The sequence below is a fragment of the Sphingobium sp. DN12 genome (genome assembly GCF_051058005.1).
Classification (GTDB): domain Bacteria; phylum Pseudomonadota; class Alphaproteobacteria; order Sphingomonadales; family Sphingomonadaceae; genus Sphingobium; species Sphingobium yanoikuyae.
This window is the reverse complement of record NZ_CP173717.1, coordinates 2,138,099-2,250,271: the sequence shown is the minus strand read 5'-3', so window position 1 is coordinate 2,250,271 and position 112,173 is coordinate 2,138,099. Positions and strand designations below refer to the sequence as shown.

Annotated in this window: 107 protein-coding genes, 2 tRNA genes, 2 pseudogenes and 1 riboswitch (2 of these 112 only partly in view); of the genes and pseudogenes, 50 read left to right on the top strand and 61 right to left on the bottom strand. The window is 63.8% G+C overall.

Annotation, left to right across the window (positions count from 1 at the left end; genetic code table 11):
* A protein-coding gene (locus ACI6S0_RS10590) for a tetratricopeptide repeat protein (RefSeq protein ID WP_072894621.1) crosses the window boundary here: on the top strand, positions 1–975 show its 3' portion. Its footprint begins 303 nt before the window's first position; 975 of the gene's 1,278 nt are visible here — the last part of the coding sequence; its start codon lies off the left edge, out of view; it ends in the stop codon at positions 973–975.
* A gap of 95 nt (positions 976–1,070) precedes the next feature.
* On the opposite strand, the gene ACI6S0_RS10585 is transcribed toward ACI6S0_RS10590, so the two are convergent.
* Positions 1,071–1,544, bottom strand: a complete 474-nt coding sequence (locus tag ACI6S0_RS10585) for an Lrp/AsnC family transcriptional regulator (protein WP_004207648.1) — start codon at positions 1,542–1,544, stop codon at positions 1,071–1,073.
* 200 nt (positions 1,545–1,744) lie between these two features.
* On the opposite strand from ACI6S0_RS10585, the gene ACI6S0_RS10580 reads away from it, so the two are divergent.
* From ACI6S0_RS10580 to ACI6S0_RS10565, 4 genes are all read left to right on the top strand, one after another.
* Positions 1,745–3,478 carry a sensor histidine kinase gene (locus tag ACI6S0_RS10580; protein WP_434405775.1) on the top strand — a complete coding sequence of 578 codons (1,734 nt, stop codon included), beginning with the start codon at positions 1,745–1,747 and terminating at the stop codon, positions 3,476–3,478.
* Between the two features lie 73 nt (positions 3,479–3,551).
* Positions 3,552–4,592 (top strand): polysaccharide deacetylase family protein, encoded by a 1,041-nt coding sequence (locus ACI6S0_RS10575; RefSeq protein ID WP_434405774.1) that lies wholly within the window; start codon positions 3,552–3,554, stop codon positions 4,590–4,592.
* Positions 4,593–4,618: 26 nt separating this feature from the next.
* A tRNA-Ile gene (locus ACI6S0_RS10570) sits at positions 4,619–4,694 on the top strand.
* A 93-nt stretch (positions 4,695–4,787) separates the two neighbouring features.
* On the top strand, positions 4,788–6,326 hold the full coding sequence (locus ACI6S0_RS10565; RefSeq protein WP_434405773.1) for a DUF6538 domain-containing protein: 1,539 nt from the start codon (positions 4,788–4,790) through the stop codon (positions 6,324–6,326).
* A 436-nt stretch (positions 6,327–6,762) separates the two neighbouring features.
* Here the strand turns inward: ACI6S0_RS10565 and ACI6S0_RS10560 are convergent, their stop codons facing one another.
* The 6 genes from ACI6S0_RS10560 to ACI6S0_RS10535 form a co-directional block, all read right to left on the bottom strand.
* A complete protein-coding gene (locus ACI6S0_RS10560) occupies positions 6,763–7,434 on the bottom strand; it encodes a hypothetical protein (RefSeq protein ID WP_434405772.1) in 672 nt (223 codons plus the stop codon).
* A 2-nt stretch (positions 7,435–7,436) separates the two neighbouring features.
* Positions 7,437–8,060: a hypothetical protein gene (locus ACI6S0_RS10555; protein WP_434405771.1), complete on the bottom strand. Its 624-nt coding sequence runs from the start codon at positions 8,058–8,060 to the stop codon at positions 7,437–7,439.
* A complete protein-coding gene (locus ACI6S0_RS10550; RefSeq protein ID WP_434405770.1) occupies positions 8,060–8,302 on the bottom strand; it encodes a hypothetical protein in 243 nt (80 codons plus the stop codon). The genes ACI6S0_RS10555 and ACI6S0_RS10550 overlap by 1 nt, the downstream gene beginning before the upstream one ends.
* Entirely contained in the window at positions 8,299–8,565 is a 267-nt protein-coding gene (locus ACI6S0_RS10545) for a hypothetical protein (protein WP_434405769.1), read from the bottom strand. The genes ACI6S0_RS10550 and ACI6S0_RS10545 overlap by 4 nt, the downstream gene beginning before the upstream one ends.
* A gap of 17 nt (positions 8,566–8,582) precedes the next feature.
* Positions 8,583–8,846: a hypothetical protein gene (locus tag ACI6S0_RS10540; RefSeq protein ID WP_434405768.1), complete on the bottom strand. Its 264-nt coding sequence runs from the start codon at positions 8,844–8,846 to the stop codon at positions 8,583–8,585.
* A gap of 1,190 nt (positions 8,847–10,036) precedes the next feature.
* Positions 10,037–10,624, bottom strand: a complete 588-nt coding sequence (locus ACI6S0_RS10535) for a recombinase family protein (protein WP_434405767.1) — start codon at positions 10,622–10,624, stop codon at positions 10,037–10,039.
* A gap of 306 nt (positions 10,625–10,930) precedes the next feature.
* Here ACI6S0_RS10535 and ACI6S0_RS10530 point away from each other — a divergent pair, with 306 nt between their 5' ends.
* From ACI6S0_RS10530 to ACI6S0_RS10515, 4 genes are all read left to right on the top strand, one after another.
* Positions 10,931–11,269, top strand: coding sequence for a hypothetical protein (locus ACI6S0_RS10530; RefSeq protein ID WP_434405766.1), 339 nt, complete (start codon positions 10,931–10,933; stop codon positions 11,267–11,269).
* Between the two features lie 22 nt (positions 11,270–11,291).
* Positions 11,292–12,116 (top strand): hypothetical protein, encoded by an 825-nt coding sequence (locus ACI6S0_RS10525; RefSeq protein WP_434405765.1) that lies wholly within the window; start codon positions 11,292–11,294, stop codon positions 12,114–12,116.
* Between the two features lie 537 nt (positions 12,117–12,653).
* Positions 12,654–13,568, top strand: a complete 915-nt coding sequence (locus ACI6S0_RS10520) for a tyrosine-type recombinase/integrase (RefSeq protein WP_037513378.1) — start codon at positions 12,654–12,656, stop codon at positions 13,566–13,568.
* Positions 13,569–13,571: 3 nt separating this feature from the next.
* A complete protein-coding gene (locus ACI6S0_RS10515) occupies positions 13,572–14,765 on the top strand; it encodes an IS91 family transposase (RefSeq protein WP_434403406.1) in 1,194 nt (397 codons plus the stop codon).
* Between the two features lie 584 nt (positions 14,766–15,349).
* Here the strand turns inward: ACI6S0_RS10515 and istB are convergent.
* The 6 genes and pseudogenes from istB to ACI6S0_RS10485 form a co-directional block, all read right to left on the bottom strand.
* The gene (istB, locus tag ACI6S0_RS10510; RefSeq protein WP_434403989.1) at positions 15,350–16,156 is read right to left on the bottom strand and encodes an IS21-like element helper ATPase IstB; all 807 of its coding nucleotides are present in this window, start codon (positions 16,154–16,156) and stop codon (positions 15,350–15,352) included.
* Positions 16,146–17,668, bottom strand: a pseudogene (istA, locus tag ACI6S0_RS10505) (IS21 family transposase). Before istA ends, istB begins: the two are co-directional and overlap by 11 nt.
* Before the next feature lie 106 nt (positions 17,669–17,774).
* A complete protein-coding gene (locus ACI6S0_RS10500; RefSeq protein WP_434405764.1) occupies positions 17,775–18,851 on the bottom strand; it encodes a Ca2+-dependent phosphoinositide-specific phospholipase C in 1,077 nt (358 codons plus the stop codon).
* Positions 18,851–21,517 carry a TonB-dependent receptor gene (locus tag ACI6S0_RS10495; protein ID WP_434405763.1) on the bottom strand — a complete coding sequence of 889 codons (2,667 nt, stop codon included), beginning with the start codon at positions 21,515–21,517 and terminating at the stop codon, positions 18,851–18,853. Before ACI6S0_RS10495 ends, ACI6S0_RS10500 begins: the two co-directional genes overlap by 1 nt.
* 310 nt (positions 21,518–21,827) lie before the next feature.
* Entirely contained in the window at positions 21,828–24,626 is a 2,799-nt protein-coding gene (locus ACI6S0_RS10490) for a bifunctional diguanylate cyclase/phosphodiesterase (RefSeq protein ID WP_434405762.1), read from the bottom strand.
* 453 nt (positions 24,627–25,079) lie between these two features.
* Positions 25,080–25,958 carry an oxidoreductase gene (locus ACI6S0_RS10485; RefSeq protein ID WP_434405761.1) on the bottom strand — a complete coding sequence of 293 codons (879 nt, stop codon included), beginning with the start codon at positions 25,956–25,958 and terminating at the stop codon, positions 25,080–25,082.
* Positions 25,959–26,052: 94 nt separating this feature from the next.
* Between ACI6S0_RS10485 and ACI6S0_RS10480 the strand changes: the two genes are divergently transcribed.
* Positions 26,053–26,955, top strand: a complete 903-nt coding sequence (locus ACI6S0_RS10480) for a LysR family transcriptional regulator (RefSeq protein ID WP_434405760.1) — start codon at positions 26,053–26,055, stop codon at positions 26,953–26,955.
* A gap of 336 nt (positions 26,956–27,291) precedes the next feature.
* Here ACI6S0_RS10480 and trmB read toward each other — a convergent pair whose 3' ends face one another.
* The 8 genes from trmB to ACI6S0_RS10440 all read right to left on the bottom strand — a co-directional run bounded on the left by trmB (position 27,292) and on the right by ACI6S0_RS10440 (position 35,984).
* Entirely contained in the window at positions 27,292–27,987 is a 696-nt protein-coding gene (trmB, locus tag ACI6S0_RS10475; RefSeq protein ID WP_017502318.1) for a tRNA (guanine(46)-N(7))-methyltransferase TrmB, read from the bottom strand.
* Positions 27,988–28,038: 51 nt separating this feature from the next.
* Positions 28,039–29,124: a hypothetical protein gene (locus tag ACI6S0_RS10470; RefSeq protein WP_434405759.1), complete on the bottom strand. Its 1,086-nt coding sequence runs from the start codon at positions 29,122–29,124 to the stop codon at positions 28,039–28,041.
* 180 nt (positions 29,125–29,304) lie between these two features.
* Positions 29,305–29,484, bottom strand: coding sequence for a hypothetical protein (locus ACI6S0_RS10465; RefSeq protein ID WP_004212013.1), 180 nt, complete (start codon positions 29,482–29,484; stop codon positions 29,305–29,307).
* 119 nt (positions 29,485–29,603) lie between these two features.
* Positions 29,604–31,805: a DUF3141 domain-containing protein gene (locus ACI6S0_RS10460; protein WP_434405758.1), complete on the bottom strand. Its 2,202-nt coding sequence runs from the start codon at positions 31,803–31,805 to the stop codon at positions 29,604–29,606.
* A 201-nt stretch (positions 31,806–32,006) separates the two neighbouring features.
* Positions 32,007–33,206, bottom strand: coding sequence for a methionine adenosyltransferase (gene metK / locus ACI6S0_RS10455; protein ID WP_434405757.1), 1,200 nt, complete (start codon positions 33,204–33,206; stop codon positions 32,007–32,009).
* 57 nt (positions 33,207–33,263) lie between these two features.
* The gene (gene lnt / locus ACI6S0_RS10450; RefSeq protein WP_434405756.1) at positions 33,264–34,805 is read right to left on the bottom strand and encodes an apolipoprotein N-acyltransferase; all 1,542 of its coding nucleotides are present in this window, start codon (positions 34,803–34,805) and stop codon (positions 33,264–33,266) included.
* A gap of 10 nt (positions 34,806–34,815) precedes the next feature.
* Positions 34,816–35,451 carry a YqaA family protein gene (locus ACI6S0_RS10445; RefSeq protein ID WP_434405755.1) on the bottom strand — a complete coding sequence of 212 codons (636 nt, stop codon included), beginning with the start codon at positions 35,449–35,451 and terminating at the stop codon, positions 34,816–34,818.
* Between the two features lie 11 nt (positions 35,452–35,462).
* On the bottom strand, positions 35,463–35,984 hold the full coding sequence (locus ACI6S0_RS10440; RefSeq protein ID WP_434405754.1) for a GNAT family N-acetyltransferase: 522 nt from the start codon (positions 35,982–35,984) through the stop codon (positions 35,463–35,465).
* A gap of 113 nt (positions 35,985–36,097) precedes the next feature.
* Between ACI6S0_RS10440 and ACI6S0_RS10435 the strand changes: the two genes are divergently transcribed.
* The 7 genes from ACI6S0_RS10435 to ACI6S0_RS10405 all read left to right on the top strand — a co-directional run bounded on the left by ACI6S0_RS10435 (position 36,098) and on the right by ACI6S0_RS10405 (position 42,155).
* On the top strand, positions 36,098–36,340 hold the full coding sequence (locus ACI6S0_RS10435; RefSeq protein ID WP_004212020.1) for a hypothetical protein: 243 nt from the start codon (positions 36,098–36,100) through the stop codon (positions 36,338–36,340).
* A gap of 130 nt (positions 36,341–36,470) precedes the next feature.
* Positions 36,471–37,247, top strand: coding sequence for a hypothetical protein (locus ACI6S0_RS10430; protein ID WP_434405753.1), 777 nt, complete (start codon positions 36,471–36,473; stop codon positions 37,245–37,247).
* Between the two features lie 241 nt (positions 37,248–37,488).
* Complete coding sequence (gene hemB / locus ACI6S0_RS10425; protein ID WP_434405752.1) at positions 37,489–38,484, top strand: porphobilinogen synthase; 996 nt, start codon at positions 37,489–37,491, stop codon at positions 38,482–38,484.
* Positions 38,485–38,491: 7 nt separating this feature from the next.
* A complete protein-coding gene (locus tag ACI6S0_RS10420) occupies positions 38,492–39,067 on the top strand; it encodes a gamma carbonic anhydrase family protein (RefSeq protein ID WP_434405751.1) in 576 nt (191 codons plus the stop codon).
* A 141-nt stretch (positions 39,068–39,208) separates the two neighbouring features.
* Entirely contained in the window at positions 39,209–41,227 is a 2,019-nt protein-coding gene (locus ACI6S0_RS10415; RefSeq protein ID WP_434405750.1) for a pilus assembly protein TadG-related protein, read from the top strand.
* On the top strand, positions 41,224–41,739 hold the full coding sequence (locus ACI6S0_RS10410; protein ID WP_037518960.1) for a TadE/TadG family type IV pilus assembly protein: 516 nt from the start codon (positions 41,224–41,226) through the stop codon (positions 41,737–41,739). The genes ACI6S0_RS10415 and ACI6S0_RS10410 overlap by 4 nt, the downstream gene beginning before the upstream one ends.
* Complete coding sequence (locus ACI6S0_RS10405) at positions 41,736–42,155, top strand: TadE/TadG family type IV pilus assembly protein (protein WP_037507863.1); 420 nt, start codon at positions 41,736–41,738, stop codon at positions 42,153–42,155. Before ACI6S0_RS10410 ends, ACI6S0_RS10405 begins: the two co-directional genes overlap by 4 nt.
* 27 nt (positions 42,156–42,182) lie before the next feature.
* Here ACI6S0_RS10405 and ACI6S0_RS10400 read toward each other — a convergent pair whose 3' ends face one another.
* The 6 genes from ACI6S0_RS10400 to ACI6S0_RS10375 all read right to left on the bottom strand — a co-directional run bounded on the left by ACI6S0_RS10400 (position 42,183) and on the right by ACI6S0_RS10375 (position 48,276).
* Complete coding sequence (locus ACI6S0_RS10400; protein ID WP_080572830.1) at positions 42,183–42,704, bottom strand: hypothetical protein; 522 nt, start codon at positions 42,702–42,704, stop codon at positions 42,183–42,185.
* 55 nt (positions 42,705–42,759) lie between these two features.
* Positions 42,760–43,377, bottom strand: coding sequence for a bifunctional 4-hydroxy-2-oxoglutarate aldolase/2-dehydro-3-deoxy-phosphogluconate aldolase (eda, locus tag ACI6S0_RS10395; RefSeq protein ID WP_099230394.1), 618 nt, complete (start codon positions 43,375–43,377; stop codon positions 42,760–42,762).
* Positions 43,374–44,354: a glucokinase gene (gene glk, locus ACI6S0_RS10390; protein WP_434405749.1), complete on the bottom strand. Its 981-nt coding sequence runs from the start codon at positions 44,352–44,354 to the stop codon at positions 43,374–43,376. The genes eda and glk overlap by 4 nt, the downstream gene beginning before the upstream one ends.
* Before the next feature lie 62 nt (positions 44,355–44,416).
* Positions 44,417–46,249: a phosphogluconate dehydratase gene (gene edd, locus ACI6S0_RS10385; protein WP_017502335.1), complete on the bottom strand. Its 1,833-nt coding sequence runs from the start codon at positions 46,247–46,249 to the stop codon at positions 44,417–44,419.
* Positions 46,242–47,717, bottom strand: a complete 1,476-nt coding sequence (zwf, locus tag ACI6S0_RS10380; protein WP_313392241.1) for a glucose-6-phosphate dehydrogenase — start codon at positions 47,715–47,717, stop codon at positions 46,242–46,244. Before zwf ends, edd begins: the two co-directional genes overlap by 8 nt.
* A gap of 148 nt (positions 47,718–47,865) precedes the next feature.
* Positions 47,866–48,276, bottom strand: a complete 411-nt coding sequence (locus tag ACI6S0_RS10375) for a MerC domain-containing protein (RefSeq protein ID WP_434405748.1) — start codon at positions 48,274–48,276, stop codon at positions 47,866–47,868.
* Between the two features lie 196 nt (positions 48,277–48,472).
* Here ACI6S0_RS10375 and ACI6S0_RS10370 point away from each other — a divergent pair, with 196 nt between their 5' ends.
* Positions 48,473–49,921 (top strand): S41 family peptidase, encoded by a 1,449-nt coding sequence (locus ACI6S0_RS10370; protein ID WP_434405747.1) that lies wholly within the window; start codon positions 48,473–48,475, stop codon positions 49,919–49,921.
* Between the two features lie 35 nt (positions 49,922–49,956).
* On the opposite strand, the gene ACI6S0_RS10365 is transcribed toward ACI6S0_RS10370, so the two are convergent.
* Positions 49,957–50,295: a hypothetical protein gene (locus tag ACI6S0_RS10365; RefSeq protein WP_303763673.1), complete on the bottom strand. Its 339-nt coding sequence runs from the start codon at positions 50,293–50,295 to the stop codon at positions 49,957–49,959.
* A gap of 116 nt (positions 50,296–50,411) precedes the next feature.
* Between ACI6S0_RS10365 and ACI6S0_RS10360 the strand changes: the two genes are divergently transcribed.
* From ACI6S0_RS10360 to ACI6S0_RS10350, 3 genes are all read left to right on the top strand, one after another.
* Complete coding sequence (locus tag ACI6S0_RS10360; RefSeq protein WP_004212039.1) at positions 50,412–50,720, top strand: autorepressor SdpR family transcription factor; 309 nt, start codon at positions 50,412–50,414, stop codon at positions 50,718–50,720.
* A complete protein-coding gene (locus ACI6S0_RS10355) occupies positions 50,705–51,082 on the top strand; it encodes an ammonium transporter (protein WP_434405746.1) in 378 nt (125 codons plus the stop codon). The genes ACI6S0_RS10360 and ACI6S0_RS10355 overlap by 16 nt, the downstream gene beginning before the upstream one ends.
* A 99-nt stretch (positions 51,083–51,181) precedes the next feature.
* A tRNA-Leu gene (locus tag ACI6S0_RS10350) sits at positions 51,182–51,266 on the top strand.
* Positions 51,267–51,322: 56 nt separating this feature from the next.
* Here the strand turns inward: ACI6S0_RS10350 and ACI6S0_RS10345 are convergent.
* The gene (locus tag ACI6S0_RS10345; RefSeq protein WP_434405745.1) at positions 51,323–51,700 is read right to left on the bottom strand and encodes a hypothetical protein; all 378 of its coding nucleotides are present in this window, start codon (positions 51,698–51,700) and stop codon (positions 51,323–51,325) included.
* Between the two features lie 73 nt (positions 51,701–51,773).
* Positions 51,774–52,910 carry an aminotransferase class I/II-fold pyridoxal phosphate-dependent enzyme gene (locus ACI6S0_RS10340; protein ID WP_434405744.1) on the bottom strand — a complete coding sequence of 379 codons (1,137 nt, stop codon included), beginning with the start codon at positions 52,908–52,910 and terminating at the stop codon, positions 51,774–51,776.
* On the opposite strand from ACI6S0_RS10340, the gene ACI6S0_RS10335 reads away from it, so the two are divergent.
* The gene (locus ACI6S0_RS10335; RefSeq protein WP_434406000.1) at positions 52,884–53,045 is read left to right on the top strand and encodes a hypothetical protein; all 162 of its coding nucleotides are present in this window, start codon (positions 52,884–52,886) and stop codon (positions 53,043–53,045) included. The genes ACI6S0_RS10340 and ACI6S0_RS10335 overlap by 27 nt on opposite strands.
* Before the next feature lie 204 nt (positions 53,046–53,249).
* Here the strand turns inward: ACI6S0_RS10335 and pgl are convergent, their stop codons facing one another.
* The 5 genes from pgl to ACI6S0_RS10310 all read right to left on the bottom strand — a co-directional run bounded on the left by pgl (position 53,250) and on the right by ACI6S0_RS10310 (position 59,002).
* Positions 53,250–53,942, bottom strand: a complete 693-nt coding sequence (gene pgl, locus ACI6S0_RS10330; RefSeq protein WP_434405743.1) for a 6-phosphogluconolactonase — start codon at positions 53,940–53,942, stop codon at positions 53,250–53,252.
* A gap of 5 nt (positions 53,943–53,947) precedes the next feature.
* Positions 53,948–54,424, bottom strand: coding sequence for a YbaK/EbsC family protein (locus tag ACI6S0_RS10325; RefSeq protein ID WP_434405742.1), 477 nt, complete (start codon positions 54,422–54,424; stop codon positions 53,948–53,950).
* Positions 54,421–55,422 (bottom strand): UDP-glucose 4-epimerase GalE, encoded by a 1,002-nt coding sequence (gene galE / locus ACI6S0_RS10320; protein ID WP_434405741.1) that lies wholly within the window; start codon positions 55,420–55,422, stop codon positions 54,421–54,423. Before galE ends, ACI6S0_RS10325 begins: the two co-directional genes overlap by 4 nt.
* A gap of 67 nt (positions 55,423–55,489) precedes the next feature.
* Complete coding sequence (locus ACI6S0_RS10315; RefSeq protein ID WP_434405740.1) at positions 55,490–57,667, bottom strand: 3-hydroxyacyl-CoA dehydrogenase NAD-binding domain-containing protein; 2,178 nt, start codon at positions 57,665–57,667, stop codon at positions 55,490–55,492.
* Positions 57,668–57,793: 126 nt separating this feature from the next.
* Complete coding sequence (locus tag ACI6S0_RS10310) at positions 57,794–59,002, bottom strand: acetyl-CoA C-acetyltransferase (protein ID WP_434405738.1); 1,209 nt, start codon at positions 59,000–59,002, stop codon at positions 57,794–57,796.
* Between the two features lie 151 nt (positions 59,003–59,153).
* Between ACI6S0_RS10310 and ACI6S0_RS10305 the strand changes: the two genes are divergently transcribed.
* Positions 59,154–59,909: a metallophosphoesterase family protein gene (locus tag ACI6S0_RS10305; protein WP_434405737.1), complete on the top strand. Its 756-nt coding sequence runs from the start codon at positions 59,154–59,156 to the stop codon at positions 59,907–59,909.
* A 47-nt stretch (positions 59,910–59,956) separates the two neighbouring features.
* Positions 59,957–61,627: an MFS transporter gene (locus tag ACI6S0_RS10300; RefSeq protein WP_099234124.1), complete on the top strand. Its 1,671-nt coding sequence runs from the start codon at positions 59,957–59,959 to the stop codon at positions 61,625–61,627.
* A gap of 42 nt (positions 61,628–61,669) precedes the next feature.
* On the opposite strand, the gene ACI6S0_RS10295 is transcribed toward ACI6S0_RS10300, so the two are convergent.
* Positions 61,670–62,266, bottom strand: coding sequence for a nucleotidyltransferase family protein (locus tag ACI6S0_RS10295; RefSeq protein WP_434405736.1), 597 nt, complete (start codon positions 62,264–62,266; stop codon positions 61,670–61,672).
* A 157-nt stretch (positions 62,267–62,423) separates the two neighbouring features.
* Here ACI6S0_RS10295 and folE point away from each other — a divergent pair, with 157 nt between their 5' ends.
* The 6 genes from folE to ACI6S0_RS10265 all read left to right on the top strand — a co-directional run bounded on the left by folE (position 62,424) and on the right by ACI6S0_RS10265 (position 69,456).
* Positions 62,424–63,032: a GTP cyclohydrolase I FolE gene (gene folE, locus ACI6S0_RS10290; protein WP_017501203.1), complete on the top strand. Its 609-nt coding sequence runs from the start codon at positions 62,424–62,426 to the stop codon at positions 63,030–63,032.
* Positions 63,029–63,889 (top strand): SDR family oxidoreductase, encoded by an 861-nt coding sequence (locus ACI6S0_RS10285; RefSeq protein ID WP_434405735.1) that lies wholly within the window; start codon positions 63,029–63,031, stop codon positions 63,887–63,889. The genes folE and ACI6S0_RS10285 overlap by 4 nt, the downstream gene beginning before the upstream one ends.
* A gap of 84 nt (positions 63,890–63,973) precedes the next feature.
* A complete protein-coding gene (locus ACI6S0_RS10280; RefSeq protein ID WP_010335388.1) occupies positions 63,974–64,750 on the top strand; it encodes an enoyl-CoA hydratase-related protein in 777 nt (258 codons plus the stop codon).
* Positions 64,751–65,087: 337 nt separating this feature from the next.
* Positions 65,088–67,466, top strand: coding sequence for a TonB-dependent receptor (locus tag ACI6S0_RS10275; RefSeq protein ID WP_434405734.1), 2,379 nt, complete (start codon positions 65,088–65,090; stop codon positions 67,464–67,466).
* The gene (locus ACI6S0_RS10270) at positions 67,466–68,707 is read left to right on the top strand and encodes a dipeptidase (protein ID WP_434405733.1); all 1,242 of its coding nucleotides are present in this window, start codon (positions 67,466–67,468) and stop codon (positions 68,705–68,707) included. The genes ACI6S0_RS10275 and ACI6S0_RS10270 overlap by 1 nt, the downstream gene beginning before the upstream one ends.
* A gap of 119 nt (positions 68,708–68,826) precedes the next feature.
* Positions 68,827–69,456 carry a class I SAM-dependent methyltransferase gene (locus tag ACI6S0_RS10265; RefSeq protein WP_004212060.1) on the top strand — a complete coding sequence of 210 codons (630 nt, stop codon included), beginning with the start codon at positions 68,827–68,829 and terminating at the stop codon, positions 69,454–69,456.
* Between the two features lie 54 nt (positions 69,457–69,510).
* Here the strand turns inward: ACI6S0_RS10265 and ACI6S0_RS10260 are convergent, their stop codons facing one another.
* Entirely contained in the window at positions 69,511–70,143 is a 633-nt protein-coding gene (locus ACI6S0_RS10260; RefSeq protein ID WP_279728533.1) for an RcnB family protein, read from the bottom strand.
* Positions 70,144–70,302: 159 nt separating this feature from the next.
* On the opposite strand from ACI6S0_RS10260, the gene ACI6S0_RS10255 reads away from it, so the two are divergent.
* Together ACI6S0_RS10255 and ACI6S0_RS10250 are read left to right on the top strand one after the other, a co-directional pair.
* The gene (locus ACI6S0_RS10255) at positions 70,303–71,235 is read left to right on the top strand and encodes an ABC transporter ATP-binding protein (protein WP_037507883.1); all 933 of its coding nucleotides are present in this window, start codon (positions 70,303–70,305) and stop codon (positions 71,233–71,235) included.
* Entirely contained in the window at positions 71,232–72,002 is a 771-nt protein-coding gene (locus tag ACI6S0_RS10250; protein WP_434405732.1) for an ABC transporter permease, read from the top strand. Before ACI6S0_RS10255 ends, ACI6S0_RS10250 begins: the two co-directional genes overlap by 4 nt.
* Positions 72,003–72,068: 66 nt before the next feature.
* Here the strand turns inward: ACI6S0_RS10250 and ACI6S0_RS10245 are convergent, their stop codons facing one another.
* From ACI6S0_RS10245 to ACI6S0_RS10225, 5 genes are all read right to left on the bottom strand, one after another.
* Positions 72,069–72,389: a hypothetical protein gene (locus tag ACI6S0_RS10245; RefSeq protein WP_214864506.1), complete on the bottom strand. Its 321-nt coding sequence runs from the start codon at positions 72,387–72,389 to the stop codon at positions 72,069–72,071.
* Between the two features lie 113 nt (positions 72,390–72,502).
* Positions 72,503–73,813, bottom strand: a complete 1,311-nt coding sequence (locus ACI6S0_RS10240; RefSeq protein WP_434405927.1) for an MATE family efflux transporter — start codon at positions 73,811–73,813, stop codon at positions 72,503–72,505.
* A 119-nt stretch (positions 73,814–73,932) separates the two neighbouring features.
* Complete coding sequence (locus ACI6S0_RS10235) at positions 73,933–74,862, bottom strand: DUF808 domain-containing protein (protein WP_017501195.1); 930 nt, start codon at positions 74,860–74,862, stop codon at positions 73,933–73,935.
* Between the two features lie 118 nt (positions 74,863–74,980).
* A complete protein-coding gene (locus tag ACI6S0_RS10230) occupies positions 74,981–75,223 on the bottom strand; it encodes a hypothetical protein (protein ID WP_010335396.1) in 243 nt (80 codons plus the stop codon).
* A complete protein-coding gene (locus ACI6S0_RS10225) occupies positions 75,220–75,579 on the bottom strand; it encodes a hypothetical protein (RefSeq protein ID WP_434405731.1) in 360 nt (119 codons plus the stop codon). Before ACI6S0_RS10225 ends, ACI6S0_RS10230 begins: the two co-directional genes overlap by 4 nt.
* 106 nt (positions 75,580–75,685) lie before the next feature.
* Here ACI6S0_RS10225 and ACI6S0_RS10220 point away from each other — a divergent pair, with 106 nt between their 5' ends.
* Positions 75,686–75,955, top strand: a complete 270-nt coding sequence (locus ACI6S0_RS10220; protein ID WP_434405730.1) for a plasmid stabilization protein — start codon at positions 75,686–75,688, stop codon at positions 75,953–75,955.
* 2 nt (positions 75,956–75,957) lie between these two features.
* On the opposite strand, the gene ACI6S0_RS10215 is transcribed toward ACI6S0_RS10220, so the two are convergent.
* From ACI6S0_RS10215 to rpsF, 4 genes are all read right to left on the bottom strand, one after another.
* On the bottom strand, positions 75,958–76,131 hold the full coding sequence (locus ACI6S0_RS10215; protein WP_180275804.1) for a hypothetical protein: 174 nt from the start codon (positions 76,129–76,131) through the stop codon (positions 75,958–75,960).
* 187 nt (positions 76,132–76,318) lie between these two features.
* Complete coding sequence (gene rplI / locus ACI6S0_RS10210) at positions 76,319–76,915, bottom strand: 50S ribosomal protein L9 (protein ID WP_004212072.1); 597 nt, start codon at positions 76,913–76,915, stop codon at positions 76,319–76,321.
* A gap of 13 nt (positions 76,916–76,928) precedes the next feature.
* On the bottom strand, positions 76,929–77,153 hold the full coding sequence (gene rpsR / locus ACI6S0_RS10205) for a 30S ribosomal protein S18 (protein ID WP_004212076.1): 225 nt from the start codon (positions 77,151–77,153) through the stop codon (positions 76,929–76,931).
* 13 nt (positions 77,154–77,166) lie between these two features.
* Positions 77,167–77,571, bottom strand: coding sequence for a 30S ribosomal protein S6 (gene rpsF / locus ACI6S0_RS10200; RefSeq protein ID WP_004212077.1), 405 nt, complete (start codon positions 77,569–77,571; stop codon positions 77,167–77,169).
* Positions 77,572–77,817: 246 nt separating this feature from the next.
* Here rpsF and ACI6S0_RS10195 point away from each other — a divergent pair, with 246 nt between their 5' ends.
* Entirely contained in the window at positions 77,818–79,221 is a 1,404-nt protein-coding gene (locus ACI6S0_RS10195; protein ID WP_434405729.1) for a GntP family permease, read from the top strand.
* A 55-nt stretch (positions 79,222–79,276) separates the two neighbouring features.
* Here ACI6S0_RS10195 and ACI6S0_RS10190 read toward each other — a convergent pair whose 3' ends face one another.
* From ACI6S0_RS10190 to ACI6S0_RS10160, 7 genes are all read right to left on the bottom strand, one after another.
* Positions 79,277–79,630 carry an RcnB family protein gene (locus tag ACI6S0_RS10190; RefSeq protein ID WP_010335400.1) on the bottom strand — a complete coding sequence of 118 codons (354 nt, stop codon included), beginning with the start codon at positions 79,628–79,630 and terminating at the stop codon, positions 79,277–79,279.
* 177 nt (positions 79,631–79,807) lie between these two features.
* Complete coding sequence (locus tag ACI6S0_RS10185) at positions 79,808–80,524, bottom strand: CPBP family intramembrane glutamic endopeptidase, BDIM_20840 family (RefSeq protein ID WP_434405728.1); 717 nt, start codon at positions 80,522–80,524, stop codon at positions 79,808–79,810.
* Positions 80,525–80,549: 25 nt separating this feature from the next.
* The gene (locus ACI6S0_RS10180; protein WP_434405727.1) at positions 80,550–80,726 is read right to left on the bottom strand and encodes a hypothetical protein; all 177 of its coding nucleotides are present in this window, start codon (positions 80,724–80,726) and stop codon (positions 80,550–80,552) included.
* A gap of 110 nt (positions 80,727–80,836) precedes the next feature.
* On the bottom strand, positions 80,837–82,042 hold the full coding sequence (locus tag ACI6S0_RS10175) for an ABC transporter permease (protein ID WP_004212085.1): 1,206 nt from the start codon (positions 82,040–82,042) through the stop codon (positions 80,837–80,839).
* Complete coding sequence (locus tag ACI6S0_RS10170) at positions 82,042–82,764, bottom strand: ABC transporter ATP-binding protein (RefSeq protein ID WP_004212086.1); 723 nt, start codon at positions 82,762–82,764, stop codon at positions 82,042–82,044. The genes ACI6S0_RS10175 and ACI6S0_RS10170 overlap by 1 nt, the downstream gene beginning before the upstream one ends.
* A 4-nt stretch (positions 82,765–82,768) precedes the next feature.
* On the bottom strand, positions 82,769–84,316 hold the full coding sequence (locus ACI6S0_RS10165; RefSeq protein ID WP_434405726.1) for an efflux RND transporter periplasmic adaptor subunit: 1,548 nt from the start codon (positions 84,314–84,316) through the stop codon (positions 82,769–82,771).
* Positions 84,306–85,757: an efflux transporter outer membrane subunit gene (locus ACI6S0_RS10160; RefSeq protein ID WP_048937006.1), complete on the bottom strand. Its 1,452-nt coding sequence runs from the start codon at positions 85,755–85,757 to the stop codon at positions 84,306–84,308. The genes ACI6S0_RS10165 and ACI6S0_RS10160 overlap by 11 nt, the downstream gene beginning before the upstream one ends.
* A gap of 190 nt (positions 85,758–85,947) precedes the next feature.
* On the opposite strand from ACI6S0_RS10160, the gene fabD reads away from it, so the two are divergent.
* Genes fabD through fabG form a run of 3 tightly spaced genes read left to right on the top strand, consistent with a single transcriptional unit; the run spans position 85,948 to position 88,428 of the window.
* Positions 85,948–86,883 (top strand): ACP S-malonyltransferase, encoded by a 936-nt coding sequence (gene fabD, locus ACI6S0_RS10155; protein WP_026109186.1) that lies wholly within the window; start codon positions 85,948–85,950, stop codon positions 86,881–86,883.
* On the top strand, positions 86,880–87,686 hold the full coding sequence (locus ACI6S0_RS10150) for a crotonase/enoyl-CoA hydratase family protein (protein ID WP_279728546.1): 807 nt from the start codon (positions 86,880–86,882) through the stop codon (positions 87,684–87,686). The genes fabD and ACI6S0_RS10150 overlap by 4 nt, the downstream gene beginning before the upstream one ends.
* A 1-nt stretch (position 87,687) precedes the next feature.
* Positions 87,688–88,428 (top strand): 3-oxoacyl-[acyl-carrier-protein] reductase, encoded by a 741-nt coding sequence (gene fabG, locus ACI6S0_RS10145; protein ID WP_004212094.1) that lies wholly within the window; start codon positions 87,688–87,690, stop codon positions 88,426–88,428.
* 12 nt (positions 88,429–88,440) lie between these two features.
* Here fabG and ACI6S0_RS10140 read toward each other — a convergent pair whose 3' ends face one another.
* A complete protein-coding gene (locus tag ACI6S0_RS10140; protein WP_434405725.1) occupies positions 88,441–89,664 on the bottom strand; it encodes a glycosyltransferase family 87 protein in 1,224 nt (407 codons plus the stop codon).
* Positions 89,665–89,871: 207 nt separating this feature from the next.
* Here ACI6S0_RS10140 and ACI6S0_RS10135 point away from each other — a divergent pair, with 207 nt between their 5' ends.
* The 4 genes from ACI6S0_RS10135 to ACI6S0_RS10120 all read left to right on the top strand — a co-directional run bounded on the left by ACI6S0_RS10135 (position 89,872) and on the right by ACI6S0_RS10120 (position 93,759).
* Complete coding sequence (locus tag ACI6S0_RS10135) at positions 89,872–90,105, top strand: acyl carrier protein (RefSeq protein WP_004212096.1); 234 nt, start codon at positions 89,872–89,874, stop codon at positions 90,103–90,105.
* A gap of 178 nt (positions 90,106–90,283) precedes the next feature.
* On the top strand, positions 90,284–91,543 hold the full coding sequence (fabF, locus tag ACI6S0_RS10130; protein WP_004212097.1) for a beta-ketoacyl-ACP synthase II: 1,260 nt from the start codon (positions 90,284–90,286) through the stop codon (positions 91,541–91,543).
* A gap of 109 nt (positions 91,544–91,652) precedes the next feature.
* Complete coding sequence (mltG, locus tag ACI6S0_RS10125; RefSeq protein ID WP_434405926.1) at positions 91,653–92,624, top strand: endolytic transglycosylase MltG; 972 nt, start codon at positions 91,653–91,655, stop codon at positions 92,622–92,624.
* A 60-nt stretch (positions 92,625–92,684) separates the two neighbouring features.
* Positions 92,685–92,793, top strand: a riboswitch (SAM-I-IV-variant riboswitch).
* Between the two features lie 39 nt (positions 92,794–92,832).
* Positions 92,833–93,759, top strand: coding sequence for a homoserine O-succinyltransferase (locus ACI6S0_RS10120; RefSeq protein ID WP_004212101.1), 927 nt, complete (start codon positions 92,833–92,835; stop codon positions 93,757–93,759).
* Positions 93,760–93,769: 10 nt separating this feature from the next.
* On the opposite strand, the gene ACI6S0_RS10115 is transcribed toward ACI6S0_RS10120, so the two are convergent.
* Positions 93,770–94,189, bottom strand: a complete 420-nt coding sequence (locus ACI6S0_RS10115; RefSeq protein ID WP_434405925.1) for a sugar transporter — start codon at positions 94,187–94,189, stop codon at positions 93,770–93,772.
* A 107-nt stretch (positions 94,190–94,296) separates the two neighbouring features.
* Between ACI6S0_RS10115 and ACI6S0_RS10110 the strand changes: the two genes are divergently transcribed.
* Positions 94,297–94,800 (top strand): 2'-5' RNA ligase family protein, encoded by a 504-nt coding sequence (locus ACI6S0_RS10110; RefSeq protein ID WP_434405924.1) that lies wholly within the window; start codon positions 94,297–94,299, stop codon positions 94,798–94,800.
* 203 nt (positions 94,801–95,003) lie between these two features.
* Positions 95,004–95,645: a hypothetical protein gene (locus ACI6S0_RS10105; protein ID WP_434405722.1), complete on the top strand. Its 642-nt coding sequence runs from the start codon at positions 95,004–95,006 to the stop codon at positions 95,643–95,645.
* 401 nt (positions 95,646–96,046) lie between these two features.
* Here the strand turns inward: ACI6S0_RS10105 and ACI6S0_RS10100 are convergent, their stop codons facing one another.
* The 6 genes from ACI6S0_RS10100 to ACI6S0_RS10075 form a co-directional block, all read right to left on the bottom strand.
* Positions 96,047–97,273 carry an NAD(P)/FAD-dependent oxidoreductase gene (locus ACI6S0_RS10100; protein WP_434405923.1) on the bottom strand — a complete coding sequence of 409 codons (1,227 nt, stop codon included), beginning with the start codon at positions 97,271–97,273 and terminating at the stop codon, positions 96,047–96,049.
* A gap of 123 nt (positions 97,274–97,396) precedes the next feature.
* Positions 97,397–98,434 (bottom strand): rod shape-determining protein, encoded by a 1,038-nt coding sequence (locus ACI6S0_RS10095; RefSeq protein ID WP_004212110.1) that lies wholly within the window; start codon positions 98,432–98,434, stop codon positions 97,397–97,399.
* 144 nt (positions 98,435–98,578) lie between these two features.
* On the bottom strand, positions 98,579–99,622 hold the full coding sequence (locus ACI6S0_RS10090; RefSeq protein ID WP_434405721.1) for a choice-of-anchor A family protein: 1,044 nt from the start codon (positions 99,620–99,622) through the stop codon (positions 98,579–98,581).
* A gap of 221 nt (positions 99,623–99,843) precedes the next feature.
* On the bottom strand, positions 99,844–100,233 hold the full coding sequence (locus ACI6S0_RS10085) for a DUF4440 domain-containing protein (protein WP_434405720.1): 390 nt from the start codon (positions 100,231–100,233) through the stop codon (positions 99,844–99,846).
* A 141-nt stretch (positions 100,234–100,374) separates the two neighbouring features.
* Positions 100,375–102,729, bottom strand: coding sequence for a TonB-dependent receptor (locus tag ACI6S0_RS10080; RefSeq protein WP_434405719.1), 2,355 nt, complete (start codon positions 102,727–102,729; stop codon positions 100,375–100,377).
* Between the two features lie 229 nt (positions 102,730–102,958).
* Positions 102,959–103,681: a GntR family transcriptional regulator gene (locus tag ACI6S0_RS10075; RefSeq protein ID WP_434405718.1), complete on the bottom strand. Its 723-nt coding sequence runs from the start codon at positions 103,679–103,681 to the stop codon at positions 102,959–102,961.
* A gap of 159 nt (positions 103,682–103,840) precedes the next feature.
* Between ACI6S0_RS10075 and ACI6S0_RS10070 the strand changes: the two genes are divergently transcribed.
* The 7 genes and pseudogenes from ACI6S0_RS10070 to ACI6S0_RS10040 all read left to right on the top strand — a co-directional run.
* The gene (locus ACI6S0_RS10070) at positions 103,841–105,328 is read left to right on the top strand and encodes an aldehyde dehydrogenase family protein (protein WP_434405717.1); all 1,488 of its coding nucleotides are present in this window, start codon (positions 103,841–103,843) and stop codon (positions 105,326–105,328) included.
* Positions 105,325–106,131 carry a carboxymuconolactone decarboxylase family protein gene (locus ACI6S0_RS10065; RefSeq protein ID WP_434405716.1) on the top strand — a complete coding sequence of 269 codons (807 nt, stop codon included), beginning with the start codon at positions 105,325–105,327 and terminating at the stop codon, positions 106,129–106,131. Before ACI6S0_RS10070 ends, ACI6S0_RS10065 begins: the two co-directional genes overlap by 4 nt.
* Positions 106,128–106,883, top strand: coding sequence for an SDR family NAD(P)-dependent oxidoreductase (locus ACI6S0_RS10060; RefSeq protein ID WP_434405715.1), 756 nt, complete (start codon positions 106,128–106,130; stop codon positions 106,881–106,883). The genes ACI6S0_RS10065 and ACI6S0_RS10060 overlap by 4 nt, the downstream gene beginning before the upstream one ends.
* The gene (locus tag ACI6S0_RS10055) at positions 106,880–107,689 is read left to right on the top strand and encodes an NAD(P)-dependent oxidoreductase (protein ID WP_434405714.1); all 810 of its coding nucleotides are present in this window, start codon (positions 106,880–106,882) and stop codon (positions 107,687–107,689) included. Before ACI6S0_RS10060 ends, ACI6S0_RS10055 begins: the two co-directional genes overlap by 4 nt.
* Before the next feature lie 20 nt (positions 107,690–107,709).
* The gene (locus ACI6S0_RS10050) at positions 107,710–108,495 is read left to right on the top strand and encodes an SDR family oxidoreductase (protein ID WP_313231359.1); all 786 of its coding nucleotides are present in this window, start codon (positions 107,710–107,712) and stop codon (positions 108,493–108,495) included.
* 239 nt (positions 108,496–108,734) lie between these two features.
* Positions 108,735–111,020, top strand: a pseudogene (locus ACI6S0_RS10045) (TonB-dependent receptor).
* A 99-nt stretch (positions 111,021–111,119) separates the two neighbouring features.
* Positions 111,120–112,173: the 5' portion of an amidohydrolase family protein gene (locus ACI6S0_RS10040; RefSeq protein WP_125999983.1), read on the top strand. The gene runs 596 nt beyond the window's last position; the window shows 1,054 of its 1,650 coding nt (coding positions 1–1,054); the start codon lies at positions 111,120–111,122; the stop codon falls past the right edge of the window.

Genomic DNA, 112,173 nt, shown 5'->3' with positions numbered 1-112,173 from the left:
GCGCTGACCGACATGTTCAAGACCAGTTCGGTGCCCAAGGCGGACGCGCCGCGCCTGCGCTTCATCGCCGGCTATCTGTCCTACATGGTCGCGAACTATACCGATGCGGTGGCGCAGCTCGATTATGCCAAGACGCTGGGCTATTCGGGCATCGACGCCACCATGCTGCGCGCCGATATCGCGATGCGCAAGAACAAGTCCAAGGAAGCCCGCACCTATGTGCAGGAGGCGCTGGCGCAGCAGAAGGCATCGGGTCAGCCGATCCCGGCCGCCTGGTATGACCGCGCTATCTCCATGGCCTATCAGGCCAATGACTGGGATGAGGTGAGCAGCCTCTATCGCGAGCGGCTGGAGGTCTATCCGTCGACCCCCGAATGGCGTTCGGCGCTGACCAACTATCTGGCCGGCCAGGAAAGCGACCCGCAGGTCCAGCTCGACCTCTATCGCCTGCAGGCCGCCAATGGCGCGATGGCGAGCGAGCGCGATTACCAGACCTATGCCCAGCTGGCCGAGAAGACCGGCAATTTTGCCGAAGCCAAGGCAATCATCGAGGCGGGCCGTTCGGCCGGCAAGCTGACGACCAGCCAGGCGACCACGGCGCAGCTGCTGAAGGCAGTGACGCCCAAGGCGACCAAGGATATCGCTGCCATGCCCGCGCTGGCGAAGAAGGCGGCGGCGGCGAGCGATGGCAAGGCGGCGCTGAATGCGGCCGACGGCTATTTCTCGCTCGGTCAATATCCGCAGGCGGTGGAGCAGTATCGGCTGGCGCTGAGCAAGGGCGGGGTCGATCAAGGCCATGCCAATGCGCGCCTGGGCATCGCGCTGGCCCGTTCGGGCGATCTGGCCGGTGGCAAGACCACGCTGGCCCAGGTGACCAGCGGCAACTGGAGCAATGTCGCCGGCTTCTGGTCGGTGTGGGTCGATCTGCAGCATCGCAAATCGGCGCAGCAGGGCACGGCGCAGACCGCCAGCTGATCGCGGCGCGACATGATATGCAAAAGGGCCGGTCCCCCCGCGGGGCCGGCCCTTTTTCGTTGTGCCTCTGTGCCGGCTGTCGCGGGCTGACCGGATCAGACCGGCAGCGGGACGCCGGGCAGATTCTTCGACGTGCGGATCGTCAGCGACGTCTTGACGCTCACCACATTGGGCGCCGGCGTCAGCTTCGACGTCAGGAATTGCTGGAAGCTCTGCAGGTCGCGCGCGACCACCTTCAGGATGAAGTCGATTTCGCCGTTCAGCATATGGCATTCGCGCACTTCGGGCAGGGCATCGACATGGTCCTGGAAGGCCTTCAGATCGGCCTCGGCCTGGCTCTTGAGGCTGACCATCGCGAACACGGTGATGGTGTAGCCGAGCATCGCCGGATCGACCACGGCGTGATAGGCTGTGATGGCGCCGGCTTCCTCCAGCGCGCGGACGCGGCGCAGGCACGGCGGTGCGGTCAGCCCGACCTTCCGCGCCAGATCCACATTGGTCATCCTGCCATTGTCCTGCAACTCGCCCAGGATCTGCAGGTCGATGTCGTCGATATTGGGCCCCGCCATCAGATTGATTATTTCCTTACCTGTTACTGCGGGCGCATCATAATAATATTTCAGCGCAATGCAATTGTCCCACTATGCGACGCTCATATTGTGCGTCGAAATCACGCTTTCGCTTTGGGTAAGGACTGCTTATCGGTTAGGATGTAACGAACAGCGATGCGGGCATGCCGCCCGTTACCGCTAGAATATGGGGACTTTGGTTGCGCTTCAACGACATCATGCAAACCGTGCTGGCTGCCGACGATCGCAGCGGCGTGGGCGCGGTGACGCTGTGGCGGCAATGCGTCGACCTGCTGGCGCAGCATGATCGTTATGATCGTCCCCCCATGGACGCACCCGATCGCGAAGCTCTGCTCGGCCGATTGGCCCAGTTGCGACCGCAACTGTCTGAAATGCAGCGAATCGCGACCGTCGTCGAACTGGGCGGCCGGCTGCGTTCGGCCAGCCTGATCCGCTTCTTTGCCGGTGACCGTCCGGCGATCGCCGGCGCGGCGATGGCACGAGCCTGCCTGTCCGATCCGCTCTGGGCTGCACTGCTGCCGCACCTCAGCCCCACGGCGCGCGGTGTGTTGCGCGGCCGTCGCGACATCGGCCCCGAAACGCGGCAGGGGCTCGAAGCCTTTGGCCCGACCGACCTGGTGCTGACCAGCGGCACGAGCGTCCGCGAAGCCGACATGCTGTTGACCGCGGACATGGCGCTCGCGGCCGAGCCCGCGATCGAGCCGGAAGTGGTGCCGCAGCCGGTGGCCGAACCCGGCCCCGACCAGATCCGCAACCTGGTCGACCGCATTGCGCGCTTCACCAGCACCCGGCGTCCGCCCGAAGAGGCACCGCCGCAGGACATCATCGTCGCGCCGGTGACGCAGCCCGCGCTGCGCGCCGAACAGCCGCATTTCTTTGCGTTCGAGACGGATTCGACCGGCGTGCTGGTCTGGGTGGACCAGGGGCCGCGTGCCGCGCTGGTCGGCCTGTCGCTCGGCGAAATCGCGCTGGAAGGGGCGAGCGGTCCCGATGGCCATGTCGCCGGCGCGTTCCAGCGCCGCAGCGGTTTCCAGAATGGCCGTTTCACCATCATCGGCGGGATGATGGCAGGCGAATGGCGCCTGTCGGCAACCCCCTTCTTTGATCCGCGGTCCGGCCGGTTCCAGGGCTATCGCGGCCAGGCACGGCGCCCCTATCTGCACGAAGTGGCGACGACGCCGTCGGGACCGGTGACGATTGCCGGCCTGTCGGCGGATTCGCTGCGCCAGCTGGTGCATGAACTGCGCACGCCGCTGAACGCGATCCTGGGCTTTGCCGAGATTATCGAACAGGAATTGTTCGGCCCGGCCGGCGTCGAATATCGCGAGATGGCCGGCAATATCGCGGTCGATGCGCGCCATCTGCTGGCGGCGTTCGATGATCTGGATCTGGCCGCGAAGGTGTCGCGCGGCGATGGTATCGGTGCGCCGCAGACGATCGATCCAGCATTGCTGGTGATGCAGGTCGCGGCCCGTTTCCGCGACCAGGATGGCCGGGCGGTGACGCCGATCGACATCGCCGTGTCGCAGGATCTGCCGCAGATCAGCATCGATCCGGTGCAGGGCGAGCGCATGGTGCAGCATCTGCTGCGCACGCTGATTTCCGTCGCGCCCGAGGGCGAGGCGGTAACGGGCGCCTGCTGGTTCCAGCCCGATGGCGCGTCGGGCAAGGTGGTGCTGGCGATCGATCGCCCGTCGACGCTGAGCGGCATGGACGAGGCGCATCTGCTTGATCCGGGCTACACGCCCGAGGGCGACTGGGCGGACGGGCCGTTGCTGGGGCTGGGCTTCTCGCTGCGTCTGATCCGCAGCCTGGCGGCCGGTTGCGGCGGCAGCCTGGATGTCGGCCCGGACCGTTTCCTGCTGCGCATCCCGGTCGACGGGATGGAAGAGGATGTCGTTGGCAATGGCTGATTTTCGGGCTGGTCGGGCGCGGGCTTGACCGGAGCGAAACCCTATCGCAACCATTGCGGGATAGGGAAGGGCGATGCAATCAGCTCATCATCATGACGGTAATCTGCTTCGGGCGCCGCTGCCCGAGGACATGATTGCGCTTCCGGCCGCGTTCGGCACCCGTTTCATGCTGTTCGTCGATACCGAGGAGGAATTCGACTGGAATGCGCCCTTCCGCCGGGAAGGCCATGGCGTGACGGCGCTGGCCGGCATGGCGCGCGGCCAGGCCTATTTTGCGGCGGCCGGGGTGAAGCCCGTCTATGTGACCGACTATCCGGTGGTGGACAGCGATGCGGCCGCCGGGATGATGGGGGCGTGGGTGGCAGCGGGCGACGCCGATGTCGGCGCGCATCTCCACCCCTGGGTCAATCCGCCCCATGTGGAGGATGTGAACGCCGCCAATTCCTATGTCGGTTCGCTGCCCGAGGCGGTGGAAGCGGCCAAGCTGGAGGCGCTGTGCCGCCGGATCGAGGATCGCTTCGGTCGGCGGCCGATTGCCTATCGGGCGGGGCGCTATGGCGTCGGCCCCAACAGTGCGCGGCTGCTGGAGGCGGCGGGCTTTCGCCTCGATACCTCGGTGCGCAGTCGGTTCGATTACAGCCATCAGCATGGCCCCGATTTCCATGGCCTGCCGCAAAATCCCTATTGGGCGGGGCCGACCCGCAGCCTGGTCGAATTGCCCTTGTCGACGGCGATCACCGGCCTGTTGCGGGGCGGGGGCGAGGGGCTTTATCGCGCGACCCAGGCGATGGGGCCGCTGGCCGGTGCGCTGGCGCGGGCGCGGATGCTTTCGCGCGTGCCGCTGACGCCAGAAGGCATCACCGCGGCCGAAGCGACGGCGGCGATCGATGCGCTGATCGAGGAAGGTGTGCGCGTCCTCAATTTCAGTTTCCATTCGCCCACGCTGGAGCCGGGCCACACGCCCTATGTCCGTGACGAGGCCGATCGCACCGCCTTTTACGGCTGGTGGGATAGGGTGCTGAGCCATCTGGCGCGGCGCGGCGTGGCGGCGATCAGCCTGGATCAGTTGCTGGATGCCATTCCGGCGCGCGGGAAGGCTTGCCAAGCCGCCTGATGCTCCTTATCGCCGCGTTCAAGGTGGGGCCTGTAGCTCAATGGTTAGAGCTGGCCGCTCATAACGGCTAGGTTGCGGGTTCGAGTCCTGCCGGGCCCACCATCGTTCCTAAGTCGTTGAACGGCTTAGAAATTATTGAAATTTAGGGACTTTTTACAGGCGTCTGTTACATATGTAACAGTGATGGAAACGCCCATGTCCTATCTCGCCAAGCGTGGCGCTGTTTGCTACTTCCGACGCATCGTGCCGGATGATTTGCGGCTGGCCCTAGGCAAACGCGAAATCATGCTGTCCCTGCGGACCAAGGATCGAGAGGACGCCAAGCGGCTAATCCCGAAAGAATTCATCAAATCTGATGCTCTGTTTGCCGCTGCCCGCAAGCAGCTACAGCCCAATGCCATGCCTGCGCCTGCCGATAGTCCCTTTGCCAATCAGGCAAGACGGGCAGCGTTTGAGCAGGCCGAACGCAAGATGCTGGAGGACCAAGAGCATTGGGAACAGACGGAAGGCGCACGGCAGGACTTTGCCGAACTGGAATTGATCGACTGGTGGGATAGCCTGCCCGATACGCCCTTGGGTAAAGCCATCAAGGCGGATGCCGGGGAACAGGTCGCCATTGCCAAGATGGAGGGCGAACGGGCGGCCTTGGCTGCATTGAAAAGCCAGCGCGCATCGGAAGCTGAAAATCAGGCCGTGGACTGCGATAGCGGCAAGCCCGTTGCTGGCCGGGGCGTATATCTTGATACTGACATTGTGGACCTATGGGCGGCGGAACGGTCCCCGGCTGCTAAGACGAAAGACAGCTATAGGCGGGTGGCGGAATGGCTGCATGAACGCATAGGCCGCAAATCCGTGGAGCAGTTTACTCGAAAGGACATGCTGGCTTTCAAGGATCGGCTTTTGGCTGACGGCCAGACGCCCCAGAATGTAAACGTCAAGCTGGGCAATCTGCGGACCTTGCTGCAATGGGCCGTCGATAACGACTATGCCGAAAGCAATGCAGCTATCGGCATCGTCCTGAAAGCGCCTGCCAATAAGCGCATGACCTATGGCCTTGCCGATCTACAGTCTCTCTTTAGCAGCCCGGTCTATGCCGATGGTGCTAGGCCAAAGCAGGGCCGGGGAGAGGCTGCTTATTGGCTTCCGGTGCTGGCGCTGTTCACGGGCGCAAGGATGAAGGAATTGGGGCAGCTACGGGTAGGCGACATAAAGCAGGCCGACTATCCCGATGCCGATAACAAGATGCGGTCATGCTGGGGGCTGCATTTCGTGGCCGATACTGACGACAATGGGCAAGTGACCCGGCTCAAAAATGCTGAGAGCGAACGCTTTGTCCCGCTGCATCCTGAGTTGGAGCGCCTTGGCTTCCTGAAATATGTGAAGGGGCTAACCGACAAGAAAGGCCGGATATTCCCTGAGTTGAAAGCCGGGGCTTATGGCCGTCAATCCGCCAAGTGGGGCGAGTGGTATGGCCGCTATGTGGATAGCGATACCGGCATCACTGATAGGCGTATCACCTTCCATTCCTTCCGGCATACCTTCAAGGATTACTGCCGTCTGGCCAGCATAGAGGAACCGCTGGCCAATCGCCTGATGGGGCATAAGACGCAGGGTGTCGCGGCAAGCTATGGGCTTGGCTATGGCCTGCATAATCTGGTGCAAGCGATCCGCCGATACAAAGTCCCCGGTCTGGAAATCCCTGCCCCGAAACCGGCAGCAACAGATACACAATAGCGCCCCATATCAGCCCGTGGAGAGCCGATAGGAGGGTTTGGGTATCTGTGTTGCCGAAAGGTGGTTTCGCGCTTCTACGGTCTGTGGTTGGGCCGTGGAGTAGCGCAGGCGACTATCAGGCCGACAATCTCTGTCGCGCTTCCCTGATGCGGGCATCCCGATCCGCTATGCCGCGATATTCGGGGACGGGCCGGAACGGGTGGAGCGGGCAGTTTGAACAGGCGCAATCCGCGATCTGTTCTTTCCATGATCCTTTAGCCATCGGGTCAAATGAGCAGTCCCGGCACTTGGCCGCGATAGCAGCCTGCCGGGTCGAGGCCGACATTACGCTTCCGGCCCCAGCGGGACGCCTGCCGCCTGTCGGGCCTTCTCGCCGCTTGGCGCGCGCTGATAGCCGCTGGCCGTCTTGATGTAGCCGCCGCTGCCTGCCGCCGTGTCAGCCCATGCCCTTGCCCGATATTCGGTCTGGGTCTGAGGGCGTCCGCTGGGCCTCTCTGGCGCGGGCTGGGGAATATCCCATAGCGTTCCAGCCGGGAGCATAGTTGGGTGCCTGCTGCGCCGTGTCGGGCTTTAGCTGGCTGCTATTCCCCAGTGCATCCCGGCCCGACTGCTGCGGACCTTCAAGGTCGGCCTGATATTCCGATGGCGGGACCGGGCTGGCTGCATCGGGAACGTCTGGCATTTCGGCAAAGGCATCTTCGCTAAAGCCCAAGGCATCCTCTATGTCCCAACCGGCAGCATCTTCCGCGCTGACTTCGTCATTCTGGACGGCCAGAGCCTTGGCATCCTCCAGTATCATGGGGGTGATGGCATCAAGATGGGCCGTGTCGCCTGTCTCATTGAACGCGGCCAGCGCCTTGTCATAGGTCGCAATGGTCGCATCATCGCTGTTCTGGATCAGGTCTAGGGCAATCTCCATCATAGGACGGATGGCCGGAACCTTGTCGGCGAAGGCGTTAAGGGCAAAGGTATATGCCAGATTGGCAGGCTGGCCAGCGGCGATACGCTGATTGGCGACTTCCTGCACGGTGCGGGGGTTATGGCCGTGCAGGGCAATGAGGGATAGCGCAGCGGATACCTTGGTCCGGGCGCGGGCATCTAGGGTCATGATTATCCTTTCATACGGTCGCCCAGCCTGTCGAGGAAATCGGCACAGCTTGGGCGTTTGAATTGGGCGGGTTGCAGAGGGTCGGCACTTATGCCGGGGATCGGCTCAAGCAGGCCATTACGGACGGCGGCAGCTATCAGGCTCAATACCTGTTCAATGCTCTGGCCTGATTGATGCGGACGGCCTTGGGCTGTCCATACTGCGGCTACCTCACGGGCAACGCGCCTAGCCTCAAGTTGGCAGTCGGGGGACAAGCCGTAGAGTGCTGGGGTTTCAACCTTGCCGCTAAGGCGCGGCCATCCTGCCTCAAACTCTCTAGCGGGCTGGATCAACCGAACGGTAGCACTGGCGACCGGGTAAGGGATGCCCGCTGCTTCAATGGCTGCGGTTGCTTGACCCTTCAACATCCATGTCGATATGGCGGACCATTCCAGATGCACCTTGGCCATGCCGAAATAGACGCCAGCCCTACGGCGCAAGTCCGTCATGGTGGTAGGCTGGCTGAGGCTCCCGGCTGGGTGGAACGGATTATGTTGGGGCTGGGGTGCGCCTGTCCTGCGGGGGTTCTTCAAGTCATAGACATGGCCGTCAATAATCGGGCCATGCCGGTCATGGGCGCGGTACATCAGGCCGCTTCCGCCCTCACATATCCCCGCTTCACCGCAATGAAATAGCGAGACAGGGCGGCAACCGGATCACCGGGAGCAAGGGCCATGATCCGATCTGGGATGGCTTCGGGCCGGGTTAGCAGATACTCCATCGCGTCATCGGGCAGGCGACGGAAGCCATCGACCTTTGTGACCTTTGGCACGGTCGTCTTGGTCACGGGATCATAGGCCCGCTTGGTATAGCTGATGGTGAAATTCATGCGGAGCAGGTTGCCGGGTCATCCGGGTAGGTGACGCTGATGTCAGTGAAGGACGCCAGCCGGGTATTGCGGGCTGCGGTGACTTCATCAGCCAGTGCAGCGGCATAGCGTTGCTGTGCATCATCAATGGCGGCGGCAATCTCCTTGGCCTTGGCAGACGCGGCTTTTCCCATGACGGGAATGGCAGCTTCAACCTTGGCAAGATCGGAGCGGAGAGCGGCAATCTCGCTGTGAATATCAGTGGATGGAATGGGGTGGGTCATGATGGTTCCTTTTTCGATTAGGCGCGGGGAGCGAATGGGCCGGTGCCTCTTTTCTCAGCCCGGTAGGTGTGGATGGTCCCGCTATCGGCATCGGCCTGTGCCATCAGCTTGGCAGGGGTAGGACGGCCAGCGGGCTTGCGTTCAGCAAATTCAGGGAGCGGGATGCCAAGGACTTCCAACGTGAAGCGGAAGCCAATCATCACGCGGCGGTCAGTCGATGCAAGGTAAGCGGCAATGCGGTCATTATCGACACGGCTAATATCAACGGTCATCTGAGACATGGATTGTCCTTTCTATCGGGAATTATTTGTCCAAATTATTTAGATAGATAGCGTTCGCCCGTAGGCATTATTCTGGAACGGAGATGGCTATTGGCTGCATCCCTCGGATTGATCCCGCGCACAGTGGATCATGTCATGCCCATGACCCTACAGGCATGATGGATTGGTTCCTGTTCACTGACGCCGTAAAGCGAACAGGGGGCAACGGGATCAATCGGAAGGATGTGTCTATTTATTCAGCGGAGGCTATGCCGACTGCTGGTATGCCCAGCGTGGTCAAGGCTTGTGGCCATACAGTCATAACCATTGTCGCTGTCGCTCCATGGTCCATGATCTGATTTTCTACAGGTATGCTATACTGTCATCATACCCGTTCATGATCTGGTTCGATCATTATATCTATACCTGTATATCCCGTTACCTTCATAGGCTATCTAACCTATTCCAATCCCGGTCTATCAAGGTCTGGCAGGATCATCATTCCCGCTGCATCATCAGGTCTAGTCAGCGGAGGCTCTGCCGACTGCTGGTATTACTGCATCCATCATACTGGATCATTTCCGTTCCATTCCCTTCCTACCCCAGAGATAGATTTTGGAATGGTCCGCATCCGCTTCACGCATCTGATGCCCTCCCGGTGGATCGGGATAGGCTGGCTGGGCTGATGGATCGTATTGCCCTATGGGACTGTATCGTTCAGGCAATACACCTGTTGATGCTATCGGATTTTTCCATTGTACTAGGGGGGGGGGGCTGTATTGCTCAGCTAGCACGGTAGCTTAGGCTTTCCCGATGCTGTATTGCTCTAGGGGGATGTATCGCTCTGGCCATCATGGGCTTAACGCTAAGAACAGGGACAATCGCGGGACTAAAGGTTGCAGATAGCATGGACCGGGGCTTATGTAAGCCGTCAGCAATATTCCTGTTGCGTGAAGGTCATGAATTGGAACCCCCTACCTCAGCTAAAGAAGTGGGGGCTATCCGATGCCAGCCTTAGACATAAGGCCCGATTTATGCCGACGCTTATTCAGGCGTTTCTAGGGACATTGCAGCGTCATTTCATGTATGGGCATGGTGAGTGCCGGTCAATGCCGTATCGGCGCTGTAGGGTCCGCCTGTGGCCCTGTACAGCATCGCAGGGAAGGGCGCGCATCGCTTCCCCTCCCCTCCCCATGCCGTCGAGTGCCAGATTATGCCGGGATGCCTGCCCGTGTTTCAGCCCGTTGGATCGACGCAATGCTGGTTCCATATTCCTTGGCCAAGGCCCGGATGCTGATGCCTCCCTTGCGCTTGTCGGCAATCTCAGCCTGTTGAGCAGCGGATAGCGTCATGGGTCTGCCCAGTGCCTTGCCCTCAGCCTTGGCACGGCTCAATCCGGCCTGCGTCCGCTCTATCAGCAAGTCCCGTTCAAACTCGGCGACGGCAGCGATAACGCCCATGGTCATCTTCCCGGCTGGGCTGGTCAGGTCCGTTCCACCCAAGGCAAGGCAATGAACCCTGATGCCCTCAGCGGCCAGCTTCTCGACCGTTGCCCGAACGTCCATGGCATTGCGGCCTAGCCGGTCCAGCTTGGTCACTATGAGAATGTCCCCAGCTTCCAGCCGGTCCAGTAGCTTGGCAAAGCCTTTGCGCTCCATAGCAGGCAGTGAGCCGGATACAGTTTCCGTCACTATGCGCTTAGGCTCGACCGTGAAGCCTGCGGCCTCAATCTCCCGTACCTGATTGTCTGTGGTCTGGTCTGCCGTACTGACGCGGCAATATGCAAACGTCCTAGCCATGATGCCCTCTGTCTGTATCGAATAGGCGCATCAGTAATATACCTGTATCGTAACAGCCGTCAAGCTAATTAGTGATACGGCCTATTGGCATGTATCATAAACGGTCGATTGCGATACGATATGGCGGCTGGGCATTGGCTGGGCTGCATCCCGTTCGATCCGGGCAAGGCAGGCCGTCCCGCCGCGCTGGCCGGAGCCGTGCCCGCCATGGGGGAAATCGGTCACGCGCTTGTCTGAGTTGCCCTCTCGTAAATCTCTAGCAAAATTTTGGTCTGAGGCATTAGGATGCGCTGCGTGGGACGGGGGATGAGCATGGCGGATTTAGGGCAAGGGATTTGGGCTGGGTTAGCAGGCGGCATGATCGCTGTTGCTGGGCAGCTAGTTGTTCATTGGGTTAAAGGTTGGCCAGAGCAGCGGCTAAAAGATGGACGCAAGAAGCTATTGCGCGACATGCTAAATGATAGCCGTTTCGAGTGGCGCAAGTTGAGTACGATGTCGCACGTCATTGGCTCAACAAAAGAGAATACGGCCATTCTTCTAATCGAAATGGGTTGCCGCGCTGACGAGAGGGGCGGTGAAGGTTGGGCTTACATCAAGGATAAGCCAATCAGTTCGATAAATGCCGAAGATATTTCTGCGATGTAATTTGGCGACGGGGCAGCGGCTTGTGATTAAAATTGACTATAGAGAGATTGCTAGAGATCACGCTGCACGCGCTGAAAAATTGCTATCATCGTCCCCAGTGCATATTCCTTATCTGGCTTTGGAATTGCGCATGTCAATTGAAGCAATAGCCTATACCAGATTACAGGACTACATTGACGATATACCTCCGCGCCGCCTTAAAGAGTGGCAAGCATACAAGGTTCTTGAAGCAGTTGCATCAATTGATCCGGGTATAGCCTGCACCAGACGCTTGATGGTGCAAGTGGATGGTCAGGATGATGAAAAAGTATGGATGATGATAGGCGAAGATCGCGCTTTAAGCATGAAGTCTATCAAAGAAAATTACAGTGCGCTGGGTAATTTTCTTCATACTCCTACGCTTGGGCAAGCGAGTAAGGTGAAGGGTGTAAACCGGGACAAGGTGTTAGCTAAGTGCAAGGCCATATTTAGCGAGATTGATAGTGTCTTGAAAATAGAAAATTGGTCGTTCTCCCTATCTATCCCATATGATTTTGAATGTATGCGCGAGGGATGTGGTTCAACGATCAAACGCAGGATGAACGCATTTGTAATGAAGCCTGACGATAGCGAATACGGTAATGTGGTCGAATGTTTTGAATGTGGCTCGACATACGATGTTCATAAAGATGGTAAGCGTACTGTCGTCATTGAGCCTCAACTGACCTATGCGAAATGTCTAAACCCGGAATGTGGGCATCGTCTGCAAATATGGCATAGCGATGTGCGGCGTCGAGACGATGTTACTTGCCCGCAATGTGCTGCTGTATCCAAGGTCGTATTGGGGATAACCCCTGCGAACGGGTAGAGCGACGGCGGTTGCCATCAGTGTCACATTCGGCTATCACCGCTGCTACAGGCGGCTTAATAAAGCCCTATATTTCAATGGGTTCTGAGATTGGCGATCCTCTCCTGCCGGGCCCACCATTCCTAAATTATCCAATAAAAACAACACTTTATTCAAATTTCCTCCCCACGTTTCCGCTCTGTGGATGGATATAAAATCCACTTTTTTCAGATACTTATTCTGGCCCGATATCGATTTCGGGCATACTCAAAGGCAATAATTGGGGGTATTTGAGGGCATAGGGGTGTAAGCACTTTCTAGCCCCCCAGAGTTCGACTAAATTGCGATGTCGAACTGACTGCAGTCAGCCGTCAGTGAGATCTTGAGTGGAGGTGCGACTTCACAGCCTCGGATGGCTAGGCTTGGGACATGTACGAACCCGCTGCGCGGGAGTGACGTCTGGCCCCACGTCGGCCATCGATCTGATGCCGCACCATGATTGAGCCCCGCTAAGGGTAGGCAGACCATCGCAACTCCTTTCAACCAAGGAGTCGAACGATGATCGAGATTATTTCCGACCTTCCAGTCAGTTCGTTGCGTCAGCGCATGATCGACGAGATGAACATGCGCCGGTTCGCGCGTAAGACCCAGATCGACTATGTTCGCCACGTCGAGCGCTTTGCCTATTATCTCGGACGTCCTCCCGACACAGCAACACCGGAGGATCTGCGTCAGTTCCAGATTGATCAGCAGGACGCAGGCGTCGGTCTGCCGACGATGAACAGCATTGTATCAGCGCTGCGCTTCCTATTCACACGCACACTCGATCGGCCCGATCTCGCCCGCAGGCTTTACTTCGTTAAACACCCTCGATCGTTGCCCACGGTCCTTAGTCCCGATGAGGTTGCACGCCTGCTCGGCGCGACCACCTCGCTCAAGCATCAGGCGGCATTATCGGTGGCCTATGGCGCGGGCCTGCGCGTGGCCGAGGTGGCGATGCTCAAGGTGCGCGATATCGACAGCGAGCGTATGCTGCTCCGCGTCGAACGCGGCAAAGGCGGACGATATCGCAACGCGATCCTGCCGGCTGACCTGCTGATCCTGTTGCGCGAGTGGTGGAAGGTCGGGCGGCAGCAGGGCGTCATGCATGCCGATGGCTGGCTGTTCCCCGGACAGCATTATCTCAAGCCGATCAGCACGCGCCATCTCTACCGGATTGTCGCGGAGGCGGCACAGGCTGCCGGGATCGCGAAGAAGGTCGGTCCACACACCCTGCGACACAGCTTTGCTACCCACCTGTTGGAGGATGGCGTGAACATCCGGGTGATCCAGGCATTGCTGGGACACGAGAAGCTGGAGACCACGGCCTTCTACACCAAGGTTGCAACCCGAACTGCGCGGGCGGTCATCAGTCCGCTCGACAAGCTGGCCTTGCTCCCGGCGCCCCAGCCACAGGTGTCGCCAGACGGCTGAGCCGTGCGCGCTGACCATGAGGTCGCCGACATCTTCCGCGCCGCCGGGCCAGCCTATCGGACGGCCCATGCCGGACATCTGAGCCTGACACAGCTCAAGGTGATGTCGGCGATCGAGAACTGCCGCACCGCTGCCCTGGGCGGTCATGTCGAGGCCTGCGAAGACTGCGGACATTGGCGGATCGCCTATAACAGCTGCCGCAACCGGCACTGCCCCAAGTGCCAGGGCGCGGCCGCGCGCACCTGGCTGGCGGAACGCGAGGCCGATCTGTTGCCGGTCGGCTACTTCCACGTCGTCTTCACGCTGCCGGCGCAGATCGCGGCGATCGCCTTCCACAATAAGGCACTGCTCTACGACCTGCTGTTCCGTGCCGCTTCCGAGACCATGCTGACGATCGCGGCCGATCCCAGGCATCTCGGCGCGCGCATCGGCATCATTGCTGTGCTGCACACATGGGGGGCGTCGATGACGCATCACCCACATGTGCACATGGTCGTGCCGGGTGGGGGCATCGCGCCAGGCGGGGAACGATGGATATCCTCGCGTCCCGCCTTCCTCCTGCCGGTCCGGGTTCTGGGCAAGCTGTTCCGCCGGCTGTTTCTGACCCGGCTGACCCAGCTCTACGATACCGGGAAGCTCGCCTTCTTCGGACCGCTCGCGTCGCTGAGCGAACGCCGGGCGTTCCTGCGTCACATCGCTCCCGTCCGTAAGAAGCGGTGGGTGGTCTATGCCAAACCGCCGTTCGCAGGACCGGAAGCGGTGCTGGCCTATCTGTCGCGCTATACGCATCGGGTCGCGATATCGAACAGGCGGATCCTTGCCTTCAATGGGTCCGACGTCACCCTGCGCTACAAGGATTACCGCAAGGATGGGGCTGATCGCGAGCGCATCATGACTATCCCCGCTGACGAGTTTATCCGGCGGTTCCTGACCCATGTCCTGCCGCGCGGCTTCCATCGGATCCGGCATTATGGCCTGCTCGCCGGCTCCAGTCGCAAGGCCAGCCTGGCCCTTGCTCGTGATCTGCTTCACGTCGCACCCGAGCCTGAAGAACCCAGCGCCCAAGAGCCGGTGGACCTGCGCCCGCCATGCCCATGCTGCGGCGGCCATATGATCATTATCGAGACCTTCGAGCGCTGGCGGCAACCGCGCGCGCCGCCTGTGCCGGCCCTGCTGATCCGGGAACACGCGTCATGACCCGGCATGGCTCAAGCGTAATCCCTCCTGCAAGACCTGGCTTCGCGGGCTCGGCCCTGTCGCGCCGATCGCCATGTTCACTGGACAACGACGACCGTCTCCCGCTCAACAACGCGCCGCAGACACGTCCAGTCGCCATTATGTTGCGCAGGTGGCGACCAAATATCTGCAACACTTACCACAGCGTATCCGGCGCTTGGTCGTCCCGAAGCTGATATCCCCATAGCGCCTCTCTCGACGATCCGCGGGTCGTACATGTCAGGGTTTACGTACGCCTGCCGGCGCCCGAAACCCTTCGACATGCGACTGTCAGCTTCAGAGGATCCGACCGTGGCAATCAGTCATTCGCGGAACTACAAAAGCCTTCTACCCGGAAGCAGCAACGAGGCCTAGTCGGGCGATCCGAGATTGCCAACCCGATCCTCAAAGCGGCCGTTCGCCGCGCCATGGACGAACGTCATCTGTACGCAGCGAGCGGGCGTCGGCTTGGATAAGCTCCTCCTTTGGGCCGCTTGGCGCTTCCAGTGTTGATTTCCGCTGAGAAGTGACCCGGGTTTTCCATCGAGAAGTGACCCGTCTGCGGATTATGTTTCGGGTGTCATGGGTGGGTCAACTCGTGGTTTTCTCCTTTGGGTTCTGGCCTGCTTGGCAGAGCTGTTTTTGAAGCGGAAGCTATCGTTGCCGGTCTCCAGGATATGGCAGTGATGGGTAAGCCGATCGAGAAGCGCCGTGGTCATTTTGGCGTCGCCGAACACGGTGGCCCATTCGCTGAAGCTCAGGTTTGTGGTGATGATGACGCTGGTGCGCTCGTAGAGTTTGCTCAGCAGATGGAAGAGCAGCGCGCCACCTGAAGCACTGAACGGCAGATATCCAAGCTCATCCAGGATAACGAGATCGGAGTGCAGGAGGCGATTGGCGATCTGACCGGCCTTGCCCTGTGCTTTTTCCTGCTCGAGCGCATTGACCAGTTCGACCGTCGAGAAGAAGCGGACGCGCTTTCGATGATGTTCGATGGCCTGGATGCCCAGCGCCGTTGCCACATGGCTCTTGCCGGTGCCAGGACCGTCGACCAGCACGATATTGTCGGCGATGTCGATGAAGTCGCAGCGATGCAACTGACGCACCAGAGCTTCATTGACCTCGCTACTGGTAAAGTCGAAGCCGGCCAGATCGCGATAGACAGGGAAGCGCGCGATCTTGAGCTGATAGGCCACAGATCGAACCTCCCGTTCTGCTGTCTCGGCTTTGAGCAACTGGGAGAGGATCGGGATGGCGGCTTCGAACGCTGGAGATCCCTGTTCCATAAGATCGGTGACGGCCTGTGCCATGCCATGCATCTTGAGGCTGCGGAGCATGACGACGATGGCGCCGCTGGCAGGGTCATGACGCATGACGCTTCTCCTTGCGCAGATCATCATAGCGTTCGACATTGGCCATCGGCTCGCTGACCAGCTTGAGCGCCTGGGGCGCCGTCACCGGCGGCGTGGAGATCGGTTTTCCGTCGACCAGCCTATAGAGCAGATTGAGGATATGGGTCTTGGTCGGAACGCCAGCCTCCAGCGCCATGGTGACCGCCGTCAGCACCAGTTGCTCATCATGATGAAGAACCAGCGCCAGTATTTCGACCATTTCCCTGTCGCCGCCGGGATTGCGCAACAGATGTCGCTGCAGACGCTGGAACGCATCGGGTAGCTCAAGGAAGGGCGCTCCGTTGCGCAGGGCGACGGGTTTGCGCTGCACGACCGCCAGATAATGGCGCCAGTCATAAACCGTATGACCTGGACCGTCGTGAGAGCGGTTGATGATGCGCTGATGTGCGCAGATTGGCTGCCCCTCGGCGACGACCTGAAAGCGATCAGGATAGACGCGCAGGCTGACAGTGCGATTGGCGAAAGAGGCCGGTACGCTGTAGCGATTGCGCTCAAAGTGGATGAGGCAGGTCGGCGATACCCGTTTGCGATATTCCACAAAACCATCGAAGGGCCTGCCCGCAACCATCAGACACTCAGATTCATCGGCCCGGGCATTGGCAACCGATCCGGGTTCGATCCCGTGAGGGATGTCCTCCCATAACGCCTTGCAGCGCTCCTCCAGCCACAGGTTCAGCGCATCAAGGCTCTCAGCCTGCGGCGTGGGTTGCCACAGACGGTGCCGCGCATCCTGGACATTCTTCTCGACCTGCCCCTTTTCCCATCCCGCAGCCGGGTTACAGAACTCAGCTTCGAACAGATAGTGGCTGACCATCGTCAGGAAGCGTGCGTTGACGGTGCGTTCCTTGCCACGCCCGACCTTGTCGACGGCCGTGCGCATATTGTCATAGATACCCCGGCGCGGCACGCCGCCCAGCACGCGGAAGGCGTGATTATGGGCGTCGAACAGCATCTCATGGGTTTGCAGAAGGTAGGCGCGCACGATGAATGCCCGGCTGTAACTGAGCTTGAAATGCGCAACCTGCAGCTTGGTCCGAACCCCGGCAATGATTGCCCAGTCCTCACTCCAATCAAACTGGAAAGCTTCCCCGGCGCGAACGACAGGGGCACGAATGTCCCACGCCCGCCAATCTGTTGCTGGCGCCGATAATCTTCGCGCCAGTCGCGAGCAAAAGCGGCAACCCGATTGTAGGATCCTTCATAACCCAGGCTCACCAGATCGGCGTGAAACTGCTTGATCGTGCGCTTCTGCTTGCGCGATCGGCCCATCTCGCGCCGCAGCCAGGCCGCCAGATGCTCAGCAAATGGGTCCAGTTTGCTTGGTCGATCCGGCACCTTGAACCGCGGATCGATCGTCTCGGACCGCAAATATTTGCGGATCGTGTTGCGTGATAGTCCGGTGCGCCGCGCTATCTCCCGGATCGGTAGATGATCGCGAAAATGCCAGCGCCGGATAACGCTCAATAACGCCATGTCCAACACTCCATATACCCTCGCTTGTCAAAGCCAGGGACGAGTTCAACATGGGTCAATTCTCAGTGGAAATTTACGCCCTACCCGGGTCACTTCTCAGCGGAAATCAACAGCGCACCGGATTGCACCGCGCCATTGCGCCGTCCGGCAGCGTCACCGAAAAGCCTCCGCGCAACGGATCGGGCGCGCCGGGATAATAGTCCGTGCTGACCGCCTGGGCGCCGCTGTCCATGGCCGCCCGTGCCTTGCGATAATCGCCGGCGCGTGCCTCCACCGCATTGGCATCGGTCCGCGTGCGCACGATGACTCCCTGCTTCACCCATGCGCTGATCTTGGCACCATCGACCAGCGGATCCTGCACGATCTGGATCGCGGATTCGGGCTGATCGTCGGGATACCAGCCGAACATCGCCCGCCCCGCCAGCGAAGCATGGCCATCGCGATAGACGTTGGAGACCGCATCGCGCACGTCGAGCATGATGTAGATGCGACCACGCGCGGCATCCAGGCTGGGCCATCCATGGGTGCGCACGGCATCGCGCAGCGTCCTGGCCTTGCCGCGCACCTCATCGGGCGTGATGAGCCGCTTGCCCGGCAGGACGGATCGGATTTCGGCATCGAGCGCATCCAGCAGCCCCTTGTCGTCCAGTCCGATCGGATTGCTGATCCCCGGTCGCTTCGACGGCGTGTCGGTCGCATTGATGGTGATCATGATCGGCAGGTGATCGGGGTGCGCGCGTGACCAGCGATCGACCTCGGCCAGGCATTGGATCAGCGCCGGGCAGGTGCTGAGATAGTCGACATCGGGAATGTGGAACGTCTTGAAACCGGGCTTCAGCATCGCCTGGCGGTCGAACCCGGTCTGTTCGCCGGCCTCCCGCGCCCATTGCTCGCCCTTGGGATCGGCATAGCGGCCGCCCTGCGGGTCGGCGAAGATGTCGAGTTCAAGCTGGCGAACGCCGGCATCCAGCTGCCGGGTGAGTGGCAGATGATAATAGTCCAGCCCATCGGCGAACCGCGGCTCGATCGCCCTGATCCTGGCCATGACCGCCGCGGGTATGCGCGCCTTGAAGCTGTTATGCGATCCCACCACCTGGATATCGTTCATGGCCCGAGGGGCCGCCGCGCCGACCAGGGGCAGCGCGGCGGTGGCAAGAGCGATGGCTGGTCCGATCCCGCGCATCAGAATTCGGTCCGGATGCCGAACAGGAAGGTGCGGCCATAATATTGGATCTCGTTGAACCGCTCCTTGATGCCATTGTAGGAATAGGCCCTGGCCCCGGCGAGGTTGATCGCCTCCAGGCTGACCAGCGTCTTGGGCAGCACTCGGATGGACAGGTTACCGTCGAGCGATCCGAACGGCGCCACATAGGATTCGGTCTGGGTCGTGCTGCCATTGCCGGACAGATATTCGCCGCGCCATACATAGGACAGGCGCGCCGAAATCGGTCCCTTGTCGTAGAAGCCGACAAGATTGTAGCTGTCCTTCGACAGGCCGATCAACTGATCGACGATCGGCCGCGCACCTGCGGTATAGTTCGATTCCACTTCGGTATGGGTGTATGACGCCTGGAACCCCAGGCCATCAAACGGGGCCGGCAGGAAATCGAACACCTGATTATAGGCCGCCTCGATGCCATAGACCTTGGCCGTGCCGCCATTGACCTGGGTACTCAGCAGCACCGTGCCACGCCCCGGAATCTCGGTGTTGACGTTCTGCGCGGTGATATAATCGTCCATCTTCTTGTAGAAGAGCGCGCCGGTCAGCGACGCATTGGGACGGAAATACCATTCCAGCGAACCGTCGAACTGCGTCGCCAGGAACGGCTTGAGGTCCGGGTTGCCACCGCTCGCGGTCGGCGCATCGGTCGACACGCTGATCTGCGGCGCAGTCTGGGTCATGTTCGGACGGGTCAGCACCCGGCTGGCCGCCAGGCGGCCGATCAGGCTGGGCGTCAGTTCGGCGCGCAGGTTGAAGCTGGGCAGCCAGTTGTTGAACGTCTTGGGGAAGCTCGCCGGGGTCGGCGTGGTGCCCAGCGTCAGCGTGCCGCTCGCCACCTGGTCGGTGTGGACATAGCGCAGGCCGACATTGCCGGTGATGCCCACGCTGCCCAGATCGAAACCATAATCCGCGCGGACATAGCCACCGAGGATCTTTTCCGTGACGACATAGGAAGCGCGCATGTCGCCCGCCGTCAGCGGCGCGTTGGCGATCGCGTCGGTGAACAGCGTGTCATAGAAGGCGCTGGTGATGGGCGTTGCCCAGTTGCGCGGGAAATTGCCCGGAATGTTCGAGAAGGCATCATCGAAGGGCAGCGCTTCATAGCCGCCCGGCACGACCTGCGAGATTGGCGGGTTGCCGGTGATGTTCACGGTGAAGTCGCGGCGCCAATAGTCGCGCTTGCGCCAATGATATTCGCCACCGGCCTGAATCTTGGTGATGAATCCGTTGAGATCGCGGCCCACGTCAAGGCGGGCATAGCTATCCCAGTCCTTGCTGTTCTTGGGGGCGATGTTGAACGGATAATAGATGTAATTGGCCGGATTGCTGACGTCGACCGGCGTGCTGAGCGTCGGCGCGACCTTGTACCCGCCCGACGCGTCATAGGTCAGCGGCGCGATGATCTGCATGCGGCTGCGCACCGTGCCTTCGGCATAGCTGGGGTGGAAGCTATGGGCATAGGACCAGTTGGCATTGGCCGAAACATGCCAGTCGCCCGGATTCCACACCTGCTTCAGGCCGATATTGATCAGGTCGTGGCGGTTGAGGCTATATTCGCGCGAGGCCATGAAGCGGACATTGTTGATCGTCGCCTTGGTGACCGTATTGCCGTCCAGCGTCACCGACCCCGGCACCAGATAGGTGCCCGGATCGTCGGGATAGATGTCGAGGCCGAACTCGTCATATTCGACGTCCAGCCGCGTCAGCGACACGTCCAGCGTCGTTTCCAGTTCGTCCGAAGGGCGCCACTGGGCCGAGATCAGGCCCGAAAGACGCTTGCGGTCTTCGGTTTCGATCGTGGGACGGGTGCGGGTCGGCGTATAATAGCCGGTCGGCAGATATTCGGCGCCCGCGACCGGATTGGCAGGCTGCACGAATTTGTTCAGGTTCCAGCCGGTATTGTAGAAACGGTCGTTGCGCACCGACTTGGCCCAATATTGGGCGCCGACCAGGAAGCCGAACCGATCATCCCTGGTCTTGAAGCTGGTCAGCACGGTGGCGTTCGGCCGCACCTTGTCGGTCATGCTGGTGTAGGTGCCGCGCAGATTGACCGTGGTCTTGTTGCCCACGTCCAGCGGGTGGAAGGTCTTGACGTCGATATTGCCGCCCAGCGCCCCCTCGGTCATGTCGGCGGTCGGCGTCTTGACGACGTCGATCTGCGACACGAATTCGGCCGGCAGCATCTCGAAACGGAACTGGCGCCCGGCTGCACCGCCATTTTCGATGAGGTCGTTGATCGCGACGGTGCGGCCGTTCACCAGCGTGCTCTGGAATTGCGGGCCAAGGCCACGGACGCTGACATAGAGGCCTTCGCCGCGCGGACGGGTGATCGCGACACCGGTGATAAGCTGCAGCGCTTCGGCGACATTCTGGGTCGGGAACTTGCCGATGTCGGTCGACGCGATGGAATCGACGCCATAGGCGGCCTTGCGCTTCGTCTCGGTCGCGGCCGCCAGGCTGCGGGCATAGGTGCCGGTGACGACGATTGCGCCATCGTCCTGCCCATCGGCAGGTACAGCCTGATCGGCGGCCGGTGCGACGCTCTGCGCCTGGACCGGCGACGACAGGATCAGTGCAAAAATGGCGAGCGGAAGCGGCGCGCAAAGCATGCGCGATGAACGTGACATGTGGTGGTTCTCCCCAAGGCTCCAAGGCCGACGGGGCGCGGTTAGGCCGTTGTTATTGCAATATTGTGGCGCGTATATTTCATCTTGAATTTTCCGCCGCTCGATCGTTCCTGCCCTGGAATCCTGTCACGGAAAGATCAGATTCTGCCGATCCACGCTCGTTTGCGCCTACGATCAGTCGACCTTCGGCTATTGCACTGGTTGCGTGAAAGGTCGGACAAGATCCGATCCTATCGGTTCCTGGCGGGAAAACAGCGCGGCAATCGGGTTGTGCTCTTTAGTGAAGCGTGACAGCGCGTCGTGGATGGTGTCAGGCAGCCTCGATTTTTAGGGGCGCGCGCTCGGGTTCCAGGCTAGGGCTCATGGTAGGCCTTCCCCATAGATAGCCTTGCGCTTCATCGCATCCTTCGGTGCGAAGGAGCCGAAGCTGATCCTCGGTTTCCAGTCCTTCGGCCAAAACTGGCACTTCAAGGCTATGTCCCAGCGCAAGGACCGCACGAATGATCGCCCGAGCCTGATGGCTGGTTTCCGAATCCAGCAGGAAGGAACGGTCGATCTTGATCTTGTCGAAGGGGAAGGAGTTGAGCGTATCGAGCGACGAATAGCCGGTGCCGAAATCGTCCATCGCGATGGAAACGCCAATCGCCTTGATTTGACGCAGAATATGCAGGGCACGAGCCTTGTCACTGACAAGGGCGGTTTCGGTTATCTCCAGTTCCAATCGATGCGCCGGCAACCCGCTCTCCAGAAGTGCCGATGTGACAATCTGGATGAGATCGACATGCATGAGTTGTACCGGCGACAGGTTGACCGCCACACGCCAGGGTTCAGGCCAGTTGGCGGCATCACGGCACGCCTGGCGCAGAACCCATTCGCCAATGGCCAGAATTTCCCCGCTTTCCTCGGCAATCGGGATGAATTCCGCCGGAGAGATCCAGCCATCGCGTGGATGCTGCCAGCGCAACAGCGCCTCATATCCGACCACGGCCTCGGTGGAGACCAATTTCTGGACCTGATATGCCAAACTGAACTCGTCGCGTGCGACAGCCTCGCGCAGGTCATTGGCGAGCGTGCGGCGGGCGCGCGCGGCCTCGTCCATGCCCTGTTCGTAGAAGCAGACCTGACGACCAATAGTCGCTTTTGCCCGATACATGGCGAGATCGGCATTGTTCACCAACGGCTCTCGGCGGGAGCCGTCCGTTGGGAAAATGGCGATGCCAAGGCTCGCGCCAGGATGGATGGAGAGGCCATCCATTTCGATCTTCTCGACCAGGCAGCGTTCCAGGCGGGAGATGAAATTGTCCAGGGCATCGTCATTTTCAAACGATTTGAACGCGGCAAACTCATCGCCGCCGAAGCGGGCGACGACCTCGCCTCGACCCAATTGGCCTAGCATGCGTCGAGCCAGTTCCTGCAGGACTGCATCGCCCGTTGAATGGCCATGCACATCGTTCACTTCCTTGAAGCGATCAAGGTCGATGCCGATCACGGCGACCTTTCCGCCATTTCGACTTGCCTGGCTGAGCGCGAGATCGAGACTATCATTATAGCTCGATCTGTTCGGCAGACCCGTCAGTTCGTCATGCAGTGCCATATGTTCGATGCGTTGCTCCGCCCGACGACGATCCGTGATATCGTCGAAGGTGGACACCCAGCCACCATCTGGCAGCGCATGATGGGCAATGGAAAAGGTCGAGCCATCCGCAAAATCAGCAATCAGAACGCCGCCATCCGGATTTTCGATACAGGCCCGGTGTCGGGCCAGAGTTTCTTCCAGTGCCTCTGCGGCGACCGCACCTCCGGTGCGCTTGGCTACCGCAATCCGAACAAGTTCCTCGAAAGCGGTTCCAGGCGGGCATTGCTCGTGAGAGACGTCGAACAGCGTGCTCACCCTGTCATTTGCCAATGTCAGGTGCCCATTTTGGTCGAAGAGGCAGAGGCCTTGATGCATGTTGGACAGGGCGACGTCGAGTTTTGACCGCGTCTCCTCCAACCGCAATTGATCTTCCCTCATTCGGGTCATATCGCGCGTGATCTTGGCGAAGCCACGGAAGAGACCTGTTTCGTCAAAGACGGACTCGATCGTCACATGAGCCCAAAATCGGCTGCCGTCTTTGCGATAGCGCCAGCCTTCCGCATTGAATTTACCATCTTGCCGCGCTGTTTCTATGCCGCGTCTCGGCAGGCCCACCGATCGATCCTCTTCGGAGTAGAAGGAGGACAGTTCCAACCCCATGGCTTCGGTGCTGCTATAGCCCTTCAGGCGCTGTGCGCCGGCATTCCATGAAGCGACGCGACCGTCCCGGTCCAGCATATAGATTGCGCAATCGCTGATGCCTTGGACAAGAACCTTGAACTCGCGCTCGCTAGCCCCGATGGCAGCATGCAGTCGTGCGCTCGACAGTGCCGCCATGATGCTGACGGTCAGGACGCCCAATGCAACAATGGCGACGGCCAAGCCCATTTGCGGAGTGGAAAGAAGAAGCCCTCCGGTTTCCTCAAGACGGTTGGGACGCAGGGATAGCGCAGCCATGCCGGCAAAATGGAGCGACAATATGCCTGTGACTATGGACAAGGCCGCTAGCGCCCCGGTCGCGTATCCACGCCGGTCGAGGGCGAAATGAAAGGCTAGCGGTGCTGGAGCGGTTATGAGCAGGATGGACGCAATGACCATCGGTTGCGACCACCGGAAATCGGCATCGATCCTGATGGCGTAGATGCCCAGATAATGCATCGAGGCGATACCCAGTCCAACCACTAGACCCGCCAGAATGCGGGCCTTGAGGGCGGAGGATCGCAAGGCAATCATATGTGCCAGGGTGAGCGCGTTCACGACCGTCAGGAGCGACAATATTGTGGGAACGAGCGCATAGCCGAGTATTACGCCCGGGTCATATCCCATCATGGCGGTGAAGTGCGTCGACCATACCCCGAAGCCGCCAACGCCTCCCGACGCGATTGCCCAGCGTATATGATCGATATTTTTCGTATCCCGGGCGCGCCGCAGAAACAGGACAATCGCTATCGCGGATATGGCGCAAATTAGCCCTGCAGCCGCGACGAGGCGAAGATCGTGATCGTCTCGGATGCAGAAATAGATATCGAACATGAGGCTGGATCCCTTAACCACACCCCTCTGGCATGCGCGCCTTTAGTCGAAGTTAATGACCCGAAAAATTATGTATTTTGCAGATCCTGTCGCGTCACAAGTTCTTGATCGCATGCGGATATCTGGAAAAGACAGCGATGTTATTTTTCGCTGCGGGAAGGCGTGGGGGAATTCCGGTCATCTTTTAACGCCCCTTTACGGCCATTCAGTCACCGATTTTCCGGTCCAGGTCGCGGCCAACTCGCTATGTTGCTCTGGATGCCCGGCACTGGCCGTAAGGAGAATGGCTGCGTTCCGCCGATTGAGTGCCAGCCCCATGTCGTTTGAGAATAGCGGCAGACGAACCGTTCGCGCCCATACCAGACGCATCGAGCCGCAAGCTGTCCGATTTCGAAAGACAGGGGGGAGGGGGAGGGCGCATTCCGCAGTCGGGAATGCGCCCATCATCGAGGTTCAGTGGGCCGGATCGAACGCAATGGCTTCGAGTGCGGCCTTGACCTCCTGCGACAGATCCAACTCCACTGCTGCCAAATTCTCGGTCAGATGCGCGACATTGGACGTGCCGGGGATCAGCAGCATGTTCGGTGCGCGCGCCAACAGCCATGCAAGCGCCAGCTGCATCGACGTAGCGCCCAGGCGATCCGCCAAATGGGCCAATGCCTGCGATTGGATGGGGGAAAAGCCTCCGAGCGGAAAGAATGGGACATAGGCGATGCCCTGGCTCGTCAAGCTGTCGATCAGCGCGTCATCCGCGCGGTGCGCCAGGTTATACTGGTTCTGGACGCACGCGATCGGGACGATGCGCTGGGCCTCCGAAACCTGGCTCTCTGTCACGTTGCTGAGGCCGATATGTCGAACCAGTCCTTTCTCGCGCAGCTGTGCAAGAGCGACGATCTGCGCCTCGATCGCCCCTTCCGACGGCGCGTGGATGTCGCCCATAATGCGCATGTTGACCAGGTCGAGAGTGTCGCGGCCAAGGTTTCGCAGATTGTCTTCGACGCCCTGCTGCAATTCGGCGGCACTTTGTACCGGCAGCCATGAGGCGTCCTTGCCGCGGATCGCGCCCACCTTGGTCACGATCAGGAGATCGTCGCTATAGGGATGAAGCGCATCGCGGATGATCTGGTTGGTCACATGAGGGCCGTAGAAATCGCTTGTGTCGATATGGTTCACGCCCGCCGCAACTGCCGCGCGCAGAACCGCGACGGCGGCATCGCGATCCTTGGGCGGGCCAAAGACGCCAGGCCCAGCCAGTTGCATCGCGCCATAGCCCATGCGGTTCACGAGATGATCGCCCAGCTTGAAGGTGCCGGCTTTGCGAAGATCCATCATGTCCTGTCTCCTCATTTGGAGACCGCGATATGGGCTTGTGGCCAGCGAACGATAAGTCGTAGTAATAAGAACAGGCTGTACGGATAATCGAACAATGGCGACGGAACTCGATGATCTTGCCACCTTCGTGGAAGTAGTGCGGGCAGGAGGCTTCCGAGATGCAGCCCGCATTTCGGGCACCTCGGCATCTGGGATGAGCGACGCTCTCAGGCGGCTGGAGGCCCGGCTAGGCGTTCGTCTCCTCCACCGCACGACGCGCAGCATGGCCCTGACCGAAGCGGGCGCGCGGCTATTCGAGCGGCTGTCGCCGGCCCTTTCGGAAATCCGCGACGCGCTCGATGTCGTCAACATCTTCCGTGACAGACCCGCTGGAACATTGCGCCTGAATGTTCCAGCTAATGTCGCCCGCACCGTGCTCCCATCGATCCTCCCATCATTCCTTCGGGTCTATCCCGATATTCGAGTGGAGGTGACGGTGGAGGATGGGTTTGTCGACATATTGAAATCCGGTGCGGATGCCGGGATCCGTTATGAGGAGCGGCTTGAACAGGACATGATCGCGATCCCCATCGGCCCAGCGACGCAGCGGTTGGTTACGGCTGGATCTTCAGCCTATTTCGATCATCATGGGCGCCCCTCGCACCCACAGCAACTGTTGGGCCATAATTGCCTGCGCGGCCGTTTTTCCGGCGGGGCCATGCCGGGATGGGAATTCGAGAGAGAGGGGGAAATTCTCGTTGTCGATCCGACCGGGCCGCTGGTGGTGCAGCCTGGTCTGGCGTGCGAATTGCTGATCGATGCTGCCGTGGCTGGCCTTGGAATTGTTCATCTGTTCGAGGATTGGCTTAAGCCGCATATCGAGAGCGGGGCGCTCGAATCCGTTCTCGACGACTGGTGCCAGACCTTCTCTGGTCCCCGGCTCTATTATTCCGGGCGCCGTTATTTGCCGGCGCCCTTGCGGGCTTTCGTGGACTTTGTTCGCTTGCAGCGATGGTAAATGGGGCCGCGTCAGAGCGGTTCCCGTGTTCGTACGCGGGCTGCGATTATCGACCAAAAACCTGCAGGCCCTCGTCCCTTGGAAAGCGGCAACCTGCCCAAAGAGGCGTGGACCTCGCGTTCGCTTGCTGACTTTCCGGTGGCGATGGCAAGATTTCAGGCACCACGAAAATAATCACCGTTGCGGAAAATTTCGGCCATCGCTTCGCATGGTGGTAGATTTAACTATCTTGAATATCTCTAATTTTCTCGGGTCTTTGCCTAGTGGATTGATTTTGACATGTGCATCCCCCGTCGGCGGGGATGGGTCTGCAAATGTCAAAATCTTTTCGGACCACTAGATGCGCCGGTACCGGAAATACCAGACCTCATGACCCAGGCGTCGGGCCTTGGCTTCGTAGCGGGTTTCGGGCCAGCCGCCCGGACGGGTGAGGAAATCCTTGGGATCGCTTGCCAGCCAATCGAATTCGGGATGGCCGTTCATCACCATCAGCGCCCAGCGCAGATAGACCGGATGATCGGTGCCGAAGCGGAACTCGCCGCCGGGCTTGAGCTTCTTCGCGATCATGTCGACCGGGCCGGGGTTCATCATCCGCCGCTTGGCATGGCGCGCCTTGGGCCAAGGATCGGGATGGAGGAGATAAACGAAGCTGAGCGATCCGTCGGGGATGCGGCTGAGAACGTCGAGCGCATCGCCCATGTGCAGCCGGACGTTGCCGAGCGCACCGTCGCGAATATGGCCGAGCGCCTGGACCACGCCGTTCAGGAACGGCTCGCAGCCGATGAAGCCATGGTCGGGCAGCATGTCGGCGCGATAGGCCATATGCTCGCCGCCGCCGAAGCCGATCTCGAAATGGAGCGGGCGGTCATAGCCGAACAGGTCGGCGGCGGTGACGTCGCCCTCGGCCGGTACCGATACGGCGGGCAGCAGCGTGTCGACCAGTTCCTGCTGGCCCTTGCGAAGCTTGGGCCCGGACTGGCGGCCATAAAGGCGGTTGAGGGTGGTCGGGTCGCCCGATTTATGCGCGGTCATGGGCGGCTGACTAGCGGGGGCAGGCCGATGGAGCAAGCGGCCTGCGCCCTATCAGTTGGCAACGGCGTCCGGCGACAGGCTGATCTGGCTTTGCTTGCCATAGACGCTGGTGGTCGACAGCGGCTTTTCCGACTGGACGATCTCGATCGCTTGGACCGGCTGTGGCGCGCTGGCATAGCTGGGATATTGCAGCCATTGGTCGAGCTTGCGGACGGTGACCGTCCAGGGGGCGCTACTTTCATCCTTGCCGCCCAGCAAGGCGGTCAGCGTGTCTCGGGCGATGACCAGCATGGTGCCCGAATCGCCGAGCGGGATGGCATAGCTGCCCTCATTCGTCTCGCCCTGATAGATGGGGAGGCGGCCCTGTATTCGATCGGGGTGGACGCAATAGGCCGGGGCGCCCGGGGCTTCTCTATTCTTCGCCGCCTTTTCCCTGACGCTGCGGTCGATATTGCCCATCATCGCGCCGGCAATGACAGACGCGCCGTCCTTTGTCACCTTGTCCGCACGCGCGCCGAAGACAAGGGGTTGGGAACAGGGTTTGAGCGGAACGGCCGTTGCGAGTGGCGGCAGCGCGCGGGGCCAGCCGAGCTGGCTTATCATCTGGTCCATCAATGCGTCGAGCTGGGCTGCATCATGGACGGGGGACGTGACGCGCAGCTTTAGCACCCATTCTCCGAGCGCGATGACGGCAACGCCGCTGCTACGGCCGATCTGGGTGATAGTGAAGCTCTGGAGCAGTCCGGCTGGCACTGAACTGCCCGGAAGGGCAAAGGCCACAGGATCGCCCAGGGCTGCGGGGCGCCCGAATTTGTCGTTGGTCGCGATCATGGTGGCCGCGACATCGAACCAGATGGCGGTGGCCGGCATGGCGGCATGATAGACATAGACATTTGCATGGGTGCGACTGATTGGATCGTCATAGGCGATCGATGTATCGAGGAGCGCGCCGTTGCTCAGATCCTCGACCGCACTGCGAGCAAAACCGTCAATCTTCGACGGGAAGGCAATACCGGACGGCTTGTGTTTCCAGCTTTTGTCGGTCTTTACGGCGATGGGGCTCGGCCGGGCCTGTGCGGACGGGGCAAGGGGCAGGGCTGTTGCCATCGCAAAGCCGCCAACTATCCGCAACCACATGAATATCTGCCCCCTCCCGCCATGCATGCAGGCAAGGTAGCGGGAAGGGGGCAGAGCACAAGGGCCATGGGATGCCGAACAGGGGAGAGCGGCAGGATGGCCCCTGAAGCTGGCTAGCCGTGGTGCGACCCGAAGGCTGGCCGGGAGGCAAGGCCCGACCGGTCTGTCCAGTTCGTCAGGTCACTTGCACTTGGCGAAGCGACCTTTGGCGTCCTTGCAGGGGCCCTTTTTCGGGGCGGCCTTTGGCGGACATTTGACGAACTTGCCCTTCGCATCCTTGCAGGGAGCTGCCAGTGCAGGAGCGGCACTGCCAACCAGAAATGCAAGGCTGATGAAGGCGGTAGCAAGAGGACGGGTCATGGCGTTGCCCTGGGTGGAGGGTGCCGGGCTCGACAGGGGTGCGAGCCCGACGCCCTCTCTATGCGCGGTTCCGCGGGCGCAGGCCAATGAACTTTTCGTCATGTTCCGGACAGGATGGCTCAGCCACGGTCGGCATCGGCCGCAGCATTGAACAGGTCGAGCATGGTGCCCAGCCGGGCAGCCTCCTCCTGCGTCAGCCCTTCGTCCCGGTCGAACAGGGCGGCAAGCTTTTGCCCGCCGGCGCGGACCGCATCGGGATCGACGCGGGCGAGCAGTTCGGGAATGCCGGCAATCGCGCCATCGGGATCATGGCGCAGCAGCTTGGCCTGCTCGCGCACCAGCGCCCGGAACAGCGGCAGCGTCATGCCCGCGGGGAGCATGTCGATATGCAGCCGGCGTGCCTCCTCGAACCGGCGGGCGTCGGTCTGTTCGCGGGTGCGCAGCACATGGAAGATCGCCCGCAACTGCGCCTCCAGCAGGCCGCCTTCCTGCAGTTCGGCGCTGAGATGGGCCATTTCCTCGGCAACGAAGGCGCGATGTTCGGGCGTGTCGCCGGGGTGATGACGGGGCGGGCGGCCATCCTGCGGAGCGACGCCCATGGCGGCCTGAACCAGCGGCGCGCCATAGATCGTATCGAAGCTGAGTGCCTGGAGCCTGTCGCGGGCATCCCGATAGGCATCAAGTGCGCCGACCATCATGTCCGACACCATGGTCTGGCCGGCCAGGAAGCCATTGTCGGGCGCGACCGGGCGCCGATTGTCGCGCACGACACCGGCCCAGCCCTCGATCAGTTGCGCCATGGGATGGTCGCTCGACCAGCTGTAGGACAGGCGCATCGGGTGCCATTGCGCCAGCCAGTCGGCCAGTTGCGGGCTGGCCATCGCCTGCATCATCGGCTGGGCGAAGCGGCGATACAGTTCCAGATTGGCTTCCGACGCACGCCGGGCGGCAACGAAGCGCCGTTCGCTGTCGAAATCCTGCTGCACGATCGCTTGGACATCGGCGATGCCACGCCGCTGGATCGCGAGATATTGGCCGTCATCGTCGACCGCGCCGGGCAGGGCACCGTCGGGATCCTGTTGCACCGTCGCCTGATAGAGGCCGGCGGGCAGCACGTCGATCAGGTCGATGGCGCTGACGAATTCGCGATGCTCCTTGCGCCCGACGCTGGCCGAGACGAAGATGCCGAGATGGCCGATACTGTCATGGGTGGCATAGATGATCGTCTGGTCATGGCTGACGATCTCCGCATCGTTGCGGTAGAGATCGGTGATCCAGCCCAGGGCCTGCGGTGGCGGCGTGATATTGTCGCCATGCGAGCAGAAGACCAGGATCGGCGAGCGGATGTTGCGCAGGTCGATGCGGATGCCGTCCGAGGTCAGCAACTGGGCGGTGGCGAGCCGGTTGCCGATGAAGAGATTGTCGACGATATACTGCATTTCGACATCGTTGAGATAGACATAGCCGCCCCAATATTTCTCGAAGCCGAGATAGCGTGGGGCTTCGGTATCGACCTTGGAATAAAGGGTGTAATCCTTTTTCCAGAGCGTGTTGGCGGGATCGAGATTTTCGAAATTCTGCACCAGCCAGGCGCCGTCGAAGCGGCCCGCGCCCATGTCGCCGGTCATCGCCGTCGCCCAACTGCCGCCCATCAGGCCGCCGCCATAGCGCATGACATTGTCGCCCGCCCAATAGGAGAGCGGGGCGCCGGCGATGATGATCGGGCCGAACAGGTCGGGCCAGACCGCAGCCGTCATCAATATCTGCCAGCCGGCCTGGCAATTGCCGATCACCACCGGCTTGCCATCGGCGGAAGGGTGGAGTTCGCCGACATGGGCGACGAAGGCGGCCTCCGCCCGCATCACATCCTCCACCGTCTGGCCCGGAACCGGATTGGGGGTGAAGCCGATGAAATAACAGGGATGGCCTTCGCGCAGGGCGGCGCCAATCTCGCTGTCGGGCTTGAATCCGCCAATGCCGGGGCCATGGCCGGCGCGCGGATCGACGACAATGACCGGGCGCTTGGCGGGGTCGACCGGCAGGCCCTCTGGCGGGGTGATGCGGACCAGGCCATAATTGACCGGGCGAGGCAGATCGGCGCCGGACAGGATGATCTCGCCGTCGAAATTCAGCACATGGGGCACGCGTTCGGCCAGATGCGCCTTATACTGGTCGCCGCGCTGGCGCTTGACGTCGGCGAACAGGACGGCGCGTTGCAGCGCGTCGACGCCATAGTCGAAGGCCTGACCGAACCAGTCGAGCGGCGGCCAAAGCGGGATGGAAGCGGTGGATGATGTGGGTTCGCTGGTCGTCCTGGGCATGGCTGGCCTTCCGAAACGCGTTCAGACGTTGCGGCGGACCCCCATTCCTGACCGCACTGCATCATAACCCCGAGTCATGACAATGCGATGGAAAATCGTCTTATTTCGACAGGCCGATAACAACTTGTGACGGACATGCGAAAAGGGCGCGGAAAGCATAGCTCTCCGCGCCCCTTGCTAATTTATGTCAGATGACCGGTCTCAGGCCAGCTTCGCCTTGAGCGCGTCGACCAGATCGGTCTTTTCCCAGGGGAAATAGTCGCCGTCGGGCGTGCGGCCGAAATGGCCGTAGGCGGCGGTCTTCTGGTAGATTGGCTTGTTGAGGCCGAGATGGGTGCGGATGCCCTTGGGCGTCAGACGCACCAGGGTCGGCAGCACGGCTTCGATCGCCGAGGCTTCGACGGTGCCGGTGCCGTGCAGGTCGACATAGAGCGAGAGCGGCTCGGCGACGCCGATGGCGTAGCTGAGCTGGATCGTGCAGCGACGGGCGAGGCCGGCGGCAACGATGTTCTTCGCGAGATAGCGGGTGATGTAGGCCGCCGAACGGTCGACCTTGGTCGGATCCTTGCCGCTGAACGCACCGCCACCATGGGGCGACGCGCCGCCATAGGTGTCGACGATGATCTTGCGGCCGGTGAGACCGGCGTCGCCGTCCGGCCCGCCGATTTCGAACAGGCCGGTCGGGTTGACATAGATGCTCTCGTCGCCCGGCAGCCAGCCTTCGGGCAGGACATCGGCCATCACGCCCTTGACGTAAGCGCGCAGCTCGGCGCGGCTGTCGTCATTGTCCATGCCGGCGGCATGCTGGGTCGACACGACCAGCGCGGTCGCGCGGACCGGCTTTTCGTCGATATATTCGAGCGTCACCTGGCTCTTGGCGTCGGGTTCCAGGAAGGGCACGACCTTGGCGTGGCGGTCGGCCGCCATGCGTTCCAGGATCTTGTGCGAATAATAGAGGGTGGCGGGCATGAGGTCGGGGGTTTCGTCCGACGCATAGCCGAACATGATGCCCTGGTCGCCGGCGCCTTCGTCCTTGTTGCCGCTTTCATCGACGCCCTGCGCGATGTGCGCGGACTGGCCGTGCAGGTTGTTCTCGAAGCGGAAGGTCTCCCAGTGGAAGCCGTCCTGCTCATAACCGATGCGCTTCACGGTCGCGCGGACGGTCGCTTCGATCTCTTCCTGTGCGCCCGGTGCCCATTCGCCATTCTCATAGACGCCCTTGCAGCGGATTTCGCCGGCCAGGACGACGAGCTGGGTCGTGGTCAGGGTTTCGCACGCGATGCGGGCTTCGGGATCCTTGGACAGGAACAGGTCGACGATCGAGTCGGAAATCTGGTCCGCGACCTTGTCGGGGTGGCCTTCGGAAACGGATTCCGAGGTGAAGAGGAATTGGTTACGCATGAGACTCCCGTAAGGTGCTTGCGGACGAATGAACATAAAGAAAACTTTATGTGGCTATTAGCTTTTGCCTCTGCGCAAGGCAAGGGCCGTCCCGAGCAGGATCAGGAGGAAGGCGAAGGGTGCCCAGTTGCCCAGCCGCGCGAAGAGGGTGGCAGGCAGCGGTGGCGGCAGCCGGCTGTCGAGGTAACCGGCGCGATGGCTGGACAGGGCGTGGAGAATATGGCCGCGCGCATCGACGATGGCGGACACGCCGGTGGGCGTGGCGCGGATGATCGGTAGCCCTTCCTCCAGCGCGCGTAGCCGCGCCTGGGCCAGATGCTGGACCGGGCCCCAACTGCCGAACCAGGCGTCATTGGACGGGTTGAACAGGAAATCCGGGCGATGGGCGCGGTCGACCACCTGGCCCGAGAAGATGATCTCATAGCAGATCTGCACGCCCATCTTGAGCGACGGGCGGCCAAGGGTGGCGGGCAGGGTCAGGCTTTGCGGGCCGGGGCCGGGCCAGAAATCGACGTCGCCCGGCACCAGCCGCGACAGGCCGATCGGCTGGAGGATGCTGCGCATCGGCAGATATTCGCCATAGGGGACGAGATGCGCCTTGTCGTAGCGGGCGGCAAGCTGGGCATCGGGGGTGACCACGAACAGGCTGTTGTTGGCGCCGGCCAGTTCGGTCGTGCCATAAGGCCCCTTGTCCTTGAAATAGACCTTGGTCGCGCCGGTCATCAGCAGGTCGCCCGGCCCCATCAGGTCGGCGAGGCGCCAGCGCCATTCGGGTTCCATGTCGAGATAGGCGGGGATCGCTGCTTCGGGCCAGAAGATCAGGCGCGGGGCAGGGCGGGGCTTGCCCGACAGGGTCGCGAGGGTGCGGAAATGCGCCTGTTCCAGCTCGGCCGAATATTTCTCGTCCTGGCCGATATTGGGCTGAACCACGCGGATCAGCGGCGCGCCGGCGGGCGTCGTCGGCGCGGGCGAGAGCTGGCCCCAGAGCGCGAGGGCGACGAGCGGCACGGCGATGGCGGCGGCGGGGCGATACTGGCGGCGCACGGCGAGCAGGCAGGCGCCGGCGGCGAGCAGCGCCAGCGCGCCTAGGCCATAGGTGCCGATCAGCGTCGCGGCGATCGCGGCGCCGGTCGGCAGCAGGGTGACACCCAGCGGGTTCCAGGCAAAGCCGGTGAAGATGGTGGCGCGCGCATATTCGCTGGCGATCCAGCAGCCGGCGAACAGCAGCAGGAAGGCCGGACCGGTGAAGGCGAAACGGCGCCCGGCCCACCAGGCAGCCAAGGTCGCGAGGGCGGGATAGACGGCGAGATAGAGCGAGAGCAGGACCACCGCGCCATAGCCGAACCAGTGCGGCATCGCGTCCTGATAGGTGAAGGCGTGGGCGATCCAGTTAAGGCCCAGGGTGAAATGGCCGACCCCGAACAGCCAGCCGCGCAGGAAAGCGGCGCGGCGATCGGGCGCGCGCTCGATCAGCAGGATCAGCAGCGCAAAGCAGGCGATGGTGACCGGCCAGAGTTTCAGCGGCTCGAAACCGGTCGCCGAGAGGAAGCCGGGGAGCAGGGCAGCAAGCCGGGGATGACGCGCGAGCTGGGCGTTCATTTGCGGCGGATCAGGAGATGGAGGCCATGGTGGCATTGGAGCAGCGATCGCTCGTCTGCCCGCCGCCCGACAGCATCGATGCCGCCACGAAGCCACCGACCACCAGCACCAGGAACAGCGCTGACAGCGGTGCCAGATATTTCTCGATGAACGCCTTGATCGGGCGACCGAATTTCCAGAACAGGAAGCCGACGATCATGAACTGGAAGGCGCGGGACAGGATGCTGGCCCACAGGAAGGTGAAAAGCGACAGGCCGATGAAGCCAGCGGTGATGGTGATCAGCTTGAACGGGATCGGGGTCGCGCCTTTGATCAGGATGATCTCCGCGCCATAGTCGCGCAGATAGCAGGCCGCGACCGGGAATTTCGCCGACAGGCCAAGGAAATGCAGGATCTGCGCGCCGACCGCCTGATAGAGGAAATGGCCGATGCCATAGCCGAGCAGGCCGCCCAGCACCGAGGCGATGGTGCAGATGAGGCCATAGCGGATCGCCTTTTCCGGCCGGGCCAGGCACATCAGGCCCAGCAGCGGATGCGGCGGGATCGGAAAGAAGCTGGATTCCATGAAGCTGAAGGCAAAAAGCCAACGTTCGGCGTGCGGGTGAGCGGCCTTGGCCAGCATCCACTGATAGAGCTTGGTGAGCATCGCGAGCGGGCCTAGCTGAGTTGAACGGGTGCCGCCAGCGCTTTTGCCAGGACGACCATTTCGAGCGGCGGATCGAGCGGTACGGGGAAAGGGCGCTTCTCGTTGGTCAGCACATAGCCACGCCGCTGATAATAGGCGATCAGTTCGGGACGCTGGTCGATCACCGTCATTTCGATCATGGTTGCGCCGAAATCGCGGGCGGCCTGATCCTCCGCGGCGGCGATCATGCGGCGGCCAAGACCGGTGGCCTGAAGCTGCGGATCGATGCAGAGCAGGCCGAGATAGGCGACATCCTCGTCACGCTTGCTGATCTGGACGCAGCCGATGGGCATGCCCTTGTCGTCGATCGCGACCAGCAGCCGGTCGGTCGGGCTGGCGAGGATCTCCTGCAATTCCTCGATATCGGTGCGGGCGCCGGTCAGCAGGTCGGACTCGAATGTCCAGCCGGCCCGCGCCTCGTCGCCGCGATAGGCGCGCTCGATCACGCGGTGGAGCAGGGGCAGGTCGGCGGGGGCGGCAAGGCAGATATCCATGGCCCCGCCTTTAGCGGGGCGGCGATGGCTGCAAAAGCCCTGAAGAATGGACGCGGCGATGCTTGATCGGGACGCTGCGGCCGCGATAGGATCGGAACAAACAGGAGAGCGCGATGCAGGATATGGGCGAGGGCAGTTGCCCCTTCAGCTTCAACATGGACCCGGCCAGCTTCAAGGTCGGCGATTCGGTCAGCTATCGGGTGACCGGCAGTCTGGAGGGCTTTCCCTTTGCCGGGGTGCTGCTGGAAGTGCATGACGACCATGTCGTGCTGACCTCCGATGTCGACGACAAGGCCAGCCGGATGCGCGCCACGCGCGAGAGCCGGCCAGTGGTGCGCGAAGAGGATGTCTGCTGACGGACAGGGCGTCCGGACAGGGCGTCGGCCGGCCAATCCAACCACATTACCGATTTGTCAGCCGCCACGGCGTTGACTGTCCGGCGCCGTCTGGGCATGACGCGCAACGCATAGAGACCGGTCGGCACGCTTGATAATTTCGCATATTCCCTGGGACAAGTTGCGGCAGCGGGCCGGCGGCCTGGCATTCGCGCTGGTGCTGAACGCGATCCTGCTGCTGGCGCTGCTGACGATGGCGCCGCATATCGACCCCAAGAAGGTCGAGGATCGCAATCCGGTGAGCTTCGATATCGAGCCGGCCAAGCAGGCGAACAAGGAAAAATCCAAGGCGCAGAAGGCGGAAAAGCGCGAGCGGGATACCGCCGCGCCCAAGCAGAAGAGCGAACCGGTGGTGACGCCGCCCCGGCCGGTCGAGACGCCGACGGTACAGCCGCCATCGCCTTTCCCCTTCATCACGCTCGACAGCCGCCAGATGGTCGCGGCCGACATCGGCAAGATGGAAAAGAAGACGGCGGGCGTCGGCGACAGCGGCACCGGCAATGCCAAGGCGATTGTCGGGCCGGGCGAGGGGCCGGGCGGCGTGCAATTGTTCGAGGCGGAATGGTATCGCCGGCCGACCCATGCCGAATTGTCGACCTATCTGCCCGCCAATGCGCCGTCGCAGGGCTATGGCCTGGTCGCGTGCAAGACGATCGACCATTATCATGTCGAAAATTGCCAGATGATCAGCGAATATCCGACCGGATCGGGCTTTGGTCGCGCGGTGCGCCTGGCCGCCTGGCAATTTCTGGTGCGCCCGCCCCGCGTCGACGGCAAGCCCCAGGTCGGCGCCTGGGTCCGCATCCGCATCGATTATACCCGAACGGTTATCGGTGGCGGCGCCGGCGCGGATGATGACGGGCGCTGAGGCGCGGTAGGTCGGGTAGCGGCCAGAAGCAGACATGTTCCCCCTCCCGCAGGCGGGAGGGGGGTAGGGGGTGGGCTGGACGTTGCGAAAGCCCACCCCGCTGCGACTAACACGCTTCGCGCGCAAGTCTCGCTGCCCCTCCCGTAAACGGGAGGGGAATGGCAGGAAACCACCCCATCGCCCCAGGGCAGGACAATCGGTCCGGCTTGATCCCCTTCCGGTCGCGGCCTACACCCGCGGCATGACTATTGCCTCCTATCCGGCGCTGCGCATGCGCCGTACCCGTGCCACCGCCTGGAGCCGGGCGATGCATGCCGAAAACCGCCTGTCGCCCAGCGATTTCATCTGGCCCCTGTTCGTGACCGAAGGGGAGGGCGTGGAGGAGCCTATCGCCGCGCTGCCCGGCGTGTCGCGCTGGTCGGTCGACCTGATGGTGGCCCGCGCGAAGGAAGCGCGCGACGCCGGCATTCCTTGTCTGGCGCTGTTCCCCAATACCCAGACCGACCGTCGCAGCGACGATGGCGCCGAGGCGCTGAACCCCGATAATCTGATGTGTCGGGCGATCCGCGCGATCAAGGATGCCGTGCCTGACATCGGCGTGCTGACCGACGTGGCGCTCGACCCCTATACCGCCCATGGCCAGGACGGGCTGCTCGACGAGACCGGCTATGTGATCAACGACGCGACGATCGACATGCTGATCGGCCAGTCGCTCAACCAGGCAGCGGCGGGCGCCGACATCATCGCGCCGAGCGACATGATGGACGGTCGGATCGGCGCGATCCGCGAGGCGCTGGAGGAAACCGGCCACGCCAATGTCCAGATCATGGCCTATGCCGCCAAATATGCCAGCGCCTTCTATGGCCCGTTCCGCGACGCGGTGGGATCGCGCGGGCTGCTGAAGGGCGACAAGAAAAATTACCAGATGGACCCGGCCAATGGCGAGGAAGCGCTGCGCGAGGTCGCACTGGACCTGGCCGAGGGCGCGGACAGCGTGATGGTGAAGCCGGGCCTGCCTTATCTGGATATCGTCGCGCGGGTGCGCGATCGTTTCTCCGTGCCGGTCTTCGCCTATCAGGTGTCGGGCGAATATGCGATGATCGAACATGGCGCCGCCGCCGGGTCGGGGGACCGCGATGCGCTGATCCTGGAAACGCTGATGGCGTTCAAGCGGGCCGGCTGTTCGGGCGTGCTGACATATCATGCGCTGCACGCGGCGCGGCTGCTGAATGGCTGAGGCGCAGATGACCGACCATCCCGATGTTTCGATCATCCCGCTGAACGGCAAGGCGCCGCTGATCCACCCCAGCGCCTTCATCGCGCCGGGATGCCGGATCATCGGCGATGTCGAGATCGGCGCGGATGCCAGCATCTGGTATAATTGCGTGATCCGGGGCGATGTGAACCATATCCGCATCGGCGCGCGCACCAATATCCAGGACGGCACGGTCGTCCATTGCGACAGCCCCGGCGACGGACGGCCGGGCTATCCGGCAGAGGGCTATCCCACCATCATCGGCGAGGATGTGCTGATCGGCCATATGGCGATGGTCCATGGCTGCGTGCTGGAGGACCGGGCGTTCGTGGGGCTGGGCGCGATCGTGATGAGCGGCTGCACGGTGGAGAGCGACGCGATGCTGGCGGCCGGCGCGCTGCTGTCGCCCGGCAAGGCGGTGCTGCACCGGCAGCTCTGGGCCGGGCGTCCGGCCAAATATATGCGCGACCTGACCGACGAGGCGATCATCACCATGCGCGAGGGCGTCGACCATTATGTCCATAATGGCAAGGCGCATAAGGGCGCGGTGCGCCAGATGGGCTGAAAAATCGGCGCAATTCCGGTTTCTGGCGGTCCATCGTCGTCCACCAATTGTCCGACATTATTTTGCGAAAATTGCGTGAATTAGCAATTAATCAAGTTTTTGCGCGGAATGGCAGTCCCGACATTTCATTCGGGATTATCCATGAAATTCCGCAATTTATTTCTGAGACATGACGGTAGTGTCAGTGTCGTCGCTGCCCTATCGCTGATCGGCGTCATCGGCATGGCGGGTCTCGCTGTCGATCTCAATCGCGGCTATGAACGGCGGATCGCGACCCAGCGCGTGGCGGACATGGCGGCGCTGGCTGCAGCCGTCGCCTACAAGGCGGACGGATCGCAGGCGATTTTGCGGCCCACTGCGGTCGACCTGGTCACCGCCCATGGCATCACCGATGCGACGATCGACGTCGCGCTGCTGGCCGACACGCCCGAAGCCGGCGCCAAGGCGGTGCGCGTCGAACTGACGACGCCGCTGCCGCTCAGCCTCAGCCGCATATTGGGCGCAGCGGCGACCATGCCGGTGAAGGTCAGCGCGATGGCGCGCCTGGCCGGCAGCGCGTCGGCCACGCCCTGCATCCTGGGCCTCGCCTCATCGGGCAATGCGGTCGAGACACAGGGCGGCGCGACGATCAACGCGACCGACTGTTCGGTGGTCGGTGCCGGATCGGTCAACAATGGCGGATCGGGCATCACGGCCAAGGAAATCGTCTCGGGCGCGGCCGACATCATCAACAATTATGGCACATTGTCGGCCGATCTGCTGCGCTATGCGGGCAGCTTTTCCAATCCCAGCTGGAACGGCAATGTCCCGGCGGCGGACAAGCGGATCAACCAGTCGACCGCGATCAGCGACCCGCTCGCCAATTCGATGGATCTCGCCACCGCGCGGCAATTGCTCGGCACTTTCCGCACGCCGCGCACGATTGCCAATCCGGTGACGCCGGCCTGCGCCGACATATGGACTTTCGGCAATTCGCCCTCGGCCGGTGCTGCCCCCTTCCGTCAGGGCAACAGCGCCAAATTCACCGTGCCGGCCGGCAATTACTGCCTGTCGCGGATCACGGTCGACGGTGGCATCACTGTCACCTTCCAGGCCGGCTCCACCGTCACCGTCGCCAATGGGGTGTCGATCGGTGGCGGTTCGACTGTCAATTTCGGTGACAATGTCTGGCGGATCAATGGCGGCTTCAACAGCGGATCGAGCGGCGTCACCTTCGGCAATGGCGAAGTGTCGATCGGCGCCGGCACGGTCAGCTTTGCGGGCACCAACCGGATCGGCACCGGCCCTGTCTCGATCGCCGCCAACATCACGCTGTCGGGCGGCACGTCGCTGGCGGTGGGCGCGGGCAGTCACGGCTTCAAGGGGATCAGCGTCGGCGGCGGCAGCTGGATGACGCTGGGCGATGGCGATCTGGACGTTGCCGGCCAGATCAGGATCGACGGCGATTCCACCCTGATCGCGGGCACCGGCAACTACACTTTGGCCAATGCCGGCGGCGACGCCATCACGCTGAGCGGCAGCGGCCGTTTCTTCATGGGCGACGGGCTGTTCAGCGCCAATGGCAATATCGTGACCGCCGGCGGCAGCCGCCTGGTCTTCGGCAAGACCGCCAATCACCTGATCAACGGCAATCTGTCGATCGCCGGATCGGTGCTGTTCGGCGCCGGGCGCTACACGGTGAGCGGCGGCCTGACCAACGGTACCGGCGGCACCACCTGGCCCTATACCTCGCCGATCACCAACCAGAGCTGGGGCCAGACGCTGGAGGGCGTGTCGGTGTCCGGCTATGACATGGCCGGCGTCAATGTCAGTTTCATCCTGGGCGGGACGATCAACCTGGCCGGCGGCGCCAAGACCAAGCTGATCGCCCCTACCAGTAGCGTCGAAGGGGCGGCCATCGCCGACATATTGGTCGACAGCCTGACATCGCAGGCGACCAACTGGGGCGCAGGGTCGCAGAATGTCTTTTCCGGCGTCGTCCATCTGCCCAATTCGGCCGTGACCATGTCGGGCGGCAACAACAGCCTGTCGGCCGGCCAATGCTTCACCCTGATCGCCTATCGCGTGACGGCAAGCGGCGGCGCCAATGCCGGCACCGCCTGCAAGTCGATCAGCGATCTGGTAGGCGGTAGCGGCGGCGATGTGGAGCTGGTGGCATGATCGGTGGCTTGCGAAAGCTGCGTCGCTCGGAACGGGGCGTCGCCACCGTCGAGTTCGCGCTTTGGCTGACCCTGTTCTTCACGATCAGCCTGGTCGCGATCGACATCGCCCAGTTCACCATTCAGCGCGGGCGACTGGCCGAAGCGGTCAGCGGTGCATCGCTGTCGGCCTTCAAGACGCGCGATGCGGTGCAGTTCCAGTCCATTCCCGCCTATGTACAGGCAATGGCAGCGGCGCCGGGCCAAAGCCCGATCAACGTCACCGTCGGCTGCAATGGCGGGACCGGCAATTGCACGAACAGTTCCCGCGTCTGCGCCTGCCTCAGCCAGACGGGCAGCTTCATTCCGACCAACAGTTGCGGCCAGAGCTGTGGCAGCGGCGCGAGCGCGAACAGCCGGTCGGGCTATTATCTCGACATCGTCGCGAGCTACAAGTTCAACCCGCAATTCGTCCCGGCTTCGCTCGCGGAAAAGGCGGTCATCACCCAGAAGACGACGGTGCGCCTGCAATGACCCGATGGCTGAACCCTATCCGATCGAACCAGACGGGCGCGGTCGCGATCGAATTTGCGCTGCTGGCGCCAGTCTTCTTTGCCTGCCTGTTCGGCGTGATCGAACTGGGGCGGCTGGCCTGGACCAAGCAGGCGCTGCGCGAGGCTGCCTACAGCACGGCGCGCTGCCATTTGGTCAATGACAGCGCGTGCGGCACCACGCAGCAGCAGATCAGCTATGCCGTGGCGCGGGCCAAGGCGAACGGCATCGTCATTGCCGCGGCGAATGTCAGCATTCAGGCCAATGTGGCGTGTCGCGGTGTCGGCCAGGCCAGCATGGTCGAGATCAACAAGCCGTTCAGCTCGCCCATCAGCCAGCTCGTGCCGCTACCGACGACGGTGTCGGCGAAATCCTGCCTGCCGGGGCTGGCGGGCTGACAGATGGGCTAATGCCCAATGCTCCGGTCAGGGCTGGGGCAGGCGGTTCTTCAGCGCGTCGATGCGGTCATTCTGGCTGTCGACCATCGACAGGACGCTGGCGCGTGCCGCGTCGATATCCGCGACGCCGCCCTTTTCCGATCCATCGGCGACCGCGTTAGACCGTTCGATGAACAGGGTGTCGAGGCTGGCAAGCGCGGACACGCTGTCGTTGCGGGCGGATTCGGCGGCGCTGATCGCGACCTGCGCCGCGACCCAGGCGTCGCTCGATACCGATGCGCGGCCGGCGCTGTTCACGGCGCGGTCGGCGCTGGCATAGGCCTTGTCGAAATTGGCGCCGCCGCTCTGCGCCTGGCTTGTGAGCTGGCTGATCTGGGCCTTGAGCTTGTCGTCGGCCGGCACGGGCAGCGGGGCGGCGGGCGCCTCGGCCATCGGTGCGCTTTCGACCGGGCGCTTGGCGAGCGAGGGATAGCTTTCATGCGCGCCGGCGCAGCCCGACAGGATCAGGGCTATGGTGGGAAGGAAGCGGCGCGTGATCATGATCTGCATCTAGGGCGGGACCGGACGGGGTGCAATGGCCCTCTGTCCGGTCCCGCGCGATAGATTAGCGGGGCAGGGCGGCGGCTTCGCGCGCCAGTGCCTCGATCTTGTCGGGATCGACCGGCCCCTTGGGCACGACCCAACTGCCGCCGACGCATTTGATGAAGGGCTGAGCCAGCCATTCGGGCGCGCTCTGGGCGGTGATGCCGCCGGTCGGGCAGAAGCGCGCGGTGTGCAGCGGCGCGGCCAGCGCCTTGAGCGCCGGAAGACCACCCGAGGTTTCGGCCGGGAAGAATTTGAAGTGGGACAGGCCCATGTCCATGCCGCGCATGATGTCACCGGCCGTGGCGGTGCCCGGCAGGAACGGGATGTTGGCGGCGATCGCGGCCTTGCCCAGCGGTTCGGTGAGGCCGGGGCTGACGATGAAGCGGGCGCCCGCTTCCATCGCGGCGTCGAGCTGGGCCGGGTTCAGCACTGTGCCGGCGCCGACGATCGCACCCTCGACCTTCGCCATCTCGCGGATGACGTCGAGCGCGGCGGGGGTGCGCAGCGTGACTTCAAGCGCGGGCAGGCCGCCCTTCACCAGCGCCTGGGCAATGGGGAGCGCATCCTCGACCCGATCGACCACCAGCACCGGGATCACCGGGGCCAGTTCCATCACCTGTTCGACGGTCAAGCTCATGCATTCTTCTCCCTAAAGGCCGCGGCAGCGCCGAACAGGCCGATTTCTTCATGGATCGCGCAGCGGATCGGCACGGTCGCCATCAGGCTCTCGAACCGGCCCTTGGCCTTGAAGCGGGTGTGGAAGCCGCTCTGTTCGAGAAAATCCTTCATCCGCTGGGTGAGGCCGCCGGCCAGTACCACCGCATGGGGGCCATGCGCCAGTGCCAGATCGCCCGCGACCGAGCCATAGCAGAGGCAGAAGCGGTCGAGCGCGCGGCGGGCGAACTCGTCGCTGCCGTCAAGCGCGGCCTGCCACAGTTCTGGGTCTTCCATCAGCATGACCCGGTCGTGACCGATGGTAGCGAGCGCCTTGTAGATGTAATTGAGGCCCGGACCCGACACGATCCGCTCGGTCGAGACGCGCAGGAACTTGTCGCGCAGATAGTCGAGGATCTTGACCTCAATCTGGTCGAGCGGGGCGAAGTCGAGATGGCCGCCCTCGGTCGCGATGACATGGGGATGGCCGTCATCATAGGCGATCATCGCGACGCCAAGGCCGGTGCCGGGACCGACTACGGTAACGCCGCCGTCGCGCGGGAAGGGGCGGTCCTCGCCGAACAGCAGGGGCAGGTTTTCGTCGGGCAGGCGCGAGACGGCGTGGGCCACCGCCTCGAAATCATTGACCAGGCGCACGGTGCGCAGGCCCAGATCCTCCGCCAGCGTGTCGGCGCGGATGACCCAGTTGCTGTTGGTCAGCTTGATGACCTCGCGGCCGATGGCGGTGGCGAAGGCGATCGAGGCGGCATCGGGCAGCGGGCCTGCGCCGGCCTTGGCCTCATCCTCGGCAAAAGCATCCCAGCAGGCCTGGAGGCTGGGATAGTCGGCGACCTTGTATTTGCGGACGGTGCCGAGTGTCGGCACGCCCTTGTCGTCCAGGGAGGCGCGGGCAAAACGCGCATTGGTGCCGCCAATGTCGGCGGCGATGATGTCGGTCATTTGTCTCTCTCTCCGGACATTCGCGCCAGCGCATGCAAATGCGCCGACGCGAATGGCTGTGCTTATATCGCGAGTTCGGCGTCCATCGCGGCGAGGATCGGCGACGCACCCTGCTCGGCGAGGTCGCTATTGTGGCGGAACAGCGCGAACAGTTCGCGGCCGGTGTCATAGGGCGGGGGCGGGGCGGCGGGAATGTCGCGCGCGTCCCAGGTGGCGGCATCGACCAGCGCCTCGACCTGGCCGCTTTCCGCGCAGACGCGGACGAGATCGCCATCGCGCAGCTTGCCGATCGGGCCGCCGCCCAGCGCCTCGGGCGACAGATGGATGGCGGCGGGCACCTTGCCCGACGCGCCCGACATGCGGCCGTCGGTCAGCAGCGCGACCTTGAAGCCGCGATCCTGCAGCACGCCCAGCGCCGGGGTCAGCTTGTGCAGTTCGGGCATGCCATTGGCACGCGGGCCCTGGAAGCGGACGACGACGACGACGTCGCGTTCCAGTTCGCCCGCCTTGAAGGCGCGCAGCACATCGTCCTGATCGTGGAAGATCGCGGCCGGCGCCTCGATCGTCCAGCGTTCCTTGTCGACTGCGCTGACCTTCATCACGCAGCGGCCAAGATTGCCCTGGAGCAGCTTCATGCCGCCATCGGCCTGGAACGGGTTGGAGGCCGGGCGCAGCATCGCCTCGTCGCGGCTGGCGGGGACATCCTGCCAGACCAGCGCGTCATCCTGCAGCACCGGTTCCTTGCCATAATCGGTCAGATCCTGGCGCGCGACGGTCATGATGTCGCGATGGAGCAGGCCGGCGTCGAGCAGTTCGCGGATGATGACGGCCATGCCGCCCGCTGCGTGGAAATGGTTCACGTCGCCCGACCCATTGGGATAGACGCGCGCCAGCAGCGGCACCACGTCCGACAGTTCGGCAAAGTCGGTCCAGTCGATATGGATGCCGGCCGCGCGCGCGATGGCGGGCAGGTGGATCGCATGGTTGGTCGATCCGCCGGTGGCCATCAGGCCGATGATGGCGTTGACGATCGCCTTTTCATCGATGCAGTGGCCGAGCGGGCGGTAGTCATTGCCGTCCCAGCCGATGTCGGCGATGCGATGGGTGGCGGCGCGGGTCAGTTCGCTGCGCAGCTTGGTGCCCGGATTGACGAAGGCGGCGCCGGGCATGTGCAGGCCCATGACTTCCATCATCATCTGGTTGCTATTGGCGGTGCCATAGAAGGTGCAGGTGCCCGCGCCATGATAGGAGGCGCTTTCGCTTTCCAGCAATTCCTCGCGACCCACCTTGCCCTCGGCATAGAGCTGGCGGATGCGCACCTTTTCCTTGTTGGCAAGACCCGAGGGCATCGGCCCGGCGGGGATCAGGATGGTCGGCAGATGGCCAAAGCGCAGCGCGCCGATCAGCAGGCCCGGCACGATCTTGTCGCAGATGCCGAGCATCAGATTGCCCTCGAACATCGCATGGCTGAGCGACACGGCGGTCGACAGGGCGATGGTGTCGCGGCTGAAGAGGGAGAGGTCCATGCCGGCCTGGCCCTGGGTCACACCGTCGCACATGGCCGGCACGCCGCCCGCCACCTGCGCCGTGGCGCCGATCTCGCGCGCAGCAATCTTGATCTGCTCGGGATAACGGCCATAGGGCTGATGGGCCGAGAGCATGTCATTATAGGCGGTGATGATGCCGATGTTCATCGCCCGGCCGGTGCGGATGACAGCCTTGTCCTCGCCGCTGGCGGCAAAGCCATGGGCGAGGTTGCCGCAGGACAGCTGGGCACGGTTGGTGCCCGCGTCGCGGCCGCGCTCGATCAGGTCGAGATATTTGAGCCGCGTCGCCGCACTGCGTTCGGTGATGCGCTCTGTGACCTTGGCGATCACGGGGTGAAGATCAGTCATGCCAGCTGGCTCCGTCGCGTTCGATTAGGGCAATGGCCGAGGACGGCCCCCAGTTCCCGGAGGAATAGGGCGACACCTTCATGTGCGCCTCCTTCCATCCGTCGATGATGGAATCGATCCAGGCCCATTGGGCTTCCACCTCGTCACGGCGGACGAACAGGGTCTGGTCGCCGGCGAGCAGGTCCAAGATCAGCCGTTCATAGGCGATGCGGCGACGCTGGCCGGCAAAGGCGGCGGTCAGCGACACGTCGAGCGTCACTTCCTCCAGCTGCACCTGCCGCTCCAGTCCCGGCCGCTTCGACATGATGGTCAGGCGGATATATTCTTCCGGTTGCAGGCGGATCACCAGCGTGTTCGGTTCCAGCCCCGAGCCCCCACCCGAATGCTGCCCGTCGCGGCCGAAAATCGAATGGCGCACCGGCTTGAACTCGATCATGATTTCTGACTGGCGCGCGGGCAGCCGCTTGCCGGTGCGCAGGTAGAAAGGCACGCCCTGCCAGCGCCAATTGTCGATATGCGCCTTCAACGCGACGAAGGTTTCGGTGTCGGACGGCTGGCCCAGTTCGTCGGCATAGCCGGTGACGATCTGGCCGCCGACGGCGCCGGGCGTATATTGGCCGCGCACGCTGTGGGTCTTGACCGTTTCCGCGGTCATCGGACGCAGCGAACGCAGCGCCTTGACCTTCTCGTCGCGCACCGCGGTCGGGTCCATCCGCGCGGGCGGCTCCATCGTCAGGATGGAAAGGATCTGGAGGATATGGTTCTGCACCATGTCGCGCAGCGCGCCGACACCGTCATAATAGGAGACGCGGCCTTCGAGGCCCACGGTTTCGGCGACGGTGATCTGGACATGATCGATCGCGGTGGCGTTCCACAGCGGTTCGAACATGACATTGCCGAAGCGGAGCGCCAGCAGGTTCTGGACGGTTTCCTTGCCCAGATAATGGTCGACGCGGAAAATCTGCTCTTCAGCGAACAGGTGGCCGATGCTGTCGTTCACCACCTTGGAGGAAGCGAGATCCTTGCCGATCGGCTTTTCCATCGCGATCCGCGTCCTGGGCGTCAGCAGGCCGGCGTCGGCCAGCCCCTGTGCGGTCGGACCGAACAGCGAGGGTGGGGTGGAGAGATAGACGGAAATGCCGCGTTCCAGGCGCCCATCGACGCGCTCGGCCAGTTCGGCGAAATGCGCGCCATTGCTGGAATCGACCGGCTGATAGAGGATCATCGCGCGGAAACGCGCGGCGATGTCGGCATCATAGCGGTCGGCCGGCAGGAACTGCTTGAGCGCCGCGCAGACTTCCTCGCGAAAGGCCTCATCATCCATTTCGGTGCGGGCCGAAGCGATGATCAGGAAGTCGTCGGGCAGCAGCCCGTCAGACAGAAGATTGTAGAGCGATGGGAAAATCATGCGCCGGGCAAGATCGCCGGTGGCACCGAACAACAGGAACGTGGCAGACGGTTCGGTCAAAGGACAGTCCTTCTCCGTTAGTTATCTATATCTGCACGATGCGGCTCTTATACCGGCCATGCTTCGTTACGCAAGCAGGCTATAGGCAGGAAAATGATGCTGCAACTGCGAACGACTCGCGGGAAGGCGGGGCGGTCTATGACGTCGGTCAGCAGGCGGTGCGCAGGCCCCGGCGCCAGTTGAGGATATGCGCCCCGGCCAGCAGGGCGCTGCCGCCGACGGTCCAGATCGCTTCGCTCAATGGGGTGCGGGCCAGCAGCGCGCCCACGGCCATCAGGGACAAGCCGGCCAGGCCGATGCCCAGCGGGAGCGCGGCGCGGTGGCGGCGCCAGCCCTGCAACAGCGCGAACAGGCTGGTCGGCACGGCGATGGCGAGCATCAGCAGGTGGAAGGATTCGCCCGGATCGATCCGCGCGGCGATGGTCGGCAGCAAGGCGAAGAGCAGTGGCAGGCCCAGGCAATGGACGGTGCAGAGCGCGGAGGCGCAGATGGCGAAGCCGTCCAGCCAGGAGCGGGGGCGGCCGGCCGGATTAGGTTCCGGCGCTTCGCAATGGGGCATGATGGTTCCTAAATGATATAATGTTACATTTTCTCCGGCCATATCGATATGGGGGCATGGGAAGTCAAGGGCAGGGGGACGGAAGGCGTCGCCGGGGCGGTTGGTTGACGGCGCGGAAAGCGCTTTTGTTTCAACGCTGTCTTGCCGTGTTGCGGTGCGCGGCTTATCCCGTCTGCGGTCTTTGGGGGGAATAGTGATGAAGCATGGGGTTGCGCGCCTGGCGTTGCTGGCGGGTGGGCTGGCGATGTTGGCGGCTTGTGGCGGCGGCGGGTACGATAGTGCGGGCACTGCGCCGCCGACGGCGACGCCCACACCCACGCCGACCGCCACCTGTTCGCTGCGCGAACGGCAGGATTGGGCGGCGGCGACGCTCAAGGAATGGTATCTTTTCCCCGAAACCCTGCCGTCCGCGCTCAGCCCGGCCGGCTATGCCAGCGTCGACAGCTATATCGACGCGCTGACACAGGGCGCGCGGTCGCAGCGGCGGGATCGCTATTTCAGCTATCTCACCTCCATCAAGGCGGAGAATGCCTATTATCAGTCGGGGTCGAGCGCCGGCTTCGGCCTGCGCTTCGCGACCGACAGCGGGGGCACCCGCCTGTTCGTCATCGAATCGTTCGAGAACGGCCCGGCACTGGCCGCCGGCATCGATCGCGGCGCGGAGATATTGGAGATCGGCACCAGCATCACGAACATGCGCAGCGTGTCGTCGCTGTTCGCATCGGGCGGTGCCGATGCCGTGGCCGATGCGATGGGGCCGGATAGCGCCGGCACGACCCGGTTGTTGCGTATCGCCGACGCGAACAGCACCCGCACCGTATCGGTGACCAAGCGCGACTTCGACCTGATGCCGGTATCGAACCGCTATGGCGCGCGGGTGATCGACGATGGCGGCCGCCGTGTCGGCTATGTCAATCTGCGCACCTTCATCCTGTCGGCCGAACAGCCGCTGCGCGACGCGTTCGCCGGTTTCAAGTCGCAGGGCGTGACCGACATCATCCTCGACCTGCGCTATAATGGCGGCGGCCTCGTTTCGACGGCCAAGGTTCTGGGCGATCTGCTCGGCGGCAACCGGGCGCGCACCGACATCTTCATGCGTATGACCTATCGCCTGGAAAAGAGCGGCCAGAACCAGACCCATTATTTCGAGCCGCTGGCGCAGTCCGTCGCGCCCACCCGCATCGCCTTCATCGGCAGCGGCGGCACGGCGTCGGCCAGCGAAGGCGTCATCAACGCCTTCATCCCCTATCTGGGTGCGCAGGCGGCGCTGATCGGCGCCAATACCTATGGCAAGCCGGTCGGGCAGATCGCGATCGATCGCGAAGCCTGTGACGACCGGTTGCGGGTGGTTGCCTTTGCGACCCAGAATGGCGCGGGCAACGCCGATTATTATGACGGGCTGGCGAGCAGCATGAAGGCCAGTTGTCAGGCATGGGACGATATCAGCTATCCGCTGGGCGATCCGCGCGAGGCGGCAACCCGGCAGGCGCTGGACTTCATCGCCGGGCGCAGTTGCACGCCGATCGGCGGCGCGGTGGCGACGCTCAGCCGCAAGGCCGTGACGTCGCCGGTGTCCGCCCCGCGCGAATTGCTGGCGCCGCAGCGGCCCAATCCGGCCCAGCGCGAGGTGCCGGGTCTGTTCTGACCAACCGGCCGATCAGGCGGCAGCGCTGACTTCGATCAGCGCTGCTTCTTGGTGATGGTCGCCGTGAAATCGGGATCCTTGTTCGCCACCCAGTCGACGAACTTGCGGATCGGCGGATGGAGCAGCAGGCCCTCCACGTCCATGCCGTGGCGCTGTAGTTCGGAATTGGTGAAATTGGCGATCAGCGTCTGCTGGCAGATGCCGTGCATCGGCACGACGTCGCGGCCGCCCCGGCTCTTGGGAACGGGATGGTGCCACACGATGGTCGTGCCCGTTGGACGCCCGCACAGCCAGCAGGGCGGCGGGGGCGGCGCTGCCTCTTCCTCGCGATGCACATCTTCATAGGGGCCATGTTTGGAATATTTGCGGGCCATGTCTCTGCCTGGATTGAAGGAAACTTTGGCCGCTCCCTATCGCAGCCGGCGCGGCAGCACCACGGGGATCATCATGGCTGCTTGACTAATTTCGATATTTAGCTAATTGTCTCATCATGAGCCAGGTCTTCCGCGCCTTATCCGATCCGACCCGTCGCCGGGTGCTGCAATTGCTGCGGCAGGGACCGATGAGTGCGGGCGAACTGAGCGACCAGTTCGATGTCTCCAAACCGACCATGTCGGCGCATTTCGCGGTGCTGAAGGAGGCCGATCTGGTCCATGCCGAAAAGGCCGGAAAGTCGGTCATCTATCATCTCAAACTGTCGGTGCTGGAAGAGGCGCTGCTGGGCTTTGCCCAGTCGTTCGGCATCGGCGTGGAGGCGCCGGATCAGCATCGGGAGAAGGCAGGATGGACAGGGAATTGAAGGCGGGCCTGCTCTGGGGCGGCGGTATCCTGCTGCTGGCGCTGGCCGCCAGCCAGGGGCGCAAGCTCGACTGGCTGGACAATGACATGGTCACGCGGCTGGTGATCGGCGCCAACGGGTTGATGATCGCCTGGTATGGCAATCGCATGCCCAAGGCTTTCCTGCCTGACGCCTGCGCGCGGCAGGTGGCGCGGGTCGGCGGCTGGTCGATGGCGCTCAGCGGCATCGTCTATGCCGGATTCTGGGCGTTCGCGCCGATACCGGTGGCGGTCGTCGGCGGCTGCGTCGCGGTGGGGGCGGGGATGGCCGTGACGATCGGCTATGGCCTCACCTTGCGTGCCCGGCTGCGGGCCCGCCGCTAGGCCCTTGTTTCGCCTGCCTGGCGGCTTTGTTGCGGGAGCGATTTTGGGGGCTTTGCAGCCGGTTCATGACCTGCTAGGTGCCCCCTTCCACGATCAGATGCGGGCGTGGTGAAACTGGTAGACGCGCCGGACTCAAAATCCGGTTCCGCAAGGAGTGTCGGTTCGATTCCGACCGCCCGCACCATCTTTTGATCGGCCTCGATTGTCGCTGACAATATCTCAGGCATCGTTTTGGCTCTGCTATCTGTCGTCGCTATGGTTGGCGCAGTAAGGTTGAACTGGAACCGTCCAGTTTATCGGCAGATCAGAGAAATTTCCCCATAAGCGCCATGTTTCGCTTGTTCTGTCGAACGAGGCTAGGCCCCATTGCGGCGGATCGGGCCAGCCGAACCAATCTCGGTCGATCAGATACAGGATTTCGTTGCCAAATTCCGCGACGAAGCCGGTGCCCATTTTTCTGGCCCAGTCGTGATCATCGCCCAGTTCTGACATGGGCGGCCAGTCATTTTCTGCTGCAGGGCGCCATTCCAATGGCCAGGCGATGCGCTCGCGATATCCCGATTTCATCGAGCGTGCTTTGAAGAAGCCCAATTTCCATGGATTTGCTTCCCAGAACATATCGCTTCGATATCTCCACTACCTATCGCTGACCTAATATTCTGATCAATTTGTGTCGACAAATGGCGGATGTTCAGCGGCCCGGTTGCGCCTGGAACCAGGGGATCATCCGTGCGATCGCATCCTCGACCCGGTCGGTCGAGACGGCGAAGCTGAAGCGGATGAAGCGGTGGCCGTCGACCGGATCGAAATCGATGCCGGGCGCGGTGGCAACGCCGGTCTCGCGCAGCAGCTTCTGGCAGAAGGCCAGGCTGTCATTGGTGAGATGGCTGATATCGGCATAGATGTAAAAGGCACCATCGGGCGGCGCGATGCTGGCGAGGCCGAGCGCGGGCAGGGCATCGAGCAGCAATTGCCGGTTGCGGCGATAGGTGTCGACATGCCCCTCAAGCTCGTCGGTGCAGTCGAAGGCGGCCAGCCCCGCCTGCTGCGCCAGTACCGGGGGCGTCAGGAACAGATTGCCCATCCGCGCCCGCGCCGCGCCGATCAGGTCGGCGGGCACGACGATCCAGCCCAGCCGCCAGCCGGCCATGCTGAAATATTTGGAGAAGCTGTTCACGATCACCGCGTCGGGGGCGAATTCCAGCATCGACCGGGCCGGCTCGCCGAAGCTGAGGCCATGATAGATTTCGTCGGAGATGATGCGGATACCGCGGTCGGCGCAGACCCTGGCGATCGCGGCCAGTTCGTCGGCCGGGATGATCGTGCCGGTCGGGTTGGCCGGGCTGGCGAGGATCAGGCCGTCTGGCGCTGGCTCGATTGCGGCCAGCGCGTCGGCGCTGATCTGATAGCGTTCGGCCGGACCGCAGGCGATTTCGACCGGCTCCAGATAGAGCGCCTTCAACGTGTTGCGATAGGCGACATAGCCCGGCCGCGCGGTGGCGACGCGGGCGCCGGGCGCGAACAGGCTGGTCAATGCCAGCACCAGGCCGGGCGACGCGCCGCAGGTCAGCAGGATCTGTTCGGGATCGACAGCGACATTGTGCCGATCGGCATAGAGGCGGGCGATCCGTTCCTTGAGCGCCGGACTTTCCCAATAGCCCATCGGATCGGTGTCGAGCACTTCATGCGCCAGCGCGATCGCGGGGGCCGGCGCGCCGGTCGAGGGTTGGCCGAACTCCATGTGCAGGATGGAGCGGCCCTGTGCCTTGAGGGCATGGGCTTCGCGGCTGATGGCGATGGCGTGGAAGGGATCGATCTGGGCAATCATGCCGGCTGCCTATTCTGTGCGGGCAACCATGTCCATGGCCGCTACCTTCTGTCTGGCATGAACCAGGCGCTGCTCACCGCCCTGCAATTCATGGTGCTGGGGCCGCCACCCTCGCGGCGCTGGTGGTGTCGCTGAACCTGGGGCGGCGGATTACCGGCTGGCAGAATGTGGCGCTATCTGATCTCGAGCCATGCGGTGCGCGACCGATGATCCTCCCCTGCCAGAGGAGGTGGCGCGCGCGAAGCGCGTGACGGAGGGGTGTCGCCCTATCGCAAACGGGATACCCCTCCACCATTTGCTGCGCAAATGGTCCCCCTCCCCTTGCAGGGGAGGATGTTTTTAGGATTCCGCGATCCACACCTCGACCGGCACCTTGTCCTGCAGCAGGGCGAGGCGGATCGGCAATTCTTCGACCGGGCCGCCGGCCAGCGCCTGGTCATAGACCGCCTTCTTGCCCGCGCCGCCGATCTGCAGGAAGATGTGGCGACTTTGCAGGATCGCGTGGGCGGTCAGCGACAGGCGCTGATGCGGCGCGACCGGCGGGGTGGCGGCGATGGTGTAGGCCTGGCTGGAAAGGCCTTCGGCCAGTTCCTTGCCTTCCGGGAAGAGCGAGGCGGTATGGCCGTCATCGCCCATGCCGAGCAGGATGATGTCGAACGGCCAGGGCAGGGCAGCAAAGTCCGCCTCGACCGCGCTCTGGCCGGCATAGGCGTCGACGGCGCCATTCTTCATCGGCACGAAGCGCGCGGCGGCGGCCGGCCCCTGGAGCAGGGTTTCGCGCACCAGCCTTTCATTGCTGTCGGCGCTGACCGGATCGACCCAGCGTTCGTCGACCAGGGTGACGATCAGCTTGGTCCAGTCGAGCGGCACTTTCGACAGGGCTTCCAGCACCGGGCGCGGCGAGCGGCCGCCCGACACGGCCAGCGTCGCGACACCGCGCTGGGCGATCGCATCCGACAACAGGGTGGCGATGCGGGCTGCGATATCGGTGGCAGCCTGTGCGCCGGTAGCAAAGATATGTTCGGTCGGCATGGCTCTCACTCGACGATTTCGGGAAGGGTGCAGATGTCGATCCATTGCGCCCCGGTCAAGGCGGCAAGCCGATCGGGCGTCAGTTCGACCGAGGCGGTGCGCGATCCCGCCGCCGGAAACACGGTGTCGAACGCCTGCAGCGATACATCGCAATAGACGGGCAGGGCGCTGGCGAGGCCGAAGGGGCAGACGCCGCCGACCGGATGGCCGGTAATCTCCTCCACCTCATGCGCGCCCAGCATCCGCGGCTTGGCGCCCAGCGCCGCCTTCGCCTTGCCATTGGACAGGCGGGCGTCGCCGCGCGCGCAGACCAGCACCACCCTGTCGCCGACGCGCAGCGACAGGGTCTTGGCGATACGGGCCGGTTCGACGCCCAGCGCAGCCGCCGCCTCGATCACCGTTGCGGTGCTGACGCCCTGGTCGATGATCGCGACATCGGGCGCCTGCGCGGCGAAGAATGCGCGAACGCTGGCTTCGCTCATGCCTTCTGGATATCGCTGAGCTTGCGTTCCCAGGCGAGCGCATGGTCGACGATCTGGCCGAGATCGGCATAGCGCGGCTGCCAGGGAAATTCCGCCATCAGCGCGCTATTGTCGGAAATCAGCGCATCGGGATCGCCCGCACGGCGCCCTTCCAGCCGGCGCTCGATCGTCATGTTGGTGACCCGGTCGACCGCGTCCAGCACTTCGAGCACGGAGAAGCCCCGGCCATAGCCGCAATTGAGCATGTAATTGCGATCGGGATGGGCAATCAGCGCTTCGAGCGCCAGCACATGGGCGGCGGCGAGATCACTGACATGGATATAGTCGCGCACGCCGGTGCCGTCGGGCGTGGCGAAATCGGTGCCGAAGACGCTGACATGGCTGCGCTTGCCCAGCGCCGCCTCGACCGCGACCTTGATCAGGTGGGTGGCGCCGGCCGTCGACTGGCCGGTGCGGCCCTGCGGATCGGCGCCGGCGACGTTGAAATAGCGCAGCGCGCAGAAGTTCATGGCGTGGGCGGCGGCCACGTCGCGCAGCATATACTCCGTCATCAGCTTCGACATGCCATAGGGATTGATCGGCCGCTGCGGCGTCGTTTCCCTGACCGGGCTTTCCTCCGGTATGCCATAGGTGGCGGCGGTCGAGGAGAAGATGAAATGGGGAATGCCGACGGCGACCACGCTTTCCAGCAGGTCGCGGGTCTTCGCGCTGTTATTGTTATAATATTTGAGCGGGTTCTCGACCGATTCCGGCACCACCACCGATCCGGCGAAATGCATGATCGCCTGGACGCCATGTTCGCGCAGAGTCGCCTGTACCAGCGCCTGGTCGGCAATGTCGCCCTGCACGAAGGGAACGTCCTGCGGCACGGCCCAGCGGAAGCCGGTGACCAGATTGTCGATCACCACCACGCCATAGCCGGCATCCTTCAGCGCCAGCACCGCATGGCTGCCGATATAGCCGGCGCCGCCCGTGACCAGAACCGTTGGCTTGCTCATAAAGAAAAGGTCTCCCCGAATATGTCCGGGGAGACCTAATACAGAAGCGTTACGATTTACAAATCGCTCATGCTGCAGCGCGAGACGGAACGGGGCGATAGAAGGTCGCGCCGTTGGCGGCCATTTCCCGCAGCTGCGCCGTGGGGGCGAAGCGCGGGCCATGGGCGGCGGCCAGCCGGTCCAGCACGGCCACGACATGGGCGATGCCGACCGTGTCCATATGGCTGAACGGACCGCCGGTGTAAGGCGCGAAGCCCCAGCCGAAGATCGCGCCGATGTCGCCGTCTTCCGGCGTTTCCAGCACGCCTTCCTCGAAGCAGCGGGCGCATTCGATCAGCTGTCGATAGAGCAGGCGTTCCTTGACTTCCTCGACGTCCGGCTGGGCGTCGGCGCGCGGGAACAGCTCGCCCAGCACCGGCGAGAGATGCTTCTTGCCGCCTTCGGGATAGTCGTACCAGCCCTTGCCATTCTTGCGGCCCAGGCGATCGGCCTCGACCATCTTGAGCATGATGTCGTCCGACCCCTGGGGAACATAGGCGTCGCCCAGTTCCTTCTTGGCGGCGGTCATGATCTTGACGCCCAGTTCGATCGACACTTCGTCGCTGACGGCCAGCGGGCCGGTCGGCATGCCAAGCTGCTTGCCGGCATTTTCGATGAGCGCCGGGTTGATGCCTTCGCCGACCAGTTCCGCGCCTTCCTGCACATAGGTGCCGAAGCTGCGTGAGGTGTAGAAGCCGCGGCTGTCATGGACGACGATTGGCGTCTTCTTGATCTGGGCAACGAAGTCGAGCGCCTTGGCGATCGCGGCCGGGCCGGTCTTTTCACCCAGGATGATTTCGACCAGCGGCATCTTCTCGACCGGCGAGAAGAAGTGGACGCCGATGAAATTCTCGGGCTTGGACCAGGCATTGGCCAGCTTGGTGATCGGCAGGGTCGAGGTGTTGGAGCCGAAGATGGTGTCGGCGCCCAGCACGGCTTCGACCTGCTTGGTCACTTCCGCCTTGATCGCGACATCCTCGAACACGGCCTCGATCACGAAGTCGGCGCCGGCGAGTGCGGCATAGTCGGTGGTCGGAGTGACGCGGGCCAGGGTGGCGGCCATCTTCTCGGGCGTCATGCCACGGCCCAGGCGCTTGGCCAGCACCGCCTCGACATGGGCCTTGCCCTTCTCGGCATAGGCCTGGTCACGGTCGAACAGCACCACGTCCATCCCGGCCTGCGCCGCGACGGTGGCGATGCCCGCGCCCATCATGCCGGCACCCAGCATGGCGAGCTTGGTAGTCGGCGCCTTGGGCTCGTCCTTGGGACGACGGGCGCCGCGTTCGGCCGCCTGCTTGTTGACGAACAGGGTGCGGATCATGTTCGACGCCTGCGGATCGGCAGCGACCTTGGCGAAATATTTGCTCTCGATCCGGATCGCCCGGTCCATCGGCAGGGTGATGCCCTCATAGACCGCCGACAGCAGGGCGATCGGCGCGTTCATGTTGCGCTGGGTCTGCTTCAGCGTCATCGGCAGGGCGCCGGCCATGGTCTGGACGAAGGCGGGGTTGAAACCGCCAGCGCCGCCGGGCACCTTGAAGCCCTTGACGTCCCAGGGCTGGGTGCTGGCGGTCGGGTTCGCCTTGACCCAGTCCTTGGCGGCGGCGAGCGTCGTGCCCTGCGGCACCACGCCGTCGACGACCTTCAGCATCGCGGCTTCGGCCGGGCGGAACAGCTTGCCCTGCAGCATGTACATCAGCGACGCTTGTACGCCCATGATGCGCGGCAGGCGCTGCGATCCGCCGCCGCCAGGGAACAGGCCGATCAGGATTTCGGGCAGGCCGAGCTGGGTCTTGGGGCTGTCGCCGACGAAGCGGCGATGGCAGGCGAGCGCCAGTTCGAAGCCGCCGCCGACGCAGGTGCCCTCGATCGCGCAGGCGACCGGCTTGCCGGCGGTTTCCAGGCGCCGGAACAGCTGGTTCAGCACGAACACATTGTCGAAGATCGCGGTGGGGGCGGGGCGCTGGCCATCGGCGCTGGCCAGCATCGACCCGAAATATTTCAGGTCCATGCCGGCCATGAAGCCGCTGTCCTTGCCCGATGCGATGACCGCGCCCTTGATGCCCTCTTCCGACGCGATGCGGGTGATGGCGGCGTCGAGATCGGCCAGGAAGTCGGGGCCGATGACGTTCATCGACTGGCCGGGCACGTCGATCGTCAGGGTGGCGATGCCGTCGGCATCGATGTCGAAGCGAATCGTATTCATTTTGATCTCCTCTCCCCCGTTCGCCCTGAGCCTGTCGAAGGGCTCGCCTGAGCGTAGCGAAGGCATCTCACTGCGTTCGATGACGGGCTTCGACTTCGCTCAGCCCGAACGGGGTGGTAATATTGCTTACACGCGCTCGATGATGATGCCGGTGCCCATGCCCGCGCCGACGCACAGGTTGATGAGCGCCGTGCCCTTGCCCGAGCGTTCCAGCTCGTCGAGCGCAGTGCCCAGCACCATGGCGCCGGTGGCGCCCAGCGGATGGCCCATGGCGATCGCGCCGCCATTGACGTTGATCTTGCTGTGGTCGAGGTTCATCGCCTGCATGTAGCGCAGCACGACCGAGGCGAAGGCTTCGTTCAGTTCCCACAGGTCGATGTCGGCGGTGGTCATGCCGGCGCGGGCCAGCAGCTTGCCGGCGACAAATTCCGGGCCGGTCAGCATGATCAGCGGTTCCGAACCGATCGAGGCCATCGCCTTGATCTTCGCGCGCGGCTTCAGGCCGTATTTCTCGCCGATTTCCTTGTTGCCGACCAGCACCGCGGCGGCGCCGTCGACGATGCCGCTGCTGTTGCCGGCATGATGGACATGGTTGACCTTTTCCAGCTCGGGATAGCGCAGCAGGGCGACCGTGTCGAAGCCGGGCATGTCCTCGCCCAGCGCCTGGAAGCTGGGCTTCAGGCTGCCGAGCGACTGCATCGTCGCGTCGGGGCGCATATGTTCGTCATGGTCGAGCGCGATGCCGCCGATCACGTCGCGGACCGGCACGATCGACTTCTTGAAACGGCCTTCGTCCCACGCGGCCTTGGCGCGGCGCTGGCTCTCGACGGCATAGGCGTCGACATCGTCGCGGCTGATGCCGAATTTGGTGGCGATCACGTCGGCGCCGATGCCCTGGGGCGCGAAATAGGTCTTGTAGGCGACCGCCGGGTCCATCGCCCAGGCGCCGCCGTCCGATGCCATCGGCACGCGGCTCATCGATTCGACGCCGCCGCCGATCGCGAACATCGCTTCGCCCGAATAGACCTTGGCCGCGGCCATGTTGACCGCTTCCAGGCCCGATGCGCAGAAACGGTTGACCTGCACGCCCGGCACGGTCTGGGCATAATCGGCGTTGAGCACGGCGACGCGCGCGATGTCCGCGCCCTGTTCGCCCACGGGGCTGACGCAGCCCAGGATCACGTCGTCGACGTCGGCGGTGTCGATCTGGGTGCGGTCGCGCACCGCTTCGAGCATCTGCGTCGCAAGCTGGATGGGGGTGATGTCGTGGAGCGAACCGTCGCTCTTGCCCCGGCCACGGGGCGTGCGGACGGCATCGTAGATATAGGCTTCCATGGTTCCTTTTCCCTCTCCGTTGGCGGCTTTTGGCGCACCGGAAGTGGCCCTGAATGTATTTACGTTTACGTAAAGTGCAAGCCTGAAATGGTCGGTTTCCGCCGACATGGCCTTGCCGTAAGGTCAGGTGCGGGCCTGATGTGGGGCACGATTGCAGCAGGACAAGCGCCAGGTGAAGATTGCGGTTCTTTCCGACATCCACGGCAATATCGATGCGCTCGACGCTGTGCTGGCGGATGTGGCTGCGCGCAATGTCGATCTATGTGTCAATCTCGGTGACATCCTGTCGGGGCCGCTCTTCCCCTGCGAGACCGCCGATCGGCTGATGACGATGAACTGGCCGACGATCCGGGGCAATCATGAGCGGCAATTGCTGACGCTGGCGCTCGAACGCATGGGCGCGTCGGACCGGGCGACCCATGATCTGCTGGCGCCGCGCCATCGCGACTGGATCGCTGGATTGCCCGAGACGCTGTGGCTGACGGATGAGATATTGATGGTCCATGGCACGCCGGACAGCGACATCGATTATTGGCTGGAAACGGTCGAACCGACCGGCTTGCGCGCCGCGACCGAGGCGGAGGTCGAGGCGCGGGCAGGGGGCGTCTTCGCGCCGTTGATCCTGTGCGGCCATACCCATGTGCCGCGCATCCATCGTCGCGCCGATGGCGGGCTGATCGTCAATCCGGGCAGCGTCGGCCTGCCGGCCTATGACGATGATCGGCCCTCGCCGCACAAGGTGGAGACCGGATCGCCCGAAGCCCGTTATGCACTGGTCGCGCGGATGGCCGACGGCTGGCACGCGGAGATCGTCCTGGCCGCCTATGATGCCGAACGCGCGGCCGCCACGGCCGACGCACGGGGGCGGCCCGACTGGGGCCGGGCGCTGCGTACCGGACGGATGTGAACCAAAGGCCGAGTCGCGGGTTTGACCGACGTTCCTAAATCCGCTTGATGGTTTTCGTGCCTGACACCGAGTCCCCCCAGCCGTCCTCGCCCTTTGCCATTCCCATCTTCCGCGCGATCTGGATCGCGAGCCTGGCGTCCAATTTCGGCGGGTTGATCCAGTCGGTCGGTGCGGCCTGGATGATGACCTCGCTGTCCGCTTCGCCGGTGCTGGTGGCACTGGTGCCGGCGTCCACGACGCTGCCGATCATGCTGTTCTCGCTCTGGGCCGGCGCGGTCGCCGACAATCTGGATCGGCGCAAGGTGATGATGGCCTGTCAGCTGTTCATGCTGCTGGTGTCGACTGCCCTTGCGCTGGTCGCCTGGCTCGGCGCGCTGACGCCCTGGACGCTGCTGGGTTTCACCTTCCTGATCGGCTGCGCGACGGCGGTGAACGGTCCGGCCTGGCAGGCGTCGGTCGGCGACATGGTGCCGCGCAGCGTGCTGCCCAGTGCCGTCGCTATGAACAGCATGGGCTTCAATCTGGCCCGCAGCACCGGCCCGGCGCTGGGCGGCGTGATCGTCGCGGCGGCGGGCGCGGCGGCGGCGTTCCTGGCCAATGCAGTCAGCTATATCGGCCTGGTCGCGGTGCTGGCGCGGTGGCGGCCGGAATTGCCGCCCAAGCTGCTGCCGCGTGAGCGGCTGGGCGTCGCGATGTGGGCCGGTGTCAGCTATGTCTCGATGTCGCCCAAGATCCAGCTTGTGCTGCTGCGCGGCGGCGCCTTTGGCATCGGTGCCAGCGCGGTGTCGGCGCTGATGCCGCTGGTGGCGCGCGATGTGCTGGGTGGCGGCGCGCTGACCTTCGGCCTTACCAGCGGCGCCTTCGGCGTCGGCGCGGTGGCCGGGGCGCTCTCTACCCGGCGGCTGCGCGCGCGCTTTTCGATCGAGGCGATCGTGCGGTCCGCCGCCCTGTCGCTGGCGGCGGGGACGGCGATCACGGCCATGTCGGGCTATCTGGTGCTGGCGCTGCTGGGTTATCTGCTCGCCGGGGCGGGCTGGGTCATGGCACTGTCGACCTTCAACGTTTCGGTCCAGATGTCGGCGCCGCGCTGGGTCGTCGCCCGCGCCGTCGCCATCTATCAGATGACCGCGTTCGGCGGCATGGCGATCGGCGCCTGGCTGTTCGGCAATCTGGCCGAGGATCATGGCGTGGTGGACGCCCTCTATGCCTCCGCTGCGGTGCAACTGGTCGCCGCGCTGATCGGCTTCGTTCGTCCGCTGCCGCAGATCGGCGATGACAATCTCGATCTCCAGAACCGCTGGCGCGAGCCGGAGACGGCCGTGCCGGTCGAACCGCGCAGCGGCCCGGTGGTCATCACCATCGAATATCGCATCCCGGTGGGGTCGGTCGTCCCCTTCCTCAGCGCGATGAGCGAGCGCCGCCGCATCCGCAAGCGCGATGGCGCGCATGGCTGGTCGTTGATGCGCGATCTCGGCGATCCCGAACTCTGGGTCGAACGCTATCATGTGTCGACCTGGCTCGACTATGTCCGCCACAATCAGCGGCGCACCATCGCCGACATCACCAACAGCGACACGATCCACGCGCTGCACAGTGGCGGCAAGCCGCCGGTGGTGCATCGCATGCTGGAACGCCAGACGGGCTCGCTGCCGCTCAGTCGTGCCCCTGATCCGCGGGAAATGGGCGACGGGCTGACCGATCCGACGCGATCGACCTGAAGCGGGGCAAGGCAATGCGGCTTCGCCTGCCCCTTTTATGCCTCAGGTCGGTGTCACCGGGGGGCGGCCAAGATCCTCCGGCGTATCGATGTCGTGCAGCACATTGCCGATCGTCTCGATCTGGATGCCGTGGCTCAGCAGGGCGCGGGCACCCTGGTCGCCTTTGAGCGCGAGCAGTTCGGGGAAATGCTTGCGGCCGATGAAGGCGGGCGGCGAGGAGGAGAAGCCGTCGGTGCTGGCGACCACCGAACGGATATCCTCGGCCGCCATGCAGATATGGTTATAATGGGTCTGCGGCACTTCGGGCATATCGGCAAGGCAGATCAGGATGCCGCGCACCTTGCGCTTGTCCATCACATGCTCGACCGCCAGCCGGATACTGCTCGACAGGCCCTCCTCGGGATGCTCGTTGACGACGATATCGAAGCCGCGCCGGTCGAGCTTGCGATGCAATATCGGCGCAAATTCGACCGGTCGCACGACGGCGACCAGTTCGGCAAAGGCCATGGAGGCGATGGTTTCCAGCGTGTGCGCGGCAACCGGCTTGCCACGCAGGTCGGCCATCAGCTTGTCTTCCTCGCCGAAGCGGGTCGACATGCCGGCTGCCAGAAGGACGGCGGCGATGCGTTCAGTGCGCATGATCTTGCGATTGTAATGACATTTTTATGTGGTGCGTTCCCGTTAGACTGTGATTTGCCACCACAGCGATGTTGTGTCCAGCCGGGGCAAAAGGGCTGGTCAGATGGGCACGCAGTCGCCATATGCCGGGGCCAACAATTATGGAGTGGCCCAGTTCATGGCATATGATCCCGATGCGGAAACCGTAGGCGAAGGCTCGAAGGAGCCGGTCCCGGCCGAAGTGTCGGAGGCGATCCGCACCCTCATCCGCTGGTCGGGCGACATGCCCGAGCGCGAAGGGCTGATGGAAACGCCCGAGCGGGTGGCCCGCGCCTGGCGCGAATATTGCCGCGGCTATAATGATGATCCGGCCTATCATCTCTCGCGCATCTTTCATGAGGTGGGCGGCTATGACGATGTCGTGCTGCTGAAGGACATTCCGTTCCAGTCGCATTGCGAACATCATATGGCGCCGATCGTCGGGCGCGCGCACATCGCCTATCTGCCCGGCGATTATGTGGTCGGCATTTCCAAGCTGGCCCGCGTGCTGCACGCCTATGCCAACCGGCTGCAGGTGCAGGAACGGCTGACCTCTGAAGTCGCCAACTGCATCTGGGAAAATCTCAAGCCCCAGGGCGTCGCCGTGGTGATCGAGGCGACCCATGGCTGCATGACCGGCCGCGGCGTGCGCACCCCCAATGTCATCATGAAGACCAGCCGCATGCTCGGCGTCTTCCGCGACGATGAAAAGTCGCGCGAGGAAGTGCTGAAGCTCATCGCCTCGTGAATGATGTGACCGGAGAGGCGGAGGGCGCCGAGCCCGCCTATCGCCCGATCGGTGGCGCCAAGAAGGATGCCGGGCCGACCGGCCCCTTGCCGCTGGCCTCGCGTCGGCTGGCGCTGGTGACTGGCGGTCATCGCCGGCTGGGCGGCATCATTTCCGCGGCGCTGGCGCAGGCCGGCTATTCGCTCGCCATCCATGGCAGTCATGACACGCGGCTTGATTCCCATCTGGCGATTGCGCTGGAGGAAAATGGCGCCGAGTGGGAAGGGTTCGTCGTCGACTTCGCCGATCCCGAAGCGGCCGAGGAACTGGTTGCACAGGTCGCCGAACGCTTCGGCCGGCCGCCCGACCTGCTGGTCAATAGCGCTGCAATCTTCGGCCAGGACCGGATCGACAGCGTCACCGCCGATGATCTGATGCGCCATTATGCGGTCAATTGCGCCGCGCCCGCGATGCTGACCAAGGCGTTCGCGACCGTTCCGGCCGGGACCGGCGATCGCTGCATCGTCAACATTCTCGACCAGCGGATCGACCACCCCCATGGCGACCAGCTGGCCTATACGCTGTCCAAGCTGGCGCTCGCCGGCCTGACGAAGACGGCGGCCAGCAGCCTGGCGCCGCAGGTGCGGGTCAATGCAGTGGCGCCGGGCCTTACCATCGCGACGCCCGATTATGATGCGGATCAGATGGCGCGGCTGGAGCAGCTGATGCCGCTCGGCCGCCTGCCGCAGGCGGAGCAGATCGCGCAGGCGGTGCTTTATCTCGCCGGCGCGACGGCGGTGACGGGCCAGACCCTCTATGTCGATGGCGGCGCCCATATGCGCAGCTATGATCAGGATTTCATGCATCTTTGCCGATAGGATCGGCAAAATCGCCGCTCTGCAAAGGCTGGCGATCCGTTTTTGGCCGACATAGATCGGCGCTGACAGCTTAGGGAGACGGCAATGGCATATGAAACGATCCTGGTGGAACAGCAGGGCGCGGTGACGCTCATCACGCTCAACCGGCCGCAGGCGCTCAATGCGCTCAACAGCCAGGTGCTCGCGGATCTGGGCGCGGCCTTTGCCGCCTATGATGCCGACCCGACCCAGCATTGTGCGGTGCTGACCGGCAGCGAAAAGGCCTTTGCCGCCGGCGCCGACATCAAGGAAATGGTCGACAAGGAAGCGGCCGACTTCTTCCTGCAGGATTTCTTCTCCGACTGGCAGACCAAGGTCGTCGCCACCCGCAAGCCGTGGATCGCGGCGGTCGCCGGCTTCGCGCTGGGTGGTGGCTGTGAACTGGCGATGATGGCGGACTTCATCCTGGCGGCCGACACCGCCAAGTTTGGTCAGCCCGAGGTGAAGCTGGGCGTGGCGCCGGGTATGGGCGGGTCGCAGCGGCTGACCCGCGCCGTCGGCAAGGCCAAGGCGATGGAAATGTGCCTGACCGGCCGGATGATGGGCGCCGAGGAGGCCGAGCGCGCTGGCCTGGTCGCGCGGATCGTGCCGGCGGCCGAGTTGCTGGACGACGCGCTCAAGACCGCCGCCGCGATCGCGGCGATGCCGCCGATGGCGGCGATGGTGAACAAGGAAATGGTCAATATCGCGTTCGAGACCAACCTGGCCCAGGGCATTTTGACCGAGCGCCGCCTGTTCCAGATCCTGACTGCGACGCAAGACAAGAAGGAAGGCATGACCGCCTTCGTCGAGAAGCGTCCGGGCGTCTGGAAGGGGCGCTGAGGGATCCTTCTTCGAAAAGAAGAGGGCATGCAATTTCTTGATCCTCCCCGGGCCAGGCCTGGGGAGGATTTTTTGTGCGCCTGTGCGAGGGAACGGGCATTGATTGCGAAATCTCAATGCTTTGAGGGGCCTCGTTGCGCTTGAGAAATCATCATAAGCGCGTGGTGGATTTTCCCGAAGGGCTCGTTTCAGATGACAAATGGATGACATGATCTGCGCTCGCCCGAAGGGACGATCGACAGGGCAGGGTCCGGGGAGGAACGGCGCGATAGCCCGAAGGGGCGGGCGCTCCTGATTGGCGCGAACTGCCCTTTTTCAGGGCCTACAGGGAGCCTCTATGCCTTCGATTTCGTCTGTTCGTCGCGTGTCTCGCGCTGCGCTGCTGCTTGCCTGCTGCGCGGGTGCCTTATCCACTGCCGCCTGGGCGCAGGAGGCCGCTCCAACGGACGAAAATGACAGCATCACGGTGACCGGTCGTCGTATCTCGCAATCGTCGGAAGCGATTGGCGAAGACAAGATCAACAATGTCGTCGCCGTCACGCGCGAGGCGCTGCTGTCGGCGCCGTCGGGCATTTCGGGCCTGAAGATGCTGGAGCAGTTGCCCGGCTTCAACGTCCAGACCGACGGTGCGCTGGGCCTCTATGAATTTGGCAACAGCGTCCAGACCCGCGCCTTCAACCTCGACCAGATCGGTTTCGTGGTCGACGGCATCCCGACCGGCCGCAGCGACGCCTTCGGTGGCAGTCCTGTCTTCCGCTATGTCGACAATGAAAATCTGGGCGTGGTGGAAGCATCCGTCGGCGCCGCCGATGTCGGCCTGCCCAGCTATTCCAGCCTCGGTCCGGTGGTGCAGTATAACAGCATCGCCCCGCAGGAGGAGATGGGCCTGTTCGTGTCGCAGAGCTTTGGCGACAATAATATGAAGCGCACCTTCATCCGCGCCAGCACTGGCCGGGTTGGCCCGTTCAAGGCCTATGTCAGCCGCACCAAGCTGGACAGCGACCTGTGGCGCGGTCCCGGTTCGGTCGACCGCGAACATTGGGAAGGCCAGATCCATGCCGATCTGGGCGGCGACAGTTGGGCGCGCTTCAAGTTCGTGTCGAACGACTTCTTCGACTATGACTCGCCGACGATCACCCGCGCCCAGTATAATTGCACCGCCACCAGCGTGGTCGGCGCCTGCGGCCGCGATTTCGCCTATATCGAAAATGTGCCCAACACCACGACCGGCTTCGCGCCGACGGCGGCGGGCGTCTATTATTCCAATTCCAACTACACCAATGTCTACAACCTCGCGATCAACGTGCGGAAGGACAAGCTCTATGGCGGCACCTTCCACTTGGGTATCGCCGACGGCGTGTGGGCGGAATCGACCCTCTATTATGAGGACAAGAATGGCTATGGCGTCTCGCCCGACAGCTATTCCAACTCGCTGACCCGCTACACGGCGCAGGCGGCTGCCGGTCTGGACGTGACCGCGCCAAAGGGCGTGCAATATGGCCGATCGGGCGTCGGCGGCGATCGCTATGGCGTGACCACCAAGCTGCATTGGGAAAGCGGCAACAATGTCGTGGAAGGCGGCATCTGGGCCGAAGTCGACAAATATCACCGCACCCAGGCGCGCTACAACACGATGGATGGCGCCCCCGATGGCGAGCCCAATCTGGACGAACTGGTCTATCTGCGCCGCGACTATCGGTCCAAGCGCGACACGCTGCAGATATTCCTGAAGGACACGCTCAAGCTGATGGATGACCGGCTGGTTCTGGATGCCGGTTTCAAGGGGCTGATGCTGGACTACAGCCTCGGCGGCTATCGCGATTTCGACGACTATTATCGCGTCGTGGGTGGCACGGCGGTCGCAGGCTGGGGGCCGCAGTATAACACGGCCCATTATCGCGACATGTTCCTGCCGATGGCCGGCCTGCTGTTCAAGATCAACGAACGCAGCCAGATATTCGCCTCCTATGCCGAGACGATGGCGCTGCCCAAGGGCATGGACGATATCTATGCCGTGACGCGTACCGGCACGTCGGCGCTGGTGCCCCAGCCCAAGGCAGAACGCGCGCAGAATATGGAAATCGGCTTCCGCACCAACCAGGGGCAGCTCTACGCCTCGATCGCGGGCTATTACACCAAGTTCAAGAACCGCATCCAGTCGATCACCACTTTCCAGGAAGGCGGTGGCAGCACCACCGAAACCTTCTACCAGAATGTCGGCCGGGTCGAATCCTATGGCGTGGAGGCCAGCGGTACCTACAAGCCGGCCTTCCTCAACGGCCTGGCCTATGCCAACGCCAACGTCACCTATAACAACGCCAAGTTCCAGGACGATATCGTCGCGTCGGTCACCTATGCGACCTCCGGCAAATATATCCCCGACAGCGCCAAGTGGATCGTCAGCGGTGGCGTCACGATCGAGCCGGCAAGCTGGCTGGTCGCCAACATCAGCGGCAAATATACGTCGAAGCGCTGGTCGACCTTCACCAACACGGCAGGCTCCAGCGTGCCGGCCTACACCGTGTTCAGCGGCTATGTGGATATTGGCGACGGCTGGAGCTTCGGCCCGGTGAAGAGCATCAAGGCGCGCTTCAACGTCGACAATATCTTCGACAAGGACACGCTGTCCTACATCTCCTCCTCGGTCACGGGCGACGGTGCCTTCCGGCCGCTGTCCCCACGCACCTTCCAGTTCACCATTTCGGGCGAAATCTGATGCGGAATGCTTATCTGATGGGGGCAGCGCTGGTCGCGCTGCTCCCGATTGCGGCGCAGGCCCAGCCAAAATCCGCGTCCGGGGGCGTGTCGAAACAAGTGTATCAGCTGCACCAGAAGCTGATCACGCTCGACAGCCATCTCGATACGCCGGCATCGCTCGACCTGCCCGACTGGTCGATCGATGAGGAGCATGGCGTCCATAGCGACTATACCCAGGTCGATCTGCCGCGAATGAAGAAGGGCGGCCTGGATGGCGGCTTCTGGGCGATCTACACCGGGCAGGGGCCACTGACGATCGAGGGCTTCCGCAAGGCGCGCGATTTCGCGTTGTTGCGTGGCATGTCGATCCGATCGATGGTCGCGGCCGACCCCGACAATTTCACGCTGGCGCTGGAGGCGAAGGACGCCGCGCCGATCGCCGCGGCGGGCAAGCGCATCGTCTATATGTCGATCGAGAATGCCTATCCGCTCGGCGAGGATGTCTCGCTGATCAAGACATTCTACGACATGGGCGTGCGGGTGTCGGGCTTTGCCCATTTCGCGCATAACCAGTTCGCCGACAGCTCGACCGATCCGTCGAAGAAACCGCGCTATGGCGGCCTCAGTCCGCTCGGCAAGGAATTGTTGAAGGAGATGAACCGGCTCGGCATCGTGCCCGACGCCTCGCACAGCTCAGACCAGGTGCTGGACGATCTGTTGGCGCTGTCGACCACGCCGGTGCTGCTGACCCATTCGGGCTGCAAGGCCGTCTATGACCATCCGCGCAATATCGATGACGATCATCTGAAGGCGCTGGCGGCCAAGGGCGGCGTGATCCAGATGAATGCCTATGGCGCCTATCTGCGCGCGTCCAAGCCCAATCCGGAACGGCAGAAGGCGCTGATGGCGCTCTACAGCCAGATGCGGGAGGATGCCAAGATTTCGCCCGAGGCGCGGGCCGCGATGCTCGCCAAGCGGCAGGAGATCGACCGGCTCTATCCCGACACCGACCGACCGACCTTCGACGATTTCATGGCGCATATGCTGCATGCGCTGAAGGTCGTCGGCCCCGATCATGTCGGCATCGGCCTCGATTGGGACGGTGGCGGCGGCGTCGTGGGCATGGAGGATGTGGTCGATCTGCCCAAGATCACCGATGCGCTGCTGAAGGCCGGCTATAGCGAGGCTGACGTACAGAAAATCTGGTCCGGCAATGTGTTGCGCGTGCTGGCCGCGGCCGAAGCGGGCAAGCAGAAATAAGGGCTTGTGCCGGACCGGCCGTTGCTGGTCCGGCATGAAATCTTGTTAAGCCAATCGACGGGGGCGTTCCGGCCCGCTAAGGGGAGTCGGCACCAGAAAGGAGCGGTCGCATTTCGCCCATGCAGCACAAGCCGAAGCGCAGCCGGGCAATCGCCCTGCCGAACAGCGAGTTTCGCGCCCGCGCCACCGAATATCTCGATTTCCTCGCCGCCTGGGTGAAGAAGCCCCGGCAGACCGCCTCTGTCGTGCCCAGCAGTCGCTATCTGGCGCGGCTGATGGTGGCCGACATCGATCCGCAGGGCGGCCGCGTGCTGGAACTGGGCGGGGGCACCGGCGTCTTCACCCGCGCCATCCTGGAGACCGGCCTGCCGGCCGACCGGCTGGAGGTGGTGGAGATCAACCCCGCCTTCGCGCGCGGACTGCGGCGTCATTTCCCCCATGTCTCGATCCTGGAGACGCCGGCGCAGATTGTCTCGGTCGCCGCCGCCGGTGGCCCCGGCGACTATCAGACCGTGGTCAGCGGCCTGCCGCTGCTGGCGATGGACCGCGCGATGCACATCGACATATTGTCGGAAGCCTTCCGCATGCTGAAGCCGGGCGGTAGCCTGGTGCAGTTCACCTATTCGACGCGACCGCCGGTCAGCCGTGCGGTGCTGGACCAGCTGGGCCTGGAGGTCGTCCGCGCCGGCCATACGGTGCGCAATTTCCCGCCAGCGACGGTCTTCCGCTTCACCCGACGGGGCGAATAGTCGGGACAAGAGAAAAGGGCCGCATCGGATGATGCGGCCCTTCCTGTTTCTGCCTCAGTAGAAGGCGCCATAGACGACATCGACCACGCGGCGCGACCGGACCTCGACCAGCAGCAGGTCGGGGCCATAGCGGATCCAGCGATAGCCATAGGGCGGCGCGCCCAGGCCCAGGCGCCAATAGTCGTTGTAATAATAATAGCTGGAGAAGAAGACCGCCGGCAGGAACAGGCCGACCGTCCAGCGCCGATAGCGATAGCCATGGGGATAGCGGAAGGCCGGGCCGGGGATCGGCCGGAAATTGGGCGGACGGCCGGCGCCGGGGCGATGCGGCTGGCCTGGCCGTGGTGGCTGGACGCCGGGACCACCGGGACGCGGCGGCTGGGGCGAAGGGCCACCCGGTCGGGGCGGTTGAACTGCTGGTCCACCTGGCTGGCCCGGACCGGGCGAAGGCTGTCCGGGGCGGGGCGGTTGCGGGCGAGAGGCACCGGGCCGGGACGGCTGTGTCGATGGACCGCCGGGGCGGGAAGGCTGCACTGATCCGCCGGGGCGTGAGGGGGCGGGGGCAGGGCGCGTGGACGGAGATGGTCGAGCGCCGCCGCCTGATGGTGGTCGGCCGCCCTGCTGGGCGATGGCGATATCGGGAACGACGATCAACGCGATCGACAGATAGAGAATTGCCTTTTTCATAGCCTTCTCCACATGGTGGGGCGTCAAGCCTATGCCCGCGCATCACCGGCTTCAATCTTTTTCCAATATGTTGCCCGGCTTCGCTATTTGCCGCGCTGCCGGTTGCATGGCGCGGTCCGCCTCCTATCTTGCCGACACAAGGAAAGGGGGCGCTGCCGCATGGCATCCATCATCGAAATCAAGGGCCTGACGAAAAGCTATGCGTCGGGCTTTCAGGCGCTCAAGGGCGTCGACCTGAATATCGAGGAGGGCGAGATTTTCGCGCTGCTCGGCCCCAATGGCGCGGGCAAGACGACGATGATCTCGATCATCTGCGCCAATGTCCGCCCCTCTGGCGGCACCGTGACGGTCGCCGGCCATGACATCATCCGCGACTATCGCGGCGCGCGCGCTGCGATCGGACTGGTGCCGCAGGAGCTCAATACCGATCAGTTCGAGCGGGTGATCGACACCGTCACCTTCAGTCGTGGCCTGTTCGGCAAGCCGCGCAACGATGCCTATGTCGAGAAGGTGCTGCGCGACCTGTCGCTATGGGACAAGCGCCACAACAAGATCCGCGAGCTTTCCGGCGGCATGAAGCGCCGGGTGATGATCGCCAAGGCGCTGAGTCATGAGCCGCGCGTCCTGTTCCTCGACGAGCCGACCGCCGGCGTCGACGTGGAACTGCGCCGGGACATGTGGAAGCTGATCGGCGAACTGCGCCAGACCGGCGTCACCATCATCCTCACCACCCATTATATCGAGGAGGCCGAGGAAATGGCCGACCGGGTGGGCGTCATCAACCATGGTCAGTTGATGCTGGTCGAGGACAAGACCGCGCTGATGGAGAAGCTGGGCAAGAAGACGCTGTCGATCATGCTGGCCGAGCCGATCGAGGCGCTGCCGCCCGAACTGGCCGACTGGGATGTGGCGCTGAAGGCGCAGGGGCAGGAGATCGAATATCTGTTCGACACCCGCGCTGAACGCACCGGCGTCTCCTCGCTGCTGCGCAAGCTGGGCGATCTCGGTATCGGCTACAAGGATCTCAACACGCGGCAGAGCAGCCTGGAGGATATTTTCGTGAGCCTGGTCCATCAGGAGAAAGCGGCATGAACGGCCCCAATCTGCGCGCGGTCGCCGCCATCTACAAGTTCGAGCTGCACCGGTTCCGGCGCACCTGGCTGACCGGCCTGCTGGTGCCGGTCATCACCACCTCTCTCTATTTCATCGTGTTTGGCGGGGCGATCGGCTCGCGCATGACGCAGATTGACGGCATTCCCTATGCCGCCTTCATCGTGCCGGGCCTCATCATGATGTCGATGTTCACGGAGAGCATCTTCAACGCCAGCTTCGGCATCTACATGCCCAAGTTCACCGGCACCATCTATGAATTGCTGTCGGCGCCGGTGTCGGCGATGGAGACGGTGATCGCCTATGTCGGGGCGGCGGCGACCAAGGCGTTGATCGTCGGCTTCATCATCTTTGCCACGGCCCATCTGTTCGTCGACCTGCCGGTCGCCCATCCCTTCGCCATGGTCGGCTTCATGCTGTTGATCGCGGTGAGCTTCTGCCTGTTCGGCTTCATCCTGGGCATATGGGCGCAGGGGTTCGAGCAGTTGCAGGTGATCCCGCTGCTGATCATCACGCCGATGACCTTCCTGGGCGGCGCCTTCTACTCGATCCACATGCTGGCCGAGCCATGGCGTACCATCACCCTGTTCAACCCGATCGTCTATCTGATCTCGGGCTTCCGCTGGACCTTCTTTGGCAGGGGCGATGTCGGGATCGAGTTCAGCCTGTTGTTCGTGGGCGGCATGCTGGCGGTATGCCTCGGCATCATCGCCTGGGTGTTCCGCACCGGCTATCGGCTCAAGAAGTAACGAAAAAAGAAAAGGGCGGCCATTGGCCGCCCTTCTTCATTCCGGTCGATGCGATGCCAGTGCCGATCAGGCGGCGGCGCTCTGCGGATCGACCGCGAACAGGGTCACGCCCTTATATTTGTCGTCGCTCTGGTCATAGAGGCCGTGCATCGCCTCGAAGGTCTCGTCCAGTATCTCGACGTCGCTCAGGCCCGCCAGCTTGAACGTGCCCAGCTTCAGCTCACGCGGCGGGCGGCCGTCGCGGTCCGTGGTCACGGCGTCCATGAACATCTCGTCATGGCGCGTGTAGAGGATGTGCGGGGCCAGCGTGACGACCATCTTGTTATAGGTCGCCTTGAGGCACTTCTGAAGCGCGATCGCTTCGAAGATAGGGGTCGGAGAGTCCATGATGGGCCGCCCATATCAAGAAACACGGCCCCGTTTCAATTGCTTTGTGCGTCGCACCATGTGCCTACCGTGCAACCGGCCGGATTTTCACGACGAATTGTGCGGCCGTTTTCCTAGCGCAGAACCAGGCCCAGCCGGTCGCGCAGCGACCAGCGCGCGATCAGCAGGATCGCCACCGTGCCGAGGCCTGCAGCCAGGCCGAACCAGATGCCCACGCCATGCAGACCCATCGGGAAAGCGAGCAGGGCGCCGACGCCGATACCGATGATCCAGTAGCCGAAAAGGGCGAAGATCATCGGCACCTTGGTATCCTGGATGCCGCGCAGCACGCCGGCGCCGACGGCCTGGGCAGCGTCGACCAACTGGAATAGCGCGGCGACCGCCAGGAAGCTGACCGCCAGATTGGCGGTGGCGAGATTGGCCGGATCATGGACGTCGAGGAAGATCGACACCAGCGGTCGCGGGATCAGGACCAGCATCAGGGCGGCCGCCATGGCAAAACCGGTGCCGACGATCAGCGCGAGCCAGCCAGCCCGGCCGATCGCGGCGGGATCGGCCCGGCCATAGGCGACGCCGACGCGCACGGTCGCGGCCTGGCCGATGCCCATCGGCACCATGAACACCAGCGAGGCGATCTGGATCGCCACGGCATGGGCGGCGAGCGATTCCCGGTCGATCAGCCCCATCAGGAAGGCCGAGGCATTGAACACGGTGACTTCCAGCCCCAGCGTGATCGCGATCGGTAGGCCCAGCGTCCACACCGCCCGCTGCCGGTCGCGGTCACGCGTCCAGAAGCGGCCCATCAGCCGATAACGGCGGAAGCGGCGATCGACCAGGATGACGGTCAGCAGGCCCAGGAACAGGAAGGTGGAAGAGAGGGTGCTGGCGATGCCGGTGCCCAGCAGGCCGAGCGCGGGCAGGCCCAGATGGCCGAAGATCAGCGCCCAGCCGACCAGCACGTTGAACGGGATGGCGAGCAGCATGATGATGAGGCCCCAGAGCGGGCGCTCCAGTGCCGAGATGAAGTTGCGCAGCGTGGTGAAGCAGAGGAAGGGCAGCAGCGCCCATTGCATGCCGCGCATCAGATGGCCGGCTTCGCGCGCCAGGTCTGGCTCCTGCCCCATGGCGCGCAATATCGCCTCGCAATGCCACAGGATCAGCCAGGCCGGCAGCACGAAGAAGGCGGCGGCGCGCAGCGTCTGGTGGACCGTGCGGCGCACGTCGCGCACCGAATGGTGGCGACGGCCGCGTTCGCTGGCAATCAGCGGCGCGGCGGCGGTGACGAGGCCAAGGCCGAAGATCAGCAGCGCGTTGAAGAGATTGATCGCCAGCGCCCCGGCGGCGACAGCTTCCGCGCCCAGCCGGCCCACGAGCAGCAGATCGGTCGCGGCGATCCCCGACCAGGCGACATTGCCCGCGATCATGGGAATGGCGAGCGTGACGAGCGCGCGCGCCTCGATGCGCCAGGGGGAAAATTGGGTCACTTGGAAAGTCCGGAGCGAGGGAAGCGCCGGCAAAGGCGCGGGCGCTCCCCTTAATCGCCTCAGTGCTTCTTGAACAGATGCAGCACGGCAACGATGATGCCGCCGATCACCAGGCCGACAATGCCCGCGCCAATCGCGTTCACCAGCCAGTCGACCACCGGACCGATCGCGGGCACGGCATGGGCTGCACCCTCGGCCAGATGATGGATCGTGCCGGGGATCAGATCCCAATGAAATTCGTGCAGGCCATGGACGATCAGGCCGCCGCCGACCCACAGCATCGCCGCCGTGCCGACCACGCCCAGCACGCTCATCACGACCGGCATCGCCTTCACCAGGCCGCGGCCGATGGCGCGCGTCGCCGCGCCGCTGCGCTGGGCGAGGTGCAGGCCGATATCGTCCATCTTCACGATGAAGCCGACCACACCATAGACGCCGGCCGTGATCGCAATGGCGACGACGACCAGGATGATCGCCTGTTCCCAGATCGGTTCGCTGGCGACAGTGCCGAGCGCAATCGCCATGATCTCGCCCGACAGGATGAAGTCGGTGCGGATCGCGCTGGAGACCTTCTGGTCCTCCAGTTCCTTGGAGGTCAGGGTTGCGGCGGCATCCGCCACCTCGTCATGGCCGCCCTGGATCGCCTCCAGCAGCTTTTCCGCCGCCTCGAAGCAGAGGAAGGCGCCGCCCAGCATCAGCAGCGGCGGCAGCAGCCAGGGCGCAAAGGCGCTGAGCGCCAGTGCCGCCGGCAGCAGGAACAGCAATTTGTTGCGCAGCGATCCGCGCGCGATCTTCCAGATGATCGGCAGTTCGCGGTCGGGCGACAGGCCCATGACATAATTGGGCGTCACGGCAGTATCGTCGATGACGACGCCGGCGGCCTTGGTGCCAGCCTTGCCGGCGGCAGCGGCGACATCGTCCAGCGACGTGGCCGCCATCTTGGCGATACCGGCAACATCGTCGAGCAGCGCGATCAGACCCGAAGGCATGGTTGAATAATTCCCCTGTTGAAACGAATGGATATCATCCGTGCGCGCTTCTTAATGCGCGGGCAGGGTGGGGGCAATGGAGCGATGATTGCCGGCTCGTGACCGGGTGTCGGCGATATCAGTAATTGCCGGGCGGATCGCTGGCGGGGAAGGACTCGTCGGACTGTTCATCGACCATGTCCCAATCGCTGTCGTCCGCCTGCGGTCCGGCGTCGCGGACGATGCCGGACGAGCCGACCGGGCCGCGATCATCCAGATCATTGCCGGCGGCGCCATCATCCTTGCCGGCCCGTTCCTTCAGGCTCTTCCAGGCAACGGCGCCAAGGCCGGTCAGAAAGGCCAGCTTCAACAATCCCTTCATGGTGTCTCCTTCGGCCCACTGTGGAGATGGACCCACTTGGCGGCGTCCTGGTCGATAGCATCGGGCGATAGGCGAATTTCGCCCTCTTCGTCCGCGCTGCCGGCATGATCTTCGTCGGCGCCGGTCATGCCGGGCGGAAAGATGGTCCAGCGCTGTTGCAGAGCGGTATCGATCATCGCCTGCCAGGCGGTCACGTCGCCCGTCTCGCGCATGGCGGGATCGGGCTCCTTGAGCATCGCCAATATGCTGGCGGCATCCTCGACCCAATAGGGCCAGTTATGCGTTGCCCCGGCGGCGAGATGCCGGGCGAGGCGCTCAAGCAGGGTGCGTTGCTCCATGATGTCCGGAACGTTCATGGCGACTCTCCGTTCCTCATTTTCTAGCCATGCAACTTAATGGTAATTTTCGGGAAATGCCTCTCGGTATTTGAACCGATATGGGACGAAAAAAAAGGAGGCAGACATGCCCAGAGGCGACAAGGATCGTTACACTGGCAAGCAGAAGCGCAAGGCCGCGCATATCGCGCAAAGCTATGAAGAGCGTGGCGTTTCGCATGACGAGGCGGAGGCGCGGGCCTGGGCGACCGTGAACAAGGATTCGGGCGGGGGCAACCTGTCGGGATCGGGGCGGGGCAAGCCCGACAGCCATGCCGCCGAACGGCGCAAGGCGGCCGATCGATCAGCCGCGGCGAAGAAGGGGTGGGAAACGCGCTGTCGCCGGGCGCAGGGCTGACATCAGGGCGAGAAGATATCGCCGTTGCTGAAATGGGCGGCGAGATGATCGATCCAGGCGCGCACCAGCGGCGGCAGCCCGGTACGGGTGGTGAAGACGAGGTGGACGATCCCCTCCTGCGCCTGCCATTCCGGGAACGACAGCGCCAGGGCGCCCGAGCGCGACGATCTGGACATGGCCCTTGGGATAGAGCGTCAGTAAATCGGGCAATATGGCCGTCACGGCGATGCGGCACCGGTCATAGACCGACAGGCCAAGCTCGGTGACCTGGAACCGGCGCGATGAGCGTCCGATCAACCGTCCAAGACAACAAAAAAGCCGCCCGGTGACGGGCGGCTTTCTCGTTTGTCAGAGCGAAGAGGCTCAGGCTTCTTCGGCCGGGGCTTCTTCCGCCTCGACGGCGATTTCGCCCGGCTCGGCGTTCGGATCGTAATCCTCGGTGAAGCCGGCTTCGTCCTTCTCGAACAGGTCGGCCATCACGTCGACGCCCTGCGCCTGCAGTTCGGCTTCTTCCGGCGAGCGGGCAACGTTCACCGTGATGGTGACGGCCACTTCCGGGTGCAGCGCGACCTTGACGTCGAAGACGCCCAGGGTCTTGATCGGACGCTCCAGCACGACCATCGCCTTGGAGACGTTGGTCACGCCATCGGCGTGCAGCGCGTCGACGACGTCACGGACGGCGACCGAGCCGTACAGGTGGCCGGCGTTCGACGACTGGCGGATCAGGACGATCTGCTTGCCGTTGACGCCTTCGGCAGCCTTTTCGGCGTCCGAACGACGAGCGGCGTTGTCGGCTTCGATCTTCGCGCGGTTGGCTTCGAACACGGCCTTGTTGGCGGCGTTCGAACGAAGAGCCTTCTTGTTGGGCAGCAGGAAGTTACGAGCGTAACCATCCTTCACGGTGACGACGTCGCCGATCGCGCCCAGCTTTTCGATGCGCTCAAGGAGAATGATTTCCATGGGTCTTTCTCCCTTACTTCACGATGTAGGGCAGCAGGCCCAGGTGACGGGCGCGCTTGATGGCCTGGGCCAGCTCACGCTGCTTCTTGGCGGACACCGCGGTGATGCGGCTGGGGACGATCTTGCCGCGCTCGGACACGAAGCCCTGCAGCAGACGGACGTCCTTGTAATCGATCTTCGGCGCATCCTTGGCGGCGAAGGGGCAGCTCTTGCGGCGGCGGAAAAACGGGCGTGCCATGTTTCAGATCTCCTTATTCGGCAGCCGGGGCTTCTTCGCGCTCACGGCGCGGGCCACGGTCACCACGGGGGGCACGGTCGCCGCGTTCGGCGCGTTCCTGCTTGCGCATCATCACCGACGGACCGGCTTCCAGCTCTTCGACCTTGATGGTCATGTAGCGGATGATGTCTTCGTTGATCTGGGTCTGACGCTCCAGCTCGGCAATCACGTTGCCCGGTGCGTCGATGTTCAGCATGACGTAGTGCGCCTTGCGGTTCTTGGCGATCTTGTATGCGAGCGAACGCAGGCCCCAGGTCTCGACCTTGGTCACCTTGCCTTCATTTTCCTCGACGATCTTGGTGGCGGTTTCCGCCAGAGCGTCCACCTGCGCCTGTGCCAGATCCTGGCGCGCAAGGAACACATGCTCGTAAAGAGCCATGGGTATTGCCTCATCTGTTGGCCGATCGCTGACGCCCACCCCATGTGGAACGCCCCTCCGGCTGTCGTCTCAAGCATTCGAAATCGTCCGACGTCCGAATCCGGGGCCGAGCGAAGGCGCGCCTATGACGGAAAAGCGGAGGAAAGGCAAGCGGCATCGGTGCAGCCATGGGCGGCAGCGGCCATGCTTGCAGTCAGGTTTCACCTGTCTCTATCCTGCCCTTCAGAAAAAGAGAAGGAGAGACGGATGGCGGTCGCGATCGCGGCACTGGCGCTGATCTTGCTGATGCTGGCGGCCTATCGCGGCATGAGCGTCATATTGATGGCGCCCTTGCTCGCCATGCTGGCGGTGTTCCTGACCGATCCGGCGGCGGTCCCCACCGCCTTTTCCGGCCTGTTCATGGACAAGGTCGCCACTTTCCTGAAACTCTATTTCCCCGTCTTCCTGCTCGGCGCGCTGTTCGGCAAGCTGGTCGAGATATCGGGCTTTTCCCGCGCGATCGTGACGGCCGTGATCGGTTTCGTTGGCGCGGGCCGGGCGATCCCGGCGATCATGATCGTGACGGCGCTGCTGACCTATGGCGGCGTGTCCGTGTTCGTCGCGGTGTTCGCCGTCTATCCCTTCGCCGCCGAGATGTTTCGCCGCGCCGATATTCCCAAGCGGCTGGTGCCCGCCACGATCGGCCTTGGCGCGCTGACCTTCACCATGGATGCGCTGCCCGGCACGCCGCAGATCCAGAATGTCATTCCCGCCAGCTTCTTTGGCACCACCGCCTGGGCGGCGCCGGTGCTGGGCGTGATCGGATCGGTGGTGATCGCGGCGGCGGGCCTTGCCTATCTCAACTGGCGGCGCCGGGCGATGGCGGCCGCGGGGGAGGGCTATGGCGCACCCGAAACGCTGGTCAACGAACCCGATCGGCAGGAAGAGGCGGTCGCCATCCACCCGCTGGTCGCCCTGCTTCCGCTGCTGGTGGTGGGGCTGGGCAATCTGGCGCTGACGCTGCTGATCCCGCGCATCACCGGCGGGGCGGAAGAGGTGCGCATTCGGCTAGCGGGGCTGCCCGATCCGGTGACAGCGAAAGTGACACAGCAAGCGGCGCTGTGGGCGGTGGAGGGCGCGCTGCTGATGGGCATTGCCACCATCCTGATCTTCGCTTTCCCGGTCGTGGCGCGGCGCTTTGCGGAAGGATCGAAGGCGGCGGTCGGTGGCGCCTTGCTGGCGGGGATGAACACGGCGGTCGAATATGGCTTTGGCGGGGTGATCGCGGCGCTGCCCGGCTTCCTGGTCGTCAAGGACGCGCTGAAGGCGGTGCCCAACCCGCTGATCAACGAAGCCATTACGGTGACGACGCTGGCCGGCATCACCGGATCGGCGTCGGGCGGGCTTTCGATTGCGCTGGCGGCGATGGTGGACCAGTTCGTGGCGGCGGGCGATGCCGCGGGTATACCGCGCGAAGTGCTGCACCGGATCGCGTCGATGGCATCGGGGGGCATGGACAGCCTGCCCCACAATGGCGCGGTCATTACCCTGCTGGCGGTGACGGGCCTCACCCATCGCCAGGCCTATAAGGACATATTCGCGCTGACGCTCATCAAGACGATGACCGTCTTCGTCGTGATCGCCGTCTATTATCTGACCGGGCTGGTCTGAACGCGAAGACGCCCCGGAGCGGTGGCTCCAGGGCGCTTTTCAGGAAGTGGGGCGCTTAGCGGATGGCGCCGGCGACGACCGCGCCGATGATCCCGCTGGTGATCGCGACCAGCACCGCGTCATTGCCCGAGCGGACCCAGTGGTAACCGCGCGGCGGGGCCGACAGGCGATAGCCGCGATAATTGTCGACGACCCGGTAATTGGTCGCATAGCGGCGATCGAAGCGCTGGCCCTTGGCCCAGTGGCGATCGTTGCGCACGACCGTCTTCTTCTGGACGACGGTGCGGTGCGGACCTTCCTTCACGACCCGGACGGTCTCGCGATGGGGCGCGGCCTGGGCCTGGGCGGTGACGATCGGGCTGGCGGCAACGGCGGTGGCGGTCAGGGCCAGGATGATCTTCTTGAACATGTCTTCACTCCTCTTGTTTCAATCGAGGGCGCCGCTTCCGGCGTCGAAGACAGGGATAGGCCGCGCTTGTCGCAAGCCTGTCCCAAGGGTGGGGCAGTTTTGTCGGAAATTGTATCAAAACCCGATTTAAGCTGAATATCGGTTCATAAATTGCGCTTTTTCAATGCCTTGCTCGACTCACAGCATCAGCGAGATGGCATTGCCGAAATTGTGCAGCAGGATCGGCAGCAGCAGGCTGCCGGTGCGCAGGCGCAGCCAGACGGCCAGCAGCGAGGGGATGGCGGTAAGCGCCATCACCATCGGGTCAAAGCTGAAATGGCCGCCCGAATAGCCGAACGCGTGGGCCAGGCCGAACAGGCCGCAGGAGAGCAGGACGCCCCAGCCCCAGTCGACGCCCAGGAAGTGGACCCGCCGGGTGAAGGCGCGATCGAGCGCGAAGAGCAGGATGCCGCGATAAAAGGGTTCTTCCTCCAGCCCCGGCATGGTGAGCTGGAAGGCGATTTCCTCTGCGCTGCTCGGATCGTCGGGGAAATAGAGGGCGAGCGCCGTGAAGAAGGCGCAATAGAGGAGAGCCACGGGCAGGGCAGCGGTCAGGCTGCCGCGCGCCTGCCGGAGGGTAAGGCCGACCCGCTTCCAGCCGAAGGCCGGCAGGGCTGCGACCAGCAGCGTGAGGGCAAGGGCCAGCAGCTTGCCCTGCCAGTTCCAGCCGGCGGCGGGGATGAGATCGGGGATATGGCGATAGGCGCGGGTCAGCAGCGCGTCATTGGCGGCGACCAGGGCGGCGGCAACCAGCAGCCAGCCGGGCCGAAAGCCGCGCCGATCGATCAGGCCGATCGCGCCGCCAACAGCCAGCAGCAGCGCCAGCGTCCCGAGCAGGCCGATGACGCCGTTCATGCGCGCCGCTCCGGCGCGGGGCGGTTCAGTTGGTGGAAGCGGGCAGGGGCGTGGCGGTGACGGTCATGCGGGCGAGCAGAATGGGATGATCCTTGCCCTCCAGCAATTGCGCCGTCTGTGGTGCCTGCGCGTCGGCAAAGGGGGTGAGGCTGAACCCGAGCAGCAGTGCAGCGCTGATGAGGCTGGCGGCGATCATCTTCATGGAGGCATTCCTTCCATAGCGCCGGAGCGGCGCCATGGCAGGAGGGATTAGGCAGAAGATGTCGCAGCATTATCCCGGATAACCGCCCTTTTGTCGGAAAATGTATCAGTCTATTCGTGCCGCAGCGCGTCGATCGGGTTCAGGCTGGCCGCCCGGCGCGCCGGGAAATAGCCGAACACCACGCCGATCGCCGCCGAGAAGAGGAAGGCGATCAGATTGACCTGCGGATCGAAGGTGAAGGGCACCTTCATCAGCGGCGCGATGCCGACCGATGCGATGAGGGCAATGACCAGGCCGATCAGGCCGCCCATGCAGGACAGCACGATCGCCTCCACCAGGAACTGCATCAGCACTTCGCGCGCGACCGCGCCAATGGCGAGGCGGATGCCGATCTCGCGGGTGCGCTCCGTCACTGACACCAGCATGATGTTCATGATGCCGATGCCGCCGACCAGCAGCGAGATGGCGGCGACCGCCGCGACGATCTGGGTCAGGATGGTGGTGGTGCCGGTCAGCGTGTCGCTGATCTGCTTGGTGTCGAAGACGTTGAAATTATCCTCCGCGCCCGCCTTGATCTTGCGGCGCTCGCGCATCAGCTGCTCCAGACTGTCCTGCACGGTCGCGCTGTCATAGGCGTCGTCGACCGCGACCATGATCTGGCTGATGTCGCGATCGCCGGTGAAGCGGCGCTGGACGAACTTGATCGGCATGACGACGACATCGTCCTGGTCGCCAAAGCCGCCCTGGCCGCGAGTTGCAAGCACGCCAACGACCTGACAGCTGACGCCCTTGATCCGCATCCGCTTGCCGATCGGGTCATTGCCCTGGAACAGGTTGGTGCGCACCGTGTTGCCGATGATGCAGACCGATTTGCCGGCCTCTTCCTCGTCCGGCATGAACAGCCGGCCTTCCGACACATTCCAGGACTGGACCTGCGAATAGGCGGAGGTCGTGCCATAGACGGTGGTCGACCAGTTATTGCCTTCATAGATGGCGGTGCCGCTCGACTGGACCACCGGCGCGACGGCGCGCACGCCGGTCAGCTGGTTCTCGATCGCGGTCAGGTCCGCTTCCTTGAAATTCGGCGGGCGCGGCCCGCCGCCGCCACGGCCGAAGCCCTGGCCGGGGCGCAGTTGCAGCACATTGGCGCCCAGCGAGCTGATCTGTTCGCGCACAGCGGCGGTCGCGCCATTGCCCAGTGTCACCATGGTGACGACGGCGGCGACGCCGATGATGATGCCGAGCGTCGTGAGGAAGCTGCGCATCTTGTGCCGGTTGATCGCCCGGAAGGCGAGGATGACAGTGGTGCCCAGCATCAGCCCACGGCTCCCTTCTGCGGTCCGCCCTGGCCCTTGTCGACCCGCTCCACCAGCCCATCCTTGAAATGGACGATGGTATGGGCAAATTCGGCCATGTCGGGTTCGTGCGTCACCATCAACACAGTGATGCCGCTATTCTGGTTGAGGTCGGTCAGCAATTGCATGATCTCCACCGACCGTTCGGAATCGAGATTGCCGGTCGGTTCGTCCGCCAGCAGCACGTCGGGCTGGGTGACGATGGCACGGGCGATCGCGACGCGCTGTTGCTGGCCGCCCGACAGTTCCGCCGGGGTATGGTCCCACCAGTCCTTGAGGCCCACCTTGTCGAGCGCGGCCATGCCCATCTCGTAACGGGTCTTCTTGTCCTCGCCGCGATAGAGCAGGGGCAGCTCGACATTCTCCAGCGCGCTGGTGCGGGCGAGCAGGTTGAAGCCCTGGAACACGAAGCCGAGATAGCGGCGGCGCAGCAGCGCGCGCTGGTCGCGGTCCAGCGTCTCGACATGGCGGCCCTTGAACAGGAACTGCCCGCCCGATGGCACGTCGAGGCAGCCCAATATGTTCATCGTCGTCGACTTGCCCGAGCCCGAAGGCCCCATGACGGCGACGAAATCGCCCTGCTCGATGTCGAGGTCTATGCCCTTCAAGGCCTGAAAGGCGGTGGGGCCGCTGCCGAAGATCTTGGTGATCCCCCGCAGCGAGATGATGGGATCGGCGGCCATTGGATCAGGTTCCGCTCTGCCGGCCGGTGCCCCGGCTTTCGGTGCCGTTGCTGCCCTGGGGGGCGGCGGGCGTCGGGGCGACCGGGGCGGTCTGGGGCGCGGCGTCGCCCGAATTGCCGAGCGACTTGACGCTGGCGGGGCTGCCGTCGGCGGCGGGATTGCGCGGGCTGTCCTTGGTGTCGCCAGCGGCGGGGTCTGCCTTCTGGTCCTCGGCGGGCTGCTGCGCGCCGGCGGCAAGCTGGCCGGTGATGACCTTCATGCCGGGCTTCAGGTCGCCGCCGGTGATGACGGTGCGCGATCCGTCGCTGGCGCCGACGGTCACCTGGATCGCCTTGGGATCGCCCTTTTCGTCGAGGACATAGAGGGTCTGGCTGCTGCCCGCGCCGAAATTGACCTGGCGGTTGGCCCCGCTGCGGCGCATGCGGCCGGGGCCGGGCAGGACGCTGGTGATGCCGCCGCCTGATCCGGCGCCGCTGCTGGGCTTGAAGCGGAGCGCGCTGTTGGGGACGAGCAGCACGTCATGCAGTTCCTGGGTCACGATGTCGGCGGTCGCGGTCATGCCCGGACGCAGGGTTTCGTCCGCATTGTCGACCGACAGCACGGCGGTATAGGCAACGACCGTGCCGGTCGAACTGCTGGTCGTGCTGGTCGAGGACGAGGAGGACGAGCTGCTGCTGGAGCTGTTCGACCCGACATTCACCCGCGTGACCTTCGCCGGGAAGGTGCGGCCGGGGAAGGCGTCGACGGCGAAATTGGCGGTCTGGCCTTCCTTGACCTGGCCGACATCGGCTTCGTCCACCGACACCTCGACCTCCATCTTGGTGAGATCCTCGGCGATGGTGAACAGCACCGGCGCGTTGAGCGAGGCGGCGACGGTCTGGCCCGGCTCGATGTCGCGCGACAGGACCACGCCGGTGACCGGCGAGACGATCTGGGCGATCGACAGGTTGGTCTGGGCGGTCGACAGCTGGGCGCGCGAGACATTCACCTGTGCCTGGGCAGAACGGAGGTTGGCGAGCGCGCCATTATAGTCGGCGCGGGCCGAATCCAGCTCGGTCTTGGCCGGCACCTTGCCGCCGGAAAGCTGATAGACGTTGAGCTGGCGATCCAGTGTCGCCTTGGCCAGTGCGACCTGCGCCTGCGCCTGGGCGACGCCGGCCTGGGAGGAGGCAACCTGGGCCTGCGTCTGGTTGATCGTGTCGACCAGACGGCGGGTGTCGAGTTCGGCGAGCTTCTGCCCCTTGGTCACGCGATCATTGACGTCGACATAGACGGCGGTGATCTTGCCCGACTGTTCGGACCCCACATCGACCTGGTTGATCGGCTTCAAATTGCCGGTGGCCGACACGCTGACCGTCAGGTCGCCCTGGCGCGCCTCGCGGGTGGCATAATTGGGCTTGTCATCGCCGGCAAAGCAGCGGGCGACAAGCAGGACGAGGATCAGCAGCACGACGCCGATGGCGCCGCGGATCAGCCATTTGCGATGCGGCTTTTCCGGCTTGGCGCCCAGAAAGTCGTTGAGATCCTGGTCGGGGCTGGCGTCATTGCTCATGGGGGCGGTCATCCATATTCTGCCAGCCGCCACCCAGCGCATTATAGAGCTGGGCGATGGCCAGGATCTCGTCCGATTGGGCGCTGGCAAGGCTGTTGCGGGCGTTCAGCAACGTGGTTTCGCTGCTGGACAGGGTCTGGAAGTCGATCAGTCCGGATTGATACTGGCTGCGCGCCAGGATCGCGGCATTGTTCGACGCTTCATAGGCGGTGGCGAACTCGATCTTGCGCCGGCGGGCACTGTCGAGCGAGGCCATGCCATTTTCGACATCCTCTAGCGCGCCGAGGACGCTTTGCTTGTAGGCGGCGAAGGCGCCGTCGGTCGCCGCCTTCTGCGCGCGGACCTGCGAGGCGAGGCGGCCACCATCGAAGATGGTCTGGGCGACATTGGCAAAGACGCCGCCGGTGATGAGGTCGAACAGATCCTTGAAGGCGTTCGACGTGGTGCCGATGTTGCCGCTGATGCCGAGCGAGGGATAGAGCTGCGCCTGGGCGACGCCGATCCGCGCGGTGGCGGCGGCCAGCGCCCGTTCGGCCGAACGCACATCGGGCCGCTGGCGCAGCGTATCGGCCGGAATGCCGGTGGCGATGTCGGTTGCGGCGGTGGGGATCGGCGCCGGCGTTTCGAGCGCGCGGGTCGCGTCGCCCGGCGCCTGGCCGGTCAGCACGGCAATGCGGTTGAGGCTGCCCTTCAGGCTGGCTTCGAGCTGGGGGATGGTGGCGTTGGTCTGGGCGAGTTGGGCCCTGGCCTGCTGCTCGTCGAGCGAGGAGACCAGCCCGGCCTGCAACCGCCAGCGGGCGATGTCGTAATTGTCCTGCTGCACCTTCTGCGTCTCGCGGGCGATGCGCAGCTGTTCCTGCGATGCGCGGGCCTGGACATAGTTGGTGACCAGCTCGGAAATGATGGTCATCCGCACATTGGCGAGGTCATAGCCGGACGCGGCAAGATCGGCCCGCGCGGCTTCGGCCGAGCGCGACAATTCGCCGAACAGGTCGATCTGCCAGCTGGCATTGGCGCCGGCCGAATAGCTGCTGGACCAGTTGCTGGCGCCGGTGGAGATGACGTTGCCGCTGTCGTCGACACGGGTGCCGCCGGCCTGGCTGCGGTAATTCTTGCCGCCGCTGGCCGATCCGTTCACCTGCGGCAGGAAGGCGGCATTGGCCTGGCGCAGGGATTCCCGCGCCTGCCGCAGCCGTGCCTGCGCCTGGACGATGTCCAGGTTGCCGGCGATCGCCTGATCGATCAGGCCGGTCAGCGTCGGATCGTTGAGCCGCGTCCACCAGGTGGCGAGGGTGGCGTCGTCCAGCGCGGCGCCGCTGCCCTGGCTATAGCCGGCAGGCACGCCCAGCGCGGCGGATTGCGGCGCGTGATAGTTCGGGCCCGCCGCGCAGGCGGACAGGGCAAGCACCGATCCCGTGAGCCATGCAATGCGATATCGCACCTTTTCCTTGCACTCCGTCGTCGTTAAAGGGGCCAGCAATATTCCCCCGGAGAGACAGGGGGCAGGTATGTCAGGTCGTTACGTGCCGAAAAGCAATGTACGCCTCAATGCCATATATGTCTCAAAGTGTAACGTGCGTGAATTCCCGTGTTTTTCTCCGGAAAGACACCAGTAGATCAGAGGATGGAAGATGAGGGCATTTCTTTTCCCAGGCCAGGGTAGCCAGTCGGTCGGCATGGGCAAGGCACTGGCCGAGGCAAGCCCGGCGGCAAAGGAACTGTTCCAGGAAGTCGATGACGCCCTGTCGCAGCATCTGTTCCGCATCATGGTGGAAGGCCCCGAGAGCGACCTGACCCTGACCGAGAACGCCCAGCCGGCGATCATGGCCAACGCGCTCGCCACGCTGCGCGTGATGCAGAAGGAAGGCGGCTTCAGCCTGGCTGACAAGGGTGATTATGTCGCGGGCCACTCGCTGGGTGAATATAGTGCGCTCTGCGCGGTCGAGGCGTTCGACCTTGGCACCACCGCCCGCCTGCTCAAGCTGCGCGGTCAGGCGATGCAGGCCGCCGTGCCGGTGGGCGAGGGCGCGATGGCCGCGCTGTTGGGCGCCGACATCGAAAAGGCGCAGGCGCTGGCCGATGCCGCTGCCGAGGGCGAAGTCTGCACCGTCGCCAACGACAATGATCCCAGCCAGGTCGTCATTTCCGGCCACAAGGGCGCAATCGAGCGCGCCGTCGCGCTGGTCAAGGATTATGGCATCAAGCGCGGCGTGCTGCTGCCGGTGTCGGCGCCCTTCCACTGTCCGCTTATGCAGCCGGCCGCCGATGCTATGGCGGAAGCGCTGGCGAAAGCGACGATCAACGCGCCGCTGCTGCCGGTCTATGCCAATGTGCTGGCCGCGCCGATCAGCGACACGACCGACATTCGCGAGCGTCTGGTCGAGCAGGTCACCGGCCGCGTCCGCTGGCGCGAGTCGATCGGCGCGATGTGGGACGCGGGCGTCACCGATTTCGTCGAACTGGGCGGCAAGGTGCTTGGCCCGATGGTCAAGCGCATCGCGCCCGACGCCACCGTGCGCAGCGTGGTGACGATGGACGATATCGAGGCGGTGCTGGGCGCGCTGTGAGCGAGAGCCCGGTCCTTAGCCACCGCGACGGGGCCGTCCTGACGGTCACGCTGAACCTGCCCGACCGGCGCAACCCCATCTCCGATCCGGCGATGGTGGATGCGCTGTGCGACGTGTTCGAGGCGGCGGACCGGGACGCGAGCATCCATGTCGCGATCCTGACCGGGGCGGGCAGTGCCTTCTCCTCGGGCGGCGATCTCAACGCGATGCGGCCCGATGCCGGCGGGCTGCGCGCCAGCCTGCCGGCGCAGACGCGGCGCAATTATCGCGCGGGCATCCAGCGCCTGCCTCTGCTGTTCCAGGCGATCGAGCTGCCGGTGATCGCGGCGGTCAATGGCCCTGCGATCGGCGCGGGGCTGGACCTGGCCTGCATGTGCGACCTGCGCATCGCGGGGCAAGGCGCGCGCTTTGCCGAAAGCTTCGTGAAGCTTGGCCTCGTCTCCGGTGATGGCGGGGCCTGGTTGCTGCCGCGCATCATCGGCTTTTCCAAGGCGTCGCAACTCTCGCTGACCGGCGAGACGATCGACGCGGGCGAGGCACTGCGGATCGGGCTGGTCGGCGATGTGGTGCCCAACGCGGACCTTATGACGGTGGCGCGGGCGCAGGCTGATGCGATCGCCGCCAATCCGCCGCATGCGACGCGGATGACCAAACGGTTGCTGCGTGCGGCGCAGACGGCCGAACTTTCGCAAATTTTGGAAATGGCGGGCGCCATGCAGGCGCTGGCCCACGCGACCGCGGATCATGACGAGGCGATCACCGCCTTCTTCGACCGCCGGCCGCCACACTTCAAGGGAGACTAGAATGTTCGATCTGACGGGAATGACCGCGCTGGTGACTGGCGCTTCGGGGGGCATCGGTTCCTCCATCGCCAAGGCGCTGGCCGCGCAGGGCGCCACGCTGGCGCTGTCGGGCAGCAATGAGGAAAAGCTCAAGGCCTTTGCGGCCGAACTGGGCGGCGACCACAAGACCTTGGTTTGCAATCTGTCCGACCCGGCCGCCGTCGACGCGCTGGTGCCGCAGGCGGTGGAAGCGCTGGGCGGCAAGATCGACATCCTGGTCAACAATGCCGGCATCACCCGCGACAATTTGATCCTGCGCATGAAGGACGAGGAATGGTCGCAGGTGATCGCGGTCAATCTGGAAGCCGCCTTCCGCCTGTGCCGCGCCGCCGCCAAGCCGATGATGAAGGCGCGCTTTGGCCGCATCATCTCGATCACCTCGGTCGTGGGCGTCACCGGCAATCCGGGCCAGTCCAACTATTGCGCGTCGAAGGCCGGCATCATCGGCATGTCGAAGTCGCTGGGCCAGGAACTGGCGAGCCGCGGCATAACCGTGAACTGCGTGGCCCCCGGCTTCATCCGGTCGGCCATGACCGATGCGCTGAACGATGCGCAGAAGGGCACGATCCTGGCCAAGATCCCCGCTGGCGATCTGGGCGATGGCGACGATATCGGCGCAGCAGTCGCCTATCTGGCGAGCAAGGAAGCAGGCTATGTCAACGGCCAGACCCTGCACGTCAACGGCGGCATGGCGATGATCTGATCGATCGCCCGGTCAGGCGGTCTTCGTCCGGCCGGGCAGACTATAAGCGAGCGCGCCGTCCAGCAGGATGGCGCGTCGCATCGCCAGCGCCAGCACCGCGATCGCGGCGATCAGGTTGACCGGCACATGGGTCCATTCCGACACGGCCCGGCCGAACAAAGGCGCCATCCAGGCATAGGCCAGCCAGCTTCGTTCCCAGCCAAGCACGCCGCGCTTGCCCATGTCGGCGGCGACGAAGGCGATCGCCATCCCCAGCAGCACATAGTCATAATCGAGCACATAGGGTGTGCAGAGCAGGGCGGCGCTGAGCGCAGCGGCGCCCCGCACTTCCATCGTCCCACGGCGGGCGACCAGCGCGGCGATGCCGATGGCGATGGCTGTCACCAGGCCCTGCACCACATAGGCGGCTGGAATGCTGCCGCCCCATTGGCGAATGGCGGCAAAGGGGCTTTGGATCTTTTCCCAGCCGGTGGCACCATTTTCGATGATGATATGCTGCGTCAGGGGCAGAGAATCGATGAAGGCCTGCCACACCGGCCAGCCCCAGATCAGCAATGTCAGCAGGCACAGGCCGGCCGAGGTCAGACCGGCGGCCAGGAAGGCGCGGGCATTGCCGCGTGCGATGATCAGCGCAGGGATCAGCACCGCAAATTGCGGTTTGTAGACGAGCGCGCCCAGCAGCATGCCGGCGATCCAAGGGCGTCGGTCGAGCAGGGCCATGCCACCACCCAGCAGGCCGGCGGTCATGAAGGCATTCTGGCCGTGGCCCAGACACACCATTACCACAGGTGCGCCGAGTGCGATGAGCAGCGCGTCGCGCTGATCCGGCAGGACATGACGGATGACCATCAATGCTCCGCCAAGCGTCAATCCCTGCCACAGGATCAGGGCGGGGACGTAGGGGATTTGCGCCAGCAACGTGGCCAGGATCAGGAAGGGCGGGGGATAGTGCCAGCCATAGAAGGGGATGGCGGGATCATGATGGATCGCCTTCTGCACTTCATAATGGGCGGGCCAGTTCCATGCCTGCGCGGCCTGACCCTGATCGGCCATCCATCCCGCCGTCCAGACGTTGGAGAAGTCCGTGCCAAGCGGCCGGCCGAGCGAATCTACCGTGCCATGCGCCGTCGCGAACAGGTAGGCGAGGCCGATCAGCGTCGCAGCCAGCATCAGCCAGGCGGTCATTCGGACCCGTTCGGGGGTGATGAACTGGTCGGGGCACAGGCGGTCGATCACCGCTGTTGACTGGCACAAGCGGCTGAAATTTTGGTAAACAACCCGTTGTTTCCGGGTTTTTTCCGGCTTTTTATTGCCGAAACGCACCTGTCCCTCCATCTAGGGGCTTGGCGGCCTTCCCTCTTGCCTCTATCGGGGCTTGGCACTAGGGCAATGCCTTAACGGTTATTCAGAACCACCAACGATACCCAGTAAGAAGGACCACTCATGAGTGAGACCGCGGATCGCGTAAAGAAAATCGTCGTCGAGCATCTGGGCGTCGAAGCCGAGAAGGTGACCGAGGACGCCAGCTTCATCGACGATCTGGGCGCAGACAGCCTGGACATCGTTGAACTGGTGATGGCGTTCGAAGAAGAATTCGGCGTCGAAATCCCGGACGATGCGGCTGAGAAGATCGCCACCGTCAAGGACGCGATCGACTATATCGACAGCAAGGCCTAAGGGCTTCGCGGCCTGCCCCCCGTGGCGGGCCGCCCTCCTTGCACAAGGATTGGCTCCTCCTGTCCGGTGATCCCGGAGCTTGGGGAGCCTTTTCGTATCTGGCCTGCCGTTCACAAGTGCGTGTGGAACGCCTAGATGAGCGGCACGGAACCAAAAATTGGAATTTCGGAGCAAGCATATGCGTCGCGTCGTCGTAACCGGCCTTGGCATGGTAAGCCCGCTTGGCGGGGATGTCGAAACCACCTGGAAGAACATCATCGCGTCGAAATCCGGCGCGGCGACGATCACCCGCTTCGATGCCACCGATTACAAGTGCCGCATCGCCTGCGAAGTGAAGCCGGCGGATCATGAATATGGCTATGACGCCTCGCTGGACGTCGACCACAAGATCCAGCGCCAGGTTGATCCGTTCATCGTCTATGGCATTTCCGCCGCCAGCCAGGCGCTGCGCGATGCGGGCCTGGACAATATGTCGGAAGAAGAGCGCCTGCGCGCCGGCTGCTCGATCGGTTCGGGCATCGGTGGCCTGCCGGGCATCGAAAGCGAATCGCTGGTGCTGGCTAACAAGGGCCCCAACCGCGTTTCGCCGCACTTCGTCCATGGTCGCCTGATCAACCTGATCTCGGGCCAGGTCTCGATCAAATACGGCCTGATGGGTCCGAACCATGCCGTCGTCACCGCCTGCTCGACCGGCGCCCACTCGATCGGCGACGCCGCGCGCATGATCGCGATGGACGATGCCGACGTGATGCTGGCGGGTGGCGCGGAAAGCGCGATCTGCCCGATCGGCATCGCCGGCTTCGCCCAGGCGCGTGCGCTCTCGACCGGCTTCAACGACACGCCGGAAAAGGCGTCGCGTCCCTATGACGTCAATCGTGACGGCTTCGTCATGGGCGAAGGCGCGGGCGTGGTCGTGCTGGAAGAATATGAGCGGGCCAAGGCGCGCGGCGCGAAAATCTATGCCGAAGTCATCGGCTATGGCCTGACCGGCGACGCCTATCATGTCACCGCGCCGCACCCGGAAGGCAATGGCGGTTTCCGTTCGATGCAGATGGCACTCAAGCGTTCGGGCCTCAGCCTGGAAGATATCGACTATGTGAACGCGCATGGCACGTCGACCCCGCTGGGCGACGAGCTGGAGCTGGGCGCGGTCAAGCGTCTGTTCGGCGATCATCTGGGCAGCATGTCGATGTCGTCGACCAAGTCGGCGATCGGTCACCTGCTGGGCGGCGCAGGCGCGGTGGAGAGCATCTTCTGCATCCTCGCCATGCGCGACCAGATCGTGCCGCCGACGCTCAACCTCGACGAGCCGAGCGAAAGCTGCAAGGGCGTGGACTTGGTCCCGCACGTCGCCAAGGAGCGCAAGGTGCGCGCGGTGCTGAACAACTCGTTCGGCTTCGGCGGCACCAACGCCTCGCTCATCATGAAGGCGATCTGATACGCCTGATCCTCCCCTGAAAAGGGGAGGATCATGTAAGCCATAGCCGGTTGGGCATTATTTGGGTCGGGCAGTTGGGATGATGGCAAGACGATCCGGCGCAAATCCGGTGCGGCGACTGGGCTGCATCATCCTCCTGATCGGCCTGGCCGTCATCGCCTTTGTCGGTTTCCGCTTCGTCCATGGCTGGACCGAGACGGGGCCGGCCACCCAGGATATCAGCATCGTCGTGCCGGAGGGATCGACCCTGTCCGACGCAGCGGTGCTGCTGAAATCGGCCGGCGCGGTGCGTTCGGCCGATGCCTTCCTGACCCGTGCCAAGGTCTTTGGCGGCGCCAAGCCGATCAAGGCCGGCGAGTTCGTGGTGCCCAAAGGCGCCAGCAACCGCGAAATCCTGTCCATCCTGCAGGGCGGCAAGACGCTGACCCGGCTGGTCACCATCCCCGAAGGCATGCCGTCGATCCTGGTGCAGGAACGGCTGATGGCCAATGACGAGCTGACCGGCGATGTCGCGGTGCCAGAAGAGGGCAGCGTGCTCCCCGACAGCTATGCCTTCGACAAGGGCGAGCCGCGCGCCGCGGTGCTCAAGCGGATGCAGGCGGCGATGGACAAGGCGCTGGCGAAGCTCTGGGTCGAACGCGCGCCCAACACGATCGCCAAGTCGCCCCAGGAGGCGATCATCCTCGCCTCGATCGTCGAGAAGGAAACCGCGATCGCCAAGGAGCGGCCGATGGTCGCCGGCGTCTACAGCAACCGTCTGCGCAAGAACATGATGCTGCAGGCCGACCCGACGATCATCTATCCGATCACCAAAGGCAAGCCGCTCGGCCGCCGGATCAAGAAGTCCGAGATCGCCGACGTCAACGACTACAACACCTATGCGATGACCGGCCTGCCCAAGGGGCCGATCGCCAATCCGGGTCGGCTGTCGATCCTGGCGGTGCTGCACCCGGCGGAGACGAATGCGCTCTATTTCGTCGCGGACGGGAAGGGCGGCCATATCTTTGCCGACACCTATCAGCAGCATAATGAGAATGTGCGGAAGTGGTTCGAGATCCGCCGCGCGCGGGGCGAGCTGTAAAGCCCGGCTTGGCCGATATATAGCCGGGCTTGCCACATGGTCCGGCGCGCGCTAGGGATAGTCCAGCATCAAGAGTTGGGGCGACGCCCAACGCCAACCTGCCGTTCCGGGCAAGGTGGCACTCCCGATCCGGGAGGATGTGGCCGATCCGGCAACAAAGCGGACCTCAGCCACCGATCGTCGCCCCGCCAGGAAGGACTGACGAGACGTGCCGATCAAGATTGCCGACGACCTGCCCGCCCGCCGCACGCTGGAAGCCGAGGGCGTTGCCGTGATGGGCGAGGCGGATGCGGTGCGGCAGGATATCCGCCCGCTGCGGATCGCGCTGCTGAACCTGATGCCCAACAAGATCGATACCGAGACGCAGCTTGCGCGGCTGCTTGGCGCCTCGCCGTTGCAGGTGGAACTGACGCTGGTGCGGATCAGCGACCATGTGTCGCGCAACACCTCGGCCGATCATATGCAGTCCTTCTATCGCGCCTGGACCGATGTGCGCGACGAGCGGTTCGACGGCTTCCTGATCACCGGCGCGCCGGTCGAGCATCTGCCGTTCGAGGAGGTGAGCTACTGGCAGGAACTGCGCGCCATCTTCGACTGGACCCAGACCCATGTGCATCGTTCGCTCAGCATCTGCTGGGCGGCGCAGGCGGCGCTCCATCATTTCCACGGGGTCGAGAAACATGCGCTGGAGCGCAAGGCGTTCGGCGTGTTCCGCCATCGCAACCATGCTCCGGCCTCGCCCTATCTGCGGGGCTTTTCCGACGATTTCTCGATCCCCGTGTCGCGCTGGTCGGAAGTGCGGCGCGAATCGCTGCCGGTCGATCGCGGGCTGCAACTGCTGGCCGACAGCGCGGAGACCGGGCCTTGCCTGGTCCATGATCCGCGCCATGGCTTCCTGCACATGTTCAACCATGTCGAATATGACACGCGCACCCTGGGCGACGAATATGCGCGCGACGGCGGCCGCCAGATGCCGGCCCATTATTTCCCGGATGACGACCCGACCCGGCCGCCGGAAAATCGCTGGCGCAGCCATGCCCATCTGCTGTTCGGCAACTGGATCAACGATCTCTACCAGACCGCGCCGTTCGACGTGGACATGATCGGCCAGGAGATATTGCAGAGCGCGGCCTGATCGGCGCCGATCAGCGCAGCAGACCCTTGGCCGCCTGGCTGCGGGCGTAGAGCCACTGGCCGATGCCGATCAGGACGATGACGGCCGGGAAGATCGCCGCGCCCGCGCCCTTCACCGCCAGCAGGTCGGTGCCAAGGAATGTGTATCCGAACTGGACGATCACCGCGAGCAGCGACAGCAGGAACAGCGGCACCGCGACGCGACGGCGCAGCAGCAGGGCGATCGCGCCCAGCGTGCCGGCGCCCACCGCCACCGCATAGACGACCCAGGCCCAGCCGGGCATCTGGGCGAAGGCGCGGGCGGTGTCGGGATCGGTTCTGGCGAGTTCGCTGAGGTCGGCGCCATATTGCATGACGAAGGCGGCGACGCCCATCAGGTTCCATAGCAGCAGGATGACGGCGATGATGACGAAGGATGCCGGTGCGCGCATGATGCTTCCCCTCCTGGTCCGCGCCTGCTTGCCGGGCGCGGCATCTGTCATCATATAGCCTGTCCCGGCCGGGCGAAAGTCCGCCATCGCGTTGCAGGGAGGCGGTCCTGGCTGATCCGATCATCGTCACCGCGCTGCTGGGCGCTGCCGATTTCGCCTGGGCGGATGGCTTGCGCCGCGCCCATTTTCCGCCCGAACGCAATCAGGTGCCGGCGCATGTCACCCTGTTCCATCATCTGCCGCCTTCGCTGCTGCCCGAACTCAGGACGCGGATGAAACAGATATGCGCCGGCCCGGCGCCACGGGCGCGGCTGGGCGATGTGCTGCTATTGGGGCAGGGGGTCGCCTATCGCATCGACAGTCCCGATCTGGCGGCGTTGCGTGGCGAATTGGCGGACGCCTTCACCGGCCTGCTGACGCCGCAGGACCAGGCCGGCTTTCGCCCGCATCTGACCGTGCAGAACAAGGTGGAGCCCAGGGTCGCGCGGGCGCTGGCCGACCGATTGCGCGCCGATTTCCATCCCCGCCCGATCGCAATCGCAGGCCTGGCCGCCTGGCACTATCGCGGCGGACCATGGGAACTGGCAAACGAGACCCGCTTTCGCGGGTAGCGACGGCAGAATGGGGACGACAGATAGCCCCTCCCTTTCAGGGAGGGGTTGGGGTGGGTGGCGAGCGCAGCGAGCTTCTGCCCGATCGACCGTAGGCCGCCGCAACGCGGCGCACCTACCCCCGGCCCCTCCCTGAAAGGGAGGGGAGTGGGAAACGTCAGATTCTGCTCGCATCGCGCCCGTTTGCCGGTCATTCTGGCCTCATGAACAAGGGCGTATTAGCTCAAGCGATGGTCCGCGCCAGCGAGGCGTTGGACGCCGTCTATCGCACTTTCGAGATGCCGGCGCCGTCGAGGATCGAAGGCTGCCCTTGCTGTATCGATACGCGCGGCACAGATGTCTTGCTCGCTACCCCATTGCGTGAAATCAGCGGTATGGCTCTCTGGCGCTATGTTTCGGGTGCGTTCCTGACGGTTGGTGACGAGCAAGACTTTCGCTATCTGCTGCCGCGCATTCTGGACGTGTCAGTGTCTGATCCAGCGAATGCCAACAATCCCGAGATCGTGCTGGGCAAGCTGGCGCTCGCGGGATGGGACTCCTGGCCACCGCATGAAAAAGCTGTGATCGAAATGTTCGTCGGAGCGTGGTTTGAACTGGCCCTGGCGAGAGATCTTGCAGAAGCAGATGAAGGTTGGATCGGATGGGATGCCGAGAGTGTTCTTTGTGGCGCGGCTCGAGCCGGGGTGCAGCTAGACCGCTGGCTGCTGCGATTGGCTGCGCCAGACGCCGCGCCGGTTCTGGCTGACATTAGTGATAGGTTCCCACGCGAGCCATCGGGTTTTTGGGAAGATGTTCCCTGCGCCTTTCATGCGGTGCGAGTATTTTTGGATCAAGGACGAGCCTAGATCAGCATTCGTCCGATCGGGGCATCCGACTTTCGACTTGCCGCTCATAGGAGCGACGGGTTCAAAAAAAAACGGGAGATTCCGATTATCGAGCGCGCTAAGCGGCCGGCTTCCCGGCCGTCTTTCCTACTCGGCATTTTTCTGGTCCATCCTGTGGGATGGAATTGGCCGCTCTTGTCGCTCCCACATCGACCGCATTGCCACAGCCTGCCGCAACAAGTCTGTCGCGTCATGGTCGCCTGATCGTCGCTTCGCTGGCGCGTCGGTGTCGCTTCACAGGCGCGCGATTGTCGCGCCGCCGTCGCTTTCCGATGACCCTATGCCGGGAAAATGGCGCAAAACGGGGCGACGACACTGTGAACTTCGTAGGAAAATCCGATTGTCGCGTCGTCGCCGACCGATCAGGCCAGGCCCACTTCCTTGAGCGGAATGCCGGCATCGGCCAGTTGCCCGGGGTCGAGATGGGCGCCCGACAGCACATGGGCGCGGCCCTGGACATAGTCCTTGACCGCATTGACGCAGTCGAGCGCGATCACCTTGCCGCCCTTCAGATAGACGACCGAGAAGCTGCGGGTGGCCGGATCGCCGCGCAGCACCGTCTGGTCGAAGCCGGTCGACAGGCCCACCGTCTGGAGCTTGAGATCATATTGGTTCGACCAGAACCAGGGGACGGCGTCATAGGCCTCTTCCTTGCCGAGGATGTGGGCCACGGCGGTTTTGGCCTGGTCATTGGCATTCTGGACGGATTCGAGGCGCATCTGCGCGCCGCCGGCAAAGCGGTTGGCGTGCGATGCGCAATCGCCCACGGCATAGATGTCGGGCAGCGAGGTGCGGCAATATTCGTCGACATCGACGCCATTGCCGCCGGCCGCGCCGGCCGCGATCAGCGGGCCGGTTTCAGGCACGATGCCGATGCCGACGATCACCATGTCGGTTGCGATCCGCTCGCCATCCTGCATCAGCACTGCCGTCGCCCGGCCATCCTCGACCGCGATACAGTCCATCTTCGCGCCTGTGCGCAGGTCGACGCCATGGGCGCGATGTTCCGCCTCGTAGAAGCGCGAGAGATCCTCACCCGCGACGCGGGCCAGCACCCGATCGAGCGCTTCGAGCAGCACCACGGTCTTGCCGAACTTGGAAAGGACGGCGGCCGCCTCCAGCCCGATATAGCCGCCGCCGATGATGGTGACATGGTTCACGCTGTCGATCTTCGCCATCATCGCGTCGACATCGTCGCGGCGGCGCACGGCATGGACATTGGCGGCTTCGGCGCCGCTGCAGGTCAGCATCCGAGGGCTGCCGCCGGTACACCAGATCAGCTTGTCATAGCCGATTTCCTCGTCGCCGACGGTGACGAACTTGCCGACCGGATCGACGCTCCTGACCCGCTTGCCCAGAAGCATGTCGATCTTGCGCTCGTCCCAGAAGGGGGCGGGGCGGATCAGGATGCGGTCGAAGCTCTTGTCGCCGGCGAAATATTCCTTGGAGAGCGGCGGGCGCTCATAGGGCGGATCCTTCTCGTCGCCGATCATGCCGACCGAGCCTTCGAAACCGTGCTGCCGCAGCGAGATAGCCGCCTGCGCGCCGGCATGGCCGGCCCCCACGATCAGAACGTCATAATAGCTCATCCGCCCGCTCATCCTCTTTTATCCGGGGCTTTGCTTGGCGGCATTTGGCGGTGCTGGCAAGCGCCGATGTGGCGGGGCGGGCAAGCGATGCCCGCCAACCATCGTCGGGGCGGTGCGCGCCGGTCAGGACATGGTCAGCACGCCTTCATAGGCGCGATCTTCCAGCGCCTTGCCGGCACCCATGGCGACGCACATTAGCGGCGTGTCGGCGATCCGCACCGGCAGGCCGGTGGCTTCCGACAGCGCCTCGTCCAGCCGGCGCAGCAGCGCGCCGCCGCCGGTCAGGGTGATGCCCTCGTCGATGATATCGGACGACAATTCGGGCGCGGTCTGCTCCAGCGCGGTCATCACCGCCATCACGATCTGGCCGACCGGCTCGGACAGGGCGTCGCAGATTTCCGCTTCGCTGATGGTCATTTCGGCAGGGCGACCATTTACCAGGTCGCGCCCCTTGACGATGATCCGCTCGCCCTCGCCATCGGGCGGGGTGGCGCAGCCGATCGCGCATTTGACGCGCTCGGCGGTGGCTTCGCCGATCATCAGGTTGTGGACGCGGCGGATGTGCGAGGCGATGGCGTCGTCCAGCTTGTCGCCGCCGACGCGCGCCGAATTGCTGTAGGCGATGCCATTGAGCGACAGCACGGCCACTTCGGTCGTGCCGCCGCCGATATCGACCACCATCGCGCCGCGCGGTTCGGTAACGGGCAGGCCGGCGCCGATCGCCGCGGCCATCGGCTCCTCGATCAACTGCACCCGCGCCGCGCCGGCGTTGGAGGCGGCATCGCGCAGCGCGCGGCGCTCAACCATGGTGGAGCCGGTGGGCACGCAGATCACTACATCATAGCGGCGGCCGAAACGTCCGCCGTCCTGGGCCTTTTCGACGAAATGCTTGATCATCTGTTCGGCGACATCGATGTCGGCGATCACGCCGTCGCGCAGCGGGCGGATCGCCTGGATATTGGCCGGGGTCTTGCCCATCATCAGCTTGGCTTCATTGCCCACCACCTTGACCTTGCGGATGCCGCGAATGGTCTCGATCGCGATGACGGAGGGTTCGTTGAGCACGATGCCGCGGTCGCGGGCGTGGATGACGGTATTCACGGTGCCAAGATCGATCGCCATGTCGCAGGCGGTCGAGGAGAAGAAGCGGGGCATTTTCATGGGAAAGCGGCGATCTGCAAAGATTGTGAAACAATGGCTCCCTGTGCCGCCGCCCGGCGGCGATCAGAAGGGCGCTGCGCCAGTCCGTCCGTTTCCCGCGTCTGGCCGAGGGGGAAGGGACGGAAAAGCACGGTAAAGGGCGGTTCAGGCGGTCTTGCGGATCAGGCGGCGACCCAGCAGCACGCCGGCGATGCCAAGCAGGAACAGGGTCCAGCCCGGCGCTTCGGGCACCGGCGTGCCGCCCGAACTGCTGCCGGTCGGCGGATCGATCGGCGGGGTATAGCTGCCAGTATAGGTGCCCAGATGCATCTCGCCATTCTGGGTCAGGTTGCCGAACACGGCCGATCCCTGAATGTAATTGGCGGTGGTCGCATCGGCCCAGGGCGCCAGCAGCGATCCGCCCCAACTGTTGGTGAGGTCGAGCGACTGGGCGTCGCCGAAATTCCAGATCACATGTTCGCCCAGATTGGCGGTGCCGCCCAGGAAATTGTCGTTGAGGCTGACCGCGCTGCCGCTGACATTGACGATCGCGGTGTCGGCGCCGTTCAGGTTGAAGGCGATCTCGCCCACCTTGTCGAGATCGGCGGCGCTGATCGAGAAGACGGCCAGGCCGTTGGCGTCGGGGCTGGCGTTGAAGGTGGCGCGGTTGCCGCTGATGACCATGTCGCTGTTGGCGGCCAGACCCGACAGGTTGGTCGACAATTGTTTCATGCTGCCGGCCAGCACCGTGCCCTGCATCGCCAGGCTGGATGCGAAGCCGGGGTCGGACGTGGCCAGGCCGGACTGGACGCTATTCTGGTTGATATTGGTGTTGCTGATGGTGCCGCCGACCTTCACCGTCTGGGCCGCGCCATTGAGGTTGAAGCCGCTTTCGACATTGCCGCCGACCAGCGCACCCGACCCGTTGTTCAAATTCTTGATGCCGCCGGTGACATTGCCGACCACGGTGAGGCCGGCCTGTCCGGTCGTGGAGGTGGCGGGGGTGCTGATCTGATAGCTGGAGGATGTGCCGGTGAGGTCGCCGCCAACGAAGGTGCGGCCCTCCACTTCGGAAGAGGAACTGAGGTCGCCCAGCACGATCAGATTCCATTCGCGCAGCGCGTCGGTGCCGGTGACGGGGGAGGCATGAGCGGGGGCGGCAGCCAGCAGCGCCAGCGACGCCGAAATCATGAAACCGGTCTTTTTCATAATAGATAACGCCAAGTCTTCGCATGTCGTCACAATGGATCGCGTGACGCGTGGCGAAGTCCCCCCCTTCCGCTCTCTGGATTGTCGGCCCCGACTCCAACGCCGGAGCGCCAAGGACAGGGTGGGCGCGCCATAGTCCTGTCGGGCCGGCGCAGCAATATTTTATTAACTATCTGCGAAGATCGATGTCGCTCGTCTTGCGGCGGAAAGGTGCGGACTTTTCAGGCCAGGGTCAGGTAAAGTTCCGCCTCGATCAGCCACTCGCTGCCAAGCTGCCGCCATTTGGCGGTATAGGCGCCCGAGGCGATGAGGATGCCGGACGATGCGGCGATGCCCTGCCACTGGCCATGTTCGAAGGCGATCGGTTCGACGGGCGAGACCAGGATCGTGTCGGGCGTGCGGGTGTAGATGCTGCGATCGGGCGCGGCAAATTCGCGCTTCCAGGCCATCAGCTGCGCCTTGCGCCCGGCGATGACGCCGCTGTCGGTGCCGGTCACCATCACGACATCCTGTGCCAGGATCGGGCCGATGGCGGCCAGGTCGGCATCGGCGAGCGCCCGGTTGAAGCGGGCGCGGCGCAGGCGGATGGCAAGATCGGCGGTGGCGGTCATGGCGCTTCCCTTAGCAGGCGGCGCTGCCATCGCCATGCCCGTCAGGTCAAAAAAAGAACGCCCGCAGCGGGCTGCGGGCGTTCCGTTCGCCAGACCGGGCCATGTCGAGGAGGGCATGGCCGGCCCGGCGGGGAGAGGGGGTTAGAGCTTGTAGCCCAGGGTCAGCACCCAGGAACGGCCTTCGCCCGGATTGGCCCAGCCATTGTTGCGGACGCTGGTATAGTATTTTTCGTTGGTGAAGTTCTGGACGTTGAGCTGTGCAGTCAGCTTTTCGTCGAACGTGTAGGACAGCATCGCCCGGTGAACGAGATAATCGTCCGCCTTGTACATCGGCGCGGTGCTGGCGTTGCTCAGATACCAGCTGCCCTGATAGGTCAGGCCATAACCCAGCTGCAGCCCGAAGGGCAGGGTGTAGGTGGTGAACAGGCTGCCCGAATGCTTGGGCGTGTTGGTCAGCGGATTGCCAGCCTGCGGATCGGACAGGGCGCAGGTGACATTGGCGGTCGCCCCGGTCGGACGATAGGTCGCGCCCGGATTGTCGAGGCAATAGTCCGAAATGCTCTGCAGCACCTTGCTCTTGAGATAGGTGTAGTTGGCAAAGATCGTCCAGTTGGACGTGATGTTGCCGGTAGCGCCCAGCGTGATGCCGTCCACCTTGTTGCGGCCGTCATTGACGTTGAGGTTGCCGATGGAGGGATCGTTGCTGGCGACCGAATAATTGGTGCGCTTGTTGCGGAACAGTGCGGCAGTCAGCTGCAGGCCATTGTCGAACAGATCGATCTTGCCACCGATCTCGAAATTCTCGGCCTTCTGCGGATCTACGCCGCACGGTTCGAGGCCAAGGTTGACCTGATCGACCGACGCCGTGCCGCAGCCCGCCCGCACGCTGCTCGATGTCGGCGTCAGGCTGTTGGCATAGGCGACATACAGGCTGGCATTTTCAGCCGGCTTGTAGACCAGGCCGACGCGGTAGGAGAAAAGATTGTCGGTCGCATTCTGCTGCGCGCCAGTGGTGTAGGCGCCGCCGGCGGCCGGCGTGGCGATCGTATCGGAGCGGAAGCGGGCACGGTTATGCTCCCAGCGTACGCCGCCGTTCAGTTCAAGCCCGTCGACGATCTTGGCCGCGGCAAAGGCGTAGATGGCAGCGTTGAACGTGTCGCCGACCTGATGACCCGACCGGATATAATTGACCGGGCCGGTGTAGATGGCGTTGGGGTTGCTGATGCTGATCGGATCGAGCGTCGGGTTCGGCGTCGCGCCATTGGCGTTGCGCTCGACATTGCCGTTGTTCAGTACATAGTCTTCCTGCTGCATCGACGTGCCGATGACCAGCGTATGGCCGCCTGGGATGTTGAAGGTCAGGTCGAGCTGGTTGTAGAGCGACTGGTTGACCGAATTGCGGAAGCCGCCACGCGGACCGCTGGGATAATAGGTGTCGGGAAGCTGGCCGGCCGCGCATGCGGCGCCGGTGGGCAGCGTGCCATTGGCCAGGCAGTAGGTGCCCTGGGGCGGGTTCACGACCAGATTCTGTTCCACCCGCTGCCAGCGCGACAGGTTGCGGACCGACAGCAGATCGCTGAAGCGGTGATCAAAGATCGCCGTGGCCTGATCGATCGTCTGGTCCTGCTTGTCCAGATTCTTATAGCCATAATAGCCACTATAGGGGACGCCCGGCAGCGGGCCGTCATAGACCCCATTATTATAATAGGGCACGCCGTAGAGCGGCGTATTGTCATCTTCCTGGTGGGTGTAGAGCAGGGTCAGCGATGTCGGGCCATCAATGCCGAACTTGACCGAGGGCGCCACGCCCCAGCGCTTGTAGCGGTCGACGCTGCGCGCCGGCACGTCATTTTCATGATACATGGCGTTGACGCGGACGGCGATCATGTCGTTGACGCGGACATTGCTGTCGACCGTCGCGCGATAATAGTCCGACGTGCCGATGCCCGCCTGAACCAGCGTCTCGCTATCGGCCTTCGGGCGCTTGGTAACGAGGTTGATGTTGCCGCCGATTGCGCCCGAACCACCGAACACCGAATTGGCGCCATTGGTGACTTCGACCTGTTCCAGGTTGAACGGGTCGGTGCGGCTATATTGGGCGCTGTCGCGCACGCCATCGATGCTGATGTCGGTGTTGGCGCTCTGGCCGCGCAGGTTGATGCTGTCGCCATAGCCGCCGCCGCCTTCGCCCGCGCCGAAGGTGATGCCTGGAACGGTCGACAGCACGTCGCGCAGGGTGAGCAGGTTCTGCTTCTGGATGGTCTGGTTGCCGATCACCGTGATGGTCTGCGGCGTGTCGAGCAGGGGACGAACATATTTGGGCGATTCGGGCTTTTCCACCTTGATGGAATTGTCGTCGATCGCCGTGTCGGTGACCGTGACGCCGCCAAGTGCCTGGCCCTGGCCATTATCCTGCGCATGCGCGCCGGATGCGAAGGCCATTGCGCCGACGCAGCTCAGTGCGAGGAAGGATGGAGTGTTTCCATATTTCGCCATTGTTTCAGAACCCCTTCGATTGTTGCAGGGGCTGCTATTGCGACCTATTCGCATTGTCAATGCTATTGCGAGTGGATATCTGTTCGACGATGCTTTTTTGCTAAATGATGTAAAAGTCGCACAGTCGGCAAAGACGCTAACGGCCAATATATGGATCATGACGGCCCATCAGCGGCGCGTGCCTGTCAGTGGCACCCGAACGCATCGCTTTATCGCGTGCGATGTCGCTTCAAAGGCGGTCGAATGCGCACAGGGTGGCCAGAACCTGCCGATTTTGGCGGTCCGCCTCGAAATGGGCGAGGGCCGGGTCATGATCGGCGATCGCGTCGATGATGCGCAGGCGACCGTGGCGCCATATGCCGAGGTCGAACATGTCGGCCCCGGTGCCGTCGCGCTCCACATCGCGCGCGCTCCCCAGCGCGACACGGGTCAACAGCTCGAACAGGGGCTGGCTGACCATTTTGAACAATATGTCCTGCAGCCGGCCTTCCAACTGGCCGAGCCTGTCCATGCTATCGCATGCATCGATCTGACTGCGCAGATCGAGTAATTCCCTGTGAAGGGCCTGGTCGTCGCATCGCGCGGCAGCGGCGCAGAGCCGGTTGAACAACAGCGAGGTGATGTCGAGTATCTCGCGCCAGGAACCCGGTTCGCCGCACAGATAGGCGCCCAGCATCCGTTCCAGATCGGCCATTTGCGGTCGCCGGCCATAATAGCCGCCGCCTGGCCCGCGCCGGACCTCCAGCAAGCCCTCATGCTCCAGGATGCGTGCAGCCTGCTGGACCGTGACGATGCCGACCTCCAACTCGCGGGCAAGGGTTTGCAGCGAACCAATCTGCTCGCCGGCCGGTGCAGCGAGGATGCGCCGGCGCAGGGCGTCGGCGGTATGGCGGACGATCTGCCGCTTGCCGGTCGCCGGTTCCATCGGGTCATTTTGCTGGATGAGGTTCATATGAATTAATGCGCATGTTGATTGAAATTTCGCAAGGGCGATACTCCATGTGATCGCCTTGATGATCTAATAATATGCATATTAATGTCGAACTCAAGAGTCGCCGCCCGGTTCTGGAGCCGTGCCGCTGCGCTTGCCGCGCCGCAAGAGGAGAGAGCCATGGCGTTCAGGGATCCTGTGATCGACGCATTGCCGCGTCACCCCAACATTATCGGCGGACAGCGCGCGGTGCCGACCGGCCCGGCGCGCCACCTCCATGTCTATCCCGGCACCGGCAAGGTGACGCAGGAACTAGCGTTGGCAGATGCCGAGGATGTCGACCGGGCCGCCGCCGCCGCGCGCAAGGTTTTCCCCGCATGGCGCGCGATGCCCGGCGACAAGAGGCGCGACCTGATGTTCCGTATCGCCGCCCTGCTGGAGGCGAAGTCGGCGGATTTCGCGCCCAGCCTGATCGCCGAAAATGGATCGGTGGCGATGGTGGCGCCCTATATGGGTTATGATGCGGCCCAGAAATTCCGCTATTTCGGCGGCTGGTGCGACAAGCTGCACGGGCGCACCATTCCGATGTGGGGCGCGCCGGCCCATGATTATGTCAGCTATGATCCCTATGGTGTGATCGGCATCATCGTGCCGTGGAACGGGCCGCTGTTCGCCGCGACCATGGTGCTGGCGCCGGTGCTGGCAGCGGGCAATTGCGTGGTGATCAAGGCACCGGAACTTGCCCCCTACAGCGTCATGCAACTGGTCGACCTGCTGCATGAGGCCGGCCTGCCGGATGGCGTCGTCAATCTGGTCACGGGCGGCGCCGATGTCGGCGCGGCGATGGTCAGCCATCCCGGCATCGACAAGATCGAATTCATCGGATCGGGCGCGACCGCGCGCCAGGTGCTGGCCAATGCGGCGCAGTCGCTCAAGCCCGTCGGCCTGGAACTGGGCGGCAAGTCTGCCGTGGTCGTGTTCGATGATGCCGACCTGATGCTCGCGGCGAAGAAGGGGCTGACTGGGGCGATTTCCTCCAATGGGCAGGGGTGCATCAATGGCACGCGGCTGCTGGTCCAGCGCGGCATTTATGACCGTTATCTCGACCTGATCGGGGCGATGGCGGGCCATGTGCAGTCGGGCGACCCGTTCGATCCCGCGACGGTGCTGGGGCCGGTGATCAGCCAGAATGCGCTCGACCGGATCAGCGGGATGGTGGCGCGCGGCGTCGCCGATGGCGGCCGGATCATCGCGGGCGGCCATCGGCTGGCCGGCGATTTTGCCGATGGTTTCTTCCTGCCGGTGACGATCCTGGCCGATGTACCGGACCGGTGCGAGATCGCCCAGAATGAGGTGTTCGGCCCGGTCCTGGTCGTGACCCCGTTCGAGGACGAGGAAGAGGCGATCGCGCTCGCCAACGGCACCGACTATGGTCTGGGCGCCTATGTCCACACGCAGAATTTGCGCCGCGCCCATCATATGGCGCGCGAGCTGCAGGCGGGCATGATCCATGTGAACGGTTCGGGTGAGGCGATGCAGCCCAATTGTCCTTTCGGCGGCTTCAAGAAGAGCGGTCATGGTCGGCTGGGCGGGGTCGAGGGCCTGCATGAATTCCTCCAGCCCAAGAATGTGTGGATGAGCATGGCCGCGCCGGAGGGCGGGCAATGACCCTGTGTGATCCCGCAGCGCGCAGCGCACTCGGCGATAGGCTTCAGGCCGAACTGACGGGGCGAGATGGAGCCGCGCCGCAATCACCGGTGGCGGAAAGCTGGCGCGATTTCATCTATGCCGAAATCTGGTCGCGTCCAGGGTTGGATCGGCGCGCGCGCTTCCTGATCGCGCTGGCTTCGGCGGTCGGCGCCGATGCGCCTGTGGACCGGCTGGACGGCTATGTCCGTGGGGCACTGACGACCGGCGCGCTGACCCAGGCCGAATTGCGCGAGGCGGCGCTGCATGTCGCGGTCTATTCCGGCTGGGACAAGGGCGGGGCGATCGACGCTGCGATCGACCGGATCGAGGCAGAGAAGGGGCTGGCGCCGGCTGTGCTGGCGCCAATCCGGCACGAACCCTGGGATGCGCAACAGCGCATGGAGCAGGGCTTTGCCGAATTTCGCGCGGTGATGACCTTTGACGGCCCGCGCGTCGGCAATGGCCTGCCCTATCTGCAGGATGGCATATTGAACTTCGTGTTCGGCGAAATGTGGTGCCGGCCGGGCCTCGACCAGCGGTCGCGCCGCTTCCTCACGCTGGTGGGCGTCGCGGATTCCGCGGCCACCGTACCGATCGCCAGCCATTTCCATGCTGCGATGGCGAGCGGCAACTGCACCGCCGCCGAACTCAACGAATTCGTCCTCCAATATGCGGTCCATGCCGGCTGGCCCAAGGCGTCGGTGGTCCAGGGCGTGGTGCTGGAAATGGCCGGGAAGGTCTCCAAGGGCCTGGCCTGGAACGAGCGGGAGCAAGGGCGATGAGCATCGCGATCGACATGCACGGCAAGGTGGCGTTGGTGACTGGCGCGGCTTCAGGCCTTGGCCGCGCGACGGCGGTGAAACTGGCACAGGCCGGCGCCCGGCTGTGGTTGGTGGACGTCAATGCGGAAGGGGTGGCCGAAACGCTGAGCCTGCTTCCTGAAGGCGAGCATCAGACGGCGGTTGTCGATCTGGCCGATCCTGACGCTTGCCGTGCCACCGTCGATGCGGCTGTCACCCATTTCGGCCAGATCGATGCGCTGTGCAATATCGCCGGCCTCATCTATCTCGCCAATTCGCCCGACATGCCCAAGCCGCTGTGGGACAAGACGCTGGCGGTCAATCTGACCGCGCCCTTCCTGCTGTCGCAGGCGGCAATCCCGCATCTGCTGAAGGCGAATGGCGCGATCGTGAATGTCGTTTCCTCGGCCGCCTTCATCGGCGAGGCTTATGCCGCCGCCTATTGCGCGTCGAAAGCCGGCCTCCTCAACCTCACCAAGGCGATGGCGATGGAGTATCAGAAGCAGCCGATCCGCATCAACGCCGTCGCGCCCGGTGGCATGATGACCAATATCGCCACCAATTTCCGGCCGCCCGAAGGCTGTGACTTCGAATTGCTCAAGCGCTTTTCCGGCATGCGCGGCACAGTCGAGGTCGATGATGTCGCCGACATGGTCGCACTGCTCGCCTCGCCGGCCGGGCGTGGCTTCCACGGCAATTGCATCTCGATCGATGCCGGGATCACCGCAGGATGAGCGGGATGGAACGGATCGGCTTCATCGGCCTGGGTAGTCAGGGCGGTCCCATAGCCGAACGGATCGCGGCCGCCGGCTATCCGCTCACGCTCTGGGCCCGTCGCCCGGATGCGCTGGCGCCCTTTCTCGAAAAGGGCGCCACAGCAGCGCCGGACATCGCGACATTGGGGGCGTCCTGCGATCATGTCGGCATCTGTGTGGTCGATGACGCCGGCGTGGCCGATATCGTCGAGCAATTATTGCCCGCGATGCGACCGCGCAGCCGGATCGTCATTCATTCGACCATATTGCCCGAACATTGCGTGGCGCTGGCCGAACGCTGCGCGGAACACGGTGTCGCCTTCCTCGATGCGCCGGTCAGCGGCGGCGGCCCGGCCGCGGCGGCCGGCACCTTGACCCTGATGTGCGGTGGTGCGGTCGATGTCTTCGAGGCCGCCCGGCCGGTGCTGGAAAGCTTTGGCGGCCTGATCGTGCGGATGGGCGATGTCGGCGCCGGGCAACGGGCGAAGATCGTCAACAACGCGCTGATGGCGGCCAATATGGGGCTGGCCCATGCCGCGATGGAGGCGGGCAGGGCGCTGGACCTGGATGGCGCAGCCCTGCGCGACCTCATCAAGGCGAGCAGCGGTCGGAGCTTCGGCTTCGAGGTCTATGCCCGCCTGCCGACGCCCGGCGCCTTTGCCCATGGCGCGCCGCTGCTGCGCAAGGATGTCGGTCTGCTGATGGCCAGCCTGCCCGAAGATGCCGGTGCCGAGGCTCTGTCCCGCGCCGCCATGCCTTTTCTCTCCGCCGCCTGCGGCGACTGACCTTTTCAGGAGACCCAATCATGTCCTTCACCCTTGATCAGTTCCGCCTAGACGGCAAAGTCGCGATCGTCACTGGCGCCGGCGGGCGCGGCAACTCCATCGGCCGGGCCTATGCGCTGGGGCTGGCGGCGGCCGGTGCCGCAGTCGTCGTCGCTGACCTCAATGGCGAAGGCGCGCAGGCGGTGGCCGACGAGATTGTGGCCGGTGGCGGCCGCGCCATTGCCGTCAAGGTCGATGTGGCTGATGAGGCATCGACGCTGGCCATGGCGACGACGGCGAGTGATGCCTTTGGCGGCGTCGACATCCTCATCAACAATGCCGCGCTGATGGTCGATATCAGCTACGACAATATCGAAGCCGTCAGCCTCGACGCCTGGAACCGGGCCTTTGCGGTCAATCTCAATGGTGCGCTGCTCTGTGCCCGCGCGGTGATCCCTTCGATGCGGGCGCGTGGTGGCGGACGGATCATCAACCAGACGTCGGGCGGTGCCTTTCCGGCGACGGGCCTCTACGGCATTTCCAAGCTGGCGCTGGTGGGCCTCACGACGACGCTCGCCAAGCAACTGGGCAAGGACAATATCACCAGCAATGCGATCGCGCCGGGCAATGTCACTTCGGACGCCGGCAAGATGCTGGTGCCCGACGATTCTCCGTTCATCCAGTTCCTGCAGATGAGTTGCGCACTGCGCCCGCGCGGCGAGCCGGATGAACTGGTCGGCACGGCCCTGCTGCTCTGTTCTGACGCGGGGCGCTGGATTACAGGCCAGACGATCCATGTTGATGGCGGATGGGTGTTGCGCCCTTGAACAGGGGCGGGGCGTCATGGCACAAATTCCGATCAGGCCATGATGCCCGTTGCCGGATCAGCGCCCGCGATTCCTGTTCGCAAGATCATCGGCATTTTACCGTAATTACCGAATAATCTGCGGATTATTTCCAAAATCGTCAAATGTTACGAAACACATTCGGCCGCCCCCTTGATACCGTTTCCTCCAGAAAAGAACAGAAATGTGGCGAGGAAAACAAATAAAAACAGGGGGTTTTTATGTTGTCATCTCACAAGGGTCGCCTTTTCAAGCTGTTGAAGGCCGGCAGTGCATTATCCTGCATGGTCGCCATGGCTGGCGGCGTAGCGCAGGCCCAGGAACAGGATCAGGGCGAAATCGTCGTTACCGCGCTCAAGCGCAACACCCGCGTTCAGGACACGCCGATCGCCATTACCGCGGTCACCGGCGCCAGCCTGGAAGCGGCCGGCACCAGCAGCTTTACCGAACTGACCCGCGATACGCCCAGCCTGCGCATCGTCGATGGCGGTCCCGGCAACCGCCGCGTCATCCTGCGCGGCGTGACCGCGGCCGGCGAACCGACGGTCGGCGTCTATTATGACGAAGCGCCGGTATCCGGCTCGGTCGGCACCACCAGCGACGCCGCCGGCGCCACGCCCGATTTCCGCATCTTCGACGTGGAGCGCGCCGAAGTGCTGCGCGGCCCTCAGGGCACGCTCTACGGTTCCGGTTCGATGGGCGGCACGCTGCGCATCATCTTCAACAAGCCCAAGACCGACAAGATCGAGGCGGCCTTTGCCAGCACCATGTCGGCGGTCGAGGGCGGATCGATGGGCGCGTCCTTCGACGGGATGCTGAACGTCCCGCTGATCGAGGACAAGCTGGCCATCCGCATCGTCGGCAACGCCACCCAGGTCGCGGGCTATGTCGACAACAGCTATTATGGCTACAAGAATATCAACGATCCCTACACCTATGGCGGCCGCATCATGCTGCGCTTCACGCCGACCGAGGCGCTGACGCTGGACCTGAGCGCCAATTACGAGAAGGCGGCCGGTGAATCGCCGCGCTGGTATGCCGAAACCGGCAAGCGCTGGACCACGGACGCGCGATCGGAATCGGGCAATTACGACACCAACCGCATCTATAATGCGACGCTCAACTATGATTTCGGCCCGGTCGTGCTGACCGCCATCACCACCTACACCGACCGCGACCGCATTGTCGTCGGCGATGTCAGCGATACGTTCAACGGCCGCGATACCGCCGCCCGCTGCCAGACCTATCGCGGCAATGGTGCGGCCTGCTCCGCCGACGTGCTGGCCGATTATCTGTCCGACACCCGCGCCCTGCTGTCGTCCAGCCTGTATCAGCCGCAATCGGTCAAGAACTGGCTCAACGAAATCCGCCTGAGTTCGACCGGGGATGGCCCGCTCAACTGGACCGTCGGCCTGTTCAGCGAGGACCGCAAGACGGTGGTGCGCTCGACCCTGCTCAAGGCCGATCCGGACACTGGCTTCCTCTACGATCCGGACGATATCGCCAATCTCGCCTATGATCGCACCATCAACGACAAGCTGAAGCAGAAGGCGGTCTTCGCCGAAATCTCCTACAAGCTGTTCGACAAGCTGACGCTGACCGCAGGCGCGCGCTATTATGATTATAAGAAGACGGTCGGCGGCCGGATCGACATGGGCTAGGAACATTATGCGTCGGTCGTGACGCCCTATACCGAAGCCAAGTCGTCCGAGGACGGCGTGCTCACCAAGTTCAACATCTCCTATCAGGCGACCCCCGATGTGATGGTCTATGCCCAGGCCGCGCAGGGCTTCCGGCCCGGCGGCGTCAACCAGGTGATCGGCCTGTCGGCGGCGCTGGCCGCCTACACATCGGACAGCCTGTGGAATTATGAGCTGGGCTTCAAGAGCAAGATCCTGCCGCGCACCTATCTCAATATGGCGACCTACCAGATCGACTGGAGCAACATGCAGGTGTCGGCCCGCACAGCGGGCACCGGCTCGGTCTTCGGCCTCATCTCCAACGTCGGCGCGGCCCGCATTCGCGGCGTCGAGGCGGAATTCTCCACCGAGATTGCCGGCATCAGCTTCAGCGCCAATGGTTCCTACACCGATGCCAAGTTGACCGAGGACCAGGTCAGCACCATCGTCGTGGCATCGGGCCGCAAGGGCGACCGGATCGCCAATGTGCCGAAATGGAATTTCGGCGGATCGGCCGAATATAAGCATATGCTGACCGATGCCATGGATGCCGTCATCCGCACCGATGTCACCTATAATGGCAGTTCCTACAGCACGATCAGCCCGACCGACACCTATCGGCGCCGGCTGGACGATTATACGCTGACCAATCTGCGCCTGGGCGTGCAGGCCAGCGACAACAACTGGGGCGCCCATTTCTTCGTGAACAATCTGTTCAACGAACTGGCGGTGGTCAGCTCCAGCTCCAGCAGCAACACCGGCGGCAAGACGGTGGTGTTTACCGCGCCGCCGCGCACCTACGGCATCAACCTCACCAAGAAGTTCTGATCGCCTGGCACGGAGGCGGCCTTGTCGGTCGCCTCCCTTTTCGGGGGCCTTATGGCGGTCCCATGATCGACACAGGGGGATGATATGTTCAAGCGACACATGTGTTTCGCCGGCCTTTCACTGCTCGCGCTGGTTGCCGGAGGGGCGATCGCCCAGCCAGCCAAGGCGCCCGTGGAAGCGGTCAAGCCCCGCGCCGGCGCCAATCCCGCACCGGCGCGCGCTGCCGGCGAAGGCGCCGGCCCGTTCCGCAAGATGGTGATCCGCGGCGTCACGCTGATCGACGGCAGCGGCGCGCCGCCGCGCGGACCGGTCGACATCGTCATCGAAAATGACGTCATCGCCGACATATTGCCGGCCGGCACGCCGGGCCTGCCGTTCAAGCAGGGACGCGCACCGACCGACGCCGATTATGAACTGGACGCGACCGGCATGTTCGTGACGCCCGGCTTCATCGACATGCATGTCCATGGATCCACTGACGACAAGGCGCCGGACCTGTCCTATTCCTACAAGCTGTGGCTCGCCCATGGCGTCACCACGGTGCGTGGCGTCGACCTCGCCCCCATGGAAGTGTCCCTGAGCGAACGGGCACGCTCCGCCCGTAACGAGATCGTCGCGCCGCGCATCTTCGCCTATCAGCGGCCGGGTCAGGGCAAGGGCTGGACCGGCGGCCGCACCAATACGCCCGAAAAGGCCCGCGCCTGGGTGCAATGGGCGGCCAAGCAGGGGATCGACGGCATCAAGCTGCTGGACGATCCGGACCAGCCGCCCGAAGTGATGGCCGCCATCATGGACGAGGCGAAGAAGCTGAAGCTGGGCACCACGGCGCATCTCTCCCAGATCGGCGTGGGCCGCATGAATGCCGAACAGGCCGGCGACGCGGGCCTTGGCACCGTCACCCATTTCTACGGCCATTTCGAATCCCTGCTGAAAAATGGCCCGGTCCAGAACTGGCCGGTCGACTATAATTATGCCGACGAGCAGGATCGGTTTGGCAATGTCGCCAATCTGGCGGAAGAAAGCGTCGAGCCGGGATCAGACCGTTGGTGGGCCTATCTGGAGCATCAGAAGGCCAATCATGTCACCTTCGATCCGACCATGACCATCTATGCCGCCGGCCGCGATCTGATGCTGGCGCGCAATGCCGACTGGC

Excerpts from the sequence above, each read along its gene's own strand:
- ACI6S0_RS10480 (WP_434405760.1), top strand. The coding sequence starts at position 26,053 with ATGGCGACGGAACTCGATGATCTTGCCACCTTCGTGGAAGTAGTGCGG.
- ACI6S0_RS10115 (WP_434405925.1), bottom strand. The coding sequence starts at position 94,189 with ATGCGCGCACCGGCATCCTTCGTCATCATCGCCGTCATCCTGCTGCTA.
- glk (WP_434405749.1), bottom strand. The coding sequence starts at position 44,354 with ATGACCGACATCATCGCCGCCGACATTGGCGGCACCAATGCGCGTTTT.
- ACI6S0_RS10540 (WP_434405768.1), bottom strand. The coding sequence starts at position 8,846 with ATGTCTCAGATGACCGTTGATATTAGCCGTGTCGATAATGACCGCATT.
- metK (WP_434405757.1), bottom strand. The coding sequence starts at position 33,206 with ATGCGTAACCAATTCCTCTTCACCTCGGAATCCGTTTCCGAAGGCCAC.
- ACI6S0_RS10375 (WP_434405748.1), bottom strand. The coding sequence starts at position 48,276 with ATGCCCCATTGCGAAGCGCCGGAACCTAATCCGGCCGGCCGCCCCCGC.
- rplI (WP_004212072.1), bottom strand. The coding sequence starts at position 76,915 with ATGGAAATCATTCTCCTTGAGCGCATCGAAAAGCTGGGCGCGATCGGC.
- ACI6S0_RS10535 (WP_434405767.1), bottom strand. The coding sequence starts at position 10,624 with ATGGCTAGGACGTTTGCATATTGCCGCGTCAGTACGGCAGACCAGACC.
- ACI6S0_RS10275 (WP_434405734.1), top strand. The coding sequence starts at position 65,088 with ATGCCTTCGATTTCGTCTGTTCGTCGCGTGTCTCGCGCTGCGCTGCTG.
- lnt (WP_434405756.1), bottom strand. The coding sequence starts at position 34,805 with ATGAACGCCCAGCTCGCGCGTCATCCCCGGCTTGCTGCCCTGCTCCCC.
- folE (WP_017501203.1), top strand. The coding sequence starts at position 62,424 with ATGGCATATGATCCCGATGCGGAAACCGTAGGCGAAGGCTCGAAGGAG.
- ACI6S0_RS10255 (WP_037507883.1), top strand. The coding sequence starts at position 70,303 with ATGGCATCCATCATCGAAATCAAGGGCCTGACGAAAAGCTATGCGTCG.
- ACI6S0_RS10445 (WP_434405755.1), bottom strand. The coding sequence starts at position 35,451 with ATGCTCACCAAGCTCTATCAGTGGATGCTGGCCAAGGCCGCTCACCCG.
- trmB (WP_017502318.1), bottom strand. The coding sequence starts at position 27,987 with ATGACCGCGCATAAATCGGGCGACCCGACCACCCTCAACCGCCTTTAT.
- ACI6S0_RS10085 (WP_434405720.1), bottom strand. The coding sequence starts at position 100,233 with ATGACCGCCACCGCCGATCTTGCCATCCGCCTGCGCCGCGCCCGCTTC.
- ACI6S0_RS10250 (WP_434405732.1), top strand. The coding sequence starts at position 71,232 with ATGAACGGCCCCAATCTGCGCGCGGTCGCCGCCATCTACAAGTTCGAG.
- ACI6S0_RS10355 (WP_434405746.1), top strand. The coding sequence starts at position 50,705 with ATGGACAGGGAATTGAAGGCGGGCCTGCTCTGGGGCGGCGGTATCCTG.
- ACI6S0_RS10070 (WP_434405717.1), top strand. The coding sequence starts at position 103,841 with ATGGCGTTCAGGGATCCTGTGATCGACGCATTGCCGCGTCACCCCAAC.
- ACI6S0_RS10345 (WP_434405745.1), bottom strand. The coding sequence starts at position 51,700 with ATGTTCTGGGAAGCAAATCCATGGAAATTGGGCTTCTTCAAAGCACGC.
- ACI6S0_RS10370 (WP_434405747.1), top strand. The coding sequence starts at position 48,473 with ATGAAGCATGGGGTTGCGCGCCTGGCGTTGCTGGCGGGTGGGCTGGCG.
- fabD (WP_026109186.1), top strand. The coding sequence starts at position 85,948 with ATGAGGGCATTTCTTTTCCCAGGCCAGGGTAGCCAGTCGGTCGGCATG.
- ACI6S0_RS10300 (WP_099234124.1), top strand. The coding sequence starts at position 59,957 with ATGGTTTTCGTGCCTGACACCGAGTCCCCCCAGCCGTCCTCGCCCTTT.
- ACI6S0_RS10175 (WP_004212085.1), bottom strand. The coding sequence starts at position 82,042 with ATGCTGGGCACCACTGTCATCCTCGCCTTCCGGGCGATCAACCGGCAC.
- ACI6S0_RS10055 (WP_434405714.1), top strand. The coding sequence starts at position 106,880 with ATGAGCGGGATGGAACGGATCGGCTTCATCGGCCTGGGTAGTCAGGGC.
- ACI6S0_RS10560 (WP_434405772.1), bottom strand. The coding sequence starts at position 7,434 with ATGACCCTAGATGCCCGCGCCCGGACCAAGGTATCCGCTGCGCTATCC.
- ACI6S0_RS10550 (WP_434405770.1), bottom strand. The coding sequence starts at position 8,302 with ATGAATTTCACCATCAGCTATACCAAGCGGGCCTATGATCCCGTGACC.
- ACI6S0_RS10405 (WP_037507863.1), top strand. The coding sequence starts at position 41,736 with ATGACCCGATGGCTGAACCCTATCCGATCGAACCAGACGGGCGCGGTC.
- ACI6S0_RS10245 (WP_214864506.1), bottom strand. The coding sequence starts at position 72,389 with ATGGACTCTCCGACCCCTATCTTCGAAGCGATCGCGCTTCAGAAGTGC.
- ACI6S0_RS10340 (WP_434405744.1), bottom strand. The coding sequence starts at position 52,910 with ATGATTGCCCAGATCGATCCCTTCCACGCCATCGCCATCAGCCGCGAA.
- ACI6S0_RS10170 (WP_004212086.1), bottom strand. The coding sequence starts at position 82,764 with ATGGCCGCCGATCCCATCATCTCGCTGCGGGGGATCACCAAGATCTTC.
- ACI6S0_RS10470 (WP_434405759.1), bottom strand. The coding sequence starts at position 29,124 with ATGTGGTTGCGGATAGTTGGCGGCTTTGCGATGGCAACAGCCCTGCCC.
- ACI6S0_RS10230 (WP_010335396.1), bottom strand. The coding sequence starts at position 75,223 with ATGAAGGGATTGTTGAAGCTGGCCTTTCTGACCGGCCTTGGCGCCGTT.
- ACI6S0_RS10555 (WP_434405771.1), bottom strand. The coding sequence starts at position 8,060 with ATGTACCGCGCCCATGACCGGCATGGCCCGATTATTGACGGCCATGTC.
- hemB (WP_434405752.1), top strand. The coding sequence starts at position 37,489 with ATGACTATTGCCTCCTATCCGGCGCTGCGCATGCGCCGTACCCGTGCC.
- ACI6S0_RS10485 (WP_434405761.1), bottom strand. The coding sequence starts at position 25,958 with ATGATGGATCTTCGCAAAGCCGGCACCTTCAAGCTGGGCGATCATCTC.
- ACI6S0_RS10410 (WP_037518960.1), top strand. The coding sequence starts at position 41,224 with ATGATCGGTGGCTTGCGAAAGCTGCGTCGCTCGGAACGGGGCGTCGCC.
- fabF (WP_004212097.1), top strand. The coding sequence starts at position 90,284 with ATGCGTCGCGTCGTCGTAACCGGCCTTGGCATGGTAAGCCCGCTTGGC.
- rpsR (WP_004212076.1), bottom strand. The coding sequence starts at position 77,153 with ATGGCACGCCCGTTTTTCCGCCGCCGCAAGAGCTGCCCCTTCGCCGCC.
- ACI6S0_RS10215 (WP_180275804.1), bottom strand. The coding sequence starts at position 76,131 with ATGTCCAGATCGTCGCGCTCGGGCGCCCTGGCGCTGTCGTTCCCGGAA.
- ACI6S0_RS10575 (WP_434405774.1), top strand. The coding sequence starts at position 3,552 with ATGCAATCAGCTCATCATCATGACGGTAATCTGCTTCGGGCGCCGCTG.
- ACI6S0_RS10400 (WP_080572830.1), bottom strand. The coding sequence starts at position 42,704 with ATGCAGATCATGATCACGCGCCGCTTCCTTCCCACCATAGCCCTGATC.
- ACI6S0_RS10195 (WP_434405729.1), top strand. The coding sequence starts at position 77,818 with ATGGCGGTCGCGATCGCGGCACTGGCGCTGATCTTGCTGATGCTGGCG.
- pgl (WP_434405743.1), bottom strand. The coding sequence starts at position 53,942 with ATGCCGACCGAACATATCTTTGCTACCGGCGCACAGGCTGCCACCGAT.
- ACI6S0_RS10495 (WP_434405763.1), bottom strand. The coding sequence starts at position 21,517 with ATGTCACGTTCATCGCGCATGCTTTGCGCGCCGCTTCCGCTCGCCATT.
- ACI6S0_RS10165 (WP_434405726.1), bottom strand. The coding sequence starts at position 84,316 with ATGAGCAATGACGCCAGCCCCGACCAGGATCTCAACGACTTTCTGGGC.
- ACI6S0_RS10260 (WP_279728533.1), bottom strand. The coding sequence starts at position 70,143 with ATGAAAAAGGCAATTCTCTATCTGTCGATCGCGTTGATCGTCGTTCCC.
- galE (WP_434405741.1), bottom strand. The coding sequence starts at position 55,422 with ATGAGCAAGCCAACGGTTCTGGTCACGGGCGGCGCCGGCTATATCGGC.
- ACI6S0_RS10075 (WP_434405718.1), bottom strand. The coding sequence starts at position 103,681 with ATGAACCTCATCCAGCAAAATGACCCGATGGAACCGGCGACCGGCAAG.
- eda (WP_099230394.1), bottom strand. The coding sequence starts at position 43,377 with ATGAGCTTGACCGTCGAACAGGTGATGGAACTGGCCCCGGTGATCCCG.
- ACI6S0_RS10415 (WP_434405750.1), top strand. The coding sequence starts at position 39,209 with ATGAAATTCCGCAATTTATTTCTGAGACATGACGGTAGTGTCAGTGTC.
- ACI6S0_RS10105 (WP_434405722.1), top strand. The coding sequence starts at position 95,004 with ATGAACAAGGGCGTATTAGCTCAAGCGATGGTCCGCGCCAGCGAGGCG.
- ACI6S0_RS10090 (WP_434405721.1), bottom strand. The coding sequence starts at position 99,622 with ATGAAAAAGACCGGTTTCATGATTTCGGCGTCGCTGGCGCTGCTGGCT.
- ACI6S0_RS10240 (WP_434405927.1), bottom strand. The coding sequence starts at position 73,813 with ATGATCGCGGGCAATGTCGCCTGGTCGGGGATCGCCGCGACCGATCTG.
- ACI6S0_RS10060 (WP_434405715.1), top strand. The coding sequence starts at position 106,128 with ATGAGCATCGCGATCGACATGCACGGCAAGGTGGCGTTGGTGACTGGC.
- ACI6S0_RS10465 (WP_004212013.1), bottom strand. The coding sequence starts at position 29,484 with ATGACCCGTCCTCTTGCTACCGCCTTCATCAGCCTTGCATTTCTGGTT.
- ACI6S0_RS10135 (WP_004212096.1), top strand. The coding sequence starts at position 89,872 with ATGAGTGAGACCGCGGATCGCGTAAAGAAAATCGTCGTCGAGCATCTG.
- ACI6S0_RS10500 (WP_434405764.1), bottom strand. The coding sequence starts at position 18,851 with ATGCGCGGGATCGGACCAGCCATCGCTCTTGCCACCGCCGCGCTGCCC.
- ACI6S0_RS10235 (WP_017501195.1), bottom strand. The coding sequence starts at position 74,862 with ATGCCTTCGGGTCTGATCGCGCTGCTCGACGATGTTGCCGGTATCGCC.
- ACI6S0_RS10520 (WP_037513378.1), top strand. The coding sequence starts at position 12,654 with ATGATCGAGATTATTTCCGACCTTCCAGTCAGTTCGTTGCGTCAGCGC.
- ACI6S0_RS10460 (WP_434405758.1), bottom strand. The coding sequence starts at position 31,805 with ATGCCCAGGACGACCAGCGAACCCACATCATCCACCGCTTCCATCCCG.
- ACI6S0_RS10360 (WP_004212039.1), top strand. The coding sequence starts at position 50,412 with ATGAGCCAGGTCTTCCGCGCCTTATCCGATCCGACCCGTCGCCGGGTG.
- ACI6S0_RS10185 (WP_434405728.1), bottom strand. The coding sequence starts at position 80,524 with ATGAACGGCGTCATCGGCCTGCTCGGGACGCTGGCGCTGCTGCTGGCT.
- ACI6S0_RS10100 (WP_434405923.1), bottom strand. The coding sequence starts at position 97,273 with ATGAGCTATTATGACGTTCTGATCGTGGGGGCCGGCCATGCCGGCGCG.
- fabG (WP_004212094.1), top strand. The coding sequence starts at position 87,688 with ATGTTCGATCTGACGGGAATGACCGCGCTGGTGACTGGCGCTTCGGGG.
- ACI6S0_RS10420 (WP_434405751.1), top strand. The coding sequence starts at position 38,492 with ATGACCGACCATCCCGATGTTTCGATCATCCCGCTGAACGGCAAGGCG.
- istB (WP_434403989.1), bottom strand. The coding sequence starts at position 16,156 with ATGCGTCATGACCCTGCCAGCGGCGCCATCGTCGTCATGCTCCGCAGC.
- ACI6S0_RS10565 (WP_434405773.1), top strand. The coding sequence starts at position 4,788 with ATGTCCTATCTCGCCAAGCGTGGCGCTGTTTGCTACTTCCGACGCATC.
- ACI6S0_RS10080 (WP_434405719.1), bottom strand. The coding sequence starts at position 102,729 with ATGGCGAAATATGGAAACACTCCATCCTTCCTCGCACTGAGCTGCGTC.
- ACI6S0_RS10365 (WP_303763673.1), bottom strand. The coding sequence starts at position 50,295 with ATGGCCCGCAAATATTCCAAACATGGCCCCTATGAAGATGTGCATCGC.
- ACI6S0_RS10585 (WP_004207648.1), bottom strand. The coding sequence starts at position 1,544 with ATGGCGGGGCCCAATATCGACGACATCGACCTGCAGATCCTGGGCGAG.
- rpsF (WP_004212077.1), bottom strand. The coding sequence starts at position 77,571 with ATGGCTCTTTACGAGCATGTGTTCCTTGCGCGCCAGGATCTGGCACAG.
- ACI6S0_RS10190 (WP_010335400.1), bottom strand. The coding sequence starts at position 79,630 with ATGTTCAAGAAGATCATCCTGGCCCTGACCGCCACCGCCGTTGCCGCC.
- ACI6S0_RS10325 (WP_434405742.1), bottom strand. The coding sequence starts at position 54,424 with ATGAGCGAAGCCAGCGTTCGCGCATTCTTCGCCGCGCAGGCGCCCGAT.
- ACI6S0_RS10270 (WP_434405733.1), top strand. The coding sequence starts at position 67,466 with ATGCGGAATGCTTATCTGATGGGGGCAGCGCTGGTCGCGCTGCTCCCG.
- ACI6S0_RS10440 (WP_434405754.1), bottom strand. The coding sequence starts at position 35,984 with ATGGATATCTGCCTTGCCGCCCCCGCCGACCTGCCCCTGCTCCACCGC.
- ACI6S0_RS10280 (WP_010335388.1), top strand. The coding sequence starts at position 63,974 with ATGGCATATGAAACGATCCTGGTGGAACAGCAGGGCGCGGTGACGCTC.
- ACI6S0_RS10315 (WP_434405740.1), bottom strand. The coding sequence starts at position 57,667 with ATGAATACGATTCGCTTCGACATCGATGCCGACGGCATCGCCACCCTG.
- ACI6S0_RS10530 (WP_434405766.1), top strand. The coding sequence starts at position 10,931 with ATGAGCATGGCGGATTTAGGGCAAGGGATTTGGGCTGGGTTAGCAGGC.
- ACI6S0_RS10545 (WP_434405769.1), bottom strand. The coding sequence starts at position 8,565 with ATGACCCACCCCATTCCATCCACTGATATTCACAGCGAGATTGCCGCT.
- ACI6S0_RS10220 (WP_434405730.1), top strand. The coding sequence starts at position 75,686 with ATGCCCAGAGGCGACAAGGATCGTTACACTGGCAAGCAGAAGCGCAAG.
- ACI6S0_RS10310 (WP_434405738.1), bottom strand. The coding sequence starts at position 59,002 with ATGGAAGCCTATATCTACGATGCCGTCCGCACGCCCCGTGGCCGGGGC.
- ACI6S0_RS10265 (WP_004212060.1), top strand. The coding sequence starts at position 68,827 with ATGCAGCACAAGCCGAAGCGCAGCCGGGCAATCGCCCTGCCGAACAGC.
- edd (WP_017502335.1), bottom strand. The coding sequence starts at position 46,249 with ATGACTGATCTTCACCCCGTGATCGCCAAGGTCACAGAGCGCATCACC.
- ACI6S0_RS10490 (WP_434405762.1), bottom strand. The coding sequence starts at position 24,626 with ATGTTCGATATCTATTTCTGCATCCGAGACGATCACGATCTTCGCCTC.
- ACI6S0_RS10050 (WP_313231359.1), top strand. The coding sequence starts at position 107,710 with ATGTCCTTCACCCTTGATCAGTTCCGCCTAGACGGCAAAGTCGCGATC.
- ACI6S0_RS10095 (WP_004212110.1), bottom strand. The coding sequence starts at position 98,434 with ATGAAAATGCCCCGCTTCTTCTCCTCGACCGCCTGCGACATGGCGATC.
- ACI6S0_RS10435 (WP_004212020.1), top strand. The coding sequence starts at position 36,098 with ATGCAGGATATGGGCGAGGGCAGTTGCCCCTTCAGCTTCAACATGGAC.
- ACI6S0_RS10225 (WP_434405731.1), bottom strand. The coding sequence starts at position 75,579 with ATGAACGTTCCGGACATCATGGAGCAACGCACCCTGCTTGAGCGCCTC.
- ACI6S0_RS10295 (WP_434405736.1), bottom strand. The coding sequence starts at position 62,266 with ATGCGCACTGAACGCATCGCCGCCGTCCTTCTGGCAGCCGGCATGTCG.
- ACI6S0_RS10065 (WP_434405716.1), top strand. The coding sequence starts at position 105,325 with ATGACCCTGTGTGATCCCGCAGCGCGCAGCGCACTCGGCGATAGGCTT.
- ACI6S0_RS10180 (WP_434405727.1), bottom strand. The coding sequence starts at position 80,726 with ATGAAGATGATCGCCGCCAGCCTCATCAGCGCTGCACTGCTGCTCGGG.